Origin of the sequence: Enterococcus sp. DIV1206 (genome assembly GCF_051712485.1) — a bacterium.
GTDB lineage: Bacteria > Bacillota > Bacilli > Lactobacillales > Enterococcaceae > Enterococcus > Enterococcus faecalis.
Window position 1 is genome coordinate 961,859 of the sequence record NZ_JBIOOZ010000001.1, and the last position, 115,343, is coordinate 1,077,201.

The following is a 115,343-nucleotide window of genomic DNA, read 5'->3' on the forward strand; positions in this document are numbered from 1 at the left end:
ACGTGAATTCTACGAAAAACCAAGTGTAAAGCGTAAGAAAAAATCTGAAGCAGCTAGAAAACGTAAAAAATTCTAGTTTTGAATGAATTGGAGTTGGTGGTATGTCATTGCTAACCACATTGAATGACGACATTAAAACAGCGATGAAAGCTAAAGACAAAGAAACTTTAGCCGTACTTCGTATGTTAAAGACTGCCATTCAAAATGATCAGATTAAAGCGGGCCGTGAATTGAACGGAGAAGAAGAACTCACTGTATTGTCTCGTGAGATGAAACAGAGAAAAGATTCTTTATCAGAGTTTGAAAAGGCGGGACGCGACGATCTTGTTGAAAAAGTAAAAGTTGAAATAGCAATTGTTGAAAAATATATGCCTCAACAACTAACAGAGGAAGAAATTCGTCAACTAGTTCAAGAGGTAATGACGCAAACTGGCGCCACTTCACCAAAAGATTTTGGTAAAGTGATGGGCGCTATGATGCCGAAAGTCAAAGGCAAAGCCGATGGCAACCAAGTTAACGCAATTGTGAAAGAATTATTACAAGAAAACTAAGAGCGTTATCGAAACTAGGACAGGATACTGTCCTAGTTTTTTTATGCAAAGAGAAAACCGGTAGCTTTTTACGGTTTTCTCTTTTTTGACTTTCAAAGTCAAATCAGGTACGACTTCTTTTTAAACAGATAAGAATGTGGTATCATTGTAAAGGACTATATAATAAAGGAGATGGACGTTTTTTGACAGATAATCAGTCAAAATCTTTGGAATTAATACTTACTGATTCTGATGATGCACACATGCTTTTAGGAACACATGATAAACATATCAAATTTTTAGAAGAGAATACCCACGTAACGATTAATAGTCGTGGCGAAGTTATTCAGTTAATTGGCGAATCATCAGAGGTAGAGTTAGTCGCTTCCGTGTTAAGAGCGCTACAAACATTAATTCAACGAGGCATCAAAGTGCATACGCCAGATGTCGTTTCTGCTTTAAAAATGGCCAAAGCTGGAAATTTAGAGGCGTTTATTGCCATGTATGAAGAAGAAATTATGAAGGACCATCATGGTCGGGCCATCCGAATTAAGAATGTTGGTCAAAAAAAATATATCGATGCAGTTAAAACTCATGACGTCATTTTCGGGGTGGGACCTGCGGGGACAGGAAAAACCTTTTTAGCCGTGGTGATGGCAGTAGCAGCCTTAAAAAAAGGCGAAGTACAAAAAATTATTTTAACTCGTCCAGCGGTGGAAGCTGGCGAAAGCTTGGGCTTTTTACCAGGTGACTTAAAAGAAAAAGTCGATCCTTATTTACGTCCAGTTTACGATGCCTTGTATCAAATTTTTGGTATGGATCATACAAATCGTTTAATGGAACGCGGCGTTATTGAAATTGCCCCGCTTGCTTATATGCGTGGTCGTACATTGGATGATGCTTTTGTCATTCTAGATGAAGCACAAAATACTACGGTTGCCCAAATGAAAATGTTTTTAACTCGTTTAGGGTTTAGTTCAAAAATGATTGTTAATGGAGATACTAGTCAGATTGACTTGCCACGTGGTGTAACAAGTGGTTTAGTTAACGCCGAGCGTACGTTAAAAGACATTGAAAAAATTGCCTTTGTAAATTTTGAAGCCAGTGACGTTGTGCGTCATCCGGTTGTAGCACAAATTATTCAAGCCTATGAAAAAGAACAACAAAAGCATTCCTAAGCAGTTAGGGAAGGAGTGAAAGTACCTTTTGAAAAAAGTACTTACAAAGTTAGGGGATCGTTTAGGTAAAGCCTATTTACCTATTTTATTAGCCGTTTTTTCTCTTCTTTTATTTATGATTATGTTTGGCAGTGTCCATCAGAAAAGAGTAGAAATTAAAGAAGGTCAACTGGCCGAGAAAACCATTCGTGCAAATAAAAATATCGAGAATACCTACGAAACAGAACAAAGAAAAAAATTGGCAGCAGAAGCTGTCACACCCGAATATATTTATCAAGAAGATACGGCATCTGTCCAACATAATCGTATTGATAAATTATTTAAATTGATTGATTCTGCGAATGAAAAAGTAGACAAAGAGTACAGCAACAAGCAAGCGAAGGCCAAAAAGGAAGAAACGATTCCTGCGCCGACCGTGGAAGAACGAGTAGCTAGCTTAAAATCATTATTTGAATCTTTACCGCAAGATGAAGTTACGTTTTATCAAAGTTTTCCTAATGTTTTTTATCAAACAATCTTTACATTAACCTCTGAGCAATTAGATAAGGTTCGTTCAGAAAGTTTGATGTTGGTGGATGACGCAATGCAAAATCACGTTCGAGAATCTGATTTGGATAAAATTCGCCAAGAAGCTAACGGTAAAATTCAATACTTAGATATTACGAGTACCATGCAACAAGTTATTCGTTACATTGTTAACCAAGGGATTGTGGTAAACGATATTGCCAATGAAAAACGAACAGAAGAGCTACGCCAAAAAGCGATGAATGCTGTTCAACCCGCAATGATTTATCAAGGCGAAATTATTGTTCGTGAAGGTACTCAAATTGATGCAAAAGCGGTCGAAAAACTTGAGTTACTAGGAATGACTAGTCAAAATACCTCTATTTTTCCGATGGTGGCATTAGCATTAGCTATTTTACTTCAAGTTGAAGTGTTGATTTTCTTTACAAAACAAGTGACTGAGCCTTCGCGACAACGCTCGTTTATTATCTTTTACACGGGTGCTATGCTAATCAGTGTTATTTTAATGAAATTCTTCCAGATTTTCCAAACAGAGCAGTTGATGTATATTCCCTTGTTCTATCCAGCAGCCTTTGCGCCGCTGATTCTAAATCATTTTGTGAATCGTCGTTCAGGGATAATCGCTGCCATTTTCCAAGTCGTTTTTGCGTTATTTATCTTTTATAATTCTATTGGTACAAACTCGTTGACGGTTATTCTGATTATGTACTTATTCTCAGGATTTCTAGCAACAGTTGTTAAACGGAAACGAATGAGTGAGCAAGTTTTCCCAGCTTTAATGTGGGTAGTGGTCTTTCCTGTTTTCATGGCGGTTGTCTTAATGATTTATCAAGGAATGAGTTTAACAGATGGTAAAACGTGGACAGCTTTAATTTGTGCAGGTGCAGGAACGGTACTTTCATTTTTAGCAACAATGGGCTTGCATCCATATATCGAATTATTAGTGACTGATGATAGTATGATTGTCTTGAATGAATTAAGTAATCCGAACCATCCGTTGTTAAAACAACTGTTAGAAGAAGCGCCAGGTACCTATCATCATAGCATGATGGTGGCTAGTTTGAGCGCTAACGCTGTTGCTGAGATTGGCGGGCGGTCGCTATTAACACGAGTTGCTTGTTATTACCATGACATTGGCAAAATTAAACACGCCAATTTCTTTGTGGAAAACTTACCTGCTGGTGCAGAAAATCCACATAACTTTTTATTACCAGAAGATAGTAAACAAATTATTTTTGGCCACGTAATTGATGGCGCCAAAATTTTAGAAGAGTACAATATGCCGCAAATGGTGATTGACATTTGTCGTCAACATCATGGCACAACATTGATGAAATTTTTCTATGTGAAAGCAAAAGAACGCAATCCTGAAATTAAAGAATCCGACTTCCGTTATCCTGGGCCACGTCCACAAACACGAGAAGCAGGGATTGTGAGTATTGCTGATACTTGTGAGGCTGCTGTGCGGGCGATGGATCATCCGACCAACGAAAAAATTCAAGCCTTTGTGCATAATGTGATTCAAGATAGAATTTCAGATGGCCAATTAGATGAATGTGGGTTAACGATGAAAGAGATTCGCATCATTGAAAAATCATTAATTAATGGATTATGCAGTACCTTCCATTCACGGATTAAGTATCCAAAAATGAAAGCTGAAGCAGAAGAAATGAAAGATGAACAAGAAAAGAGAGATGACTAATGGATATTACTTTCATTGATGAAACCGAGAAAGTACCAACAGAAGAAATCAAAGAAATCGAAAACTTGCTGCAATTTGCAGCGGGTTTTCTAGAAATTGCCGAAGATACGGAGATGTCGGTGACTTTTACAGATAACGCAGGTATCCAAGTGATTAATCGTGACTATCGGGGCAAAGATATGCCTACAGATGTCATCAGTTTTGCTTTAGAGGATGAAGGGGAAGACGAATTGCCAATTATTTTTGATGATGAAGAGTTGGCAGAGCTACCACGGAATCTAGGTGATTTAATTATTTCAACAGAGCGAGCAGCAGAACAAGCAGTTGAATATGGGCACACATTGGAACGAGAAATGGGCTTTTTGGCAGTACATGGCTTTTTACATTTGAATGGGTACGATCATATGGAACCTGAAGATGAAAAAGAAATGTTTGGTTTACAGAAAGAGATTTTAGATGCGTATGGCCTTAAAAGATGAGCAAACAGGAAAAAATAAACATTTTATTAATTCATTAGAATTTGCCTGGCAAGGAATCAAAACAGTTTTTCGAGAAGAACGTAATATGCGCAAACATGTGGCGTTTGGTGTCACGGCCATTGTGTTTGGTTTCTTGTTTTCCTTAACACTTGCTGAATGGCTGTGGTTGTTATTGGCTGTTTTTCTTGTCTGGTTGGCAGAAATTATCAACACAATTTTTGAAAATGTCGTAGATATGTTTACGGATTTTCACTTTCATCCAATCGGAAAAAAAGTTAAAGACATGGCCGCAGGAGCTGTTTTATTAACAGCCGGTTTCGCAGTGCTAGTAGGACTAATTCTATTTGTACCAAAAATTTTACAAATCATTCAAATGTGGAAATAAGAGGAGAAATACAATGACAACTGAACATAAATCTGGTTTCGTAGCCATTGTCGGCAGACCAAATGTTGGAAAATCAACATTGTTAAATCGAATTGTCGGCCAAAAAATTGCAATTATGAGTGACAAAGCACAAACAACTCGTAATAAGATTCAAGGAATTTATACAATTCCTGAAGCACAAATTGTTTTTATCGATACTCCAGGGATTCACAAACCTAAACACCGCTTAGGCGATTTCATGGTGGAAAGTGCCTATAATGCGATGCGTGAAGTAGATGCTACTTTATTTATGGTAAGTGCTGATCAAAAACGCGGGAAAGGTGACGACTTTATTATTGAACGATTGAAAAATAATAATAGTCCAGTCTACTTGATTATTAATAAAATTGACAAAGTCCATCCAGATGATTTATTGAGTATCATTGAAGACTATTCGAAACAAATGGACTTTAAAGAAATTATTCCCATTTCTGCCACTGAAGGAAATAATTTTGAGCATTTGATGGATGTTCTCGTTGAGCAAATGCCAGAAGGACCACAGTATTTCCCTGATGACCAAATTACGGATCATCCAGAATATTTTATCGTTTCCGAATTAATTCGTGAAAAGGTGTTACTTTTAACAAGAGATGAGATTCCTCATTCTGTCGCTGTCGTTGTGGACTCAATGAAACGGGATGAAAACGATAAAGTCCATGTCCAAGCAACCATTATTGTAGAACGGGACAGTCAAAAAGGCATCATCATTGGCAAAGGCGGAAAAATGCTGAAACAAATTGGTACCAAGGCGCGTCAAGATATTGAATATTTATTAGATGACAAAGTGTATTTGGAGCTGTGGGTAAAAGTCCAAAAAGACTGGCGTGACAAAAAAATCTATTTACAAGATTTTGGTTATCGCAAAGAAGAATATTAAGAAAGTAGTGTTTGGGAAGTGAGTGTATAAACGAACTTTCCAAACACTACACTAATTTACATAAGAAATGGAAGTGAATTGAATGGCATTAGGGGAGACCAAAGGCATTATTTTATTTACGAAGGATTTTAAAGAGAAGGATAAACTCGTCAAAATTTTTACAGAATCATATGGAAAATTGATGTTTTTTGTGAAAGGCGCGCATCGAAAAAATAATCCTCTTTTGCCAGCGATTCTGCCATTTACAGAAGCCGTCTACATCGGAAATTTTAGAGAAGAAGGCTTATCTTTTCTCAATAGCAGCAAAGGAGTTCAACCTTTTCGAAACATTCAACAAGATATATTTATTAACGCATATGGAACATATATTTTAAACTTAGTCGATGCAGCAATTGAAGATCAGCACTATGATCCGAACTTATTTCAATTTACCCACATGGCATTATCCGCTTTAAATGAGCAAAAAGATCCGGAAATCATTACAAATATTTTTGAAATTCAATTGTTAGAACGGTTTGGTGTACGACCAGAATGGCATCATTGTGTGGCTTGTGGCGAAACACAAGGGAAATTTGATTATTCCTCAAAATATAGCGGTGTGCTTTGTGAAAAACATTGGCATTTAGATGAACAGCGCTACCATGCAGATCCTAGAGCAATTCATTTTATTCGCTTATTTTCGCAAGTCTCCTATGAAAAAGTCCAAAACATTCAAGTAAAAGAAGAAACTAAGAAGAGTATTCGAGAAACGATTGATATGTTATACGATGAATATGTCGGTTTGCATTTAAAAAGCAAAAAATTTATTGATCAAATGAAAACGTGGGAAAATACGTTGAAAATTCCACCACGAAAGAAGGAAGAAAAAGAAACATAAACAAGCAGACGTTTTTCTGAAAAAAAATTTGACAACTTCCCTCAGACACCGTATTATGATAGAGAAGTTAAATACGTACGAAGAAAAAGAGAAGTAAAAAGAACCCTCTGTTAAGCGAATCTGGGAGAGTGGGAGCCAGAAACACGGAACTTTTGAAAGGCACTTTGGAGTACGACAAACGAAGCTGCCGATGAACACATCGGAAGTAGGGTGGAACCGCGATAATTATTCGTCCCTATGTCTATTAATAGGCATGGGGACTTTTTGCATGTTCCTCACTGCGACTGACACAAAGTGTCAGAGCAGATGTGGAACAGCACAAGGTGACTGAAAGGAACGTTGTCTCCTCTATGTTAAAACAAACTGCTTAGCCAAAAACATGGAGAAGATGATGAACAGTACAAGGTGACCAAAGGGAACGTTGTAACCGAATAAAAAAAGCAAACAGTTAACACCAAAAGAAAAAATAGTAACGTTTATTCAAAAAAGCTCAATTGGCGCAAATGCGACAGAGTAGATGATGAACAGCATAAAAATTATCCCATTCTACAAAATTGTTTTTCTGTAGCCCTTTTTAAATTTACATTCCCGAAGCAAAGCCAATCCCTATGTCTATAAAAAATATTCCAAGGAGGAAAACAATGAAAAACAAGTTAACCGTACAAGAAATGATTTTAACCTTGCAAAAATTTTGGTCATCTAATGGCTGTATGTTAATGCAAGCCTATGATACAGAAAAGGGAGCCGGCACCATGAGTCCTTACACGTTTTTACGTGCCATTGGACCTGAACCATGGAATGCTGCCTACGTAGAACCTTCTCGTCGTCCAGCTGATGGACGCTATGGCGAAAATCCAAACCGTCTATACCAACATCATCAATTCCAAGTTGTAATGAAGCCTTCTCCTGAAAATATCCAAGAACTTTATCTAGAAAGTTTAAAATTATTAGGAATTGATCCATTAGAACATGACATTCGTTTTGTAGAAGATAACTGGGAAAATCCTTCAATGGGCTGTGCTGGTTTAGGTTGGGAAGTTTGGTTAGATGGCATGGAAATTACCCAATTTACGTATTTCCAACAAGTTGGCGGCTTACAATGTCATCCTGTCACTTCTGAAATTACTTACGGGTTAGAACGCTTGGCATCATATATCCAAGAAGTCGAAAGTGTCTATGATTTAGAATGGACACAAGGCGTTAAATATGGTGAAATTTTTGTGCAACCTGAATATGAACATTCAAAATATTCCTTTGAAATTAGTAACCAAGAAATGCTTTTAGAAAACTTTGACAAATTTGAAAAAGAAGCTAAACGCTGTATTGAAGAAAGCTTAGTTCATCCAGCCTATGATTATATTTTAAAATGTAGCCATACATTCAATTTATTAGATGCTCGCGGCGCTGTCTCTGTAACGGAACGTGCAGGATATTTAGCCCGCATTCGGAATATGGCTCGTTCCGTAGCGAAAATTTTTGTGGCTGAACGTGAAAAATTAGGGTTCCCATTATTAAATAAAGATCAAAGTGTATCCAAGGAGGCAGAATAACATGGCAAAAGATTTATTATTAGAAATTGGCTTAGAAGAAATGCCCGCACATGTTGTCACACCAAGCCGTATCCAACTTGAAGAAAAAGTAATCAAATTTTTAGATGAACATCATTTAGACTATGAAACAGTGCAATCCTTTGCCACACCTCGTCGCTTAGCCGTGAAAGTAACTGCGATTCCTGAAAAACAAGCAGATGTTGAAGAAGAAGTAAAAGGTCCAGCGAAAAAGATTGCTTTAGATGCTGAAGGAAATTGGTCAAAAGCTGCACAAGGTTTTGTACGCGGCCAAGGAGTTACAACTGAGGACATTGTTTTCAAAGAATTAAATGGCGTCGAATATGTCTATGTGACGAAGTTTACCAAAGGCCAAAGTGCCAAAGAGGTATTAACAAAATTAAATGACGTGATTACAAGTCTAACTTTCCCAGTAACAATGCACTGGGCAAACTATGATTTCGAATATATTCGTCCAATTCATTGGATTGTGGCACTACTTGATGATGAAGTAATTCCTTTCAAAGTGTTAGATGTGACAACGGGGCAAACTTCTCGTGGCCACCGTTTCTTGGGAGACGATGTGACGTTCCAACATGCTAATGAATATGAAGCAAAATTAAAAGAACAATTTGTAGTGGTTCAACCGAATGAACGGAAACAAATGATTGTTGATCAAGCGAACGCACTCGCTGCTGAAAAAAATTGGCAGTTAGCTTTAGATGAAGAGTTACTGGAAGAAGTTACGAATTTAGTGGAATATCCAACTGCATTTGTAGGCAGTTTTGATGAAAAATATTTATCTGTTCCAGATGAAGTATTAGTGACTTCTATGAAAGAACACCAACGTTACTTTGAAGTTCGTAACGACCAAGGCTTATTAATGCCGCATTTTATCGCTGTTCGTAATGGGGATAATGTTCACCTTGAAAACGTGATTAAAGGAAATGAAAAAGTGTTAATTGCTCGTTTAGAAGATGCAGAATTCTTTTACAATGAAGATAAAAAATTAACGATTGAAGCATGTGTTGAAAAACTAAAAAATGTGACTTTCCATGAAAAGATTGGCTCAATTTATGAAAAAATGCAACGGGTTGCTTTAATTGCACAAATCATTGGTCGAAAAGTTGGCTTATCTGAGGATGAATTGGAAGATTTAAAACGTGCCTCTGAAATTTATAAATTTGACTTAGTAACAAATATGGTTGGTGAATTCCCAGAATTACAAGGAATTATGGGAGAAAAATATGCCTTATTACAAGGCGAAAAACCAGCCGTAGCAACGGCGATTCGAGAACACTATTTACCAACTTCCAGTGAAGGTGAATTGCCAGAAACAGCAATCGGGGCTGTTTTAGCCTTAGCCGATAAGCTTGACAGCGTCTTTTCATTCTTCTCAGTTGGTATGATTCCAACAGGTTCTAACGATCCTTATGCACTTCGTCGTCAAACCTATGGCGTTATCCGAATTATTGAAGATAAAGGCTGGACCTTCCCATTAGTCCAATTACAAACAGAAGTTGATGAAGCAGTGAATCAAGATGTTGAGAAATATGGCGTTTTACTAAACGAAGGACAAGCAGAAGTCGTTGAATTTGTGAAAGCTCGCTTACGTCAATTATTAATGACGAAAAATGTTCGCCATGACATTATCGATGCAGTGGTGTCTGCTGAGCAAGCCGATTTATCGAAATTATTTGCTTCAGCAAATATTTTAAAAAGCCGTTTTGAAGATCAAGATTTTAAACCATCAATGGAAGCCTTAACGCGTGTTATTAATTTAGCGAAAAAAGGTCAAGAACTTTTAGGTGATACTGAAGAAGGGATTGATCCAAGTCTGTTTGAAAATAAGGCAGAAAAAGAACTGTATCAAGCAGTTAACGATTTATCTGAAGCATTTGCGACACGCACGATTGCAGAAAACTATGAAGCACTAGTAAATCTACGTCCGTTAATTGATGCGTACTTCAATGAAACGATGGTTATGGTTGAGGATGAAAAAGTCAAACAAAACCGATTAAAACAATTAATGCAAATTGCTAAAATGGCGTTATCAATTGCTAGCTTAGACTTATTAATTGTAAAATAAAAAGCGCTGTTTTTCGACCGCTAAGGAGGAACCGACAGCATGCTAGAAACAACATTTGAACAAATTTTAACACAATTATCAAAACCAGCTGTTCGTGCGCTAATGAAAAAATCGACAGTGTGGATGAACTCTACGCACGAGGCCGAAAAGCGTTACTTTCGTTGCATGGCTTTGGTCCAAAGTCTATTCGAACTATTGAAGAGATGACTGGGAAAGAATTGAAGTAAAAAAAGGATCGCCGTTTAGAGGCGATCCTTTTTTTATTTACGTTTTTGTTTTCCAGCATTGCGACCTTTATTGCCGTTTGCTTTTGGTTGGTTCGCTTTTTGCGTTACTTTGTTTGTTTCTTTTGGTGTCACATCCTTGATAGGAGTAACCACTTGTTTTGGTGGGTTATTTTTCAATTCTTCTTGTACTTGTTTTTTAATTCTTGGACGTAAGAGGATATTTGTGATGGCAGATTGAATACATGTGAAAATACCACCAACTACCCAGTAAAGCGCTACGCCTGCAGGTGAGCTAAAGGACATGAAAACAATCATTAATGGTGAAACAATCAGCATTGATTTCATTGTTTTCTTTTGTTCTTCAGGAATACCAATCATTGAAATATAACCTTGAGCTAAATAGGCTAAACCAGCTAATGCCACTAAAATCATATTTGGTTGCCCTAAATTCATTCCTAAGAAGCTTGCCGTGGCAATACCTTTTGTATAACGAGCAGCAAAGAACAGAGAAGAGAAAATAGGCATTTGAATTAATAAAGGCAAACAACCAATTCCGCCAACCATACTCACATTGTTTTCTTTATAAATCTTTTGTAGTTCTGCTTGTGCGGCCATTTGTTCTTCACGCGTACTTGCTTGTTTCATTTTTGCTTGTGCAACATCCACTTGGGGTTTGATTGCTTGCATTTTTTCCGTTTGGATAAAGCTTTTTTTCGATTGATGTAAGCCTAACGGTAAAATAATGATCCGTACAATAATGGTGATAAAAATAATCGCCCAACCATAGTTCCAATTAAAGTTATCGACAAGATAAGTAATTGCATTACTCATCGGTAAAACAAGGAAGTTATAGACAAAACCTTCACCAGTTGGTTGTCCATCTGCTCCTGTTTTCACACAGCCTGATAAAAACATTACTAAAAATAGTAAGCCAGAGCCGTAAAGCCATCGGTTTAATTTACGCATGTAATTCGGTCCTTTTCTAAAAAATTTTTACATGGTTAACTATACTTGAAACAGCGCTCTTTTTCAATCAAAATCGAAAAGAAGCTCTTACAAAAATCAATAAAAAGCAGGAACTACTTGCTGTTCAAGGCTTCTTCCCAAAGAAATCAATCGTTAGAAAGTAAGTTTATTGAATCACTTTAAATTGTTCCGTTTCTTCTAACAAAGGGTCTTCTTGAATATCAACATACGTTACACGTCCCGCTGGACTGGGGGAATCTTTGATTTTTTTGATAAATGTTTCCATTATGTCTTCGGGTGCAATTGCTGTAATTGAAACGGACCCGTCGTCTTCGTTCCTCACTGAACCAGTGACACCTAATTGATCTGCCACCATTTTGGTCATGTAGCGGAAGCCAACACCTTGGACACGCCCTTGTACATTCATTCTTAGTTTTTCCATGAGAGACACTTCCTTTGCTTTTTTCTTTATGATAGCGATTTTTCTTGGTTCTAGCAAGTATCCAAGCAAGCTAGAAGCATGCTATAATACAAAGGCGAGGTGACTTATGAAAGAAATTACATCAACGAAAAATAACCAATTAAAAGAATGGAAAAAATTACACAAAAAGAAGTACCGAGAAGAACTGAACCAATATATAATAGAAGGATTTCATTTAGTTGAAGAAGCTGTGAAGGCCAATGCCGATGTCCAGTGGATTTTGTTTAACCAAAGAGGTCAACAAGAATGGGGAACTTGGTTAGCTGAACAAGAAACAGAAAAATTAATTTTTGTAAGTGATGAGGTTTTAAATAGTTTGTCGGAGCTGCCAACTTCACAAGGAATTTTGGCAATTGTCACCTTGGAAACGCAACAAGAGCAGTCGCTTTCTTTTAAAGGTGGTTGGTTACTTTTAGATAATATCCAAGACCCTGGTAATGTTGGTACGATGATTCGCACAGCTGATGCAGCAGGTTTAGCAGGCGTGATTTTAGGTAAGGGCACAGCAGATATTTACAATACAAAAGTGTTGCGCTCAATGCAGGGAAGCCACTATCATTTACCAGTTCTCCAACGAGAGTTGACTGAAGTGGTTCAGGCATTCAAGAAGCAAGGTCTACCAGTTTTCGGTACAGAACTAAATGAAGCTGCGATTGCTTATTATGAACAAGAGGCAGTGGAAAATTATGCGTTGATTTTAGGCAATGAAGGTAGTGGAGTTTCGCCAGAATTGTTAGCAGAAACCACGAAAAATCTTTATATTCCAATGAAAGGTCAAGCAGAATCATTGAATGTCGCTATCGCAGCGGGCGTGTTAATGTTTTATTTTGAAAATAATCAATAACAGAAACGAGTGTCAAAAAATGCTGACTATCAAAAAGACAACCCAGTTAACAGAAAAAGAATTAGAAACCATTATGGCTATTTGGCTGCAAACGAATCTAGAAGCTCATCCATTTGTCGCACCAACTTATTGGCAAGAAAATAAGGCATTTGTCCGCGCTGCGTTGCCAAAAGCAACACTGATCTTAGCGGAAGAAGAGGGTCAGATAATTGGGTTTTTAGGCTTAATGGATAACTATATCGCAGGAATTTTTATAAAAAAAGCGTTTCAAGGGAAGGGCATCGGTCAGAAATTACTGCAAGTAGCAAAAGAAGAACAGGACATCTTATCTTTGGCTGTTTACAGGGAAAATCAAGCAGCTTACGCCTTTTATCAAAAACAAGGCTTTGTCCAACAAAAGCGAACCATCGATGAAACGGGAAACGAAGAATGTCATCTTGTTTGGCAAGCGCAGTAGGAGCGACATTTCTAGTTTTAAGGCTTGCTATTTTTCTGAAAATATCTTATACTGTTAAAGGTGTGATTTTCACACACGAAATCCACATTCTTTTCCATCTGCGAAGTGGTGCTACTACGGTAGTTCTTCAAGGAGTTGACGAAAAGAAGAGGAAAATAAAAACCAAACTGGAGGAAACACAACATGGCAGTAATTTCTATGAAACAATTACTAGAAGCCGGCGTACACTTTGGTCACCAAACTCGTCGCTGGAACCCAAAAATGAAGAAATATATCTTCACAGAAAGAAACGGTATCTACATCATTGACTTACAAAAAACAGTGAAATTAGTAGATGCAGCTTACGATTACATGAAAAACGTTGCAGAAGAAGGCGGCGTTGCTTTATTCGTAGGAACTAAAAAACAAGCACAAGAAGCAATCAAAGATGAAGCAATCCGCGCTGGTCAATACTATGTAAACCATCGTTGGTTAGGTGGTACGTTAACTAACTGGGATACAATCCAAAAACGTATTGCTCGCTTGAAAAAAATCAATGCAATGGAAGAAGACGGCACTTTCGAAGTTTTACCTAAGAAAGAAGTTGCTGGCTTAAACAAAGAACGTGAACGTTTAGAAAAATTCTTAGGTGGTATCGCTGATATGCCAAGAATTCCAGATGTAATGTACATCGTTGACCCACGTAAAGAACGCATTGCTGTTCAAGAAGCACACAAATTAAACATTCCAATCGTTGCAATGGTTGATACAAACTGTGATCCTGATGAGATCGATGTTGTAATCCCTTCAAATGATGATGCAATCCGCGCCGTGAAATTAATCACTGCTAAAATGGCTGACGCTTTCATCGAAGGTAACCAAGGGGAAGACCAAGCAACTGAAGAGTTATTCGTTGAAGAAACACCAGAAGCAACTTCAATCGAAGAAATCGTTGATGTTGTTGAAGGAAATAACGAATCAGCTGAATAATAATGATTACGGAGCTGTCTCAAAGGCTAGGCGACAAAAAGCCTGATTCTCCTTTGAGATAGCTTTTTTAAAAAGAATTGATAATATCCGAGGAGGACACAAATAATGGCAGACGTTACAGCTAAAATGGTAAAAGAATTACGCGATATGACTGGCGTTGGAATGATGGACGCTAAAAAAGCATTAGTAAAAGTAGAAGGCGACATGGAAAAAGCCGTAGACTTTTTACGTGAAAATGGTATGGCTAAAGCAGCGAAGAAAAATGACCGCATTGCGGCTGAAGGTTTAGCAAACGTAGCAACTGTAGGTAACGTTGCAGCAATCGTTGAAGTAAACTCAGAAACTGACTTCGTTTCTAAAAACGAAATGTTCCAAGATTTAGTTAAAGATATTGCGACTAAAGTTGCTGAAAACAAACCAGCTACGATGGAAGAAGCAATGGCTATTAAAACTGAAAAAGGCACAATCGAATCTGATTTAATCGAAGCAACAACTGTTATCGGTGAAAAAATCAGCTTCCGTCGTTTTGAAGTTGTCGAAAAAGCTGACAATGCTGCATTTGGCGCTTACTTACACATGGGTGGCCGTATTGCTGTATTAACAGTTATCGATGGCACAACTGACGAAGAAGTAGCGAAAGATGTTGCTATGCACATCGCGGCAATCAACCCTCGCTATGTCAACGAATCTCAAATTCCTCAAGAAGAATTAGAACACGAAAAAGCTGTGTTAACTGAACAAGCATTAAACGAAGGTAAACCAGCAAATATCGTTGAAAAAATGGTTGTTGGTCGTCTACAAAAATTCAAAGCAGAAATCGCTTTGGTTGACCAACCATTTGTTAAAGATCCAGATATGACTGTCGAAAAATTTGTTGCTTCTAAAGGCGGCGAAGTGAAATCATTCGTACGTTTTGAAGTTGGCGAAGGTATCGAAAAACGTGAAGATAACTTTGCGGATGAAGTAATGAGCCAAATGAAAAACTAAGAGCATCAAACGCTCGGTTGAAAAGCCGTGAATCATAAGTATCTAAACAGACAGCGCTCCCCAAAGGAAGCTGCATAAATTGATTACTGCTTGATTCAAGGCAGTCTTTCAGCCATTTGGGAACGCATAACTTTGATATGCGCTCCCTTTTTTTAGGCAAAACCAGTGGATCGCACTGCTTGGTCTAAAAAATCATTTTGGTGAAAAGTCATCTAAATGAGGAATTGAATGATTTTTAGAGAATCTTGGAGGGAATTATGATGGTTAAACCTAAGTATCAACGTGTCGTATTAAAGTTAAGTGGAGAAGCGCTAGCCGGAGAAGACGGTTTTGGCATTAAACCACCAGTCATTAAAGAAATCGTCCAAGAAATTAAAGAGGTCCATGAATTAGGTATCGAAATGGCCATCGTGGTTGGCGGCGGAAACATCTGGCGTGGACAAATTGGTGCTCAAATGGGCATGGAACGTGCACAAGCTGATTATATGGGCATGTTAGCTACTGTGATGAATGCCTTAGCATTGCAAGATACATTAGAAAATCTTGGTGTGCCTACACGTGTTCAAACATCAATTGAAATGCGTCAAATTGCAGAACCATACATTCGTCGTCGTGCAGAACGTCATTTAGAAAAAGGCCGCGTTGTTATTTTTGCCGGAGGAACAGGAAATCCTTACTTCTCGACAGATACAACGGCTGCGTTACGAGCTGCAGAAGTAGATGCGGACGTCATCTTAATGGCGAAGAACAATGTTGATGGTGTTTATTCTGCGGATCCACGTGTGGATGAAACAGCGACAAAATTTGAAGAACTAACACATTTAGATGTTATTTCTAAAGGGCTGCAAGTAATGGATTCAACAGCAAGCTCATTAAGTATGGATAACGATATTCCTTTAGTTGTCTTTAACCTAAATGAAGCAGGAAATATCCGTCGTGCCATCCTTGGTGAAAATATCGGAACAACTGTAAGGGGGAAATAAAGAATGTCTAAAGAAGTTTTAGCAACAGCCAAAGAAAAAATGACAAAAGCGGAAGAAAGCTTACGCCGTGAATTAGGTCAAATTCGTGCTGGTCGTGCGAACGCAAGTCTATTAGACCGTATTCAAGTAGAATATTATGGTGCACCAACACCAGTTAACCAATTAGCAAGTATCAATATCCCAGAAGCTCGTGTATTAATGATTACACCGTTTGACAAAAATTCTATCGCTGACATTGAAAAAGCTATTCAAATGAGTGATATCGGCATTAGCCCAACCAATGATGGAAATGTCATCCGTTTAGTGATTCCACAATTAACGGAAGAACGTCGGAAAGAATTAGCCAAAGACGTGAAAAAAGAAGCGGAAAACTCAAAAGTTGCTGTCCGTAACGTTCGTCGTGATGCAATGGATGAGTTGAAAAAAGCTCAAAAAAATGGCGACATCACCGAAGATGAATTACGTTCATTTGAAAAAGATGTTCAAAAATTAACAGATGATAGCATCAAAAATATCGATGCGATTACTGCTGAAAAAGAACAAGAACTTTTAGAAGTATAAAACCAATCACTAATAAAAATTATTGAATCCAGAGAAGCAAATGCTCTGGATTTTTTTGTATAGATGAGGAAGGCGTATCTCAACGCTCTCTTTGCGAAAGTCATTCTAAAGTAATTATTTAAGAAAACGCTTTCTTTAATAAATTTTTTTATTCTACCAGAATTTTTTTCTTTGTGTAGGGACGATCACTTAAAAATATAGAGAAACTTTGAAATATCAGCCTTTTAAAATTTTCCTTCACAAATTGAATCCTAAAATTTGATGATAAGAGTTGTTATTTTTAGCAATTGTAATTTGCGATTCATTCTCAATTAGGCTAAAATGAGTGAGAACGGAAAAACGATTAAAACAAGTTGGAGGGAATTGTACATGTCTGTGTTAGAAATCAAAAATTTACACGTATCAATTGAAGATAAAAAGATTCTAAAAGGGGTCGATTTAACAATTAATACTGGAGAAATCCATGCAATTATGGGACCTAATGGAACTGGTAAATCTACTTTATCAGCAGCAATTATGGGAAATCCTAACTATGAAGTCACAGAAGGAGAAATTCTATTTGACGGCGTCAACGTTTTAGATTTAGAAGTAGACGAACGCGCTCGCTTAGGTTTATTCTTAGCAATGCAATACCCAAGCGAAATTCCAGGAATTACAAATGCTGAATTCATGCGTGCAGCAATCAATGCAAAACGTGACGAAGACAACAAAATGTCAGTCATGCAGTTCTTAAAAAAATTAGATAGCAAAATGGAATTATTAAATATGCCTGAAGAAATGGCTGAGCGGTACTTAAACGAAGGTTTTTCTGGCGGCGAGAAAAAACGAAATGAAATTTTACAATTATTGATGTTAGAGCCTACGTTTGCCATTTTAGATGAAATTGATTCAGGCTTAGATATCGATGCGTTAAAAGTAGTTTCTAAAGGGGTTAATGAAATGCGCGGCGAGAACTTTGGTGCGTTAATTATTACCCATTATCAACGCTTATTGAACTATATCACGCCAGATGTTGTTCATATCATGATGGAAGGCCGCGTTGTGAAAACCGGTGGGGCTGATTTGGCAAAACGTTTAGAAACAGAAGGCTATGCTGGTATCAGCCAAGAATTAGGTATTGATTACAAAGAAGAAGCGTAAGGAGGACAAGATAAATGAAAAAAGTAAATCTAATGGATTATCTTGACGAAGTCACCGCTTTTTCACTAGAACATGAAGAACCAGCTTGGATGACTGAATTGCGAACAACGGCTTTAAGAAACGCTGACGAAAGTGAGTTACCACATATTGATCGTGTGAAATTTCATCGTTGGCCTTTATTAAATGTTCATATGGAAAGTTATGTGACTTCTGAAGGAAATGTCGCAAGTTTTGATCAAATGAAAGACAATCCTTTAATTGTTCAACAAGGATCTTTTCATGCTTTTGAGCAATTGCCAGCCTCATTAGCGGAACAAGGGGTAATTTTTACAGACATTTTTACTGCTTTACAAGAGTACCCAGAATTAGTTAAAGAATACTATATGACTAAAGCCGTATTACCAGAAGAAGATAAGCTGACAGCTGCTCATGCGGCTTTCATGAATAGTGGCGTTTTCTTATACGTTCCTAAAAACGTAGTGATTGAAGAGCCCATTGAATCTTTGTTTATTCAGGATTCAGATAGCAACCAACCTTTCTTTAAACATGTTTTAATCGTTGCAGATAATCATAGTGAATTCAGTTATTTAGAACGTTTTCAATCCACTGGTCATCATGCAGAGAAAGCTTCTGGAAATATCGTTGTGGAAGTGATTGCGAAAGATGGCGCAAAAGTTAAATACTCAGCTGTGGATCAATTAGGGCAAACTGTAACGACTTATATGAATCGTCGTGGCTATATTATGCGGGATGCTTCTGTTGATTGGGCTCTAGGCGTCATGAATGATGGCGATGTTGTGGCTGATTTTGATTCTGATTTAGTTGGCGAAGGCGCTCATTCAGAAGTTAAAGTCGTTGCAATTAGTGCAGGTAAACAAACACAAGGCATCGACACACGAGTGACAAACAAAGCGCCACATTCGATTGGTCATATTTTACAACATGGAGTCATTCGTGAACGTGGTACTTTAACGTTTAACGGAATTGGCCACATTTTAAAAGGCGCAAAAGGAGCCGACGCACAGCAAGAAAGTCGTGTTTTAATGCTGTCTGATAAAGCTCGTGGTGATGCCAATCCAATTCTTTTAATTGATGAAAATGAAGTGACTGCCGGACACGCAGCCAGCGTTGGTCGAGTAGATCCAGAAGAAATGTATTATTTAATGAGCCGCGGCTTGCGTAAAGAAGAAGCGGAACGTTTGGTGATTCGTGGCTTCCTAGGTTCTGTCATTACAGCAATTCCAGTTAAAGAAGTACAAAATGAATTTGTAGAAGTAATTGAAGGGAAGTTAAATGCATGATGGATGCAGCAACCATTCGTCAATCGTTTCCTATTTTATTTCAAGAAGTTAATGATGAACCGCTAGTTTATTTAGACAATGCTGCGACAACCCAAAAACCAACGGCAGTGTTAGATGTTTTACGACATTATTATGAAACCGATAATGCCAATGTTCATCGTGGGGTGCACACGTTAGCCGAACGAGCAACGAAGGACTATGAAGCCTCCCGCGAAAAGGTTCGCCAATTTATCCATGCCAAAGAAACAGCGGAAGTTTTATTTACACGAGGAACAACAACCAGTTTGAATTGGATTGCCAAAAGTTATGGTGACTTGGCAGTTACAGCCGGGGATGAAATCGTCATATCTTACATGGAACATCATTCAAACATTATTCCCTGGCAACAATTAGCTCAACGTACAGGGGCCATTTTGAAGTATATAGACGTCACTGAAGACGGCTTTTTAGACATGGCAAGTGCACGTCAACAAATTACAGAAAAAACGAAAATTGTTTCGATTGCTCATGTTTCAAATGTGTTAGGGGTCATTAATCCAATCGAAGAATTAACACAATTAGCTCATCAAAATGGCGCTGTGATGGTGGTAGACGGCGCGCAAGCAGTTCCTCATATGCCTGTGGACGTTCAAGCCATCGATGCTGATTTTTATGCATTTAGTGGTCACAAAATGTGTGGACCAACTGGAATTGGTGTCCTTTATGGCAAACGTCATTTATTGGAACAAATGGAACCTGTGGAATTTGGTGGCGAAATGATTGACTTTGTTCATCTTCAAGAAAGTACTTGGAAAGAGCTTCCATGGAAATTTGAAGCTGGCACACCTAATATTGCTGGGGCAATTGCCTTAGGTGCCGCCATTGATTATTTAACAGAAATTGGTTTAGAGGCCATTCATCAACATGAAGCAGCCCTTGTTCACTATGTTTTGCCGAAGTTGCAAGCTATCGAGGGCTTGACGATTTATGGTCCACAGGATCCAAAAGACCACACAGGTGTGATTGCTTTTAATATTGACGGTTTACATCCACATGATGTGGCTACGGCGTTAGATATGGAAGGGGTCGCTGTCAGAGCGGGTCACCATTGCGCACAACCGCTATTAAACTATCTGAGCGTGCCAGCAACTGCACGGGCAAGTTTTTATTTATACAATACCAAAGAAGACGCAGATCGCTTAGTTGAAGCGATTAAAGCGACAAAGGAGTTTTTCCAGCATGGCACTTTCTAAATTAGATAACTTATATCGCCAAGTCATTTTGGACCATTCTAGCCACCCACATCACCACGGAACGCTAGATGCGTCTAGCCAAACAATTGAACTGAATAATCCTACTTGTGGAGATGTGATTGAACTGGATGTGGCCATTGAAGACGGTGTGATTAAAGATATCGCCTTTCAAGGAAGTGGCTGTTCCATCAGTACCGCAAGTGCTAGTATGATGACTGATGCGGTCTTAGGAAAAACAATCGCCGAAGCAACGGCCTTAGCAGAGGATTTCTCTCAACTTGTTCAAGGAAATGAAGTGGCCGAAGATGAAAAATTAGGCGATGCAGCAATGTTAAGCGGCGTAGCTAAATTTCCAGCTCGGATTAAATGTGCAACCCTGGCTTGGAAAGCCTTAGAGCAGGCTGTTGCTAATAACGGCCAAGGCGAAGCCGGTCATTTACATTGTGAAAAATAAAGAAAGGGTGACGACGAATTGAGTACAGTACCTGAATTAGAAGAATATAAATTTGGCTTTCACGACGATGTGGAACCAGTCTTTAGTACCGGAGACGGCCTAACAGAAGACGTCGTTCGCGAAATTTCTCGCGTGAAAGGCGAACCAGAATGGATGCTTGACTTCCGTTTAAAATCGTTAGAACAATTCAATAAAATGCCCATGCAAGAATGGGGTCCAGACCTGTCAGATATTGACTTTAGTAAAATTAAATATTACCAAAAACCGAGTGATAAACCCGCGCGCGATTGGGATGATGTACCTGATAAAATCAAAGAAACCTTTGAAAAAATTGGGATTCCCGAAGCTGAGCGTGCTTATCTAGCTGGGGCTTCTGCTCAATATGAATCAGAAGTTGTTTACCACAACATGAAAGAAGAATTTGAAAAATTAGGCATCATTTTTACAGATACTGACTCTGCTTTAAAAGAATATCCTGACTTATTCAAAGAGTATTTTTCAAAACTTGTGCCGCCAACAGATAATAAACTGGCCGCTTTAAACTCAGCTGTTTGGTCAGGTGGAACCTTTATTTATGTACCAAAAGGCGTTCGAGTTGATGTACCATTACAAACATATTTCCGAATCAACGCTGAAAATACCGGCCAATTTGAACGGACCTTGATTATTGTCGATGAAGGGGCTAGCGTTCACTATGTTGAAGGTTGTACGGCCCCCACGTATTCAAGTAACAGCTTGCATGCGGCCATCGTAGAAATTTTTACAAGAAAAGATGCTTATTGTCGTTATACCACTATTCAAAACTGGTCAGATAACGTCTACAACTTAGTAACCAAACGTGCTAAAGCTTACGAAGGTGCCACTGTCGAATGGATTGATGGTAACCTAGGAGCTAAAACAACCATGAAATACCCAAGCGTTTACTTAGATGGTAAAGGCGCCCGTGGCACGATGTTATCGATTGCCTTTGCTGGTGCTAACCAAATCCAAGATACTGGGGCCAAAATGATTCACAATGCGCCGAATACCTCTAGCTCAATTGTTTCAAAATCAATTGCTAAAGACGGCGGCGAAGTTAACTACCGTGGCCAAGTGACTTTTGGCAAAGACAGCGCAGGCTCGATTTCCCACATCGAATGCGACACGATTATCATGGACGAAAAATCAAAATCAGATACGATTCCGTTTAACGAAATCCATAACAGCCAAGTGTCCTTAGAACACGAAGCCAAAGTTTCAAAAATTTCTGAAGAACAATTATATTATTTAATGAGTCGCGGCTTATCTGAAGCCGAAGCGACAGAAATGATTGTTATGGGCTTTGTTGAACCATTTACGAAAGAATTACCGATGGAATATGCGGTTGAGTTGAATCGGTTGATTAGTTATGAGATGGAAGGCAGTGTTGGATAAACCTATTATAGGAGCTAGAACCCTTGATGTATAAGGATTCTAGCTTTTTTATTTTGTCTTGATAGTAGAAATGACCAGCTTTTTACTGATGAGCCATCATATCAGCAAACTCTTGACCAGTTTTCTTAGGGGCGCTGTTCGCAATATCTGTATAGATAGATTACGTTACTTTTCTATTTATGTTGATGAGTCTATTCCAAATGATCAGCAAGCTATATCAGAAGCAATTGAACATCTGAAAGCAATTGCCTATCTGTTCAGCAGAAGGTGGAGAAGGGATTACAGTAAGCTTAAAAGAGCCGCTGGAAACGGAGTACACTCTTACTCTAATTGATGGACAACCAACCCAAGCTAATCATATCTTTGGCAGAATCATACAAGGAATTGAATAGGATAGAGAAACCCACCCCGTTGATATTTGACCGTACTAAGGGTACCCTTTAATTGAGCTACACGGCTCACTTGGGATACTCTTTTTTTGTCTTTTGCAAAAGGTTAATAAATTTTGATAGATGAAACTAAATGAAATTAGGGTTAAGAATGCTGATACAAAGGGATGTTCTGTTTCATTTATGTGGAAATAAAAAAATAGTTTTCTGCTAAAAATAGTTAAAAAGTACTACATAGTTGTGGCAGTTATTGCAGATGAAACAGACCTACAATTATTTCAGGTTGTAATACTCATATGAAATATTTGTACAATGTTTCATATCTATAAGTTTTTATTGTTAATTGATTGAGTAGATACAGAATAAGCTACTCATGAATTAGGGCTTTAGGAGATATTTTAATATAGAGATAGTCACTTCTATTTTTTTATTTAATACACTTAAATAATTAATTATATATCTTATACTTAGTATGATACAATTTATTATAGATAGGAAATTAACAATTGGAGTGAATAAAATGTCAAGTTACAGAGTCATGAATTTAATATTTAAAAATGGGGAAATATCAAATAAATTGGAAAAAATTCATGTTAATGTATTAGAGAATAATCCAGTCACCTATGTTTACTATAATCTTAAAACTAAAAAAATTTATGTTGGAGAGACTAATGGCTTCATTAGAAGACACTATGAGCATCTGATTGAAAGCAATCCGAAAGTGGATTATAGAGATTATACAAATTGCTTAGTCATATACTCCAGTCTATTTGATAAATCGTCCATTCTGGATTTGGAATCATTAATATTGAACTATATGATTGCTGAATCTGATGTGACAAAATTTGTATTAGCTAATGGAAATAATGGACAAACTAAGTTGGTATATAAAAATAAGGAAGAAATATTAACAGAAGTTTTTAATAAATTATGGAATAATGAATTGTATACACTGGGGTTAGTAGATAATCCTAATGTTGAAGAGTTAAGAGAAAGACTTCTGTTTAAGTACTCTCCTTTTAAACAGCTATCATTTAAGCAAAAAGAAATAGTTGATGAAATTGAAAAAAACATAACAAAAAAATATTTAATTGAAGCACCAGCAGGTTCTGGTAAGTCAGTTCTATTTACAAACTTAGCTTTTTCCTTAGCTGAAGTGTATCCTGATTTAAGAATAGGTTTGATAACAACAGGAAATTTAACTAAACAATTTAATTTGATATTTAAGTCGATCGGTCTGAACAATAGATTAATAGTAAAAACAGGTTCTCAACTAATAATGGATGCAAAGAAAAATGAGCAAAAATACGATATTATTATTGTAGATGAAGCTCATAAATTGAAAAAATACTATAGAAAAGGACATCCGAATGCAAGAAGACATCTTGATGAAGGTGATGATGAGATCACTCTTCTTGAAAAATTAACAGATGGATTAGTTCTGTTATATGATCCATATCAAGGTATTAAACCTCAGAATATTAGACCTGCAGAAATAAGAAGCCTTACGAGTGATTATAAAAAAGTTTGTTTAATGCAACAGTTTAGAATCGGAGGAGATAGAGATTTCTCAGGAGAAGATTTTTTAAAAGGAATATTATACGGTTTTCAATTAAGTAATGACAAAAGTTTTAATTCTAAAGTTTTTAAAGATGACTATTTTAAAATTGTAGCCACTTTTAAAGAAGTTATTGACTATGTTGATGATTATTCTCACGCTTATCCAGAAACGACCAATAGACTGATTGCTGGTTACTGCAGAGAGTGGGTATCAAATACTGGGAAAAAAGAAAATAAAGGTAAAAAATTTGAAGAATTGCCATACGATTGGAATATAGATGGTATACAAAAAAGATGGAACTCTACTTATGAAGATTGGGTAAAGAAACCAAACTCAGAAAAGGAAATAGGTTCAATACATGCAATTCAAGGATATGATCTAAACTATTCCGGAGTTATAGTAGGCAATGATATAACAGTAAAAGATGGAAAAATTGTGGCGGTGCCAGAAAACTACAAAGATATCGGCGGGACACCTCTAAAAGAGGGATTTAATTTATCTGAATTAACAGAGTATATATTAAATATTTATTATGTACTACTTTCAAGAGGTATAGATGGTTGTGCTGTTTATTTTGAAGATAAGAACGTAGAAAAACTAGTTAAAGAACGAGTGGGCTTATAGGAGGAATGCATTATGGAAGACTTAATAAAAGAAATTAACCAATTTAGAGATGACAGGGACTGGAGACAATTTCATAATGCTAAAGACCTAGCATTATCAGTTTCTCTTGAAGCTTCAGAATTACTGGAAAACTTTCAATGGAAGTCGAGTGAAGAAGCAATAGCTGATGATTTAGAAAATATTAAAGATGAGATTGCTGATGTGATGATTTATTGCTTGATGTTAGCTGATGATTTAGGTTTGAGTGTTGAAGAGATTATAAAGAATAAGATTAAGAAGAATGGAAAGAAATATACTGTAGAGAAGAGTAAGGGAAAAAGATAAAGGAAGCAATATCAATAACTTTTAATACTTTTGAAAAAAGTTCTTTTTGTAAGCGGGTAGTGTTTAAAAATGAAGAAGCTGGGTATTAAAAAGATAATTTTATATTTGTTGGAAGTATGAATATTAGTATTTTTGAGGCAATGATTTCATCAGTTATAGATAGAATAATGCATAACAAAATAATCAACGATGAGAAAATATTAATTAATTATAAAAAAGAGATGGCTAGTATAGATAAAGAAGCAAAAGAAACTGGTGTAAATCCTTTTAGTATATCAACAAGAACAACGGAATCAATTAATGCCAGATTAAGTATATTCGATAAAATTATTGGAGATAGTATTGATGATTTATGAATTTAATAGTGAGGACACTTTAATTGATATTCAAAGGAATTTTTCGAGAATTGTTGATGTATCAAACAGTCTATCAGATAATTCTTCTAGCTATAGACGATTTTATGAGGAAATTGGTCTAGATTTTAATATAGCCAAGGAATCAATAAAAAAATCAGAGTATTCTTTGTTGATTGATTGTTATACATTTTCGGAAAAATTATTAAAAAATACTATCTATCATTGTCTGGAATTTAAAAATAATAGTAACGATTATGTAAATAATTTTATGTTCAGAAAACTAAATCCAGAGAAGTTTAGTCCTAATCCTAAATTTAAATCTTTTGAAGAGGAATTAAAATCTTTAAATAGTAATTTTAAATTTGTTTTAAGTCAAAACTTTTCAAAGATTAAAAGTTACGATAGTATGATTCAATCTCGTCATCAATATGCTCATGCTAATATTTATCCTTTAGATATTAAAAATTCAGAGGAGGATTTATTAGAAGTATTGGCTTATTTAGATTGGGAATGTAATATGTTTTTGAATAATATTCAAAAACATATTACATTAGAAAATTTATTTAAATGTATCGTTAAAGACTCTGAAAAATTAAAAAAAATAAATAATTCGAAAAAAATTAAAAATCTTTCTAGTAAAGAACGATATAACATAGATATATTTGAATTTAGAAAAAAAGCAAAAATATTCAATAAAAAATATAAACAAGAAATTTCTGGGTTAAAAATATTTGATTCAATACTAATTGAATTTGAACGTATAGAACTATTAAATTTTAATATAAATACTGGTTCAGAGTTATCCGAAGTATGTAGAAAAATATTAGAATGTCTAGCATGATTGATCTTTTGGTTGATTTTATCTAGAATTTTTTTCATTTATTACTCTAAGGATTTGGTTATCAAACTTTATTCTTTTATAAGTTACAGTCAATTGACACTCTAAAGAGTTACCATAATTCATTTAAAAACTTCTTTAAAAAGAAAAAATACTATAAGGTATCTGAATTGATATGTATAAAATTAATAAAAAATGTTGGGAAATGTCCAAACATTTTTTGCTACCAATAACACATCAAAATTGACCAGATTTTGACCATCCTAATTTGATAATCATTGATAAATATTGAGTCTTTAAACTACAATAAGAACTCTTAATAACTTGGTTTGATAGTTAATGATACTGGTTGAGAAGTCGATTCCAATATGGAAGGCTCTGTCAGCTAGTTTTTCACTCTACCAACAAATAATCAACTAAAACAACAACGGAAAGCCAAACAAGAAACATACTAATCATGCTTCTTCAAAGAAAGTACAAATAAAAAAGCGATGACTCGAGAAGAAAATCTCTATGGAGTCATCGCTTTTTCTTATATTTTAGTTAAAAAATCATTTTACTAAAGGTTGAAGTAACTTGTTCCAGAAACTAATGAGTGGGCCAGCACCAAATGCACAAATAATAGTACCAATCCCAATCGGACCACCAGCAATAAAGCCAATTAATAGGACCAACAAATCTTGTGCTTTTCGAACAGAAGCGTAAGGTTTGTTGATTTGTTGACAGATGGTTGGCGCAATCGCATCATAGGGGGATTCGCCTTGATCTGTAGCCATGTATAAGGCGCAGCCAAATGTAAAAATCAGGACTCCGACGAATAAAGAAAGTAGTTTGCCAATTGTTGAGCCTCCTAAACTATCGGCGTAAGGTTGAAGCCAAGTAGAAATCTGTTGAATCAAAATCCCTACTAAAAGCATATTTAAAATAGTTCCCAGACCAATGGCTTTTTTGTTTTTTAAATAGACATAGAATAGAATAAATGCATTGACAATAATTTGAAAAATACCTAATTGCATACCAAACATTGAAGAAAGTCCGATATTCATAGCAGTGAAAGGATCAACTCCTAAACCTGCCACTCTTAAGGTGGATGCGCCAATCCCGATAATAACTAAACCAATTAAAATTAAAAGAACATTTTTGACTAGTTTCATGGTAAGCCTCCTGAATAGATTTTGTGTGTGATAGTACAAAGTCTGCAACAAAAATTCATAGAGAATTTTGTTGCAGACTACTTTTTAACCAGCTCCGTGTTGGAACGAAGGGTATAGAGACATCCCGCCATCTACAAAGAGTGTTGTTCCGGTTACGTATGAGGATTCATCAGAAGCTAACCAAGCGGCCGCAGCAGCTACTTGATTTGGTTTACCAATAATGCCCATAGGAACCATGCTCGTTGTTTGTTTTAACTGTTCGGGATCGGAAAATTTTTCAGCATTAATAGGTGTGTTAATCGCTCCAGGTGCAATACAGTTGGCACGAATACCATATTCCGCATATTCCAAAGCGATTGTTTTCGTGAACATTTCGGTGGCGCCTTTACTTGCCGCATAGTGGGCGAACGTTGGCCAAGGAATTCTTTGGTGAACGGAGGACATATTAATGATTGACCCTTTGATTTTTTGATCTCTAAATATTCGGAGTGCCTCTCTAGAACCCAAAAAGACACCGTTTAAATTGACATCAATGACACGTTGCCATTCTTTTAATGGCATATCAATTGTCGGAAAAGAAGCCTCCACACCGGCGTTATTTACCCAAATGTCAACATGACCAAACTCTTTTAAAGCGGTTTCAGCTAACGCTTTAATATCTTCTTCATTAGAGACATCAGCCTTCACGAATTTTACGCGGTCTGCGTGCTTGGCTTGGACATCTTCAAACTCTTTAGGCAGCTCACCGACATAGTCAGCAACAACATTCATGCCCTCTAAGATATAACGCAGAGTAATAAATAATCCTAAACCCGTAGCTGCACCAGTGACAACGGCCACTTTACCATGTAATTCTCCATACATTGATTCATTCCCCCTAAAATTACTATTAATACTTTCATGGTAGCACATGTCAATCAGCGTGTTGATAAAATACGACAAACTGTCGGAAAAGTTTAGGCTCTAAAGTTAGCTACTATTGTTGAAGGTCTTTAAAATAAATACTGGTCGTAGTAATCAATTCCTCTCATTTATACAGTTTTCTAAAAAAACACAAAATATCCAGACGAAGTGGTCAAGTCCAATGGTTATTTATGAGTGAATATGCTAAAATAAAACTTGTCTTACATAAGGAAAGATTTGTTCACTAACAGTGGCGACTGTTCTCAGTAAACAGTTGCGCTGGTTTATCGGGAAGGGAACAGAGCAAGTTTTACGAGACTTTCCCATGTAATAATAAAAAGCACTGAACGTCAGTGAATGAAGGAAGAAGGACATCTATGAAAACAATTATCACATTCATTATTGTCTTCGGTATTCTTGTCCTCGTACATGAATTTGGCCACTTTTATTTTGCAAAACGAGCGGGTATTTTAGTTCGTGAGTTTGCAATCGGAATGGGACCAAAGATTTTTGCGCATCGTGGAAAAGATGGCACCACTTATACGATTCGCTTATTGCCAATTGGTGGCTATGTGCGAATGGCTGGGATGGGCGAAGACATGACAGAAATCACACCAGGTATGCCTCTATCTGTTGAGTTAAATGCCGTGGGTAATGTGGTTAAAATTAATACAAGTAAAAAAGTACAATTACCTCATAGTATTCCGATGGAAGTCGTTGATTTTGATCTTGAAAAAGAATTATTCATCAAGGGCTATGTCAATGGAAACGAGGAAGAAGAAACCGTTTATAAAGTTGACCATGATGCAACGATTATTGAAAGTGATGGAACCGAGGTGCGGATTGCGCCACTTGACGTTCAATTTCAATCAGCGAAATTATCGCAACGCATTTTAACGAACTTTGCGGGACCTATGAATAACTTTATCTTAGGGTTTATTCTGTTTACGTTAGCGGTCTTTCTACAAGGAGGCGTCACTGATTTAAACACGAACCAAATTGGACAAGTGATTCCTAATGGCCCAGCCGCAGAAGCTGGGTTGAAAGAAAACGATAAAGTCTTATCGATTAATAATCAAAAAATCAAAAAATACGAAGATTTTACAACCATTGTGCAGAAGAACCCCGAAAAGCCGTTAACGTTCGTAGTTGAGCGTAACGGCAAAGAAGAGCAACTAACAGTGACACCAGAAAAACAAAAAGTGGAAAAACAAACGATTGGTAAAGTCGGCGTTTATCCTTATATGAAAACCGATTTACCGTCAAAATTGATGGGCGGTATTCAGGATACTTTGAATAGTACGACACAGATTTTTAAAGCACTCGGCTCACTATTCACAGGCTTTAGTTTAAACAAACTAGGTGGGCCAGTCATGATGTTTAAATTATCGGAAGAAGCATCCAATGCTGGAGTAAGTACAGTTGTATTCTTAATGGCCATGTTATCAATGAACTTAGGGATTATTAATTTGTTGCCGATCCCAGCTTTAGATGGCGGGAAAATTGTCTTAAACATTATTGAAGGTGTACGTGGAAAACCAATTAGTCCTGAAAAAGAAGGCATCATTACGTTAATTGGCTTTGGGTTTGTCATGGTGTTAATGGTGTTAGTTACTTGGAACGATATTCAACGCTTTTTCTTTTAAGGAGAAAGCTTAAGTAAAAAAGTGTGTAAAGAAATCAAAAATAGTTGATTTTAAAATAGAGGAGAGTTTTAATGAAACAGTCAAAAATGTTAATTCCAACGTTAAGAGAAGTACCAAATGATGCAGAAGTCTTAAGTCATCAAATTCTGTTGCGCGCAGGCTATATTCGTCAAGTCGCTGCAGGGATCTATTCTTATTTACCTTTAGCCAATCGTGTTTTAGAAAAATTAAAAACGATTATGCGAGAAGAATTTGAGAAAATTGATGCAGTTGAAATGTTAATGCCTGCGTTATTACCAGCAGAACTTTGGAAAGAATCAGGCCGTTATGAAACTTATGGACCTAACTTGTATCGCTTAAAAGATCGCAATGACCGTGACTATATCTTAGGCCCAACGCATGAAGAAACCTTCACAGAATTAATTCGTGATGAAATCAATTCTTACAAACGATTACCTTTGAATTTATACCAAATTCAAACAAAATATCGTGATGAAAAACGCCCACGTTCTGGCTTATTAAGAGGCCGTGAATTTATCATGAAAGATGGCTATTCTTTCCATGCCGATGAAGCTAGTTTAGATCAATCATACCGTGATTACGAAAAAGCTTACTCACGCATTTTTGAACGCTGTGGACTAGAATTCCGTGCCATTATTGGGGACGGTGGTGCCATGGGTGGTAAAGATTCTAAAGAATTTATGGCGATTTCTGAAATTGGGGAAGATACTATTTGTTATTCAACAGAAAGTGATTATGCTGCCAATTTAGAAATGGCAACAAGTCTTTATACGCCGAAAAAATCACATGAAACACAATTAGATTTAGAAAAAATTGCAACACCAGAAGTGGGTACAATTGCCGAAGTGGCAAACTTCTTTGAAGTTGAGTCACAACGAATTATTAAATCAGTACTATTTATTGCCGATGAAGAGCCAGTAATGGTCTTGGTTCGTGGCGATCATGATGTCAATGATGTCAAATTGAAAAACTTCTTAGGCGCTGATTTCTTAGATGAAGCAACAGAAGAAGATGCTCGCCGTGTCTTAGGAGCGGGCTTTGGTTCAATTGGTCCAGTCAATGTTTCCGAAGATGTTAAAATTTATGCAGATTTAGCTGTTCAAGATTTAGCCAACGCCATTGTTGGAGCTAACGAAGATGGCTATCATTTGACAAATGTAAATCCAGATCGTGATTTCCAACCAATTAGTTACGAAGATTTACGCTTTGTTCAAGAAGGCGATCCTTCTCCTGATGGCAATGGTGTCTTAGCCTTTACCAAAGGAATCGAAATTGGTCATATCTTCAAATTAGGAACGCGTTACAGTGATGCTATGGGCGCAACAGTTTTAGATGAAAACGGTCGTGAAAAATCAGTGATCATGGGTTGCTATGGCATCGGCGTTAGTCGTTTACTTTCAGCAATCGTTGAACAAAATGCAGACGAGCGTGGTATTAATTGGCCAACAGGGATTGCGCCATTTGATTTACACGTGGTCCAAATGAATGTGAAAGATGAGTATCAAACAAAACTATCACAAGAAGTTGAAGCAATGATGACCGAAGCGGGCTACGAAGTATTAGTTGATGACCGCAACGAGCGCGCAGGCGTAAAATTTGCTGATGCTGATTTAATTGGTTGTCCAATCCGTATCACAGTCGGGAAAAAAGCAGTCGATGGTGTGGTAGAAGTCAAAATCAAACGTACTGGTGAAATGTTGGAAGTACGCAAAGAAGAATTAGAAAGCACACTTTCTATTTTGATGAACACAACATCAGAAGTGGAATAAATAAACAAACTTAATAACAGTATAAAGCTTAAAACGAAATCAAAGTTTCTCTGATTTTGTTTTAAGCTTTTTTAATGTAATAAAAAACTTAAATGTCTCAAGCTATAAACAATATTCGATTTTAAAAATTAATCTATATAAAATTATTCCATTTATTTTTTTTAATAACAAAGGAAATAAATAAGTGATTTAAGCTGATTAAATGATATTTTTGTGTTTTTAAACAAATTTTTCATATATATATAGAATTTAAAATTATATTTACAGTAATTATATGCTAATGGTATTATAAAATGGTGGCTAATTCATTAGATTAAATAGAGGAGGTTATAACCAATAAAAAATAGGTTAGAAAATTAAAGAAAATACTCTTTCAGAATAGAAACGATTGAATGAAGTTAGGTTAGTAAAGGGAACCCAGTAGCATTGGCGCTGTACTAGTGAAAGGGATTTATGGGACGAATCCAGTAGAATGTTAAAACACGATTGTACATAAAAAGAAAGGAGGAAAGCCAGTGAAAAAAGGAAAATGGTGGTTAATTGGTTTAGCTACTATCGTGTTAATTATTTTAGGAATTGGAGGGAAACAATACATGGATAAAAAAGCAATAGAAAAAGATTACCAACAAGGGATCGATTTGATTCAAAAATATGTATCGAACTATTTAGTAGAAAACTATGAAGGCATTGAGAAGATTGAGTGGCAAGGTATTGGTGTAGAGTGGCGGAATGCAAAAGGATATGGGCCTTCGTTGTTGGGGAATTATGTGGATAGTGACGTGAAAGTGTATGTTTCGGAAGATAAATATTTTATGTCAGATTTTCGCTTAAGTGAAAAAGGAGAATACAAGGACGAATTGAAAAAGTATGTTTTATCAAAAACATTAAATCCTGAAAATACAGATGGTACTATTGAGGTAGGGCTAGAGAATGCAGTCTATGGTTTGAGTCAAGAAGAAAAAAAACTTTTTGAAAAATTTAAGAAGTCCGATAAAGGTAGTCCAAATGCAAAAGTAGTTTATAACATAGAAATTCACGAATTAATTTATTAGGAGGTAAAAGATTTTGACAAAGGAAATTACAACAGAAGAATTGGCAAAGGCAATTGATGCCATTAAAAAGACAGTTCAAAAAGAAACTGATACTGTGACTTTAGATATTCAAAGACAAAAAACAGACTATCAAATCATCCACAAAGCCGCCAGCACCCAATCCAGCCAACTAAATGCCATAGCCATCGCCCCTTTAGATGACCAAGGTAAACCTGACTATAACAACGTCGCTATCGTGTACGCTGGTACCAATTCATTTGGTGATGAAGGTAAAAAAGGCTTCGAGACAGCTGGGACGGCTTTTGTAGGTGGACTTTCTGAAGAATATCAGGAAGCAAAAATATCTTAACATAGAAGTTTTAAAAAATTAGTGTACATAAAAAGAAAGGAGGGAAGCTAGTGAAAAAAGGAAGATGGCGGCTAATTGGTTTAGCTACTGCATTACTAATCATAATAGGAATTGGAGGGAAACAATACATGGATAAAAAAGCAATAGAAAAGGATTACCAACAAGGAATCGATTTAATTCAAAAATATGTGTCAAACTATTTGGTGGAAAACTACGAAGGAATTGAGAAGATTGAGTGGCAAGGCGTTGGTGTAGAGTGGCGGAATGCAAAAGGATACGGGACTTCGTTGTTGGGGAATTATGTGAAAAGCGATGTTAAGTTATTTGTTTCTCAAAATAGTTACATTAAATTACATTTTCTCTTGACTGATGAAACAGAATACAACGAAGAATTAAAAAAATATGTTCAAAGTGATGTTCTTAATTCTGAAAACATAGATTCCATGTTAGAAATGGAAATTCGGAATGCTAATAGACGATTTAATGACAAAGAGAAAATAAGGCTTCAGCAAGTTAGGAAAAAAAAAGTAAAACTATCGATACCTGAAATTATTTATAACTTAGATATTTATGAATTAAAGTATTAGGGGGTTAGTATAATGAGTAATGAAATTACAACAGAAGTATTAGCTAAAGCAATTGATGACACCAAAGATAGAGTAAAAGAGATTAGAGTAGGAGAAGATTTCAAGTTAGAAATTAATCAACGAAAGGAAAGTTTTCAACTTATAAACAAAGCCGCCAGCACCCAATCCAGCCAACTAAATGCCATGGCCATCGCCCCTTTAGATGACCAAGGCAAACCTGACTATAACAACGTCGCTATCGTATACGCTGGTATCAATTCATTTGGCGATGAAGGTAAAAAAGGCTTTGAAACAGCTGGGACAGCTTTTGTAGGTGGACTTTCTGAAGAATATCAGGAAGTGAAGATAGCTTAACATAGAAGTTTTAAAAAATTAGTGTACATAAAAAGAAAGGAGGGGAGTCAGTGAAAAAAAGAAAGTGGTGGCTAATAAGCTTAGCTACTATCATATTAATTATTTTAGGAATTGGAGGGAAACAATACATGGATAAAAAAGCAATAGAAAAAGATTACCAACAAGGAATCGATTTGATTCAAAAATATGTATCGAACTATTTAGTAGAAAACTATGAAGGCATTGAGAAGATTGAGTGGCAAGGCGTTGGCGTGGAATGGCGGAATGCAAAAGGATATGGGCCTTCGTTGTTGGGGAATTATGTGGATAGTGACGTGAGAATTTATGTATCTGAGGATAATTATTTTACGATGTCGTTTACGTTAAATTACAATACTGAGTACGATGATAAACTTGAAAAATATATTCAATTAGATTATCTAAGACCTCAAAAAATAGATTCTATTTTAGTGTTGGAGGTAGAAAATGCAACAAAAGGCTTGAATATAGGAGACAAATTAGAGATATCAGAGTCTAAAAAAATTAAAAAATCTTCTGAAGGAAGTTCAAATGCAAAAGTAATCTCTAATTTAGAGATTCATGAATTAGTTTATTAGGAGGCATGTTTTAGTGAGTGATGAAATGACTACTGAAGTTTTAGCAAAATCAATAGATTCAGCAAAAAAAATCGTTAAAAATAGAGAAAATGGAAATAAAATATCTATTCAAGGGCTAGAGGAAGATTATTACCTTATAAACAAAGCCGCCAGCACCAAATCCAGCCAACTAAATGCCATCGCCCCTTTAGATGACCAAGGTAAACCTGACTATAACAACGTCGCTGTCGTGTACGCTGGTACCAACTCTTTTGGCGATGAAGGTAAAAAAGGCTTCGAGACAGCTGGTACGGCTTTTGCAGGTGGACTTTCTGCTGAATATCAGGAAGCCTGAATATCTTAACATAGAGTTTTAAAACATGATTGTACATAAAAAGAAAGGAGGGAAGCTAGTGAAAAAGGGAAAATGGTGGCTAATTGGTTTAGCTACTATCGTGTTAATTATTTTAGGAATCGGAGGGAAACAACACATGGATAAAAAAGCAATAGAAAAAGATTACCAACAAGGAATCGATTTAATTCAAAAATATGTATCGAACTATTTAGTAGAAAACTATGAAGGTATTGAGAAGATTGAGTGGCAAGGCGTTGGCGTGGAATGGCGGAATGCAAAGGGATATGGGACATCGTTGTTAGGGAATTATGTGGATAGTGACGTGAAAGTGTATGTTTCAGAGGATAAATATTTTATGCCAGATTTTCGTTTAAGTGAAAAGGGCGTATACAATGATGAGATGAAAAAATATGTTCTATCAGATACATTAAATCCCCAAAATACGGATGTTACTATTAGTGTTGGACTAAAAAATGCGACATATAAATTGAGCAATGATGAAAAAAAGAGTTTTGAAAAATTTAGAAAATCTACTAAAGGAAGCCCAAATGCAAAAGTAGTTTATAACTTAGAGATTCATGAATTAACATATTAGGAGGAGAGGAAATTTGACTAAAGAAATTACAACCGAAGAACTAGCGAAAGCAATTGATATGACTAAAAGGAAGGTTCAAACAGATAGTGATACTGTTGATTTTGAAAGTCAAGGAGAGTCAAAAGAATTCAAAATCATCCACAAAGCCGCCAGCACCCAATCCAGCCAACTAAACGCCATGGCCATCGCCCCTTTAGATGACCAAGGCAAACCTGACTATAACAACGTCGCTGTCGTGTACGCTGGTACCAATTCCTTTGGGGATGAAGGTAAAAAAGGCTTTGAAACAGCTGGAACAGCTTTTGTAGGTGGACTTTCTGAAGAATATCAGGAAGCTGAAAAATTTTTAAAACAAACGCAGCAAAAAATCGCCTCGCAAAACGGCACAATTACCGATGTTGCAGGCTTTAGTCAATCAGGTGGCTACATGATGAAAATGGCAGGGAAATACGGGCAAGAAATGGGCTTTCGTACCACCAGTTTTGATGATTGGGGCCGCAATCAATTTGAACGTTTAACGACGAGTGAAAAACAGTGGTTACAAGAAAATCCAGAATTTTTGATTCGCTACCAAAATGATTCATGGGCAGCACTGTCAGGACGTGATAGTAAATATGGCACGATTTCTTCGATTTCAGGGGTTGGTGAACATAATACTTTAGCCAACTATTTTGACGGGGACGACTTGGATTTGGATCGTTTAGCCAAAGATGGCATTTTCGCACCGAATATGACTTTGGAGCAAGTCAAGTTAGCAGCGAAAGTCTGGGCAAAGAAAAATGGCGACTGGGATCCCACCACAAATAATGAAGCCGAAGCGAAAAAACGAGTGCAGGAGTACTTAGAACTCTATGGCGAATTTGCGCAAACGAATGTGAATTTGGAAAAATTAAAATCTGGTACTGATAAAGCTATTCGTTCTTTACATACAAAAATTGCCAGTGCTTCTGGCGGTCAAAAAATCAAGTTACGAGCAGACTTGGCATTACAGGTAGCTAATCAGGCTAGGACAATCGGTGAAGAAGCGGAGAAATTGTTGAAACAAAGCCAGCAAGACACAGAACAAGCGTTAGCAGAAATTTCCAAGGAAATTTTAACAAGTGCCAATGAAATAAGACAATATTTGTCTTATTCTGAGGTCCAAGCAATGATTGCACCCTATGAAAAAAGTCGTTTGTGGGACGAGGCACAGGCCAGTCACAATCGGAAACAAGTGAAACAATATAATCAAAAACTGATGACATTTAGTGAAAAGTTAACAACTGCGGCTAAAAATATTCAAGAATACGATCGCCAAGCAGGGAATCAGTTATTTGCACAGAAATGAAAGGATGTCGCACATGGATGAACTGGAAAGAGAACTTCAATTGGAATTAGAACGCGTACAAAAGATACAAGAACGCCAAGCCATTCAAGCTGTGATTACAGCAAAACAAACCAGAATCACAACCATCAAACAAACCTCCACACATACAATCAAGAAACTTTCAGAATTGATGAGCAAACAATCAAAAACTACGTTGCCTACTTCCTTAAAAGGTGCGTTCCAAGGGCAAGTGGCGGACGCAGCGAGCCATTATTTGAAAACGATTCCTGACGCAAATTTAAAAACACCAGCAAAAGGAGGTTAAGAGATGACACCGGAAGAAAAACGCCGCAGTTACCAGATGATTGAAGACAACTATTATCAAGAAAAGCGCAGAATCAATCAACAACAGCAACATGTTTCCGCTGAAATCCAGCGATTTAGACAACAAACGAACCAACTAGTAGACAAGGTGGCTTATTTTACTAGAAATGATACTTGGGACAAACGAATGTTTCATCATCAAATAGCCACCAGTTTAGATGAAGTGAAACGAACAGAAAATCGGTTTGTTTCAATCCTAGAAGAAACAGAACAAACCATGCGAAAAAATTATCGAAAAGAGAGTGAGAAATTGGAAGAAATGGCAAGAATGGATTTGTAAGGGATTGGTAAATACGGAGTTAAAGGATGTTTTTTTCAATATGTTCATACAAATAATGGGATTCTTCACGAGTACATTACTCTTGTTCTCTAATTTTTAGCAAGCCAGTGACGGAACAAGATTGTTTTTTTACAAAAAACGAGTATACTTAATAGAGAAGCGAATGCAGAGAAACCGAAAAAAGGCACTTGACAGATTTGTCTGAGGGCCTTTTTTCAATGATAGAAGGAGGTTCATTTTGTGACAGAAAAAGCACGCGATTTATTTGATAAACTGATGACGCAAATTCAGTTAGATGACACAGCGAAAGAACATCCCTTAATTCAAAATGGCCGGATTGACAAGGTCATTGTTCACCAACAAAGTCGCTTATGGGAATTTCATTTAAGTTTTGATGAATTGATGCCAGTGATGCTATATCAAACATTTATGCAACAATTGGAACTAGCTTTTCAACAAATTGCGCAGGTTTCCGTTCAAATAACCACAAATCAGACAACATTTACAGAGGAACAATTAACGGATTATTGGCAGTTGGCCTTGTTAAATAGTCAATGCAATACACCGTTAGTTCAGAAAGTCTTAAAAACACAGACACCACAATTCGAAGATCGGAAAATTATCTTACCTGTTGACAATGAAGCAGTTATTCCTTATTTGAAGCAACAATATTTACCAATTATTGAGGAACTTTATTTCTCTTACGGGTTTCCTAAATTTCATATTGAACCAAAAATGGATCAACAGCAAGCTGCAGAAGTGCTGAAAAAGTTTGAAGAGCAAAAATTAGAACAAGCCGCAGCCTTTCAACAACAAGCTGCTGAATCGCTTGTTAAACATGAACAAATGAAAAAAGAAAAACAACAACAAGCGCCTGCGTTTGATGGTCCAATTCGTTTAGGGCGGAATATTCCCAATGATGAACCCATTATGCCAATGGGAAATATACTGGAAGAAGAACGTCGGATAACGATTGAAGGCTTTATTTTTGATAAAGAAGTGCGTGAATTGCGTTCTAAACGAAAAATTTTAATTTTGAAAATAACTGATTATACTTCCTCTTTCGTGGTGAAGAAATTTTCGAATGGGGAAAAAGATGAACAAGTTTTTGATGCGATTCAACCGCAAAGTTGGATTCGTGTTCGTGGTAGTGTACAAGAAGATACCTTCATGCGTGATTTAGTCATGAATGCCCAAGATTTGATGGAAGTCGCCCATGCGCCAAGAAAAGACTACGCGCCAGAAGGTGAAAAACGTGTAGAATTACACATGCATAGTAACATGAGTACAATGGATGCGACCAATAAAGTAGGTGACTTGGTGGCGCAAGCGGGGAAATGGGGGCACAAGGCCATCGCAATTACGGATCATGGCGGCGCCCAAGCGTTTCCTGATGCCCATGCTGCAGGTAAAAAAGCAGGCGTTAAAATTTTATACGGCGTGGAAGCTAATATTGTTGATGATGGTGTACCCATTGCTTACAACGAAGAACATATTGAATTAACAGATGCTACCTATGTGGTCTTTGACGTGGAAACAACGGGGCTTTCCGCTGTTTATGATACAATTATTGAATTGGCCGCAGTCAAAATGCACAAAGGAAATGTCATTGAGACTTTTGAGCAGTTTATTGATCCTGGCCATCCATTATCTCAAACGACAATCAATTTAACTGGGATTACAGATGAAATGGTGCGCGGTTCAAAATCCGAAGAAGAAGTTTTACGCATGTTTAAAGAGTTTTCAGAAGGAACTATTTTAGTGGCCCACAACGCTTCTTTTGATATGGGGTTCTTAAATACAAGTTATGGCAAACATGGAATACCTGAAGCGGCTAATCCCGTCATCGATACATTAGAATTATCCAGATTCTTGTATCCACATTTCAAAAGCCATCGTCTAAATACCTTATCGAAAAAATTTGGCGTCAACTTAGAACAACATCACCGCGCCATCTATGACTCGGAATCAACGGGTCATTTGTGCTGGATTTTCTTAAAAGAAGCGAAAGAGAATCATGATATGCATTTCCATGATGATTTGAATCGTCATATTGGCGAAGGAGACTCATACAAACGAGCTCGACCTTTCCATGCAACGATTTTAGCAACAACTCAAGCAGGATTAAAAAATCTTTTTAAATTGATTTCGATGTCCAATGTAGATTATTTTTTCCGAGTACCACGGATTCCTCGTTCGCAATTATCGAAGTTAAGAGAAGGGCTTTTAATCGGTTCCGCATGTTCAAACGGCGAAATTTTTGAAGCAATGATGCAAAAAGGTGTCGAAGAAGCAAAAAATCGTGCCAAATTCTACGATTATATTGAAGTTATGCCCAAACCAGTTTACGCGCCATTAATTGAACAAGAATTGGTGAAAAATGAAGCAGATTTGGAAGAAATTATTAGTAATCTAGTGAAAATCGGTGACGAACTTGGCAAGCTGGTTGTCGCCACTGGAAATGTTCATTATTTAAATGAAGAAGATGCCATCTATCGGAAAATTTTAGTCGGGTCTATGGGTGGCGCTAATCCGTTAAATCGCCATAGTTTACCAAAGGTTCATTTCCGAACCACCGATGAAATGTTAACGGAATTCCAATTTTTAGGACAAGACGTCGCTAAGCGAATTGTGGTAGAAAATCCCAACAAAGTCGCTGATTTATGTGAAGAAGTTATTCCAGTAAAAGACGATTTGTATACGCCAAAAATTCCTGGGTCTGAACAAGAAATCACTGATTTAAGCTACAATCGTGCGCGCGAATTGTATGGCGATCCTTTACCAGAAATTGTCGAAAAACGGTTAGAAAAGGAACTGAATTCGATTAACGGGAATGGTTTCTCGGTCATTTATTTAATTTCTCAAAAACTGGTGCATAAAAGTAATGAAGACGGCTATTTAGTTGGTTCACGGGGCTCTGTCGGTTCGAGTTTTGTTGCGACAATGACAGGGATTACTGAAGTAAATCCTTTAGCGCCACATTATTATTGTCCTGAGTGTCAATATTCTGAGTTCTATGAAGATGGTTCCTATGGTTCAGGGTTTGATATGCCTGAAAAAGCCTGTCCAAAATGTGGCGCTCGATTGTTTAAAGATGGCCACGACATTCCCTTTGAAACGTTCTTAGGGTTCCATGGCGACAAAGTTCCCGATATCGATTTGAACTTTTCTGGCGATTATCAAGCCGAAGCCCATAACTACACGAAAGTTCTTTTTGGTGAAGAATATGTCTACCGGGCAGGAACCATTGGTACAGTAGCCGACAAAACAGCGTATGGCTTTGTTAAAGGATATGAAAGAGATCATAATTTACATTTGCGTGGTGCTGAAATTGATCGCTTAGCCAAAGGTTCAACAGGGGTTAAACGGACGACTGGGCAGCATCCCGGCGGTATTATTGTAATTCCTGATTACATGGATGTTTATGACTTTACGCCAATTCAATACCCTGCTGATGATCAAGAGGCAGAATGGAAAACGACGCACTTTGATTTCCATTCCATTCACGATAATATTTTAAAACTTGATATTCTGGGACATGATGATCCAACCGTGATTCGGATGTTACAAGATTTATCTGGGATTGAGCCAAAAACCATCCCAACAGACGATCCAGAAGTGATGCGTATTTTTGAAGGACCTGATGTTCTAGGTGTGGATGCAGAGCAAATTTATTCTAAAACAGGAACTTTAGGAATTCCTGAATTTGGGACACGTTTCGTTCGAGGTATGTTAGAACAGACCCATCCATCAACTTTTGCAGAATTACTTCAAATTTCTGGACTGTCTCACGGAACCGATGTGTGGCTAGGGAATGCAGAAGAATTGATTCGCCGTGGCGAAGCCAATCTTGCTGAAGTAATTGGTTGTCGGGATGATATCATGGTATATTTAATTCATGCTGGTTTGGACAGTGGGATGGCCTTTAAGATTATGGAAACGGTACGTAAAGGACAATGGAATAAGATTCCTGATGAACTACGGGATACGTATTTAAATGCGATGAAGGAAAACAACGTCCCTGACTGGTATATTGATTCTTGTTCTAAAATTAAATATATGTTCCCGAAAGCCCATGCGGCAGCATACGTATTAATGGCGTTGCGGGTCGCTTACTTTAAAGTTTATTTCCCAATCTTATATTACTGTGCATTTTTCTCCGTTCGGGCGGATGACTTCGACTTAGTGGCAATGTCACAAGGGAAAGAAGCTGTGAAAGCACGAATGAAAGAAATTACGGACAAAGGGATGGACGCCTCCACTAAAGAGAAGAACTTATTAACGGTTTTAGAATTATGTAATGAAATGCTGGAACGGGGCTATAAATTTGGCATGATTGATTTGTACAAATCGGACGCTGAAAATTTTGTGATTGAAGGGGATACCTTGATTGCACCTTTCCGAGCAGTGCCAAGTTTAGGACTCAACGTAGCGAAAGCCATTGTCGCTGCGCGAGAAGAGCAACCGTTCTTGTCGAAAGAAGATTTGGCAACACGAGGCAAAGTTTCTAAAACGTTAATTGAATACATGAATGAAAATGGTGTCTTAAAAGACTTGCCAGATGAAAACCAATTATCATTATTTGATATGTTATAAAAGAAAAATCTCTTAGAAAAAGGCCGGTGAAGCAACTTATTCACCGGCCTTTTTTAGTCATCAAATAAATTAGAAAATCATTGCTAGAAGCGTTTTAATTACTTATTAAAAAGCCATCTTTATTTAATTATGTTGAGCTTGTGCATAAAAAGTAAAATGCTTATGATAAATGAAGAGCTTTATTTTTTTAATAAGAAAGGAATTGGTTATATGGACAAAAAGCAATTACGATGGTTCACCGTCGGGTTAATTGCCTTTAACATGGTCTGGGGTCTTGGAAATGTTGTGAATAATTATGCACAACAAGGGATTTCAGTGGTCACTTCATGGCTTTTGATTTTAGTTTTATATTTTATTCCCTATGCGTTAATCGTAGGACAGTTAGGTTCAACATTTAAAGACAGTAATGGTGGGGTTAGTTCGTGGGTGCAAAATACCAGTACTAAACGTCTAGCCTATTATGCAGCATGGACTTATTGGGTAGTGCACATTCCTTACTTGGCACAAAAACCACAAGCAATTTTAATTGCCTTAGGTTGGGCAGTTCAAGGGAATGGAAACTTAGTCAATACGATGCCAATCGTAACGGTATCATTTATTTCATTAATAATTTTCTTGGTTTTCTTGTTATTATCAACAAAAGGGTTAACCACCTTAAAAGTTATTGGTGGTTTAGCTGGAACCGCCATGTTTGTGATGTCTATTTTATTCATTTTATTAGCGGTAGGCGCACCATTTATTAATTCAACGGTTGAATTTGCGACGCCAAACATGTCACAAGTCAGCACTTACATTCCTAAATTTGACTTTAGTTATTTTACAACCGTATCAATGTTAGTTTTTGCGGTAGGTGGCGCTGAAAAAATTTCTCCTTACGTAAATGCAACTAAAAATCCAGCCAAAGAGTTCCCTAAAGGAATGATTTTCCTAGCAGCAATGGTTGGTTTATCGGCTGTTTTAGGTTCATTTGCAATGGGCATGTTATTCTCAAGTGACAATATTCCTAAAGATTTAATGGCAAATGGTGCCTACAGTGCCTTCCAAAAATTAGGCGCATATTATGGTGTCGGTAATCTCTTAATGATTGTTTATGCTTTGACGAATACAGTGGGTCAAGTGGCTGCGTTAGCCTTTTCAATTGATGCTCCACTGAAAATTCTTTTAGCTGAAGCAGATCCAGAATTTGTTCCAAGTTGGTTACGTAAACGTACGAAAAAAGGTACGTTAATTAATGGTTACTTATTAACAGGTATTTTAGTAAGTATTATTATCGCTTTACCAATGTTTGGGTTGAAGGACATGAACGAAGTGGTTAAATGGCTAACTAACTTAAATTCTGTAGTTATGCCAATGCGTTACTTGTGGGTCTTCTTTGCCTATATGCTTCTAAACAAAGCATACAAACAATTTAATTCAGAATATAAATTTGTTAAAAATCCTAAAATTGGTTTTGTGTTTGGTCTCTGGTGTTTCCTATTTACAGCCTTTGCTTGTATCCTAGGAATGGTGCCTAAATTTGAGTATGCCTCAGACCCTCAAGGCTGGTTGTTCCAATTAGCTTCTAACATTGTGACACCAATCGTCTTAATTCTATTAGGAATGATTTTACCAGCAATTGCACGTCGCGAGAAAAAAGACACGATTTTGCCAATTGATTCAGCAGAATAATTGGTTACATGTCCCAAGGATAAAATAGTCAGTTTAAGTATTTTGCGTGAGATAAATGGTCAATAGGACTGTTTGTCTCACGTTTTTTTCTGTCGATTTTTCTCTAAAATTTCTATTGTCTCTTAAAAATATGAGAAAATCAGAAGAATTTCTCCTGTATACTAAAGGTATCTATCATTAAAAATGGTTATTAACGGAGAAAAAGGAAGTGAACCTCATGACTAAAACACTTGAAACACAACCAGAAGAGAAAACGGTCTTTCTTTGTAAAGAAACGAATCCAGATTTTTTAGGACGAGAAATTTATGCGGATAATGTTGAAACACCGTATAATTTTTACTTAATTCGCAAGCTTTATTTAGCGAAAGAGTACCAAAATTTAGCAGAAGGGGAACAATTTTTTGAGGCTTTATGTGAAAGTTGGGATGAATCAGAACAGTTTGAAGAGTTAATTGTTAAAAAGATTTATGTCTATGTTGAAACGGAGTTAATGTACTACACTGTTTATTTTGGAAGCTTTGAGCCGAGCACTCGTGACTTACGATTCGCACTGAAACAATGGATGTATGAAATACCGACAACTAAAAATAAAAAAACAGTCCGTATGAATGAAACCAATGTACAAGTAGTGCCGCAAGAAAATCAATTAACGGAATTAGCTGGTGAAATTGCTGTCTTACGTGAAATGTTGACACTTTTAAAAGAAAATTTAGCCTCCTTGAATGAAGCCGTTAAGCAAACGAGAAATCCCGTCATTTCTAGACAAATAAAAACGATCCATTTGAAAAGAGCTTCTCCTGTGATAGCCGCAGAACAGGCATCGCTAAAAGTATCAGAGGATACTAATCCGGAACAACCAGACGTCAATCTCTCGCCTGATAATCTGGAAAATCAAGAAGGTGAAACAACTGTAGCAACAAGTGAAGCAGTGCTTCCCGTTAACAAACTAGTGCTTGAAGAACCAGCGAAAGAACCAGTGTTATCTGAACCAGCGCCAATTAAAGAAGCGCAGCTAGAAAAAAAACAAGAAAACCAGCAGAGCACTGCGGCAAAACCTTTATTTACTTTTCCACAAGAAACAGAAAAAAGCTCGCTAAATTCAGTGGATAAGTCTGCCGAAAAAGAAGAGGAGCAGAAGCCAGAAAAAGAAGCTGTCTCTATGGAAAGTGAGAAAGAAAATTCATCAAGTCGGACAATTCCTGCGGACTTTCAACGACAATTGGACGAATTAGAAGAGGAAATTTATCGTCGCTTTATGAGTCGCCAGTTAGAGGATACTGATGGAAATCAAGCAGTACCGAAAATAACGATTGAAAAAAGACAGTTAGAAGCACAAATGTTTGAAGCAAAAGCATTCTCACAATCATTTAAACAAGTTCAAAAGAAAAAGGCAGGAGACGTGCGAATTTGCAATCAGTTAAGTTGTATGAAATTAGAAAAAGGATTAGATAAATTTTTAGACGAAGTTACAGAATATGTTGAAAAGCGGACACTATTTAATAAAAAGGTTCGTTGTCCGCTACCAGTAATCAGAGAATTGGAAGGCTATGGGCAATTAAACCAGTATATGCAGAAAATCCTTGACTGTTATTAATCGCTTATTTAGGAGAAGGTAAGACAAAACCGTTCAGTTTATCAGCTTTTAAGCCTGAAACAAAAATCACTTTGGATTTTTGTTTCAGGCTCTTTCTTATTATCTCTGGAAAAGATTTCAAGAGAATTTTTGAAATACTAGTGAAAATCCTATAAATTGTAGTATAATTTTCAAAGATGAATGAAAGGCGTGAAGTCATTGAAAGACAAACAAGTGTATGCAGTAGTTGACCTTGAAACGACTGGAACAGATCCTACAAGTGATCGGATCATTCAGTTTGGATGCGTTCTCGTTCAAGATGGAAAGATTATTGCGAACTTTGCGACAGATGTGAATCCCAATCAAGTAGTACCAAAACAAATTCAAAGTTTAACTGGGATTAGTAATACGCAAGTTCAAAAAGCGCCTTATTTTGAAGATGTAGCACATACAATTTATCATTATCTGGAAGATACTATTTTTGTGGCGCATAACGTCCACTTTGATTATAATTTTTTAGCTCGTGAACTGGTACGGTGTGGCACGCCGCCACTTACCATTCCAGCCATTGATACAGTGGAATTGGCACAGATTTTTTTACCGACAGAAAAAAGTTTCCGTTTAAGTGATTTGTCGGAAAGCTTAGGTTTGTCTCATGAGAATCCCCATCAAGCAGATAGTGATGCGCAGGTTACAGCCGAACTTTTGTTATTAATTCAAGAAAAAATGAAATCTTTACCATTAGTCACTATGGAAAAAATTGCGGAATTAAGTCAACAGACAGCGCGGGAAACCAGTACTTTTATTCAACAAACGTATGAACAAATGAAAAAACAAGTCACACCATTAAATCCAGCTTATCAAGTGGTCAGTGGCATTGCTTTACGCAAAAAAGAAGTTCCTCTTTTTGAAGAAACGTTCTATCAGACTAGCACGTATCCCAAAACTAAAAAAGCCAAAGAAAAACTGTTTGGCGAACGTTTCGCTTATCGTGCGGAACAGAGTCGGATGATGAATTTAGTCTATGATCATTTTACAGAAGGAACGACAAAAGATTTATTTATTGAAGCAGCGACTGGAACGGGAAAAACATTAGGCTATCTGTTGCCGATGAGCTATTTAGCAACGCCAGAAAAACCAGTCATCATTTCAACAGTTTCGATTGTTTTACAAAATCAATTAGTGGAAAAAGATTTACCATTAGCCAATAAAATCTGCCAAGGAAAATTACGAGGCATTGTTATTAAAAGCCATCGACACTATCTTGATTTACAACGCTTTAAGGCAACGTTGAATCAGCCCACTCCGCAAAAACAATACGCTCTTTATCAAATGGGCGTTCTCGTCTGGTTGCTAGAAACAGAAACGGGCGATTTAGATGAACTACAATTGACGAATTTAAATCATTTATTCTGGAAAGAAGTTACACATCGCGGATTGGATTTTCTTTCAAAAAAAGATGAACTTTATGAAGTTGACTTTTTAAGACATCTGTATAAAAAAGTCGCTCAAAGTAACGTGTTGATTGTTAATCATGCATTTTTGGCGCAAGAGTCGCTAAGAAAACAACCGTTATTACCTGAAAGTCCGTGGCTAATTATTGATGAAGCACATCATTTACCAGACATCGCTAGTCGGATGGCAAGCGAACGAGTAAACAGTGTGATACTAAAAAAACAAGTCACGCATTTTATTGAAAAAGAACAACTTTTTGTTGCTTTACAGCAAATTTTTCAACAGTTTTCTGAAGAGCAGCGGTTTGTAAAAATTTATCAGCAAGGTTTACTGGATTTTGTGGATGAATGGCAAGATTTTCTTTTTGAATTGCATCGTTTATTTAGTAAAACGCAGAAGCGAATAGACCATCAGGAGTTGCTTTTAACCAAAGAACGTATTGATTATTTATCTGCTGCGGGAGAAAAACATAGTCAAACGCTCCAGCTTTTACTGCAGGAGTTGTTAACTATTCAAAGTAAGTTACAGCAAACAATTATGAGTCAGTTGGAAACCTTTAGTTTGGCTGATCGCATCGTTTTTGTTCGCTTGTTTCAATTTTTTGATGAAATTGAACGTATTCACCACTGTTTTACCATTTATCTTGATGATTGGCGTCCACGTTGGGTAAAAGAATATTTACCACAAAATGAAGACCATGGCTTGATTGAAATTCATGACTTAGAAGCTAGTTTGCTTCCCGAAACAAAGTGGTATCCGCGGTATGAACGAATTATTTATACAAGCGGCACATTGAAGTTTGGCAACAATAAAAAGTATTTACCGCAACGGTTAGGTTTAACAGAGGTGACGTTCAAAACCCTGCCAACGCCATATAACTATGCAGAAAATGCGCGAGTCTATGTACCGGAAGAAGCAGTAGCCATTCAAAATGCCTCTTCCTATGAAATGGGTCAATACATTTCAGATACCATTGAAAAATTGATGGCGCAAGAGGAACGTTCGATGTTGGTTCTTTTTACTTCGCATGAATTATTGTCCACCGTGTATCATCAAGTCCAGCCAAGGTTATTGGAAAAAGGACAAGAGGTCCTCGCCCAAGGGATTAGCGGCAGTCGTGAAAAAATTCTTAAACGGTTCTCTAATGGAAAACCAAATGTCTTGCTAGGAGCCGATAGCTTTTGGGAAGGTGTGGACTTACCAGGAACAGCTTTACAGTTATTGATAGTCACGCGTTTACCTTTTGAAAACCCGAAACGACCACTTGTGCAAGCAAAATATGCGTATTTAGAAGCAGAAGGGATACAACCATTTGCTCAAGAAGCGGTACCGAAAGCAGCCTTACGTTTGCGACAAGCACTGGGCCGTTTAATCCGTTCTGAAGAAGACAGAGGGGCATTGCTGATTCTGGATCGTCGTTTAGTCACTGCAAAATATGGCAAACGATTAATCAAAGCGTTTCCCAAGGGACTCTCAGTAAAAGAAGCGCCCATGCCTGAAATTTTAGAAGAATTAAAGGAATTTTTAAACAAATAATCGATTATTTTTAGGTCATATTTGTGAAAGGCCGCTATTTTTCTGCTATAATAAGACCCAGTAAGTTTAGAGAGGATGGAAGGCTTTTTGGAGGAATTAGAAGAAAAGAAAGAGAAGAAACGGATTACTGTCCTTTTAACCCTATTGGCAATCCTTTTAGCAATTCTTGTAACAATAATTATCTTTTTTGTACGAACCAATCAACCAATGGCTCAAGCCAAAAAAGAAGCAACCGCAATTGCCAAAACTTCTGCTAATTTAGAAACAGTTGATAAATTTTACTGGTTTACACGCAAAAATACGTATTTTACTTTAACCGGCAAAAATGATAAAGGCACAGAGATTGTCGTGATTGTCCCTAAATCGGGAGAAAAAGTCACGGTCTTAAATCAAAAAGATGGTCAAACTGAACAACAAATAACAGACATTGTTGCTAAAGCCCATCCCGATGAATCGGTGATGAAAGCTACGTTAGGGCTTTATGATAAGCGCCCTGCATGGGAAGTGGTCACCGAAAATGATCAAGGAGTACTAACATATTATCTTATGAGCTTTGATAAAGGCGAAGAGATCAACGTTGTCAAAGATATTTAATTTAGATAGGTTTTGATGAAAGTGGGAGTGAAAGGTGTATGAACGTATCAAATCGAGCACAGCAATTGACTCCTTCTGTTACATTAGCAGCTGCCGCCAAAGCGAAAGCATTAAAAGCAAAAGGTGTAGATGTTTTAAGCTTAACGGTTGGGGAACCAGATTTTGTAACCCCGAAAAATATTCAAAAAGCAGCAATTGCTTCAATTGAGGATGGAAGAGCAAGTTATTACACACCTTCTGGCGGCATTCCTGAATTAAAGCAAGCAATTGTCTCTTATGTGGAACGAGAATATCAACTTCGTTATCAACCCAAGCAAGTTATTGTGACAGATGGTGCCAAATATGCGCTGTATCTATTATTTCAAGCCATTTTGAACGTTGGGGACGAAGTGATTATCCCTGTCCCTTATTGGGTAAGTTATGGTGAACAAGTCAAGTTAGCAGAAGGCAAGCCAGTATTTGTATCAAGCACGCAAGAGCAATCATTTAAAGTGTCAGTCGCACAATTAGAAGCTGTACGAACGGACAAAACAAAAGCAATCATTTTAAATTCACCATCTAACCCAACTGGTGTTATTTATACGGAAGAAGAATTACGCCAAATTGGTGAATGGGCAGTTGCTCATAATATCCTCATTATTGCAGATGATATTTATGGTCGTTTGGTGTACAATGGACATCGGTTCACACCAATTGCAACCATCTCAGAAGCAATTCGTCAACAGACAATCATTATTAATGGTGTTTCCAAAACATATGCAATGACAGGCTGGCGCATTGGTTTTGCAATCGGTGATGAAAAAATTATTCAAGCAATGACACAACTCGCTTCACAATCCACCAGTAATCCAGTCGCGGTTAGCCAATATGCGGCAATTGAGGCTTTAACAGGTGAACAGTCGACAGTTGAAGACATGCGTCAGGCCTTTGAAAAACGCCTGAATCATATCTATCCAAAAGTAGCAGCTTTGCCAGGTGTTTCGCTAATAAAACCTGAAGGCGCATTTTATCTATTCCCGAATGTCAAAAAAACGTTAGAAATTTGTGGGTATGATAACGTGACTAATTGGGTGGAAGATTTATTACAAGAAGCGCATGTTGCTCTGGTAACAGGAGAAGGCTTTGGTGCACCAGAACATGTGCGGATGAGCTATGCGACAGATTTAATGACGTTAGAAAAAGCGATTGAGCGAATGAACGACTTTATAGAAAAGAAACGAATTCAGCACAACGCCTAAAAGAATAAACTAAGAAATGAACGGAGAGACAAACGTGGAACAAATTCAAATTATTGATTCAAACAAACATGTTGGAGAAACAGTAAAAATTGGCGCTTGGATTGCTAACAAACGCTCAAGCGGAAAAATTGCCTTTTTACAATTACGTGACGGGACAGCCTTTTTCCAAGGTGTCGTGTTCAAACCAAACTTCATTGAAGCCTTTGGTGAAGAAGCTGGTACAGAAAAATTCCAAGAAATTAAACATTTATCACAAGAAACAGCAGTCATGGTTACTGGTGTTATTAAAGAAGATAGTCGTTCTAAGTTCGGCTATGAAATGGATATCACTGATTTAGAAGTCGTTGGCGCTTCAGAAGATTACCCAATTACGCCGAAAGAACACGGCACAGATTTCTTAATGGATCATCGTCATTTATGGTTACGTTCAAGCAAACAACATGCAATCATGTTAGTTCGTAACGAAATTATTCGTGCTACTTACGAGTTCTTTAACGAACAAGGATTCATTAAAATTGATAGCCCAATTTTAACAGGCTCAGCACCAGAAGGCACAACAGAATTATTTGAAACAGATTACTTCGGACAACCAGCATTCTTATCACAAACAGGTCAATTATATGCAGAAGCTGGTGCGATGGCATTTGGAAAAGTCTTTACTTTTGGACCAACCTTCCGTGCGGAAAAATCCAAAACTCGTCGTCACTTAACGGAATTCTGGATGATTGAACCAGAAATGGCATACACAACTCATGAAGAATCACTAGATATTCAAGAAGCCTACGTAAAACATTTAATTAAATCGGTATTGAAAAATCAACAATATCCATTGGATGTTTTAGAACGTGATACAGCGTTACTGGAAAAATATGTTTCGGAACCATTCAAACGTATTACTTACGATGATGCGATTGAGTTATTACAAAAAGAAGAAGCAAACAATGATTATGATCACATTGAATGGGGCGAAGACTTTGGTAGCCCACATGAAACCTTTATTTCAAATTACTATGGCGTTCCAACATTCATTTTAAATTATCCAAAAGCAATTAAAGCCTTCTATATGAAACCACATCCAACACGTGAAGATGTTGTAATTTGTGCCGATTTAATTGCACCAGAAGGTTATGGTGAAATTATCGGTGGTTCCGAGCGTGCAACTGATTATGATTATTTGAAAGAAAAAGTAGCTGAGTTTGGCTTATCTGAAGAAGAATACAGCTGGTATTTAGATTTACGTAAATACGGTTCTGTACCACATTCTGGCTTCGGATTAGGTTTAGAACGTGCTGTTACGTTCATTACTGGTAATGAACACATTCGTGAAGCGATTCCGTTCCCACGTATGTTAAACCGTATTTATCCATAGAGAACAATAAAAAAAAGAACTTCAGCAAAAGCCGAAGTTCTTTTTTTAATTCTGCCATAATTTTTGCATCTGGTCCAAAATATCAATGACTTCTGTCGTGAAAAATAAGGAGCGGTTGGGTTGAGTACCTTTGATTGCTTCAACCATATTGTAGATTTCATAATTCATGGCTTCAGCTGAGTACCCAGAAACGATGGTCTCAACCGTACCGTCATTGTAGTGAACGATTGCTTCATCTGCACGTGGATAATCTGTAATGGTAATATAGGCATCTTCAAAAGCAACAATTCCTTGCTTTGGCATTTTTGCTTGGAATGTTAATGAAATAGTCGCCAACTCATTTTCTTTATTCCGAAGCAATGTCACCGATTGTTCATCAACACCAGTAGAGAAGGGAACCATGCTAGAAGCTAAAACGTCTGGCTGTGAGCTGAGAAACCAACGAGCAAACGAAACCGCATAAGTACCAATATCTAACAATGCGCCGCCTGCTAAGTCAGGATTAAAAAAGCGATTTTTAGGATCGGGTTCTTTGTAACTTCCAAATGGTGCTTGAATCATTTTTAACTGACCAAATTTGCCAGCATCCATCAAGCGACGTAATTCGTCGTATAGTGGCATGTTAAAAATAGTCATGGCTTCTGCTAAAATAAGGTCATTTTTTTCTGCAACTGCCAAGGCTTGTTTTAATTCTGCCGCGTTCATCGTAATAGCTTTTTCACACAACACATGTTTTCCGGCCTGGAGCGCTTTTAAAATGTGTTCAGCATGTTGTTTATTTGGCACTGCTATATAGACAACATCGATTGTTTCATCTGCTAGCAATTCTTCATAAGAACCATAGGCTTTAGGGATTGAATAATCAGCGGCAAATTGTTCTGCTTTAGCCAATGTCCGTGAAGCAACAGCTGCAAGTTGGCTAGTTTCTTGTTTAAACGTTGAAGCAAATTCGTGGGCAATTCCACCTAATCCTACGATGCCCCATTGATATAATTTTTTTGTCAAAAGAAGTCCTCCTAATCTATGCAATTTCTTCAAATCTTCTTCATTATTTATTATACTGTAAACAAGAGAAATTAGAAAACAAGGACAATTTTGTAAATATGATAAAATCCAGAGATAAAAAGATGCTTTTTTTAGAGAATTTCAGTAAAATAGAAAATGGAGGCGAATGATTATGCATCAAGTTTATGTAGATATTATTGTTGACGCAATTATTGAACAGTACCAAACAGAAGAAAATTTTTACTCCGCTTATCAAATTCAAGCAGCCGATTGGCAAGCTTGGAAAGAAGGCCAATTTGGTTTGGACAATGAAGTCATGCAAAAAATTAAGAATTTGTTTACGGATTATGAGTGGATGCTGACTCAAAAAATACTCCGCCAAACCATCTTATTTCCGGAAAAACGTAACCTAGCTGTTTCGGAATATAAACGGTTAAAAACAACAATTGCCAAAAAATGGTTACAATCTGATTTGGGCGTTGTAGAATTGATTCCTAACAATAAACAGGAACAAGAAATTGCTGCTGGTTATATCGATTTGAAAGTGACGCTGGCCTATGGTGAATGGGGTTTTGATGATATTATTACATTCCGGTTACCAGCTACGATTCAACGACAATTGGAAGGTTCAAAAGTTGAATTATTAGATTGGGTCAATGAAAATCTGATGGATACTTACGTAGGTGAATAACGAATAGGAAGGATGGTCTTTTGAAATACACAATTGCTGGGATTTTATCTGTGATTATTATGTTTGGTGCGGTAATTTTTGTCTTTTTTGGCAAAAAGCCAGTTGAAGAATCTGTTCACACATCAACTGAAACAACAGTGAAATCGTCCACTAAAATTTCTGAAAGTAGTACAGTTTCTTCAACTGCTACCACTGAATCAAGTACTGAAATCACGAGCGTAAGCAGTGATGAAAGTTGATAATTTTCTGTGAAAATGATACAATTATTCGGTTATAGTAACAAATGAAATCAATCACGAAAGTGAAAGATAGTGAAACATTTTATCGGAAAATAAAAGATGAAGTGGGGAATTAATGAAGTGAGCAACTATCAGAAAAAAAGAAAAAAGCAGCTGAATTTGCCAAAGTTATTCTTAGGCGTAGTTGTCGTCGGTTTGGCCTTTGTCTTTTCGTTATCTGTCCTTTCTGATTCAGATAAGGGACAAAGCGAGTCAGTCAATCGCCAAAATGAAAACATCTCAAAAGAAGAATTTGTTGCTGAAATCACACCGTATGCACGTGAATTACAAGAATCTTACGGGGTGTTACCAAGTATTATTATGGGGCAAGCAGTTTTAGAATCAAATTTTGGACAAAGTCAATTAGCATCGAAATATAACAATCTTTTTGGGATTAAAGCATATGGCAATCAACCAAAAGTCAATTTAGAAACAAAAGAGTATGTCAATGAGGTCTGGATTACGATTCAGGGTGATTTTCGAGTTTATGACAATTGGGAAGAATCCATGCGAGATCATACCAAGTTATTTGTTGATGGGGTCGATTGGGATCCAAATTTATATGAAAAAGTCTTGTTAGCCAAAAATTATAAAGAGGCCGCACAAGCGCTTCAAGATGCTGGATACGCAACGGATCCTACATACGCTGATAAGATCATTCATGTAATTGAAGAATACAATTTAAATAAATACGACCGTTAAGCATGGAGGAACGATGACAATGAGCGAAAAGTGGATTCCAGAAATTATGACGCCGCTGAAACAAGATATTGTAAAAATGCCAGAGATTATTCGGCAAGCCAGTGGCATTAAAATTTTTGGCCGTAAAATAAAATCAATTATTTTTACGACAGATATTGCGATTATCCGCAATACGGATGCACAGGCAGTGATTGCTGTATATCCTTTTACACCGCATCCAGCGATTACAAAAGGCATTATTGAAGCAGCGGATATTCCTGTCTTTTCAGGAGTCGGCGGCGGTTTAACGCAAGGCATGCGTTCTGCTTATATGAGTTTATTTGCAGAAGCACAAGGCTCAATGGGTGTCGTTTTGAATGGTCCTACACCAATTGAAACAATTAAAATGGTGGATGAAGCAATCGATATTCCTATTATCAGCACAGTAACTTCTATTCATACGCCAATTGATGAAAAACTTGCGGCTGGCGTGGATATGATTAATATCAGTGCAGGAAAAGACACTGCAGCCACCGTACGCTATTTCCGTGGCAAGTATCCAGAATTACCGATTATTGCAACAGGAGGACCAACTGAATCGAGTATTCATGAAACCATTATCGCCGGAGCGAATGCTATTACATATACGCCCCCTAGTAACGGTGAATTATTCAGCAAAAAAATGAAAAAATATCGTGAACAAGAAAAAGCAACCGATGAAGAATAAAAAACGCTTTGGCAGTCTATCCTGCCAAAGCGTTTTTGGCTATTTAATGTTCGCTTTTACGGAACAATGGAAGAATGAACCAATTATTTGAAAATTCTAATGAAAAAAAGTTGTTAAACCATTGAAAGTTAGAGATTTTTGTACTATCCTAGAGAAACATAGAAGCTTGTATAAGGTCAAAATACGGTTGACCGTCTCTACCCAGCACCGTAAATGCTGGTCTATAAGTGAAGAAGAGCGGATAGCCCTTTTTTGCTTTGGCAAAATGGGCTTTTTTCTTTTGTTAGAACACGAATATAAATAGCACTTTGTTTTATTTCGTTCGTTTTTAACGAACCGTCCTTTCCTCAGGATGAGAACAAAGCATCTATCGAAAAATAAGTAAAGGAGTTCATATTGTGAAGGAATTAGTCGAACGTATTAAAAATGATGGCCGTGTATTAGGTGAAGGTGTTTTAAAAGTAGATAGTTTTATTACGCACCAAGTGGATCCAGAATTGATGGAGGCTATGGGTAATCGTTTTGCTGAGGTTTTCGCAGAAGCAGGCATTACCAAAGTAATTACAATTGAAGCATCAGGAATCGCTCCTGCCTTATACGCAGCGCAAAAATTAGGTGTGCCAATGATCTTCGCTCGTAAGGCAAAAAGTTTAACCATGGATGAAGAGCTCTTAACGGCTTCAGTTTATTCATTTACAAAACAAGTGACAAGTCAAATTTCCATTTCAAGAAAATTTTTATCTGATGCTGATAAAGTGTTGATTATTGATGACTTTTTAGCTAACGGACAAGCTGCTAAAGGATTGGTAGAATTATGCCAACAGGCTGGTGCAAAGGTTGAAGGAATTGGTATCGTAATTGAAAAATCATTCCAAGATGGTCGTCAGTTATTAGAAGACATGGGCTTAAATGTAGTCTCTTTAGCACGTATCGCTTCATTAAGTGAAGGAACGGTGACGTTTTTAGAGGAGGATGCATAATCTTGGAAACAAAACAATTGAATACACCACAACAGACGGAAACACCAAATGGGAAAGCCGCCGTTTTAGGATTGCAACATTTATTAGCGATGTATGCTGGAGCAGTTGCGGTACCTTTATTAATCGGAACCGGCTTGAATTTTGATTCGCAACAAATGACGTATTTGATTTCAATCGATATTTTTATGTGCGGCGTTGCGACACTTTTACAATTAACGGTGAATAAGTTTTTTGGGATTGGCTTACCAGTCGTTTTAGGTTGTGCCATTCAAGCAGTTGCGCCTTTAATCATGATTGGTACGAACAAAGGGGTTGGTGCAATTTACGGTTCAATTATTGCTTCGGGCATTTTTGTCGTTCTTATTGCAGGATTTTTCTCAAAAATTAAACGTCTATTTCCGCCTTTAGTCACCGGCACAGTCATTACAGTTATTGGTTTGACCTTAATTCCTGTTGCTGTTGAAAAAATGGGTGGCGGCTTAGCAACGGACAAAAGTTTTGGTGATCCTAAAAACTTGCTACTCGCATTTGTAACAATTGCCTTAATCATTGTTGTGCAAGTTTGGGGACGTGGCTTTATCAAGTCAATTGCCGTGTTAATCGGCCTAGTCGGTGGCACAATTTTAGCTGCGTTTCTGGGATTAGTGGATTTATCTCCTGTTAGTCAAGCTACGTGGTTTCATTTTCCACAGCCCTTTTATTTTGGCAAACCAACGTTTGATCTTTCTTCTATTGTGTTGATGATTATTATTTCAATTGTTAGTATGGTTGAATCAACAGGTGTTTATTTTGCCTTAGGAGACATTACAGGGAAGAAAATTGGCGAAGATGATTTACGTCGTGGGTATCATGCAGAAGGTTTAGCCGTCATTTTAGGGGGGATTTTTAATACGTTTCCTTATACAGGTTTCTCTCAAAATGTCGGGTTAGTTCAATTATCTGGGATCAAAACACGTCGACCAATTTATTTTTCTGCTTTTTTCTTAATTATTTTAGGCTTATTACCAAAAATTGGTGCGATGGCTCAAATTATCCCAGAGCCGGTTTTAGGTGGCGGAATGCTGGTTATGTTTGGAATGGTGGCTGTCCAAGGAATGCGCATGTTGTCAAAAGTTGACTACTCAAATGACAAAAATTTATTAATTATTGCCATCTCGATTGGCTTTGGTTTAGGCTTTAATATTATGCCGACGCTCTTTAATAAAATACCAGAAACTGTTAGCATGTTTACTGGTAATGGAATTGTCATGAGTAGCATTACCGCGATTATTTTAAATCTTTTATTCAATGGTTTAAAAGAAACCTCAGAAAGTAACGAATAGTTTCAAAAAAGTATGATAGATAAGGTCAGGTGGCTTTTCTTTCATACTTTTTTGACCTCATCATCGTTTAGAAAAATTTAATGTTTTCATTAATCTGAAGAGAATAAGAGAAAAAAGCTTGGTTACAAAGAGACGAGTAGTAAGTTACCGCTGTTTTATCCTAAAGTATGTTAATAAATTCTGATGAGAAAACCTAAGGGAAACACTGCTGGCACTTGAAGTTGAGCCTTTTTCCTTGTATCATGTAAAAAGAGCACTCTTAAAGGCTAGACTGCGACGAGAAACCGCAGAAGGATTTTAAGGATAAAACTGTGATGGAAAGTTGTGATGAACTTGGATAAACCACTATTACCTGGTCAAGTGATTGGTATCATTGGTGGCGGACATTTAGCAAAAATGATGGCCCTTAGTGCAAGAGAAATGGGGTTTCGAGTGGGTGTGCTAGATCCACAAATTGATTGTCCTGCTGCACAAGTTGCCGATTGGCAATTATTAGGAGCATATAATGATCCTGAAGCGTTAGAGAAATTGGCAAAACGTGCCCAAGTGATTACGTATGAATTTGAACATGCAGATGTTGATGCGTTAACAGCGATTCAACATTTAGCGAATATACCACAAGGAACAGACATTTTAGCGATTACGCAAGATCGCTTAATGGAAAAAAGTTTCTTGGAAGATAATAATATTGTGATTGCACCTTATGCAACGATTGTTAGTCCGACTGATATTCAAGAAGCAATTGATGGCATTGGTTATCCGTGTATCTTGAAGAATACGCGAGGGGAAGGTCGTTATGTACTACATAGTACTTCAGACTTAGCGCCATCCATGAATCTTCTGAGAGAAGGAACCTGTGTCTTGGAAGCTTGGATTCCTTACGAAAAAGAATTATCTGTTCTGATTTCTGGTAATGGTCGTGGCGAATTTGCGACATTTCCAGTTGTGGAAACAATTAAAAAAGAGCGTAAGCTACATGAAACGATTGCGCCAGCCAGAATTGATGACGAAGTCAGTGGCGAGTTGCAACGAATTGCTAAGGTGATTGCTAAAGCAGTTGGTTTAGTCGGCACCCTTTCAATTGAAATGTTTTATACAGAAACAGGCGGGATTTATGTAAATAAAATTTTACCTCGTCCAGAAGATGCTGGGAATTTTTCAATAGATGCTTGTTCTTTTAGCCAATATGATACGCATATTCGTGGTTTATGTAATTGGCCAATGCCAACGATTCAACTGTTGTCAGAAGCGGTTACGGTCAATGTGCTTGGGAATGAAGCCTATGAAACGATGGACATTATTAATGAACATCCAGATTGGCATTTCCACTATTATGGCCATAGTGAAGCAAAAGCGCAACGAGCGATGGGGCATATTACTATATTAACCAAAGAAATCGATGAAACACTGGAAGAAATTAAAGAAACAAAGATTTGGTCGTAATTATTTTTCAAAAATTGAGGAGTAAAGAGGGGATAAGGCACAATGATTGATCGTTATACAAGACCCGAAATGGGCGCAATTTGGACAGATGAGAACCGCTACAAGGCATGGCTAGAAGTTGAAATTTTGGCGGATGAAGCTTGGGCAGAACTTGGCGAAATTCCTAAAGAAGATGTACAAAAAATCCGAGAAAATGCATCATTTGATGTTGCACGTATTTTAGAAATTGAAGCAGAAACACGTCATGATGTTGTCGCTTTTACCCGTGCCGTTTCAGAAACGCTTGGTGAAGAGCGAAAATGGGTGCACTATGGGTTAACCAGCACAGATGTTGTGGATACTGCCTATGGTTATCTATTGAAACAGGCGAATGATATTTTACGGAAAGATTTACAAACATTTACGGAGATTGTCGGAGCCAAAGCCAAAGAGTATAAACATACGGTCATGATGGGAAGAACGCATGGTGTTCATGCAGAACCGACTACATTTGGTTTGAAATTAGCGTTGTGGTATTCTGAAATGAAACGCAATATTGAACGTTTTGAACATGCAGCCAAAGGTGTCGAAGCAGGTAAAATCAGTGGAGCCGTAGGTACCTTTGCCAATATTTCACCATTTGTTGAAGAATATGTTTGCGAACATTTGGGGATCCGTGCTCAAGAGATTTCGACACAAGTTTTACCACGTGATTTACATGCAGAATATGTTTCTGCCATGGCATTAATTGCGACAAGTATTGAAAAATTTGCAACAGAAATTCGTGGTCTACAAAAATCAGAAACGCGTGAAGTAGAAGAATTTTTTGCAAAAGGACAAAAAGGATCTTCGGCAATGCCGCATAAACGGAATCCAATTGGTTCTGAAAATATGACTGGTTTGGCACGTGTGATTCGTGGTCATGTCATTACTGCCTTTGAAAATGTGAGTTTATGGCATGAACGAGATATTTCTCACTCGTCTGCTGAACGGATTATTATTCCCGATACGACGATTTTACTAAATTACATGTTGAATCGTTTTGGTAATATTGTCAAAAACTTAACGGTCTTCCCAGAAAATATGAAGCGTAACATGGATGCGACCTATGGACTAATTTATAGCCAACGTGTCTTGTTAAAATTGATTGACCATGGCATGACACGTGAAGAAGCGTATGATCTGGTCCAACCAAAAACAGCTTACGCATGGGATCATCAAACGGCGTTCCGTCCGTTGCTAGATGCGGATGAAAAAATTACTTCTGTCTTATCAAAAGAAGAGCTAGATGATGCCTTTGATTATCATTATCATTTAAAAAATGTTGACACGATTTTTGAACGTGTTGGTTTAGGATAAAAAAGAGCGTTCAGGAAAAAACAGTTTCTTCCTGAGCGCTTTTTTTGTTTTCAGAAAAAAAGTTGAAAAGTTATTTAGTAGAAATGAGAAGAAAAAGTATTAATTTTTAGCGAGCAAACGTCAAAAGGTATAATTCATTTATTTACCTTTTGACGTTTTCTCGCTATTTGTTTGGTTTTTCTTTAGATTATAAAGGAGATATTTTCAAAAAAAGATGGAATTTAGGTGTTTTCATAGGTGTAAAGCGCTATCAAACCCTTATAGGATAAGCATATATCATTTTTTAATTATGGGTTTAAAAATTCAAAATTTTTTTTTGTGTATCTTTAGCTATAATGAGTCTATTAACGATAATTATTAAAAGAATGGAGGGAAAGTTGATTGTAATGAAATTGTCACAAGTCCCAAATAAAACGACGGGGAATGGAATAAAAATATTCGGTTATCTCTGTTTTATAGTTAGCTGTTATCTAATCTTTTTACGCTTCGAAGTTGCTTTATCCCAACAACCAGAGCCACAGCCACTGGCGGGTTTCACAGTTGAAAGTGTGATACCAGATAATCAGCTAGATAAGAACCAAACTTATTTTTATTTAGGCGTTCAGCCAAGTAGTCAGCAGATTATTCAAGTGAAAATCAGAAGTTTGCAAAAAGAGCCCGTAACTGTCGCTTTAAGTATTCATGATGCAGTGAACGGAACGGAAGGACAGATTGACTATACGCAGACGAGCCCCAAACTAGATTCTAGTTTGACAAATTCCATCACACAAATTGTTCATTTGCAAAATAAGGAAGCTACGGTCACTGTAAAAAACTTTGAAGAAAAAATAGTGAATTATGAAATCAAAATACCCAAAGAGCCATTTTCTGGAGTTAAATTAGGCGCATTACGGTTTATTAAACAATTAGAGGATGAATCATTAACAAGTAATCAGTTTACATCAACCTATGCGTATACTATTTCCGTCATGTTGACAGAAGATAAACAACCATTTGATGAAGGAGCAGAATTGCAACTAAAAAAAGTTGGTACAACGATCAGTGCTGGCCAACCTGTGGTTCAAGTAACATACCAAAATCGGCAACCAAAAGTTATGAAAGAAGCAACAATTACCAATTGGTTAACCAAAAAAGGTCAGACAAAAGAGTTACTAAAAAAAGTACAAGCAGATGTGACAGTGGCACCTAATTCGCTATTAGCTATGGATCTGCCATTGAATGACGTTGTCCTGCCAGCGGGAACTTATACTGTTCACAGCCAAGTAAGCGCTGGTAATCGCGAATGGCAGTGGCGAAAAGATTTTACAATTACACAAACGCAAATAAAACAATGGTCGACGAATACACCTTCAGCAAAAAGGCAACCGTTTTTGTTAGTGGGGAGTAGTGCAATGGTCCTCGTTGTAGTTAGCATTTATTTTTACCTTAAAAAGAGTAGAACTAAATAGTAAAGAAATAAAAAGGAAAAGCAGGTGTTGGTTATGAACAAGAAAATGACTAATCTAATCTGTGTCATATTATTAGGCACGATGATTTTACCAATTAATGGCTTAGCTGAGGGGACTGAGTCAACAACAGTAACGAGTGAAATGCAACAAATTATTGAAGATTCATTACCTAAGCTATCAGAACCGTCCAAGCAAACGATAGAAACAACTGAAACAACCGATTCTTCAATTGAAAAAACTCAAGCAACTGAAGCAACGAAAGAAGTAGAAACTGTTTCCTTTACTTGGTCACAACAAGAATCAGAACGTCAAGTAACTGCCGGAGCGGATTTTTATCTAAAAATAACTAGTAATGTAACTTGGGCGGAAATCCAATTGCCTCAGGAAATTCAATATAATCCCCAAAAGAACCAACAATTGCAGGAGCATAGTTCTTATAATCAAGAACAACATAGCTTGGTTTTAAGAGACTTAGCCCAGTTGGGGGAGAGTTACTTGCTGTTAACGACAACAAAAGCAGGAACCTTTACCTTGTCAGTCAAAGATAAAAACCAAGAAACGTTGGCTAATAATTTAGACGTGACGATTGTGAAAGAGCAAGTAGTAGTGCCACAAGAGACCCAGAAGAGTAGTGAGCAGAAGCAAACAAAGGAAAATGAAAAAAGCAACCCCGTCGTTAAGTCTAAAAACATTGCCGCTAAAGCGAATGGGATTATGGTCGGTTTGACTGCACCAGCCACTTATCGTACATATACTGACCCTGCGACAGGAACAGCACCAGATTACTTAACTGTTTCTTTACCAGTTTCCATCAGCCAAGCGGGCCTCACTGGTACTTCGATTGAGCTTCCTTATGGCTTTTATCCAAGTAAAAGTGACCCGATTTTTAAAGACTTTGATAGTACAGCACCGATATTTTCGTTGGTGACACCTAGTACACCTAGTGCTAACTCCATTGTGGCTTCGTATGTAAACGATACGGCCAATAAAAAATTAATTATTCGCTTGAAAGAAACCAAGACAACTTTAGAGACGATTAATTTACGTTTTAAATTTAATAATGTCTATGATGCCAAAATCCCACCTGAACAAATTGTGTGGAATAATCTCCAAGCGAAGGTGTTTGATAATACGGGGACACAAATAGCAAGTTCAGCGGCAAATAAAGTCTTAAAAACTAATGTGGCTGGTTCTAGTGCTTCAAATGTAAGTTCTAGTTACGCAGTTCCTAGTGATGACAATTATTTTGACGGTGATATTGTTATAGGACATAGTTATTGGTTTAATTATTTAGCTAGAGCGAATTTAGACCCTAGTTATGAGCATCAAGTGTATGTTGAAATTCCCACGGGAGCTACACTAACGGGAAATTTAGCCAATAAATTATTAAAAACCGGGGTCACAAATGCACAAGATCCTAGTGTGCCAGTGGGTTTTACTCGGTACTATCAGAAGTTAGTAACTCTCTCACCAAATATTTTAGACAACCCAGCAACTCGAATTGATTTAACCTATCTCGACACAAAGGTTACTTTGAATAAAACGTATGCAGAAGGGAGTTCTTTTTCCGTTAATTTTGGAATGAAGGTAAAATACCTGAATGGGAAAATAAATACGCTCACCACTACGAAACGTTATATAAAACGTTCTCGGCCAGATTTTCAATTGTCAGGAACAGGCTATCATTCGACTGTCACAGGTTCTACCAACACAGTTAATAACTTAGACAGTATAGCAACAGCTGGAACTTTTTACACTTTTGGCTATGGTTCATTTAACCGCATAATTACTATTAAGAATACTGGCGCCAAACCAATTCAAGGAGTGACATATAAATTACAAGAATTAACTGCAGGATCAGCAAAGGGAAACTTTACTAATTTATATATTTTAGGTTTGAATGATGGAGTGAGTGCCCCCGCCTATTATCGCCCTTTGTATCATATTAAAAATGCTGTAACTGGAACGAGTCGTTCTGTTTGGAGTAGTACACCGGCTAAGACTGGTAGCTTTAGTCCAGCTTTACCGACTTTAGCAATCAATGAGTATATTTCAACCATTGATATTATTCCTATGGGAACCGATGGCACAACTGCCAATTCGTTACCTCCTGGGAATGGGATGGTCTTTCGATATCAGGTCAAAAGTTGGCCTAGTGGAAAGTGGCCAGACGGCACAGGGCTTTCTAGCAAGACTAATCCAATCACCTTTGGAGCCACAATGCAGTACCAAGATGCAACGGGGACTCCTACAGAGCTTAAATTAAACAATAATGTAGTATATTATAATAAAGGCGTAGCTTTACGTGGTGGTGCTAGCTTTACCAGTGTTAATAGTGAAAATAAACTGCCTGGGGACACGATTAACTATGAAATAGTCGGGAGAAATCATGGCTACTATACAGATACTTCTTTTGGGGATTGGGAGAATCCCATTATTACAATTAAAGTTCCCAAACAGTTACGTTTAAAAGCGACTACGAAAAAAGATTTTATTGATGAGAGTAATCAAGTGACCTATCCAGCTTCGGTGACCGCTGAAACCTTAGCTATAAATGACACAACTTATAATTATTATCGTTTTAAGACGTCCAGCACGGCTTATAAATCTAAAGTAACGGGAGCGGCTAGTATTTTTCGGATTCCTTTAGAATTTGTAGTGGATAGTTCAGCGGCTTCTGGAAGCTATCAAATTCCTTATATCGCCTATAGTAGCCCTAAGGCAACTGATTTCTTTCATGGTGTACTTACTCAATTATCTGCTGCAGAAGCAAAAAAAATTGGCTTAGACAACACGAACGAAAATAGCTACGTGATTAACTCATCTACTTCTAATATTGGCTTTTCTGTTGTGGATTCTTCTAAGTTAGACAGCGCTACTAATGCTCGTGGCTCCGCGACGCAAGCTTGGTCAAATACGAATATCTTTGCGGTAGATCGCAAAGGCACCCCGCAAATGCAAACGGTCATTAAAAATTCTGGAAATACAAACTTCAATAACGTTCGCTTGTATAATATTTTACCTTCTTCTAGTGATGGTCGTGGTTCAACAGGCAGCATCGGGTTTACAAACTTGACCAGTAATAATGGGACAGCCAAAACTTACTATACAACTAAGCCTGTCTCACAATTGCCTAGTTATGCTAACAATGATTTGCAAGCGTGGAATGCCACTAAACTAACCAGTTTAGGGTTCACTACAACTAAACCCGCTAATTCAGCTTTAATCACAGCAATCTATGTCGATTTTGGCGCAACGACAATCAAACCAAGTGAGACATTAGATGCGATTATGAGTTTTTTAGTGCCAGATGCAGAGAATCAAAAAGCAATTAACCAATTTCAATATTCTGCTAAAGAAGCTAAAGCAGGAGCCACTTTAACAGCAGTTAGTGATGAAATTACCTTTAGCACAGAGTTTGCTCAAGTAGCCTATGAACAAAATTTACCGAGTATTACAGTTCCTGGAAGTGGAGTGAAAGATTTACCTTCTCCGCAAACGATCCAGTTAGATGTGAATGATGCCGGCAAAATTGTCATTCCAACAGCCAAACCAACGCTTAGTGGTTATACTTTTGTGGAATGGCAAGATGTTGCAACACCAACCCAAAAATATCAACCGGGTGCAACGATTAGCTTTACGTCTACGTCAACTACCACAAAAATAACTCTGCAAGCTATTTGGAAACCAATCTCAGTGAATGTGACTTTTAGTGCCAATGGGGGCTCGGGTGGTACGGCTGCTAAAGCCTATACTTTTGGGACAGTAGTTAATTTAAGCACGGTTGTGAAGCCAACAAGAACAGGCTATATTTTTCAAGGTTGGGCTACAACAGCCAGTGCCACAACACCAGATATTACAACAAACCCTCTCGTTAATTATGCCTCAGCTAAGACCTATTATGCTGTTTGGAAGGGGAACGCTTATACCGTAAAGTTTGATGCAAATGGGGGAACTGGTACTATGCCTAACGCTAGTTTTATTTATGGAACAGGCAAGCCATTACCAGCCAACATCTTTACGAAAGAGAGTAATACGTTCCTTGGTTGGTCAAGGACACGGACAAGTGCAGTTGTCTATACGGATAAACAAATAATTTCGACATTAACTGCTACTAATAATGGGACTGTAACTTTATATGCGAAATGGAGTGGGCAACGACCTGTATTGATGGGGACACCAAGTACGTTTGATTTTGGCAAACAAACGATTTCGCCAACGGCAAAAAGTTATGGACTAAATTCAGCAAGCTATGTAGGAAGTCCCGAATTACAACAAGCTGGTTTTATGTTACGTCTAGAAGATAATCGACCAACTAGCACAGGTTGGAAATTAAACGTTAGTTTATCTGAATTTAAAGATAAAACTGGTAAATCTTTACCACAAGGAGAAGGAATTACCTTGAACTTTGCGGACACTCAACTTCAAAAAGTTCAATATGCTAATACAGCCGAGGAATCAGTAACGACTGGTTTTACCAATGGACCGATGTTAGGTTCTCAAGCTTTTCGATCGGGTGCAACAGCCCAATCAATAATCACAGCAACTGGAGCACAAGGAAGTGGAACTTGGCAACTATATTTTCCTTTTGAAGAGATAAAATTAACTGTGCCTGCAAATGTAGGAGAAATATCAAAAGTATATCAATCGACAGTAACTTGGTCATTGGACGATGTAGTCTAATCTTAGTATGATTTACTTAGAAGGAAAGTTAATTGTATTAAGAAAAAACGCTTCTAAGTTTTACAGGAATATTAAAAAACAAACGTATTGTTAAATACGTTTGTTTTTTTCTATACTTTTTTCGATTTATCCTTTATAATGTAACTTCGATAGTTACATTAACTATTAAATGCAAACAAAGGAGGAGAAGTATGGATAAACAACAGCGAGGCATTCAAGTGATTAGAATTTGGCTAGGGGTGACGATGCTAATTCATGGAGTGATGAAAGTAACGTCATTGGAAGATACTTTAGCGTTTTTTGCTAGTATTGGTTTGCCAAGTCTTTTTGTTTATGGTGTAGCAGCAATTGAATTAATTGGTGGATTATTTATGATTATTGGTTTTTTAATTCCATTGGTATCAGTAGGATTCATAGCAGTTTTAGTCGGAGCTATTTTTTCTTTTGGTTTGGCAAGTGGTTTTAGTGGTTATGAGTACGAATTATTTTTAGCAATAACCAGTTTGGCTATTTTGGTTAGCTATGCCGATAAAAAGTATCTTACGTTAAAACTTTATTTTTAATAAATCAATGTAATAAAGAGTTGGTCAAACTAGTTGTTATTGCGAAAAAAGCCCTAAAACAGTGATATTTAACTGTTTTAGGTTTTTTTTTATCAAAAAGGTCAAAAAAGGTCAATTTATTTATTGACCTTTACTGACCAATAGGGTATAATAAATTTATAAGGTTTACGAATACCTTAACTTTTGAAGAAATCCATCAAAAGTCGGATAATAATAATTGTAAAGAATGTTAAAATAAAAAAAGACAAAACAATAAACGGGAGGGATCGTTTATGAATATTGAAAAAATGACAACAACGCTACAAGAGGCGATTGCTGAAGCTCAAAAAGTTGCGGTGACACGGCAACATCAAGAAATTGATATTGCACATTTATGGAAAATTTTTCTTCAACCAAACCATTTTGGGCGTAATTTTTACACAGATGCTGGTTTAGATGTTGATGCATTTGAACGAGAAGTAGATAACGCGTTAGATGAATATCCGAGTGTGGCAGGCGGTAATGTGCAATATGGTCAAAATTTAAGTCAAAATTTGTTCCATTTATTGCAAGAAGCTGATTCACTTCGAGAAGAATTCCAAGATGAATTTTTATCAACCGAAATTGTACTTTTAGCTTTAATGAAATTGAAAAATTATCGTTTAACAAAATATTTAATGCAACAAGGCATTACAGAAAAAGAGTTAAGAAAAAATATTGAAGAGATGAGAGGAGGAGATCGTGTGACTTCTCAAAACCAGGAAGAACAATATAAAGCACTAGAAAAATACGGTGTTGACTTAGTACAACAAGTAAAAGCAGGAAAACAAGATCCAATCATTGGTCGTGACGAAGAAATTCGTGACGTTATTCGGATTTTATCAAGAAAAACTAAAAATAATCCAGTCTTAATTGGTGAACCAGGTGTTGGTAAAACAGCGATTGTTGAAGGATTAGCACAACGAATCGTTCGTAAAGATGTCCCCGAAAACTTAAAAGATAAAACCATTTTTTCTTTAGATATGGGTGCCTTAATTGCGGGAGCAAAATTCCGTGGCGAATTTGAAGAACGGTTAAAAGCTGTTTTAAAAGAAGTGAAAAAAAGTGATGGCAAAATCATTTTATTCATTGATGAAATTCATAATATCGTCGGAGCTGGTAAAACTGAAGGCAGTATGGACGCCGGGAATTTATTAAAACCGATGCTAGCACGTGGTGAATTGCATTTAATCGGTGCCACAACGCTTGATGAATATCGCCAATATATGGAAAAAGATAAAGCCTTAGAACGTCGTTTCCAAAAAGTATTAGTCAAAGAACCAACAGTAGAAGATACCATTTCTATTTTGCGTGGCTTAAAAGAACGATTTGAAATTCACCACGGCGTGAATATTCATGACAATGCTTTAGTTGCTGCCGCTACTTTATCCGATCGCTATATTACTGATCGTTTCTTACCAGATAAAGCGATTGACTTAGTCGATGAAGCAAGCGCAACGATTCGAGTGGAAATGAATTCGATGCCTACAGAGCTCGATCAAGTAACACGTCGGTTAATGCAACTAGAAATTGAAGAAGCGGCCTTGAAAAAAGAATCAGATGATGCAAGTAAAAAACGGTTAGCCAACTTGCAAGAAGAATTAGCAGATTTGCGTGAAGAAGCCAACTCAATGAAAATGCAATGGGAAACGGAAAAAGAAGAAGTTAATGCGGTTTCCAACAAACGTGCAGAGATTGATAAAGCAAAACACGAATTAGAAGATGCTGAAAATAATTATGATTTAGAACGAGCGGCTGTTTTGCGTCATGGAACAATTCCACAATTAGAACATGAATTGAAAGAATTGGAAGAAAAGAACGCTAAAGATAACGTCAAAATGGTACAAGAATCGGTTACTGAAAACGAAATTGCGCAAGTGGTCGGTCGTTTAACCGGCATTCCTGTGACAAAATTAGTTGAAGGCGAACGAGAAAAATTAATGAAACTGAATGAAACATTACACAAACGTGTGATTGGTCAAGATGAAGCCGTCGATGCTGTTAGTGATGCGGTGATTCGTTCAAGAGCAGGCTTACAAGATCCAAATCGCCCACTCGGTTCGTTCCTTTTCTTAGGACCAACTGGTGTTGGTAAAACAGAACTTGCTAAAGCTTTAGCTGAAGATTTGTTTGATTCTGAAGATCATATGGTACGGATTGACATGAGTGAATACATGGAAAAACATGCCGTGTCTCGTTTGGTTGGGGCCCCTCCAGGCTATATTGGTTATGAAGAAGGTGGTCAGTTAACAGAAGCTGTTCGTCGAAATCCATATACAATTGTTTTATTAGACGAAATTGAAAAAGCGCACCCAGATGTCTTTAATATCTTATTACAAGTTTTAGATGATGGTCGTTTGACAGATTCTAAAGGTCGGGTCGTTGATTTTAAAAATACGGTTTTAATTATGACAAGTAACATCGGCTCTCAGCTTTTATTGGAAGGTGTGACACCTGAAGGAACAATTCCAGAAGAAGTTGAAAATCAAGTCATGAATATTCTAAAAGGACACTTTAAACCAGAGTTCTTAAACAGAATTGATGATACTATTTTATTTACACCATTAAGCTTGGATAATGTGAAAGGAATCATTGGTAAAATGACCGCACAACTTGCTCATCGTTTAGAGCAACAAGAAATTGTGTTGGAAATCACTGATGAAGCTAAAACATGGATTGCTGAAAATGGGTATGAGCCAGCTTATGGAGCTCGTCCGTTAAAACGTTTCATTACTCGCGAAGTCGAAACACCATTAGCAAAAGAAATTGTTTCTGGCCGAGTAATGCCAAAAACAAAAGTCACGATTAGTCTATTAGACAATCAATTAGTTTTTGAAAATGAACCAATAGAAGAAGTATAAAAAAAGAACGAGCGAATTCGCTCGTTCTTTTTTTTATTATGGCAATCGTTGCTTAATTTCTTCCAACAAGTCCTCTTCTGAAGAAACAACCCGACCATTCAATTTAATCAAACCAACTGTATAAAGGTTTAAATAATGGAATTGATTTTCAGCGACTTCGTTCAAAGCATCAAGCTTTTGGTGATTATCAGCACCTTGTTGGCGGCTGTCTGTGTAAATGGCAACCACCGGGATTCCTTTGGCATAAGCAACACCAATTTCGGAAGCTACGCCCGCATCAATGGTTGGTCCGTCTAATAAAGCAACCAATAAGTCGCTAGCAAGGACGTTTTCTGTATCTGCTAAGGCAATCATTTTACTATCGGCATAAGCAGATTTGTCGTTAATCGCCGCATTTTCTTGTGGTAAATAAAGATCGATTGTTTTATCCAATTGTCGAATTTGTTCGACTAAATAGGCATTATAACGTAAGTCAGCTTGCGAAAATAAAGGTCCTGCAAAATAAATTTTTGTCATTTGTCTGTCTCCAATCCAAGGGTTTAGAAATAATCACTGAAATAAGCTTCTTGGTCAGGAAAAATCCGTTCCAAAGAATTTAAAGTTTCTTTATCTGTATCAATGCGCTCAATTCGATGTAAGTACGAAGGGCGTCGGTAATTCATGACTAAACAAGTTAGTGTTTGAATATCTAAGTGAACGGCGGTACCTAAAGGTTCATCCGTAATGGTTACTTGATCATTTTCATCCCAAATTAAGCCAAAAATACCATTATTCCACTCAGCAACAGGATCTTTAACGACAAAATGGAAGGGCTTAGCTGTACTTTCAAAAGGAAAATTTTCTAAAAAGGCTTTGACATCGACAATTCGAGCCATATAATAGGGCTCAATGCTTTCTTTAATTTGGCTGTCTTCTAAAAGAAAGGCTAATGGTTCATTTTTATAGATATCGCCCTTGACCCAATAAACCATCGAAAAATGCGCAGTAATAAAATTCCACAAGCCATTTCGGGCTTCTTGGTTCAAGTAAAACATTTCCTTAATATGAAATACCTCATCGGCCACCCAATAGAAAAGTACTCCTAAAGGTTCTTGATTGGCACCATAATAGACAGCAGCAGTCCGTTCTTCCTCGTTTTCAAAACGCCAATATTCTTCCCAGTTGAAGGCACTACGAATGAGTGCGCCGTGATTTTGACGAGCGAATCGCGCATAGACATCAAAGACATCTGGGTGATCGACAGCTAACCTTTCAATCATTCCTGGAACGGGAACGGTTTTTGGTAATTGCGTATCCCGAATTTTAAAAGATAACTTGTCGGACATGATTTCCCAACCTTTACGTCGGTAATAAGGAATGTTGTAAGGGAAAAGATAAGAAATCCACTGTTTATCTTGGCGCATTTCTTCTAATGCCGTTTGAATCAAGTCTTTCATTAAACCGTGGTTGGCATATTCAGGATAGGTACCGACACCAGTAACGCCGCCCATTTTATATAAAGCACCATGGATATTGACTTCGCATGGATAGATAGCAATTTGTGAAATTAATTGATTTTCGTGAAACCAGCCAAATACTTTTGAAAGTTCTAAAATCGGTTGTTTTGATTTGATAAATGCGCGTTTGTTTTCAAAACCACTTTCTTCAATATCCGCTTCAGTTACTTGAAAAACATAGGAAAGAAGTTCATTAAATTGATCAATGTGTTCTTCCTCAACAGGCTTTAAGGTCAGTTGCTTTCGAAATTCTTGTTCATCCATTTTTCCATCTCCAATAAATTTACTGTTTTTAGTATACCAAATTTTTCGAAACTCTGTTAGCCTTTCGAAACCAAAAGAATAAAAGGGAAGTGCTTTAAATCTTCTTCAAAAATTGGTATAATGAAAAGTGCTGATTATCCTAGACCTTTAAACATGATAATTTGATAAAAAAGGCAACTAAAATATAACAATTGATTGATGAAGCTAGCAGGGAGCTAGCTTTTCTTAAAAGAAATGAGGCAAAAAATGAACAATAAAGAAATGAAAGCAAGACAAGAGAAAATTCGTAATTTCTCGATCATTGCCCACATTGACCATGGGAAGTCAACTTTAGCCGACCGGATTTTGGAAAAAACAAATACAGTTAGCAGTCGAGAAATGCAAGATCAATTACTTGATTCAATGGATTTAGAGAGAGAACGCGGCATTACCATCAAATTAAACGCAATTGAATTAAACTATACAGCCAAAGATGGTGAAACCTATACTTTCCATTTGATTGACACACCAGGGCACGTCGATTTCACCTACGAAGTTTCTCGTAGCTTGGCAGCTTGTGAAGGGGCTGTTCTAGTTGTTGATGCGGCGCAAGGAATTGAAGCGCAAACGCTAGCAAATGTCTATTTGGCATTGGATAATGACTTAGAAATTTTACCTGTTATTAATAAAATTGATTTACCCGCCGCTGATCCAGAGCGTGTTCGGACAGAGATTGAAGACGTAATTGGAATTGATGCATCGGAAGCTGTTTTAGCAAGTGCCAAAGCAGGGATTGGGATTGAAGATATTTTAGAACAAGTGGTGGAGTATGTACCAGCTCCATCAGGCGATATTGAGGCTCCTTTAAAGGCTTTGATTTTTGACTCTATTTACGATAGTTATCGGGGGGTCGTTTTAAACATCCGTGTAATTGACGGTGTCGTTCGTCCTGGGGATAAAATCCAAATGATGAGTAACGGTAAAACGTTTGATGTAACAGAAGTCGGCGTTTTTTCACCGAAACCAATTGCTCGTGATTATTTAATGGTTGGTGATGTGGGTTATATCACTGCTAGCATTAAAACGGTTCAAGATACACGGGTCGGGGATACAGTGACTTTGGCCGACAATCCAGCAGCAGAAGCACTACCAGGCTACCGCAAAATGAATCCAATGGTTTATTGTGGCTTATATCCAATTGATACGTCGCGCTACAATGATTTACGGGAAGCATTAGAAAAATTACAATTAAATGATGCGGCGTTACAATTTGAACCGGAAACATCGCAAGCTTTAGGATTTGGTTTCCGTTGTGGTTTCTTAGGTTTGCTGCACATGGATGTTGTTCAGGAACGTTTGGAACGAGAATTTAATTTAGAGTTAATTACAACAGCACCGTCCGTAATTTATCATGTTAATAAAACAGACGGAACAACCGTTGTTGTTGACAACCCAGCTGAATTTCCAGAACCAGTAACGATTGAATCTGTGGAAGAACCTTATGTTAAAGCGCAAATCATGGTGCCAAACGATTATGTAGGAGCAGTAATGGAATTATCACAACGTAAACGTGGCGAATTCATTACAATGGATTACTTAGACGATTATCGTGTAAACGTAGTTTATGAAATTCCGTTATCTGAAATCGTGTTTGACTTTTTCGATAAATTGAAATCAAGTACAAAAGGCTATGCATCCTTAGATTACGAAATGGCTGGCTATCGTACTAGCCGCCTAGTGAAAATGGATATTCTATTAAATGCTGAAAAAGTGGATGCGTTAAGCTTTATTGTTCACCGAGATTTCGCATTTGAGCGTGGTAAAGCGATTGTTGAGAAACTGAAAAAACTAATTCCACGTCAACAGTTTGAAGTCCCAGTTCAAGCGGCAATTGGTCAAAAAATTGTGGCTCGTTCAGATATTAAAGCCTTACGCAAAAACGTACTGGCTAAATGCTATGGTGGCGATGTTTCTCGTAAACGTAAATTGTTAGAGAAACAAAAAGAAGGGAAGAAACGGATGAAACAAATTGGATCCGTGGAAGTTCCTCAAGAAGCCTTTATGGCGGTTCTGAAAATGGATGAAGATGATCAGAAAAAATAACTTATTAAAAAAGTACCTCAGTCTGAGCTGAGGTGCTTTTTTTGAAAATATAAATTAAAGTAAACTACATTTTAAAATAAAACACGCAAAATTGCGTGCTTTTTTATATTGTGATAGAATATACATACGAAAGCTTATAAATAATCAAAATAATTTTGCAAATCAAGTAAATAAGGAGAGAACAAATGGCTGGAACAATAAAAGAAATTGCTGAAAAAGCAGGAGTATCTAGGGGAACTGTGGATCGAGCATTGAATAATCGCGGCCGAATCAATCCTGAGGTTGCTGAAAAAATTAAAACAATAGCGAAAGAAATGAACTATGTTCCGAAGAAAAAAAAGATGGCCAAAGAAGAACCAATCAAATTAGGTGTTGTGACACAATTGGCAAAATCTTCTTTTATGATTCCAATTCGATCAGGTTTACAAGCAGTTATAGGTGATCTAAAAAAAAGAAATATTGATTGCTTTTTAGAGGAAATAGACGGGGTCGATGAAGCGGCGCAGTTACAGGCACTTGAACGCTTGTTAGAACTTGGTGTAAAAGGAATTGCCATCATGCCAGTTGATAGTGTGGCGATTAGGGAAAAAATCAATCAGCTTACGGAACAAGGCATTAAGGTCATCACATTCAATTCGGACATTGTTGGTAGTAAACGTCAATGCTTTGTCGGAATGGATAACTTTAAAAGCGGGAAGACAGCTGCTGGATTATTAGGAATGTTGACAAAAGGAGAGGGAGATGTCCTAGCTATTACTGGATATTTTGGAAATAGTGTGAATAGTTTACGAGTTGCTGGTTTTGTTGAAGAATTGAAACAGTCATTTCCACAATTGAAATTAACAGGTGTTCAAAGCAGTTTTGATTCGAGCGATGAAGTCGAAAAGATTTTAAGTGACACATTAGAGAACTATACTAATTTAAAAGGTGTCGTTGTGTTTTCAGGAGGTCAAGCAGGAATTGCTCGTGTGTTGAAAAAAAGGGCAGGGAAAGACAGACCGTATGTGATTATCTATGATTTAACTGAGAAAAATATCGAGATGCTGAAAAAAAATCAAGTTGATTTTCTAATTGATCAAGATGGTTTTACGCAGGGTTATCGTTCTTTACTATTATTAGCGAATCAACTACAGAATAATAAATTTATAACAGAAGAGATGTTATTTACAGATATCATTATTAAAACAAAATATAATCTTTAAAAGAAGTGTGAATCTTGCTGTAAAGCAATTCATACTTCTTTTTTTGCGTTCTTTTAAAATGCACGCAAAAATAATGTGCTAATTTAATGTTGCACGCGTTTTGAAAGCGTGCTATAATTCGTTTGTAAATAATAGAAGAACGAAGAAGAGGTGGATCTATGAGTTATATTAGCTTTGATCAATCAAAAGAATTTGATCTAGTTCTTTTAGGTAGAGTGGCTATCGATTTTAACCCTGCCTATAATGAGCAAGTTAAAGAAGAATTTAAGCCTTTAAAAAATGTTCATATGTTTGAAAAGTTTGTGGGAGGTTCTCCTGCAAATATTTCCGTGGGTATCACCAAACATGGGATGAAAGCTGGCTTCATTGGGAAAGTATCCGATGACCAGTTCGGAGAATATGTTATTGATTACTTTAATGAGCAAGGCATTGATACTTCTCAGATAAGTAAAGCACAGCATGGCGAAAAGTTGGGTCTGACTTTTACAGAAATGCTATCACCTAAAGAAAGTAGCATTTTAATGTATCGGAACCAAGCTGCGGATTTACAACTAAGTGTCGAAGATATCGATGAAGATTATTTGAAACGTTCAAAAGCCTTATTAATTTCAGGAACTGCTTTGGCGGAAAGCCCTTCAAGAGAAGCCGTGTTAAAAGCTGTGATGTTAGCGAAAAAAAACAACGTCAAAATTATTTTTGATATCGACTATCGAGAATACAATTGGAAAAATGTGGATGAAATCGCTATTTATTATTCAATAGTTGCGAAAGAATCAGATATTATTATGGGCTCGAGAGAAGAATTTGATTTAACTGAAAGATTGATTCAACTAAATATGACAGATAATGAAAGCGCTGTTTTTTGGCATAATTGTGGCGCTCAAATAGTCGTTATTAAACACGGGATGAAAGGCTCAACAGCTTATACAGCAGATCAACAACAGTTTTCAATTAAACCATTTCCAGTGGAGGCACGTAAGGGATTTGGTGGCGGTGATGGCTATGCAGCTGGATTTTTATACGGTTTATTTGAAGGTTGGGAAATTATCGATTGCTTAGAGTTTGGCTCAGCGGAAGCTTCGATGATGGTCAAAAGTAACAATTGCTCAGATTCTTTACCAACGACGCAAGAAGTAAAAGAGTTCATTAAACTGGAGAAGGAAATATACGGCGAAATGATCGCCAGGATTTAAGGTGGATAAAATGGAAAAGACGATTCGTTTAACGACAGCACAAGCATTATTAAAATTTTTGAATCAACAATATATCAGCATTGATGGAAAAGAAACACCTTATGTGGAAGGAATCTTTCATGTATATGGTCATGGGAATGTTTTAGGGATTGGTCAAGCGTTGGAACAAGCTCCGGGACATTTAAAAAGTTACAGTGGAAAAAACGAACAAGGGATGGCTCATGCTGCTATCGCTTTTGCTAGACAAAGTTTACGTAAGAAAATATTCGCAGTTTCAGCGTCTGCTGGTCCAGGTTCAGCTAATTTATTGACTGCTGCTGGAACGGCCTTCGCTAATAATATACCTGTATTGTTTCTGCCAGCAGATACGTTTGCTACTCGGCAACCAGATCCCGTATTACAGCAGTTGGAACATGAATCAAGTGTAACTTTTTCTACCAACGATGCTTTCCAAGCGGTTTCTCGCTATTGGGATCGTATTAATCGGCCAGAACAACTGATGTCAGCATTGCTACGAGCATTTGAAGTTATGACCAATCCTGCAACTACAGGACCTGCCACCATTTGTTTGCCACAAGATGTTGAGTCAGAAGCCTATGATTATCCAGTAGAGTTTTTTAGAAAAAGAGTTCATTATATCGATCGACGGATGCCGACAATTCGTGAGCTTGAAACAGCTAGTCACTTGATAAGGGATAGTAAACACCCAGTAATTATTGTGGGGGGCGGCTGCAAGTATTCAGAAGCAGGTGAGAGCCTTCAGAAAATTTCTCAAGTTCATCAGATACCTTTGGTTGAAACACATGCTGGTAAATCAACTGTTTCATGGGAATTTGAAAATAACCTTGGAGGCTTGGGAATTTTAGGTACCTCGGCTGCTAATAAAGCTGTTCAGCAAGCGGATTTGATTATTGGAATTGGCACACGTTATACGGATTTTACCACTGCATCAAAAAGTATTTTTAATTTTGAACAATCAAAAATGATAAATATTAACGTAAGTCGACCACAGACTTACAAAATGGAAGCGTTTCAAATTGTGGGAGATGCTCGAGCAACCTTAGAAGGAATTCTGCCAATGATTGAAGGATATCGAACGACTTATGGTGAAAAAATCACTGAACTGAAGAACGAATGGGTGAAAGAGCGGGAGCGATTAAAAACAACTCATTTTAAACGGAAAGATTTTGATCCGGAAATCAAAAACCACTTTACACAGGATATTTTAAATGATTATGCTGATTCTTTGAATACAACTCTGACACAAACAGAGGTTTTCGTTCATCTGAATGATTTTGTCGAAGATGATGCGATTGTGATTGGTTCGGCAGGGTCATTACCAGGAGATATGCAACGATTGTGGAATCCTGTAAAGGAAAATACTTATCATTTAGAGTATGGCTATTCTTGTATGGGCTATGAAATTGCTGGTGCAATGGGGGTACGTCTTGCTAATCCTGATCAAGAGGTTTACGCATTAGTCGGTGACGGTAGTTTTTTGATGTTGCATAGCGAACTGGTCTCTGCATTACAATATGACAAAAAAATCAATATTGTTCTGTTCAATAATTCTGGGTTCGGATGCATTAATAATCTGCAAATGGAGAATGGCGGCGTAAGTCAAGGGACGGAATTTAGAAATACAAAAGGCGAAATTATGAATATCAATTATGCTAAAATCGCTGAAGGATATGGTGCCAAAGCGTATCAAGTCCATTCGATTGAAGAACTAAAACAGGCGATTGTCGACGCGAAAAACCAAACGCAATCGACATTGATTGAAATAAATGTTCTTCCTAAAACGATGACTGCTGGTTACGATGGTAGTTGGTGGAATGTCGGTGTTGCTGAAGTATCAGAAAAACCAGCGATTCAAGAAGCATACCAAGTAAAAAAAGAAAAACTTGCAACTGCTAGAAAATATTAGGTATTCGTCATACAACCAAAAAGTTAGGAGCGAATGAATTGAAAAAAACATTGAAACATCAACCGTTGATAAAAGAACTAGCTCCCGGTGTTCGACAAGTTCAAAATATTCGAAAAAACAACACTGATTTACAGTATATTGAGTTTCAAGTTCTTGAATTAGATAATGGAGCAATGTATCAAGAAGCTGGTAATGAACTGGAAGTTTGTATCGTCGTATTAACTGGCAAAATCAATGTTAAGGTGGGCGATAAATGGTACGAGAATTTAGGTAAACGAACCTCTGTTTTTGAAAAAATTCCGACAGATAGTATCTATATTCCAGCAAAAACGTCGTTTGAACTAATAGCAACTTCTGATACTGTTCGTTTGGCCCTTTGTTATTCGCCAGCTAAAAAAACGTTACCAGTGCACGTGATTACCGCTGAGGAAAATACGGTTGAAAAACGAGGGATATATCAGAATAAACGACTAGTGCATAACATTTTACCAGACAATGTCGATACTGCCAGTAGTTTGTTGGTGGTTGAAGTCTACACTGAAGGTGGTAACTTTTCTAGCTATCCACCACACAAACATGATCAAGAAAATTTACCTGACGAATCTTATTTAGAAGAGACGTATTATCATGAGCTGAATCCAGAGCAAGGCTTTGTTTTCCAACGAGTATATACAGAGGATGGTTCTATAGATGAAACGATGACTGTAGAGCATCAAAATGTTGTGGAAGTACCTAAGGGATATCATCCTGTCGGCGTGCCAGATGGCTACACCTCTTATTATTTAAATGTGATGGCAGGACCTGAACGAATTTGGAAGTTTCATAACGAGAAAAAACACGAGTGGATTTTAAATCGGAACGAATTGACTAACAATTAGAAATAAAAAATAAGTAGACTTTTTTAGGAGGAAAATAAATGACTCGATTTTTAAAGAATTATATAGGTGGCCGCTGGGTAACAAGTGCAGCCACTGAATTTGAAGAAGTGGTTAATCCGGCAACAGAAGAAGCATTAGTAAATGTTCCATTATCTAGTGAAGCAGAAACTGCAGAAGCAATCAGAGTAGCGGATGAGGCTTTTCAAACATGGAAAAAAGTAAGTGTTCCAGTTCGTGGCCGCTATCTTTTCAAATTGCATCATTTATTGATGACGAATAAAGAAGAGCTAGCACGATTAATTACGCTTGAAAATGGAAAATCTTTGTCAGAATCATTAGGTGAGGTTCAGCGAGGGATTGAAAATGTCGAGCATGCAGCGGGCATTACGAATTTAATAATGGCTGATTCTCTATCCACAGCGGCTACAGATATTGAAATTACCAATTACCGTTATCCCATCGGTGTTGTGGGGGGAATTACTCCTTTCAATTTTCCGATGATGGTACCGTTTTGGATTTTCCCAATGGCGTTAGCAGCAGGGAATACGGTGGTGCTGAAGCCTTCCGAAAAAACGCCATTATTGATGGAAAAAATTGTTGAATTAATAGAAGAAGCAGGATTTCCAAGTGGCGTCTTTAATGTTGTCTATGGGGCACACGATGTTGTTAATACTTTATTGCGTGATCCATTAGTAAAAGGAATTAGCTTTGTAGGTTCAAAAAATGTTGGTGAATATGTCTATAAAGAAGGAACAAAAAATCTGAAACGAGTCCAGGCATTAACTGGCGCAAAAAATCATGTCATCGTTTTAAAAGATGCCAACCTTGATCGTGCAGTAAAAGACATTATCGGTGGCTCTTTTGGATCAGCCGGTGAACGCTGTATGGCTGCTTCGGTGATCGTTGTAGAAGAAACTATTGCAGATCAATTCGTTGAAAAATTTAAGGCTGCAGCACAGACGATAAAAATTGGAAATGGTCTGGAAGAAGGAGTCTTTTTAGGCCCCGTGATTCGAAAAGAGGCGCAGCAACGAACATTTGATTACATTCAAAAAGGTATTGATGAAGGAGCGGACTTATTGTTAGATGGCCGTGAAAATATTCCTGAAAAAGGCTACTTCGTGGGACCTACGATCTTTGATCGTGTCACGATGGACATGAAGATTTGGCAAGATGAAATTTTTGCACCCGTTGCCTCAATTGTTCGAGTGAAAAATCTAGAAGCAGCAGTTACACTGACCAATCAATCAGAATTTGCTAACGGTTCATGTCTCTATACGAGTAATGCTTCAGCTATCCGTTACTTTAGAGAGAATGTTGATGCAGGAATGTTAGGCATCAACTTAGGTGTACCAGCACCAATGGCTTGGTTTGCTTTTTCCGGCTGGAAACACTCTTTCTATGGTGACTTACACGCCAATGGAAAAGACAGTGTAGAATTTTATACACATCGAAAAGTTGTAACTGCTCGATACGCTCCTAGCGAAATAAACTAGTTTTACTTCGAAGCTCTGTCAAAGGAGCTTCGAGGATTCTATGATTAAAGCGGTGAAAGTATCTTTTATTAGTACAAATATAAGACATGACTTTCTGAAAATAATGATTGACTAAATAAAATTGTAAGCGTATACATAATACGCATAAAATAAAGAAATCGGAGGACAAATAATTGAAAGTAAAAGTAGGCGTAATTGGTACAGGGGCGATTGGAATCGAACATATTAACAGAATTAATCACAAGACACAAGGCGCTTTTGTAACAGCAGTATCAGATATTAATGTTGAAGCGGCAAGCAAAATTGCTGAGGAGATTGGGGCTCAATTTTTCAAAACAGGCGAAGAATTAATTGCTTCTGAAGAAGTGGAAGTTGTTGTTGTTACTTCCTGGGACCCAACACACGAAAAATATGTCTTGGAAGCAATCAAGCATGGAAAATACGTATTCTGCGAAAAACCATTAGCAATGGATGCCGCAGGATGTCGCCGAATTGTAGATGCAGAAGTCGCTTATGGTAAAAAATTGGTACAGGTGGGCTTCATGCGTCGATACGATCGTGGCTACATTGAGTTGAAAGAAGCAATTGAATCAAAACAGTATGGTGAAGCTCTGATGCTCCATTGTGCGCATAGAAATCCAAGCGCTGATGAAAATTATAAGACGCCAATGGCAATCAGTAATACTGCAATCCATGAAATTGATGTTCTTCGTTGGCTATTAGCCGAAGATTATGCCTCAGTGCAAATGATTTTACCAAAGAAAACCAGTCATACACATGCAGATTTACATGATCCTCAATTACTGATTTTCCAGACGAAATCAGGTGTAACAATTGATTTAGAAATTTTTGTTAATTGTCGTTTTGGCTACGACATTAAGTGTGACGTAGTTTTTGAAACGGCAGAAGTCGGAATGACGGATCCAGCCTATACCAAAATTAAAGCTGCGGAGAAAAATTACACACCAATTTCGCCCGACTGGCAAACGCGTTTTTTAGATGCGTATGATTACGAATTTAAGTTATGGGTTGATTCAATTAAAAACGATAAACTTGTTGGTCCAACTGCTTGGGATGGCTACGTGGCAGCAATCACAATGATGGCTTGTCATGAATCTCGTGAGTCAGGGGAAAAAGTAATGATTGAAATAGATGAACAACCAGCGTTATATACCAAATAATTCTTAAAAAAAGGAGGGGTTTTGTGGAAAATATTAGAGTAGGAATCGTAGGACTAGGTAGATTAGGCAAGGTACACGCAAAAAATTTATCTTCTGCTGTTAGTGGCTGTGAGCTTACGGCCGCCTGTAGTTTAGTTGAAACAGAATTAGCATTTGCACAGAAGGAGTTAGGTGTTAAGTATACGTTTTCTAGTTATGAAAAAATGGTTCAAAGCGCTGTAATTGATGCCGTTTTTATTGTTTCACCTTCAGGATTCCACTGTGAACAAGTCCGTTTAGCTATGGAAAATGGGAAACACGTATTTACTGAAAAACCATTGGGAATTGAAATTGAGGACATAAAAAAGACACAAGAGGTTATTGGAAAATATCCCGAGCAAGTATTTATGTTAGGTTTCATGCGCCGTTACGATGAATCTTATCAGTATGCCAAAAAAATGGTAGAAGATGGGGAAATCGGGGAAGTCACGTTAATCCGTTGTTATGGAATTGATCCGAGTGATGGGCTGGAAAGCTTCGTTAAGTTTGCAATGAACAATGATAGTGGCGGTTTATTTCTAGATATGGCGATTCACGATATTGATTTGGTTCGTTGGTTTACTGGTCAAGAGGTAGAACAAGTTTGGGCAATTGGTAAAAATGCTGCATATCCAGATTTAGATCAAGTCGGTGAATTGGAAACCGGAGCAGCTATGATGAGTCTTAAAGATAAAACAATGGCTTTACTAGTTGCTGGAAGAAATGCTACACATGGTTACCATGTCGAAACAGAAATCATGGGCACCAAAGGGATGTTACGAGTAGCGCAAGTACCTGAAAAAAATTTAGTGACTGTTATGAATAATCAAGGGATTGTGCGACCTTGCTCTCAAAACTTTCCAGAAAGATTTAGAGAAGCGTTCATTCGAGAAGCACAAGAATTTATTTCCTGTATTCAAGAAAAACGTCAACCAGCAGTTAATGCAGAAGATGGTCTACAATCAACAAAAATTGCATTAGCTTGTCAAGAATCATTTGATACGAATCGTTTGGTACAACTATAAATGAAGTAGGAGAGTGACATAATGGCGAAACAAATTCAACTAGCTATTGCGCCGATTGCATGGACAAATGATGATATGCCAGAGCTAGGAAGCGAAAATACGTTTGAACAATGCGTTAGTGAGATGGCGCTAGCTGGATTCACAGGTACGGAGATTGGCAATAAGTATCCAAAAGATCCACAGGTTTTAAAACAATATTTAGATATTCGTGGACTAAAAGTAGCGAGTGCCTGGTTTAGTACATTTTTAACAACAAAACCTTTCGAAGAAACCGCGGAAGACTTCAAAAAACATCGAGATTTCTTACATGCAATGGATGCTAAGGTTATTGTTGTGGCTGAACAAGGACACAGCATACAAGGGATTATGACGGCTCCTGTTTTTAATGAGAAACCAATTTTTTCTGATGAAGAGTGGCAAAAACTAGCTGAAGGATTAGAAAAACTAGGAGACTTGGCACATGAAAAAGGTATGGAGATTGTTTACCATCACCATATGGGGACAGGAGTCCAAACGACTGAAGAAATCGATCGATTAATGAAAATGACGGATCCGACAAAAGTTAAATTATTGTTTGACACTGGCCATCTTGTCTTCTCAGGAGAAGATCCAATCGCAATCTATCAGCGCTATCAAGACAGGATTAAACACATTCACTTCAAAGATATTCGCCAACAAATGGCAGAGGAAGTCAGAACAGAAGAAGATAGCTTCTTAAAGGCCGTGAAAAAAGGCGTCTTTACAGTCCCTGGGGATGGTATGATTGATTTCAAACCAATTTGGTCAGCAATCGAAGAGAGTGGCTATAAAGGTTGGATTGTAGTTGAAGCGGAACAAGATCCTGCCAAAGCCAATCCGTTTGAATATGCCGTCAAAGCGCGAAACTATATCCGAAAGGTCACCGATCTTTAATCTAATCGAGAAGGAGCTAGACAATGAATCTATTTTCAATAATCAGTTTCCTAGTAATTGTCATCTGCGTATGGATTTTTGCCTATTCTCGATCCAGAAGTGTAGATACTTCTGGATCAGAAGGTTTCTTCATGGGTGGCCGAAGCTTAACAGCCTTACCGATTGCTGGGACAATTATTATGACCAACCTATCCACAGAGCAAATTGTTGGACAAAACGGTCAAAGCTATCATGCAGGAATGGAAGTAATGGCTTGGGAAGTAACTGCTGCAATTGCAATTGTCGCATTGGCAGTCATTTTTTTACCAAAATATTTTAAATACGGTATTAATACGGTTTCAGATTTCATTGAAATTCGTTATGATACAGTTACAAAACGAATTATTTCAATCTTGTTTATTGTTACCTATATGATTTCTTTTTTACCAGTAGTTCTTTATTCTGGGTCACTAGTATTCAATAAGATTTTTCATATTGATGAGCTGCTGGGTGTCGAACCTATTGTCGCAATCATTCTTGTGGCGATGGTGATTGGTATTGTTGGGATTCTTTATCTGCTGATTGGCGGCCTATCTTTAAGTGCCAATAGCGATTCGATTTATGGCGTTGGTTTATTGGTTTGTGGTTTGTTGGTTCCAATACTAGGTTTAATGAAACTGGGTGATGGCAGTTTTATTGGTGGGATTGAACAGGTTGTTGAAAACACACCATGGTTACTGAACTCTGTAGGTGCAATTGATTCTGCTGTTGTACCATGGCCAACATTATTTACAGGGATGTTGTTTAATAATTTGTATTTCTGGTGTACCAATCAGATGATTGTTCAAAAAGCACTTTCAGGAAAAAATTTAGCAGAAGCACAAAAAGGAGCTTTTTTAGTGGGGATTTTCAAAGTGTTTGGTGCATTATTCTTAGTATTTCCAGGAATTGTTGCAAGAAATCTTTTTGGGGATGCGTTGATGTCCAATCCTGATAACGCATATCCATATTTAGTAACTGAAGTTTTACCAAAAATGCTTTTCGGCATTTTTGCTGCAGTTATTTTTGGGGCAATTTTATCTTCCTTTGCGGGAGCTTTAAATGCAACCTCAACTCTGTTTTCACTAGATTTTTACAAACCAATTATCAATAAGAAAGCAGATGACAAACAAATTGCTCGTGCGGGAAAAACAGTTACAGTTATTGTAGGGATTATTTCAATTATCGTTGCACCGTTTATTTCTTTTGCACCAGCTGGATTGTACCAATTTGTTCAAGAGTTTAATGGATTATACAATATGCCATTGTTAGTGATTATACTTTTTGCGTTTTATTCCAAAAAAGCAACTGCTTTTGGAGCAAAAATGACAATTGCTATCCACATTGTTTTGTATGCGCTGTCAAAAGTGTTTTTGAAAGATATCCATTTTTTATATGTCTTAAGCCTGCTCTTCTTCTTAGATATTCTTATTTTAATAGTGGTTTCTAAAATAAAACCAGATGGCGAATTTGTTTTAAATTCTTTTGATACGAAAGTAAATATTGAACCTTGGAAACATACAAAACTTGTCGCAAGTATATTAGTTGTCGTGGTTATCCTAACCTATGTAGCATTTTCACCAATCGGATTTGCTAGATAAAAATATTTCATGAATGAGGAGAAGTTTATGAGCAAAAACATATTGATTATTTGTGAGACAGGAATTAGTGCATCGCTGTTAGTTTCAAAATTACTTGAAGCAATTAGGGAAAAAGAGTTATCTTATGATTTAGATTATGCGCCTGTTTGTCGGATTGAGGAAAAACTTGGTTATAAAGAGTATGATGTGTTAATGTTGACCCCACAAGTCGCTCGTGTCAAAGAAAAAGTGGAAAAATATATAGAAGGCTGTCAGGGGCAGGTTGTTTTTATCGATCAAGAAGATTTTCGTTATATGAACACAGAGAAGATACTCGCAAGTATCGAAAAGTAAGATTTAGAGAGTGGGACATCAGTCAGCTTTGGTTGATGTCTTGCTTTTTTATTGTGTTCAAAAAGAGCAGAATCAAAATCTTACGTTTTATAGTGAGTACCAAATACTTTTATAGAAATAAAGCTAAAGTTATTATTTTAGTAAAAAATAGATTAATTTACTAAAATAATATATAATAAAGGTAAAACTAGGAGGGAAGCATATGACGTGTATTTCATTATCGATTTTAAATCAAGAACAAGAAGTTAGAAAAGCTAAGATAGATGATTCAGATTCTTTGAAAGAGTTAACTATTACAGGAAAAGATTTTGTTTGTTTAGCTGCTCGGGATTGTCAATTACAAGACGGCGATGTGATTCAAGTTTGTTTAGATACGCCCAATACTTATTTAATGGTGAAGTTAGATGCTACGCTTGATAGCAGTTTGATTTATGTTCCAGAACAAAAATGGACGTTTCCAATCACAAAAAATGAAAACGCTATCGAAGCGCGAGCAGCGTATCGTTTTGAAACCAAGAAACCTTATATAAGTGTGCGTGTTGCCACTAAAGAAGAAATTAAGAGTTATCGTAATTGGGCGTTAAATCCACATGATTTACAACATTTTACTGGTGCGTATCCTCATGCATCTGCCAACGTGGAAACGCGAAATGATGCCACTTTTTTTGCTTGCAATGCGATTGACGGTACCTTTGCTAATCTTTATCATGGGCCGTATCCTTATCAATCATGGGGGATTAATCAGCAATTAGATGCCGCATTAAAAATTGAATTTGGGCGTGAAGTCTTGTTGGATAAAGTGATCTTAACATTACGAGCGGACTTTCCCCATGATAATTATTGGCAACAAGTGACTTTAAAATTTTCCGACGGTACACATGAAGTTTTTAAAACTGTTAAGACTGAGCAACGCCAGAGCTTTACCTTTGCGAAACGGGCAGCGGAGTGGGTGATACTAACAGAGTTAATTCAAGCAGATGAACCATCACCATTTCCAGCATTAACACAAATTGAATTATTTGGTCAAAACAAATAAAAAATAAGGACGGTTCCTTTATAGGAGCGGTCCTTATTTTTTATTTCTGGCGTGGGCTAGTTGTCGATTGGCGGACAACCAATTCTGTGTTTAACAGGACTCTACGAGGAATGCTAGGCATTTGAATTCGTTTGTGCAATAAATTAATGCCTGTCTCGCCCATTTCTTCAGTAAAGGCATGGACAGAGGATAGCGGCGGTGAGACATATTGAGAAATAGAGATATCATTGATCCCCATGACACTAATTTCTTCAGGAACCTTTATACCGTGTGCGGCTAACGTATGTATCACACCGATTGCAAAGGCGTCATTATAAGCAAGAATCGCAGTAGGTAAATCATTTCCCCATTTTTCTAACGCTTCTTCTGTCAATTGTTCCCCCGTTTTGACATCCAACATGCCATTTTCTTTTAAGATAAAATAATCTTCGTTAAACAAGTGATAATGCTGCATAATGTCAAGATAAGCGTTGGTTGTCGGTGTTTTATAGCGACGGAAACCATACATATTTTCGCTTTCTTCGGCACCAATAAAGGCAATTTTTTCGTGGCCCAATTCCAAAAGATGGGTTAAGGCAATCTCGGTTGCTTGATAAAAATCAGTATTTACAGAATCAAATTCTTCCAGTGGGAAATTACTGCCAATTACACAAAGATTTGGATGTAGTTGCTGCAACTCTTGTAACGTCTTTTGAGTGAATTTGCCAATTGCCAAAATGCCATCAATCCCTTGAAGGTTATGTTGTTCCAATTGAGAAACTTTGAGAATATTGTAACCTAATTCTTCGGCCCGTTTTTCAGCGCCTAAGCGAATCGACATATAGTAAATATCCGTTAGTTCTTCGTCATCTGAACGCCACTGAACGACGGCAATCGAAGGCTCTTGCGGAGCTGTTTGTACGGAAAGGTTAGGTGTCAGTTGCTCCTGCTGTTTGTTTTTATTTTTAGTTTTATATTTCGTATAATTCAGGGTTTCTGCTGCTTCAAAAATTTTTCGCTTGGTTTCCTCTGTAACGGATAAGTTTGGATCATAGTTCAGAACTCGCGATACAGTTGAAATTGAAACATTCGCGACTTTTGCGATATCTGTGATAGTTGCCATTCTAAATGCCTCCTTCTCAAGTACTATTATAGCATATAGTATATTTCTTTTTAGTAAAAAAAAGCAAGAAAAAGCTTTTTTTACTTTTTTTTAGCAAAAACTATTGATTTTTTGACTAAAAAAATATACTATAAAGTCAAAGAAAGCGCTTTAATTCGATGGAGAAGGTGGTTTAGTGAAAAGATTTTCACTTTTTTTACTAATTTTACTTGCTTTAACAGGTTGTAAATCTGGTGAAAAAAATTTGATGAAGAATCTCTTCAAAATCTAAAGGAAACGGCACAGTCTTATTCAGAAACAGAATTACAAAATGGTGACGTTCGTTTAAATGAATATATTTCTTTGAAAGGGGAGATTGTTGAGAGCGACAGTCGTTCCAGTTTAATAAAAAAAGGTGATCGTTTTATTTTGAAAAGTGGTTCTAGTAAATATCAAGTTTTTAATGAGCAAAAGAAAAAATTGAAGATTGGTGACGAAGTGACAGTTTACGGAGAATATTACGGCTTTTTGAAAGGGTCATTAATTGAAAGTGAGGAGAATCATGATTCAGCCACGAATTAGACAGAATTCTTTTGAAACATACGAAGAAGTTGCAGAAGGATTTGAAGATTTATTAGCGCCACTGGAATTGTTTTTTGATCGAGAGTATCAAGGTCATCTGGATTTAGGGACACACGGAACGGTTTATTCTAAAGGGACACGTGATGCGGAGGCATTTTTACGACCATTATGGGGACTAGGTCCTTATGTAACGCAAAATGAAAGTGAGTATTTGAATGACTTTCTAACGGGAATTATCGAAGGAACCGATCCTGAGAGTTCATCTTATTGGGGAAAAACAAAAGATTATGATCAATTGATTGTTGAGATGGCAGCATTAAGTACATTTCTTTTGTTAAACAAAGAAAAAACGTGGGACCAATTAACAAAAGAACAGCAAAACAATTTACACAGTTGGCTGATACAAGCCAATGAAAACATTATTCCGCCAAATAATTGGCATTTCTTTAGAGTGTTGCTGAATTTAGCGATGAAACATTGTGAAATGCCGTATTCAAAAGAACAGATCGCTGTTGATTTGGCTGTAATTGATCGTTTTTATGTCGGTAATGGTTGGTATTATGACGGAGTCGAGACACAAGTTGATTATTATGTTTCTTTCGCTATTCATTATTATAGTTTATTGTATTGTCGTTTTGCCCCGGAAGATACCGCAAGAGTGGCTATTATGAAGGAACGAGCAACTTTGTTCGCGCAAGAGTTTAAATATTGGTTTACTCAGCCAGGAGAAGCGATTCCCTTTGGACGTAGCTTAACGTATCGTTTTGCTCAAGTGTCATTTTTTAGTGCCTTAGTTTTTGCAGATGTTGAAGCATTGCCGTGGGGTGAGATTAAAGGTCTAATCAGCCGACATCTTCATCAATGGATGAACAAAGATATTTTTACAACAGATGGATTATTGTCGGTAGGTTATGATTATCAAAATATGGTCTTTGCCGAAGGCTATAATGGTCCTGGTTCACCTTATTGGGCCTTTAAAATATTCATTTTGTTAGCGGTTCCAAAAGATCATCCTTATTGGCAAGCAGAAACACAGCCTATTAGTTTTCCAGAAAAACACTTACCTTCACCAGAAAGTCGGAACTACTATCAAGTAAATGATGCAGGGACACATGGTTTAATGTTTCCAGCGGGACAATTTATTAATTATCAAGCTCATGCGCATGATAAATATAGTAAATTTGTTTATTCTTCCCATTTTGGTTTCAGTACTATAAAGAGTGATTATTGGTATTACGAAGGTGCTTATGATAATTGCTTGGCTTTAGCTGAAGACGACCACTATTTCCGCACGAAAGGATTAGATGATCAGTACGAAATTCTTGATGATCGTATCATTCATCAATGGCATCCTTGGTCCGATGTAGCAATCAAAACGACAATTGTACCATTAGAAGGCCAACATTTACGGATCCACGAAATTGAGACACAACGTGCATTAGTGGCTTATGAAGGTGGCTTCTCAATCCCGCTCTTCGATGAAAAGGTCACTTGTGTTTCTGATCAAATGGCTGAGGTAAAAAATGCAAAAGGTGTGTCAAAAGTAGAAAATATCAACGGCTTTTCTGAAGCTGCGATTATTCGAACAGAACCGAATACAAATTTACTTTATCCGTTAACGGAGTTGCCATATTTGAAAGCAAACTTGTCGAAAGGGAAACATCTTTTAATTTCATTGGTGACAGGCGTACTACCGAATGAACAAATTGAGCCAGTTAAAGTTAGGTTAAAAGAAAATCAGCTTTTAGTTGAAGAAAAAGTTGTAATTTTGGGGAATTAGGGGGAGAAATACACAATGACAGAAAATGGACAGATTGAGTGGTTGCCGAAGCAAATCAGTTTTGCTTTAAACAAAGTTCGAGGAAATTTAGAGACATTTAAAGAATTAGTTCCACCCGCGGCAAGTTTAAATCAAATTTATTATCCTGAAGAAAATATTGACTGGACGGCCAGCTTTTGGCCAGGAATGTTATTTTTAGCAAAGGAATTAACAAATTCAACAGAGTTCGATGAGGTGATTGCCACACAGATGGCTTCTTTTCAACATCGCTTAGATGAACAAATTGAGCTGGAGACACATGATATAGGCTTTTTGTATATTTTAACAGCCATTGCCGATTATCAAGTCAATGGTCATGAGGCCTCAAAAGAAATGGCCTTGCAAGCTGCGGACTTATTAATGAAACGTTATTCACCAAAAGCCAAGATTATTCAAGCTTGGGGGAATTTAGACGATCCAGAGCAACGAGGTAGAATGATTATTGATTGTTTAATGAACTTACCATTATTATACTTTGCAGCAAAAATGACTGGCAAGCAAGAGTATTATGAAGCTGCCTACAATCATGCGAAACAAACACAAAAATATATTGTGCGAGAAAATCACACCACGTTCCATACGTATTATTTTGATACGGAAACAGGCGAAGCCTTGTACGGAAAGACACAGCAAGGATACTCAGATGATTCTTGTTGGGCTCGCGGCCAAGCCTGGGGAATTTACGGCTTTACGTTAAGTTATTTATATACAGGAGATAGTAGTTTTCTGGAAACAGCAAAAAATGTTGCTGATTACTTTATTCAAGAATTACCAGAGGACAAAATCTGTTACTGGGATTTAATTTTCAATGAAGGGAGTGAAGAAGAACGTGATAGCTCATCTGCTGCAATTGCTGCATGTGGCTTACTAGAATTATCTCGTCAGCTTCCATTAAATGATGAAAAACATGGCTATTATGAAAAGGTTGCGCTAGAACTATTACAAGCATTAGCGGAAAAGTATACAACGGTTTTACGACCAGAGTCGAACGGCCTATTGCTTCATGGTGTCTATGATAAAAAAACAAATACAGGAGTCGATGAATGCATGATTTGGGGCGACTACTTTTATTTGGAAGCGTTAACTCGTTTAGCGAAAAGCTGGTATTCTTTTTGGTAATTCAGGGAGGAAAACTCCTAAAAAATAATAAATAGCGGAGGTAGTACAAATGAAATTTTGGAAAAAAGGCTTAACAGCGGCAGCGTTGTTAGCGGTGGCGGCAGTAACTTTAACAGCATGTGGTGGTTCAAGTGAAAAGAAAGCAACTGAAAAGAGTGAAGATGGCAAAACAAAATTAACAGTAACTACTTGGAATTATGACACGACCCCAGAATTTGAGAAATTATTCAGAGCTTTTGAAGCGGAAAATCCTGATATCACTATTGAACCGGTGGACATTGCTTCAGATGATTATGACACAAAAGTAACAACGATGCTTTCATCAGGAGATACGACGGATATTTTAACCATGAAAAACTTACTTTCATATTCTAATTACGCGCTACGCAATCAATTGGTGGATTTAACCGATCACGTTAAAGATTTAGATATCGCACCTGCCAAAGCAAGTTACGAGATGTATGAAATCGATGGTAAAACCTATGCTCAGCCTTACCGTACAGATTTCTGGGTATTGTATTACAATAAAAAAATGTTTGATGAAGCCGGAATTGCCTATCCCGATAACTTAACTTGGGATGAATATGAAGCGTTAGCGAAAAAATTATCTAAACCAGAAGAACAAGTATATGGTGCCTATCAACATACTTGGCGCTCAACTGTTCAAGCGATTGCTGCTGCTCAAAACAATGCCAATTTGATTGAACCAAAATACAATTATATGGAAACTTACTATGATCGCGCATTGAGAATGCAAAAAGATCAATCACAAATGGATTTTGGAACAGCAAAATCAACAAAAGTAACGTATCAATCACAATTTGAAAATTCAAAAGCGGCGATGATGTACATGGGTAGCTGGTACATGGGGACTTTATTAACCAACATTGATGATGGCAAAACAAATGTCGAATGGGGGATTGCCGAAATACCACAACAAGAAAAAGGCAAAGCAACTACCTTTGGCTCACCGACAAGTTTTGCAATTAATAAAAACAGTAAAAAACAAAAAGCTGCTCAAAAATTCTTAGACTTTGCTTCAGGTAAAGAAGGTGCAAAACTTTTAGCAGAAGTAGGGGTGGTTCCTTCTTATAAAACAGATGAAATTGATAAAATCTACTTTGCAAGAAAAGGAATGCCTTCAGATGAAGTCTCACAAAAAGCCTTTAACCCAGATACAATTAATTTAGAATTCCCATCTGATAAAAACGGTGCCGCAATTGATAAAGTATTACAAGAAGAACATGATTTAATTATGGTCGGCGACGAAAAACCAAAAGATGGTATTGCTAACATGGAAAAACGTGTCAAAGCAGAGATAGACTAATTATTATTTCCAGCAAAAACACAAAAGATTGATGAAAAAAATAAGCTGAAATGAGTAACCTACAATGAATTTCAGCTTATTTTTTTAAATAAAGAATGTAGCTTGAGTTTGGAAGGAGGGCCTGTTAAGTTCACTTAACAGAATACAATTATGGAAATTACTTCAAAAACAAAAACAGCAAATAAATTGAGACGAAAAAATACGTGGACTGCGTTATCTTTTATCGCACCAAACTTTATTGGCTTTTTCCTCTTCACTTTAATCCCGGTTATCTGTTCACTGATTTTAGCTTTTATGAGTTGGGATTCTTTTTCAACTCCTGAATTTGTCGGAATGAAAAATTTCACCAAAATGATTCATGATGATACGTTTTGGATTTCGTTAAAACAAACGTTTATCTATACGATTGGTGTTGTTCCGTTAACATTGATTTGCTCATTAGGACTAGCGATTTTGTTGAATCGTAAAATTAGAGGGATGAAATTTTTTAGAACGGCTTTTTTCTTTCCTTATGTAACGTCATTAGTTGCGATTGCGGTCGTTTGGAATATGCTATTTCATCCAACAATGGGACCAATTAATCAATTTTTGAAATTATTTATTGAAAATCCTCCTGGCTGGACATCTAGTTCTACTTGGGCTTTACCAGCAATTATCATCGTTAGTGTGTGGCGCTTTATGGGGTATTATATGATTTTGTATTTAGCTGGTTTACAAAGTGTGCCAAGAGAATTATATGAAGCAGCGTCAATGGATGGGGCGGGTAAATGGAATCAATTTTTAAATGTTACCTTACCTTCACTACGACCAACGACCTTTTTCGTGACTATCATGCTTGTAATTAACTGTTTCAAAGTGTTTGACTTAGTTCAAGTTATGACTGGTGGTGGACCAGGACGTGCAACGAATGTGTTAGTTTACGAAATTTACAATGAAGCCTTTGTCAAATTTAATTTTGGTTATGCATCAGCCATTGCGATGGTCTTATTCATCATCGTTCTAGCGATTACTGTGGCTCAATTTAAATGGAATCAACATCAAGAGAAAGTTTAGGAGGAGAAAAGATGGAAGCAACTTTTTCAAAAAAAGAAAATACTCGAAAAGCAAAAACGAAAAAAGCAGAAAAAGTCACACCTGGTGGGATCCTTGTAATCATTCTCTTAACTTTACTTGCGTTAATTACTTTGGTGCCTTTCATTTGGATGGTTTCAGCATCATTTAAAACAAACAATGAAGTTTTCACCATTCCAATTCAATGGATTCCTAAAAGTTGGCATCCAGAAAACTATTCCGTTATTTGGGAACGCATTCCATTGTTAACTTTCTTTAAAAATACGTTATTTTTAAGTATTGTGATTACGATTATTCAACTATTTACTTCAAGCTTTGCAGCATATGGCTTTTCAAAAATGAATTTTAGAGGAAGAGATACACTTTTTATTACGTACATCGCAACAATTGCTATTCCTTGGCAATCGTATATGATTCCACAATTTATTATGATGCGTCAATTAGGTTTGACTGACACGTTATGGTCACTTGTTTTATTACAAGCATTTAATGCATTTGGGGTCTTTTTACTGAAACAATATTACAGCAGTATTCCAGATTCACTATGTGAAAGCGCGCGGATTGATGGGTTAAGTGAGTGGGGAATTTATTGGAAAATTATTTTACCATTAACCAAACCAGCTTTAGCCAGTCTCACGATTATTACTTTTGTGAATACATGGAATGACTATATGGGACCTTTCATTTATTTATCTTCTACTGAGAATAAAACGATTCAGTTAGGTTTGAAAATGTTCGTCGGTTTATTTGATGCTGAATATGCCTTAATCATGGCCGCATCAGTGGTTTCTATTTTACCAGTAGGGATTGTCTTTTTAGCAATGCAAAAATACTTTGTTGAAGGTATTGCTACATCTGGAATGAAGAATTAGGAGGAAGTTTGAATGTTTACTAAGCAAACCTTTGATAATAATATCTATATGAAAATTTTTCGCTGGCTTTACATTTTATTTATCGGTAATCTAGGGCTTCTCTTAGTGAACATTCCTTTTTTCATAGCGGTGATTAGCTTAGACATTGATCCACGAAACCTCCCACTTTTTGTAGTAACGTTGCTGCCGATGGGGGCAGGGATGATTGCACTTTTAGGTTTAATCGATACTTTTAAAGAAGAAAAGGAGCTGGATCCATTTAAAACTTTTTTTCAAAAGTTTCGTCAGTTTGGGTTAAGAGGCTTTCTTATCAGCTTGCTAGGCTTAGGAAGTAGCATCATCAGTGTGACAGATATATTCTTTTTTGCCAAAACAACGATTGGTAAATGGTTTATTCCATTGATGGTCCTTCTGCTAATTTTTGGGTTAGCTATTATGCTGAATGCTTGGTATTTTCAAGTACGAAACCCGCAAGCTTCTTTTAAAGATGTGTTTCGGATTTCTGTTTACTATGGGCTGCGGAAATGGTATGTCAGCTGTCTAAATGTTTTTTTACTATTCTCAATGTTTGCAATGATGTTTTTGAAGCCACAGTTTGGGTTTGTTGTAACCCCTGTCCTTTTCCTAGGGATTATTTATTTAAATACTGGGAAATTGCATGAAAAGCAAAAAAAGAATAAATAATTTTTACATAATAAGTAATCTCGATTTTCAGGAAAATGAATGAAGGTGGGGTTGCTTATTTTGTTCTTGACTTGTTTATTAAAGTGGAGGGAGCGAACGAATGAAGAAAAAAATAATTATTTTAAGTAGCTTTTTGATAGGTGCTATTTTTGTGCTTGTTATTTTTACCACCAGCCAGCAAAGTATGATTAATAACGAAGCAATCCAAGTCGAAGAATTGATTGTTTATGGCGATAAAAATATGAATCGTGTAGCGAAGCAATTCTCTGATCAGAATAATTTAACTTCGTTTGGGAAAAATTTCTGGCGCAAAACGTATAACGGAAAATCACCCACTCAGGAACTACTGAAGGTTGCAACGAAGGATTTAGTACAACATAAAATGATTAAACAACTGGCGACGGAGTTAGAAATAGCCCACTCACAAACATTTGGGCAAGAAAAAAAAGAATGGCAAGACCAAAAGAGCAGTTTAACGCTCTGGCAATTTCTAGATGCAAAAGATCAACAATTACAGGACCAAATAAAAGAGAAATTAATGGAGAAAGAAAAGCCAACGCAAAAAGAATTGCGGCAGGCCTTTGAGCAATTGGAGGATAAATATAAAAAGACCGATTACTTTGTTGAAGCAATTGAAATTCCAACTTTTTCAGGTAAGCAAGCAGAATTAGAAAAAATAGCCGAAGCAATCTCTCCGAATCTATCTTATGAGGAGACGTTATTGGAGTGGCAAAATAAATTACCTAATCTTGTTATTGAATCGTATCAATTGAAGAGTGCAGAAATCCAAAAAGAGGATATTTATTCGTTGTCTGTTGGGGAGATTCTTAGTGAAAAAGCTGTTGGTACCGTGGTGAAAGGATACCACGAAAACCAATACTTTTATATTTTTAATAAGGAAGGAGGGCAACTTTTACAGTTTGAAGAAGCACCACAATTTGGCAAAAATGCCTATATCAACACACGCTACAAAGAGAAATTAGCTACGTATCAACAAGCAACCAAAGTAGACTTGTTGGAGAAAGACAGAGAAAAGTTTTTTCAAAATTATCAAAATAAAAACAGTTAAGGAGCAGAAAATGAGAAAAAAAGCGTATTTTAAAAGTGTAACCATCTTCCTTTCTATTTTGCTTGTTTTTTCCCAGCTTCAATTATTTAGTCTTCCTGCTTATGGGGAAACAGTGAGTGATCAACCGTTACTTTTTCGTTCAGTAGGTGTCGCTCAAAGTGGGACGACCTACTATGTGGATGGGGAAGGAGGAAATAATGCCAATGATGGGCAGTCTCCAGCCAGTGCTTGGCGTGATTTTGAAAAAGTGAATCAGACGGAGTTTCAGCCAGGCGACCATCTTCTGCTGAATGCGCAAAGTACCTGGAATAACCAATTGTTGCATCCAAAAGGGAATGGGACAGCGGCACAAAAGATTGTCATTGATTTTTATGATACGAATGACAAAGGAGAAACCATTTTTGAAACAACACGGCGTCCGATTATTAACGGTGGTGGCACCTACAGCACAGGGACTTTCAAACGTGCAATCTCAGGGGCCGTGCAGTTAGTGAACCAAGAATATTGGGATATTTCTAACTTAGAAGTGACAAATACACCAGAGCTAGATAATCTCGAAGGCTATAAGAAACCAGGAGATGCTCAAAGAGCGGGGATATTAGTACTAGGATATGAACAAAATCGAACGTTCAATAGTGTCACGATAAGGAATAACTATGTTCATGATGTTCAAACAGAATATTATTTGAATCTAAGTGGGAATACTGCAACCAAACGATTAAAAGCGGTAGGTGGAATTATTGTTTTAGGAAGTTGGTTTGATGAGAATGGCAATGTAGTAACGGCAGCTAATGATCATCGAACAACGACTGGATTTAATGATATTTTGATTGAAAATAATGTGATTCAACGAGTGGGACTTGAAGGAATTCGAACAAAAGCTGATTCAGATACCTCAAGAGGCAACACTTTCTACAAAACGTTTTCTAATATTACGATTCGTAATAACTATTTAGAAGATATTGCTGGCGACGGGATTGTCTTGTCAGAAGCCAAAAGTGGCGGTGTCGTCGAAGGAAATGTTGCTGTCCGAATGTGCAATGCCGATTATGGTACACAAAATTACGCGGGCGTTTGGGCAATGTCTGTAGATGACGGACTGTTCCAATATAACGAAGTATACGGAATCAAATATGGATTTAACGATGCTGAAGCTTATGATGTGGACATGCAGTCAAACAATGTTATTTATCAATATAACTATTCACATCATAATACTGGCGGCTTTTTATTGCTTATGTCTGATCAAAAAAATTCGGTTATTCGTTACAATATCTCAGCTAATGACGGCGGTGGTAACCGAGGAACAGGTAAAGACAATCCAGGCGGAGCTGGTGGCTACAATTATAAAGAACAAAGCATTTTCCATTATTGGGTAAAAAATGATGGAGCGGCAATGCCAACTATCCACAATAATACGATTTATGTTGGCGACGGCATTTCAACATCATTATTTGGTGAAGGAAATAGTTCTGACAACAGTGGTACAGTAGCCAATTTTTACAATAATATTTTATACAAAGAAGGTACCGGACAATTAAAATTCTTATCTAATTATCCAACAAATGGGACACAACCAATTGAACGTAAAATGGTCGATAATCCAGAAAAATATTTCAAAAATAATGTTATTTGGCCAAAAGAAATTGCTACAGAAAAAAGTGGTGCAACTGTTGAAAAATTAGTATCAAGTGGAAACATTTTTGAAAAACCACAATTAGAAATCACAGATAACCCTGAAAAAGTGAAAGAGTTGGCAGAGCAAGAATTTACGACATTGAAACCAACAAAAGATAATGTGGTTGAATTTACTTCCAAAGAACGCTTACGTCAGCGAGCACAAATGTTCCAATTAAAAGAAACCTCTCCAGCGATTGGTAAAGGCTTGTCGGAAGTGAACAGTGCGGCCGAAGACTTCTTTGGAAATAGCTTGAAAAATAAAGTTTTAGATATTGGTGCACAACAAGCATCCACAATTGAAAAAAGTATTCGTTATCAAAATCAAGTGTTAGAAATTAGTTCGGCAACAGGTGTGTATCCTAATTTGCCAGAGCAAGTTGAATTAACGTACGAAGAAGTCGTTAATGAAGAAGTGGTTGCGACAGGCAAAAAAGAATTTAAGTTACAATGGGAAGCAATCCCTCAAGAAAAAATTAATACAGCAGGCACAGTTGAAGTTGCAGCAACAGTTATCGGCTTACCGATAGATGCTGTCAAAGTAACAGCCAAGGTCTCTTTTGAGGGTGAACTTGGTGAAGGAAAAGACACCGTTAAACTAAAAACAGCTCAAACTGCCTATGTTCAAAAGAGTGATGGTAACCGAGCATACTCTGCTATAGCAGGCGGTACCGCTGCCATTAGTTCAGGAGACGCCTATAAATATCCTTATGGAGTAAACTATACGGGCAATTACGCATTAAAATTAAAAAATGCTAGTTCTGCGGGGTATAATCGCCGGATTTACGTTGAAATTGATACACAAGAATTGAAGAACTATCAATCACTAAAAAGTGCCAATTTAGAATTAAATGTGATGCGTTATGATGCGTGGAATGGTGCTGGAAATACAAATGATGAACGTTTGAAAAATACGCAGTTCCAAGTAGATGTTTATGGAACAGATACTAATTGGATGAGTAACACCATTACTTGGAACAATGGTCCAAATAATTTAAATGTACCAAATGAAGAATTTATTGCTCGACAATCTTTTACAAATAGTTCAATTATGAATAATCAAAATACAATCTCTATCGATATTAGTAACTATCTACGGAAGCTAATTCAAAGTGGTGAGAAAATTCCAGCCAAGTTAAGTTTCTTATTAGCGATTACAGACAGTCGTTTGCCTGGTTATGATTCTGATAATGCTGGGTTTGATGCTTTTTCAAAAGAAGGCGCACAAAAGGCCTATCAAGACTTTTTAGCAGGCAAATTGACCTTGCCAACTGGTCAACAGCTAACAGAGGATAGTTTAGCTCCTAAAATTGTTTTATCGAATGTTTTCGAAGTCAAACATGAGTCGATTGAGGTTGCTACAGAAGCGGGTCAAGCCCCTAATCTACCAGAAAAAACAACTATTTTTTATTCGGATGGTTCACAACGAGAAGTGACTGTCAATTGGTCAGAAGTTCCAGCATCTTCTTATCAAAAAGAAGGAACATTCACTGTTGTAGGACGAGCAGCAGGTGTCTCAATGCCAATTATTGCCAATGTAAAAGTCACCGCTAAACATATTGTTGGATTCAAGGAATTGCCTACGCTGGATCGACTAACAGGCACCTCGCGAGGCGAACTGAATTTGCCAACTGAAGTAATTGCAAAATTAGATGATGGTAGCGAAACGAAATTGAAGGTTATTTCTTGGGATGACGATGTTAGTAATTATTCGCCAAGTAGCCCGCCAGGTACTTACCAGTTCCCTGCTGCAGTAGAAGAAAAAATAGGAATTGCGAATCCTGATGAACGAAAAATCTTCCAAGTCGTGCAAACTCATGCGATTCCTGAAAGAGTTCAATTTGCTACAGAAACAGCCACTATAAAATCAGGCGAAAATTATCAAATTCAATCTAAAGTGATTGGTCAAGCGCCGCACACAGAAACGGATGCTTGGAGCTCGCAAGTAACGTATGAGTTGGTTACACCAGATGCTGGCAATACAGTAAGTGTAGATGAGAACGGTCTGATTAGGACAGAAGCAACGACTGCTGCAGGAAATTATCAAATCAAAGTAACAAGCAAAGTTTTACCGGTAGTGACTGCACAATTTTCAATTAAAGTCACAAAATAAATAAACTGTTTGAAGAGACTGGAACAAGAATTGCTGTAGCTTGCAATCTTTCTAGTCTCTTCGATTATCTAGAATCAATAAATATTCTATTGCCTACTATTCATTCTTTTTAAAACAAGGTAAAATAATAAATGAAAGTAAACGATAAAGGTGTGTAGACAATGAATACTATCTTAACAGGTGATCGTCCAACTGGTAAATTGCACCTAGGACATTACGTAGGTTCCTTAAAAAAACGAGTAGAAATGCAAGCAGACCCTACAAATCAATTATTTGTCATGATTGCAGATTTACAAGCATTGACAGATAATGCAAAAAATCCCGAAAAAGTTTCAGCCAATGTTTTAGAAGTTGCTTTGGACTATTTAGCAGTTGGTTTAGACCCTACGAAAACAACAATTTTTATCCAATCGCAAATTCCACAGTTAGCTGAATTAACAATGTACTATCTAAATTTAGTGACCACGTCACGTGTACGTCGGAATCCAACGGTCAAAGCAGAAATTGAGCAAAAAAAATTTGGGGAAGGTGTTCCGACAGGATTCTTTATTTATCCCGTTTCACAAGCTGCTGATATTACTGCCTTTCAAGCGAACTTAGTCCCAGTTGGGGAAGACCAAAAACCAATGTTGGAACAAGCGCAAGAAATTGTGCATAGTTTTAATCAGACGTATGGTGAAGTTTTAGTTAGACCGGAAGCTGTGTTACCACCAAAAGGCATGGGACGCTTGCCAGGAATTGATGGAAACGGAAAAATGAGTAAGTCTTTAGGCAATGGTATTTATCTTTCAGATCCAGCTGAAGTGGTACAGAAAAAAGTAATGAGTATGTATACCGATCCAAATCATATTCGTATAGAGGACCCAGGACAAGTTGAAGGAAATATGGTCTTTACTTACTTGGATGTCTTTGGGAAAGAGAAAGAATATATTGAAGAATTAAAAGAGCACTATCGTCATGGCGGTTTAGGAGATGTGAAAATTAAACGTTACTTAATTGATGTCCTAGAAGAAGAACTCGCACCGATTCGTCGACGTCGTGAAGAGCTGGCTAAAAATCCAGAAGCGATTATGGAAATGTTGCATAAAGGAAGTCTTGCTGCTGAAAAAGTGGCAGCACAAACCTTAACAGAAGTCAAAAAAGCGATGGGAATTCAATATTTCTAAGCAATAAAAGAACTGGAACAAGTCAAAAGAAGAATGACTTGTTCCAGTTCTTTTTAAGTGGTTTGAAATTGACTATTATATAAGCTGGCGTAAAGAGTCGGAGCTTGTAATAGTTCCTGATGCGTTCCTTTTTCAATAATATCGCCATTTTTCATCACTAAAATTAAATCAGCATTTTCAATCGTAGATAATCGATGAGCGATAACGAAGCTTGTTCGATTTTCTGTGACAGTTTCCATCGCTTTTTGAATATGGGCTTCTGTTCGTGTGTCCACACTCGAAGTTGCTTCATCGAGAATAACAACGGGCGGATTTGCTAAAATGATTCGGGCGATGGTTAATAACTGTTGTTGCCCTTGTGATAATGCACCATTTTCGCTAGAAATAATTGTGTCATATCCTTGAGGAAGGGTCCGAATAAAATGATCACATTGAGCAATTTTAGCTGCTTCAATTATTTCTTCACGAGAAGCATCTTTTTTTCCATAGGCAATATTATCTGCTACGGTTCCTTCAAATAGCCAAGTGTTTTGTAAAACCATGCCAAATAAATTTCTTAGATTTTGTCGAGAAAGTTTCGTAATATCAATCCCATCAAAAGTAATGGCGCCTTGATTTATTTCATAGAAACGCATTAATAAGTTAACTAATGTTGTTTTACCAGCGCCGGTGGGTCCCACAATGGCCACTGTTTTTTTCGGTTGAACAGAAAAATCAACATTCTTCATTAAAATTTTTTCTGGTGTGTAGCCAAATTGAACATTTTTAAATTCAATGGCTCCTTTAGGAGAAGAAATAGTTTCTAAATGAGTTGCTTCTGGCTGTTCATCAGCTTCATCTAAGATAACAAAAATCCGATCAATGGAAGCCATCGCTGCTTGAATTGAGTTAATGACATAAGAAGCGGTAGAAATCGGCTCAGAAATTTGGTTGATATATTGCAAATACGCTTGCAAGAAACCAATCGTAATACCACCAGATAAAACGAGCATTGCGCCGAAGGTAGCACTGATAATAAAAGCCAACTGATTAATAAAACGAATAGCTGGATAAATCGCAAAATTTAGAAACTGTGCTTTTTTAAAGGCACGATAATGTTGTTGATTAACAGCAGCAATTGTTTTTTCAGCATTTTGCTGTTGATTAAAGGTTTTTGTGACCAAATTTCCTGCTAAATATTCTTCCATTTTATTATTTAATTGACCTAATTCAGCTTGACTTTGATCAGCAAACACCTTGTTTTTATTCGCAATTTTTGTCGTCATGAAAGTACTGCCGCCAATTAGCAGCAACACTAAAATAGTTAATTTTGCATCAATATAGAACAACATAATTCCTGCAAAAAGGATAGTCACGACGGAAGTGAAAAATTGGTTGATGCCTGTTAAAAGAACTTGTGACAATTGGTTTAAGCCAGTTGTTGAACGACTAATGATATCGCCCACTTGGTGATTGTCAAAGAAGGCCATTGGTAAAGTTTTAAACTTTTTTGTCACTTCTTTTCTAATTCTTAAAGTAACCCGTTCGCTTAAAGAAGCCATTGCTCGTTCCTGAATAAAAGAAGTGATACTACTAATGATTGAAAAGAGAATTAAAAGTAAGACGGGACCTAAGAGTGCTTCTTCAACTAAAGGAAGTGTCATGCCTTTGAGCCCGACATGCTTGATAGCTTCTAAGAGGTTATCAATCCCGATTGCCATAATATAGGTCATGGCAACAATTAATAAGTTTCCAATTAAACTGCAGATCATTAGACCATAAAAGATTGGATGCTCAGGTTTAATCATTTTCCAGAAACGTTTAAAGCTTTGAATATTCATTGTTTTTTTCATTGTATGGCTTGAAAAGAAAACTTTCTTTCAAGCAGTCACATCCTTTCTTTAATTATTTGGGTAAGATACCTTGCGATTTAGCAAAGTCTTGGTAATAGCTATTAGTGGTAAGTAAATCAGCGTGGGTGCCTTGACCAACAATCCTTCCTTCATCTAGGACGATAATATTGTCAGCGTTCATGATTGTACTTAACCGTTGAGCAACAATGAGTAAAGTTTTGTCCGACATTTGTGCATGTAAAGCGGCACGTAGAGCGGCGTCAGTTTTGTAATCTAATGCGGAAAAGCTATCATCGAAAATATAAACGTCTGCCGGTTTGATTAAGGCTCGTGCAATACACATTCTTTGTTTTTGACCACCAGAATAGTTGGACCCGCCTTGTGCTACGAAACTTTCAATCCCTTGTGGTAAGGAATCGATAAATTCAGAAGATTGTGAAATTTCTAGTGCCGTTCTTATTTCTTCTGTGGTTGCTTTGGCATTTCCCATTAATAAGTTTGATAAGATTGTCCCACTGAAAAGAAAGGCTTTTTGTGGCACATAACTGATGACTTGGCGAATCGTTTGCTGAGATAATGAGCGGATATCTGTGCCAGAATAGCTAATCGTGCCGGCTGTGACCTCATTTATTCGTAAAAGTAACTTAACTAAAGTACTTTTACCAGCGCCAGTTGCCCCAACAATCGCCGTTGTTTTTCCTTTAGGGATGACAAAACTAACATTTTCTAAAACAGGATCAGCTGTTTCTGTGTATTGAAACGTGACGTGATCGAAGCAAATCAAGGCTTTCTCAGGATGATAAGCAATGGTTGCTTCAGTGTGAGGATCGCTAATTTCAATTTCTTCTGACAAAACTTCTTGCAAGCGATTCAAGGAAGCAACGGACCGTGGAATGACAACTAATACCATAGCCGCGATCATTAAGTAGGCCAAAGTTAGAAGCGTATATTCAATCACAGCTGTAACGGTGCCAATTTGTAGGGTGCCTACCGCCACTAAATTACCGCCAAACCACAAAAGAGAGGCATACACAACGCCCATTAATAAAAAGGCAACGGGAGTAATCCAAGCAAAGATTCGATTCACTTTGCTCATGCGTTCAGCATAATTTTTAAATGTTTGATTGGTTCGCTGCTCTTCAAAATCTTGATTATTGAACGCACGAATCATATTAATTCCAGTAAAGAACTCTCGTAAAGTCGTAGTAATTCGATCCATTTTTGGTTGAATTTTTAAAGATAAAGGGGTACCTTTTTTCATTAAAAAATAAACAACGACTAAGTAAAATACGATGGAAGCCAATGTTACCCAAGCGAGTGAAACTGAATAAGAAAATGTCATCACTAAGGCAAATAAACTAATAATAGGCGCTGGAAAGATTAATTGGCAAAATAGCACAATCATTGTTTGAACATTATCTACATCGTTGGTCATTCTAGTTAGCAAAGAATTTGAACCAAATTTATCAACATTTTTCATCGAGAATTGTTGAAATTTTTTAAAGAACAATCCTCTAACTTGAAAACCAAATTTAGCAGCTACTAAAGCAGACAAATAGCTAGAAATAATTGCGGCAATTGTTCCAATGAATGCCACAAGAAACATTTGTATGCCAATCGTTTTAATTACTTGTTGGTCACCGCTAACGATGCCCACATCAATCAACTTGCCAACTAATTTAGGGACGCCAAGGGTTCCTGCGATTTGCAAACAGATGGTTAAAGTTGTCGCAAGAACAATCCATTTATTTTCTTTAATAAACTCTTTCATTAATTTCATGAAATTTCCTCCTTAAACAATACCGTTTTAGCTGTTACAAAGAGTCATTGTACACGTTCAAGTAACTTGAATGTCAACAGTAGAAATGCTAAACTTTTTGATGGAGGGAACAGTATGGAAAAAAATTACACAATAAAAGATGTTTCTGAGTTGTTAAATATCCCTAAGTCCACGATTCGTTATTGGGACGAGCAAGGGTTGATTAGTACAACACGCAATGAAGAAAACGGATATCGAACCTTTGATTTAGAAGATTTGTTCAAAATATATGATATTGATTTTTATCGAAAAATGGGGATTCCTATCAAAGATATGTTGAATTTATATAAAAAGACACCTACCGATCTCTATGCCACCATGGAAGCAACAGAAGAACAACTGGGGCAAGAAATAAAAAGGCTTCAACATAAATACAAAGAAATCAAGAAAAGAAAATTACATTTACATGCGTTAATTGATTTAGAAACATTGGTTTTTTCAGATGAACCAATTCCTTTTGATAAAATTGTTGTTGTTGATATTGAGGATCCAGAAGAGATGAAAGTTTACATGGAACACATTTCAACTTTAGGTATTTACGGGGATTTAAGTGAATCCAATGAACTGACGTATGGGATTTGTTTGGCAAATCATGTGAATAAAAAAAGTTTAGATAAAGTGATTTGGCTCAAAGAATCAAGTAGCCAATACAAAGGCTTTATTTTAAAAGTCAATACACAAGATACCCGTTTGAATAATATCGAAGAAGTAAAAAAGCGTTTAGCAAAACAAGGATTTGAAACAGGCATCGTTGTCGGAGAGCATATCTTGACACAACTAGAAGAGGAAAACCAATATATTGAATATTATTATGGTTGGATTGAAATTTTAGGGGAAAAGTAAAACAATTAAAAAAAGGAACTAGCAATAGCAAATGTAGCTAAGCTAGTTTCTTTTTTTGGTAAATGTAATGAAAATTACATGAAAAAAGTTTTAGTTTTTAAAACAATTTAGAACGAATGTTATTAAAGGGAAAACAATAAAAAAATTACTCTTAAAGCTAGAACTTACCTATGTTTGTATTTTTTTAGGGAAAGTCAATATATTTGCTTCATATAAAACGTGTTATTTAATTCACGAATTTTTGTTGAAATATCGGGTTTTTTTCTTTGTTTAGCTAATATAATGTGTTACTTTTTGATTATAAGGAGAAACGGAAAATCGTACGTTAAAAAAAGTTGTTGTAGCTAAATAAAGAAAGAATTGAAGGTTGAAAAGTATTTTATGGAGGTGGATATTGAGAAACAATGAGTAATTGTAAAAGTTGTTTGAAGATGATTTGTTTAAGTAAATGAAAAGAACGAAGGAGAATGTAAATGAATAGAGCAGTTAAAAATTTTGTGAGTTACCTTATGATTACCATGTTGTTTATTTTAAATTTGTTACCAATGATGAACGCATTTGCTCAAGAAGTAACAAGTGATGCTGAGAATACTGTTGAAAAAGACGGGCTCAAAGTAATAGGGAAAATAGAAGATACATCGTCTCAAGAAGATATTAAAACGGTCACTTACGAAATAACAAATACACGAGATGTACCAATCAAAAATCTCATTTTAAAACAAAAAAATAACAATGATAGTCCAATCAAATTTGTATTAGATACTTTAAGCGAAGAGCGAGGACCTACGTCTTTAGAAGAACAAGCAAAGGTTGAAACAAATGAGAAAGATCAAACAACCGATATTAAACTGCTTAACCTTCAACCAAATTCGACAAGAAAGATTACCATAAATGGGCAAATAACTACAAAAGCGTCGAGCAAGTTATTGGTCAGCGTACTAATAGAAGATAATGAAAAAGGAACACTAGTAATTGATTTACCTAATAAATATATGCTAGCAGATAAAGAGTCGGTTTCGAAGGAAAAACAGGAAACTTCAGAAACAAAAGTAGAAAATCAGGCAAACGAAACAGCCTCTTCTACAAATGAAATGACCGCAACTACTAGTAACGAAACAAAGCCTGAAGCAGGAAAGGCGACAGAAAGTATTCAAGAGACAGCACTAACGCAGGCTACCGAAAGTCCTGAGCAACCTCCATTAAAGGCGCAACCTACTGGTCCGTTAGTGCCACCAACACCTGGTCGGGGGTTTAATACACCGATTTATCAAAGCGTTCATAAAGGAGAACTTTTTTCAACGGGAAATACCAACTTAAAAATTGCGAATGAAAATACGGCGGCTGCACAAACATTTTTAAACACACGAGGAGCAAGTAGTGGTTATGCAATTAACAATTTTCCTTTAGAATTTGCAGATGTTGACAATGATCCAAATACGTATAACTCTAGTCGGGCTTATATTGATTTAAATGGTGCAAAAGAGATTGCTTGGGCGGGCTTATTTTGGAGTGCATCTAGATATAAAGGCCCTGCTTACGGAACAAATCTTTCTGATGAAGAAATTAGTGCACCAGTTCAATTTACTACACCAAATGGAACCGTACAGCGTGTTTCGCCCCAAAGGTACCATCGTATCGATCAAGATGCAACAAACCCAGGACAACGTTTCGGGTACAATAACACTGGATTTTCTAATTATGCAGATGTAACTTCAATTTTACAAGGGGATAAAAGTGCGACAGGGAGTTATACGTTGGCAGATATTCCTATGACAAGTAGTTTAAATGGTCAATATCAATATTATAACTTTAGTGGTTGGAGTTTGTTTGTTGTTACAAAGGATCAGGCAAGTAAGTCAAGAGCTTTTAGTATTTACTATGGAGCACGTGGTAATGCTGCTGGAACCAATAATGAATTTACTATGAGCAACTTTTTAACAGCAAAACAAGGAAATCTTGATCCAATTGTGACCTGGTTTACTGTTCAAGGAGATAAATACTGGACTGGAGACAACGCACAAATTAAAAATAGCGCAGGAATTTGGGTAAATATTTCGAACACGCTCAATCCAGTTAATAATGCTATGAACGCAACTGTGACAGATAACGATGAACATATGGTAGATAAGTATCCAGGAAAATTTGCGCCGGATCATCCTAATTTTTTAGATATTGATATCGATCGTATGGCAATTCCCGAAGGTGTTTTAAATGCTGGACAAAACCAAATTAATTTTAGAACAACAAGTAGTGGTGACGATTATTCTACGAATGCGATTGGTTTTGCTGTAAACGCAGAAACGCCTGAATTTGAAATTAAGAAAGAAATTGTGGAACCAAAAGAAACTTACAAAGTTGGTGAAACGATCACGTATCGTGTCTCACTAAAAAATACAAAAACTGATTCAGAAGCGATAAATTCAGTCTCGAAGGATGCACTAGATGGTCGCTTAAATTATTTGCCAGGCTCTTTAAAAGTTATTAGTGGACCAAATTCTGGTGAAAAAACGGATGCTTCAGGCGATGATCAAGCTGAATATGATGAAACCAATAAACAAATTATAGTCCGTGTCGGCAATGGTGCAACTGCTACACAAGGAGGTAGCTACAAAGCTGATACAGCTGAAACAATTTACGAATTTAAAGCGCAGATAAATGAACGAGCAAAAGCAAATGAATTAGTGCCTAATAGCGCAACAGTTGAGGCAGTAGATATTTTAACATCTGCAAAAGTCAACGAAACTTCTAATATAGTAGAAGCGAAAATTGCGGACGAACAAGTAACTGGCAAATTAACCGCTACAAAAACCGTTAATAACTCTAAACCAAAACTAGGGGAAGAAATCGAGTACACAATCAGTTTCCGCAACACCATCGAAAATGGTGTCCTAAACAAAGTAGTTATCACAGACCAACTACCAAAAGGGCTGACGTATGTCAAAGATAGCCTAACAAGTGTTGGAGATGAACCAAAACCAACCAGCTTGACAGAAGCCAATGGCACAATCACAGCAGAATACCCAAGTATCACCGATATGAAAGAACGGAGTATTCGTTTCAAAGTGATCGTTAACGAAGAAGCGAAAGCGGGCGAAACAATTCTCAACAAAGCCAAAGTAGATGACACAGTTAATCCGCCCGAAGAACCAGAGGTGCCGGTGGTACCAGAAGCGAAAGAAGGCAAATTAACAGCAACAAAAACCGTTAATAACGCTAAACCAAAACTAGGCGAAACTATCGAGTACACAATTAGCTTCCGCAATACCATCGAAAACGGCGTCCTAAACAAAGTAGTTATCACAGACCAACTACCAAAAGGACTGACGTATGTCAAAGATAGCCTAACAAGTGTCGGTGATGAGCCCCAGCCAATCAGTTTGAAAGAAACTAACGGCACAATCACAGCGGAATACCCAAGTCTCACTGATACAAAAGAGCGGAGTATTCGCTTCAAAGTAATCGTTAACGAAGAAGTCAAGGCAGGCGAAACAATTCTCAACAAAGCCAAAGTAGATGACACAGTTAATCCACCAGAAGAACCAGAGGTGCCTGTGGTACCAGAAACGAACGCAGGCAAACTAGCCGCAACAAAAACCGTTAATAACGCCAAACCAAAACTAGGCGAAACTATCGAGTACACAATTAGCTTCCGCAACACCATCGAAAACGGCGTCCTAAACAAAGTAGTTATCACAGACCAACTACCCAAAGGACTGACGTATGTCAAAGATAGCCTAACAAGTGTCGGTGATGAACCAAAACCAACCAGCTTGAAAGAAGCTAACGGCATAATCACAGCGGAATACCCAAGTCTCACCGATACGAAAGAGCGGAGTATTCGCTTCAAAGTAATCGTTAACGAAGAAGTCAAGGCAGGCGAAACAATTCTCAACAAAGCCAAAGTAGATGACACAGTTAATCCACCAGAAGAACCAGAGGTGCCTGTGGTACCAGAAACGAACGCAGGCAAACTAGCCGCAACAAAAACCGTTAATAACGCCAAACCAAAACTAGGGGAAGAAATCGAATACACCATCAGCTTCCGCAACACTATCGAAAACGGCATCCTAAACAAAGTAGTTATCACAGACCAACTACCCAAAGGACTAACGTATGTCAAAGATAGCCTAACAAGTGTTGGTGATGAACCAAAACCAACCAGCTTGAAAGAAACCAACGGCATAATCACGGCGGAATACCCAAGTATCACTGATACAAAAGAGCGGATTATTCGTTTCAAAGTGATCGTTAACGAAGAAGCCAAAGCGGGCGAAACAATTCTCAACAAAGCCAAAGTAGATGACACAGTTAATCCGCCAGAAGAACCAGAGGTGCCCATTACGCCCGAAGAACCAATCACGCCTCAAGTAAAAGAAGGCAAATTAACCGCAACAAAAACTGTTAATAACGCTAAACCAAAACTAGGGGAAGAAATCGAATACACCATCAGCTTCCGCAACACCATCGAAAACAGCATCCTAAACAAAGTAGTTATCACAGACCAACTGCCAAAAGGACTGACATATGTCAAAGATAGCCTAACAAGTGTCGGTGATGAACCAAAGCCAACCAGCTTGAAAGAAGCTAACGGCACAATCACAGCGGAATACCCAAGTATCACCGATACGAAAGAACGGAGTATTCGTTTCAAAGTGATCGTTAACGAAAAAGCCAAAGCAGGCGAAACAATTCTCAACAAAGCCAAAGTAGATGACACAGTCAATCCACCCGAAGAACCAGAGGTGCCCATTACACCCGAAGAACCAATCACACCTCGAGTAAAAGAAGGCAAACTAACCGCAACAAAAACCGTTAATAACGCCAAACCCAAACTAGGGGAAGCAATCGAATACACAATCAGTTTCCGCAACACCATCGAAAACAGTGTCCTAAACAAAGTAGTTATCACAGACCAACTACCAAAAGGACTGACGTATGTCAAAGATAGCCTAACAAGTGTCGGTGATGAACCAAAACCAACCAGCTTGAAAGAAATCAACGGCACAATCACAGCGGAATACCCAAGTATCACCGATACGAAAGAACGGAGTATTCGCTTCAAAGTGATCGTTAACGAAGAAGCGAAAGCGGGCGAAACAATTCTCAACAAAGCCAAAGTAGATGACACAGTTAATCCGCCCGAAGAACCAGAGGTACCCATTACACCCGAAGAACCAATCACACCTCGAATAAAAGAAGGCAAACTAACCGCAACAAAAACCGTTAATAACGCTAAACCAAAACTAGGCGAAACTATCGAGTACACCATTAGCTTCCGCAACACTGTCGAAAACGGCGTCCTAAACAAAGTAGTTATCACAGACCAACTACCCAAAGGACTAACGTATGTCAAAGATAGCCTAACAAGTGTTGGTGATGAACCAAAACCAACCAGCTTGAAAGAAGCCAACGGCACAATCACAGCGGAATACCCAAGTATCACCGATACAAAAGAGCGGAGTATTCGTTTCAAAGTGATCGTTAACGAAGAAGCCAAAGCGGGCGAAACAATTCTTAACAAAGCCAAAGTAGATGACACAGTTAATCCGCCCGAAGAACCAGAGGTACCCATTACGCCTGAAGAACCAGCGAAAAATAAAAAGGAAACAAACAAAGTTGTTACAGACCAGAACAAACCTACAAAAGATAGTAAAAATGAAATTGCCATAAACAAGAAAGAAACGTCTAAATCATCCTATTTACCAAAAACAGGAGAAAAAGTCCAAAAAATATTTGCATATCTGGGTGTAGGACTGATCTTAATTGTATTAATTCTCTATGTTATAAAGAGAAACAAAGAAAAAGAGGAGTAAACAAAATCGATTGTTTTAGAACGACTAATTAGCTGAAAATTTAAGAGTTGGCAACATAAGTCAAAATGACCTATGTCGCCAACTCTTTTTGATTTATAACAAGAAACCCAACATATTGTGTGTGCATAAAGTCAAATAGAAAAATAGTAGTGAAATAGCTAGTAATAATAAAGAACCAGCTTGCATTAAAACTGCAAAAAAATAAACTACAATTAAACGAATTGCTCTAGTGTTTTTACGGATAAAATTCAAAAATAGTCCTCCTCAAAAATAATTAGAGGATAACCTTTGTGAAACTATCAAGTTCTCAGGTTTTATAAAACAAATACACACTAGCAAAATCGCTTTATGAGTGAGGCTTATCCAATTATTTTTAAGGTTCTTAAACAGTTGTAAAAAAAATATCAGATAAACGTTTTCACAAAGAACAGTCAATTCGGCAAATTTTTACCTTAAATGACACAAAATCTATAATTTGTTTCTCAAATCCTATAATTTGTTCCTTAAAAAGATATTATGAAAACGCTATTATATTTATGAAAGGAGCGAAACGAATGAAGAAGAAAAACGGGTTTTTTCAAAATGTATGGCGTTATAAGGCCTTAATCCTTATGGCGTTACCAGGATTTATCTGGTTTATATTTTTCTTCTATATACCAGTCTTAGCCAATGTGGTCGCATTTAAAGATTTTCATATTTCACCAGATGGTTTCTTAGCTAGTCTAAGAGAAAGTCCTTGGGTTGGTTTTGAAAACTTTAAATTTTTATTTGCGTCAAAAGATGCTTGGTTAATTACTAGAAACACCATTTTGTACAATGTCGTCTTTTTAGCCTTTAACTTATTCTTTGCGATTGCTTTTGCTATTATTATGAGTGAATTAAGAAATCGTCGCTTGGTTAAAGTTTATCACACGATGTCATTGCTACCATATTTCTTATCTTGGATGGTTATTAACTATTTTGTTTATGCCTTTTTAAGTCCAGATAAAGGGATTTTGAATCAATGGATTACTGGTAATGGCGGCACAATGATTAACTGGTATGCAGATCCACGTTGGTGGCCAGTAATTTTTGTCTTCCTAAATGTTTGGAAGAGTCTAGGCTACAACAGTATTATCTACTATGCTTCTGTGATGGGGATTGATCCGACATACTATGAAGCAGCGATGGTAGATGGTGCCAACAAATGGCAACAAATAAAAAATGTTACGATTCCACAAATTTTACCAATGATGTCTGTTTTATTAATTTTAAACATCGGCGGTATCTTCAGAGCAGACTTTGGTTTGTTCTACATCGTACCAAGAAACTCAGGTGCACTTTACAACGTGACAAGTGTGTTAGATACCTATATTTACAATGGCTTAACGGCTACTGGTGATGTAGGCATGACGGCAGCTGCAGCGTTATATCAATCTGTCGTTGGGGCATGTTTGTTATTAATTGCGAATTTAGTTGTTCGTCGAATTGAACCAGATTCAGCACTATTTTAGGAGGAAGGATTATGAAAAAGAAAAAAGTCACTAGCGTTAACGTTCGATCCTTCAACCCGACAGCGAATTTGATTTTCAATATTGTCATTGCTATTTTTGCTATTTCCTGTGTGGTTCCGTTTTTCTTTGTTATTATGATTTCATTGACAAGTGAAGGATCATTAGCAGCAAACGGCTACCGGTTTTGGCCAAAAGAATTTTCATTGGAGGCCTATCGTTACATTTTCCAAGGGGCGATGAGTCAACGCATTATTCATGCCTTAGGGGTAACGGTCTTCATTACGGTGACAGGGACGATTGTCAATGCAACAATGACGTCATTATATGCCTATGTCATTTCTCGTTCCAACTTTCCATTTAAAAAATTCTTTACATTGTTTGCGTTAATTACAATGTTATTTTCACCAGGGATGGTTGCGAACTATTTAGTAATGACAAACTTATTGCAATTGAAAGATACAATTTGGGCGTTAATTTTGCCTTTAGCTTTAGGACCATTTAATATTTTAGTGATGCGAACGTTTTTCAAGAAAACCGTGCCTGACAGTATTATTGAATCGGCACGTATTGATGGCGCAAGTGAAATGCGCATTTTTGTCAGCATTGTGTTACCGCTAGCCGTTCCAGGGATTGCCACAATTAGTTTATTTGCGGCTTTAGGTTATTGGAACGATTGGTTCAATGCGTTACTTTACATTCAAAAAGATACCTTGGTACCATTACAGTATTTATTGATGAAAATTCAAAACAACTTAGAGTTCTTATCGAGAAGTACGGATATGGGTGCAGCAGCACAAGAAGGGTTAGGCGTTCTACCAAGTGAATCGGCTCGAATGGCGATTGTTGTCTTATCTACGTTACCAATTGCGTTAACTTACCCATTTTTCCAAAAATATTTCGTGGGTGGTTTAACAATCGGCGGCGTGAAAGAATAAAATTGTACAGGAGGAAATAAGGAATGAAAAAATGGCAAAAAGGATTAGCCGTAGCTGGCGCAGCAGCTTTAGCTGTAGGATTAAGCGCGTGCGGTAAATCTTCAAAAGATGCAGCGTCAAAAGGTGATGATAGTACACCAACGTTATTAATGTATCGTGTTGGGGACAAACCAGATAATTATGACCAATTAATCGATAATGCGAATAAGATTATCGAGAAAAAAATTGGGGCAAAATTAAAAATGGAATTTGTTGGTTGGGGCGATTGGGACCAAAAAATGTCAACAATCGTTGCTTCTGGTGAAAGCTATGATATTTCATTAGCACAAAATTATGCAACGAATGCACAAAAAGGCGCCTATGCTGATTTAACTGATTTAGCACCTAAATATGCCAAAGAAGCCTATGATCAATTGCCAGATAACTATATTAAAGGAAATACGATCAATGGAAAACTGTATGCGTTCCCAATTCTAGGTAACTCTTACGGTCAACAAGTTTTAACTTTTAATAAAGAATATGTCGATAAATACAATTTAGATATTAGTAAAGTCGATGGTAGTTATGAAAGTGCAACCGAAGTTCTAAAAGAATTCCATAAAAAAGAACCAAATATTGCTGCTTTTGCTATCGGCCAAACATTCTTTGCAACAGGTAATTATGACTTCCCTATTGGTAACCAATATCCATTTGCAGTGAAAACAACTGATACTGGCTCACCAAAAATTATTAACCAATATGCCGACAAAGACATGATTAATAACTTAAAAGTCTTACATCAATGGTATAAAGATGGCTTGATTCCAACAGATGCTGCTACAAGTACAACACCATATGACTTAAATACCAATACTTGGTTCATGCGTCAAGAAACACAAGGACCTATGGATTATGGTGATACAATCTTAACACAAGCTGCTGGCAAACCACTTGTTTCTCGTCCACTAACAGAACCATTAAAAACAACAGCACAAGCGCAAATGGCTAACTATGTTGTTGCAAATACGTCTAAAAACAAAGAAAAAGCTGTTGAATTGCTAGGCTTATTAAACAGCAATCCAGAATTGTTAAACGGACTTGTTTATGGTGAAGAAGGCAAACAATATGAAAAAGTTGGCGATGATCGCGTGAAATTATTGAAAGATTACACACCAACAACTCATTTGAGTGCTTGGAACACAGGAAACAACTTAATCATTTGGCCAGAAGAATCTGTCACTGAAGAAATGGTTAAAGAACGTGATAAGAGCATCGAAGAAGCAAAAGATTCACCAATTCTTGGTTTTACTTTTGTAAATGATAAAGTGAAAACTGAAATCACTAACGTTGCTACAGTTATGAATCGTTACGCAGCAAGCTTAAATACAGGAACTGTTGATCCAGAAGAAACACTTCCAAAATTAATGGATGACCTAAAAACAGCTGGCTGGGATAAAGTTCAAAAAGAAATGCAAACACAATTAGACGAATATATCCAATCTCAAAAATAATCACAGGAGGCTGAGGCATTAGCTGAGCGCTTTTGGCTCAGCCTTTTACATAATAGAAAGGAAGAGGAAGATGGAAAGTACAGGGATTCAGCGGTTGTTTTACCTTTCCTGGACAGTAATCAAACTAAATTTACTGTTTGTTTT

The 115,343-nt window shown here is 37.1% G+C and carries 93 protein-coding genes, 2 pseudogenes and 1 riboswitch (2 of these 96 running past the window's edge); of the genes and pseudogenes, 85 read left to right on the forward strand and 10 right to left on the reverse strand.

Going from position 1 to position 115,343, the window contains the following annotated elements; all coding sequences use genetic code 11:
- From rpsU to IGK86_RS04830, 11 genes and pseudogenes are all read left to right on the forward strand, one after another.
- Positions 1-76 carry the 3' portion of a 30S ribosomal protein S21 gene (gene rpsU / locus IGK86_RS04780; RefSeq protein ID WP_002356740.1) on the forward strand. It extends 101 nt beyond the left edge of the window, so the window shows 76 of its 177 coding nt (coding positions 102-177); its start codon lies off the left edge, out of view; it ends in the stop codon at positions 74-76.
- Positions 77-101: 25 nt separating this feature from the next.
- Positions 102-551, forward strand: coding sequence for a GatB/YqeY domain-containing protein (locus tag IGK86_RS04785; RefSeq protein ID WP_002356741.1), 450 nt, complete (start codon positions 102-104; stop codon positions 549-551).
- 134 nt (positions 552-685) lie between these two features.
- Positions 686-1,708, forward strand: coding sequence for a PhoH family protein (locus IGK86_RS04790; RefSeq protein WP_002356743.1), 1,023 nt, complete (start codon positions 686-688; stop codon positions 1,706-1,708).
- 28 nt (positions 1,709-1,736) lie between these two features.
- Positions 1,737-3,935, forward strand: a complete 2,199-nt coding sequence (locus tag IGK86_RS04795; RefSeq protein WP_002382763.1) for an HD family phosphohydrolase — start codon at positions 1,737-1,739, stop codon at positions 3,933-3,935.
- Entirely contained in the window at positions 3,935-4,414 is a 480-nt protein-coding gene (gene ybeY / locus IGK86_RS04800; protein ID WP_002356745.1) for an rRNA maturation RNase YbeY, read from the forward strand. The genes IGK86_RS04795 and ybeY overlap by 1 nt, the downstream gene beginning before the upstream one ends.
- Positions 4,398-4,799 carry a diacylglycerol kinase family protein gene (locus tag IGK86_RS04805; RefSeq protein WP_002382764.1) on the forward strand — a complete coding sequence of 134 codons (402 nt, stop codon included), beginning with the start codon at positions 4,398-4,400 and terminating at the stop codon, positions 4,797-4,799. Before ybeY ends, IGK86_RS04805 begins: the two co-directional genes overlap by 17 nt.
- A gap of 13 nt (positions 4,800-4,812) precedes the next feature.
- The gene (era, locus tag IGK86_RS04810) at positions 4,813-5,715 is read left to right on the forward strand and encodes a GTPase Era (RefSeq protein WP_002359745.1); all 903 of its coding nucleotides are present in this window, start codon (positions 4,813-4,815) and stop codon (positions 5,713-5,715) included.
- An 82-nt stretch (positions 5,716-5,797) separates the two neighbouring features.
- Entirely contained in the window at positions 5,798-6,592 is a 795-nt protein-coding gene (gene recO / locus IGK86_RS04815; protein ID WP_010713216.1) for a DNA repair protein RecO, read from the forward strand.
- A gap of 641 nt (positions 6,593-7,233) precedes the next feature.
- Positions 7,234-8,142, forward strand: coding sequence for a glycine--tRNA ligase subunit alpha (gene glyQ, locus IGK86_RS04820; RefSeq protein WP_002379669.1), 909 nt, complete (start codon positions 7,234-7,236; stop codon positions 8,140-8,142).
- A 1-nt stretch (position 8,143) separates the two neighbouring features.
- Positions 8,144-10,228: a glycine--tRNA ligase subunit beta gene (gene glyS / locus IGK86_RS04825; protein ID WP_016616529.1), complete on the forward strand. Its 2,085-nt coding sequence runs from the start codon at positions 8,144-8,146 to the stop codon at positions 10,226-10,228.
- Positions 10,229-10,267: 39 nt separating this feature from the next.
- A pseudogene (locus tag IGK86_RS04830) lies at positions 10,268-10,455 on the forward strand (DNA-directed RNA polymerase subunit alpha C-terminal domain-containing protein).
- A 33-nt stretch (positions 10,456-10,488) separates the two neighbouring features.
- Here IGK86_RS04830 and yidC read toward each other — a convergent pair.
- Positions 10,489-11,421: a membrane protein insertase YidC gene (gene yidC, locus IGK86_RS04835; protein ID WP_010776001.1), complete on the reverse strand. Its 933-nt coding sequence runs from the start codon at positions 11,419-11,421 to the stop codon at positions 10,489-10,491.
- A 166-nt stretch (positions 11,422-11,587) separates the two neighbouring features.
- Complete coding sequence (locus IGK86_RS04840; RefSeq protein WP_010706543.1) at positions 11,588-11,863, reverse strand: acylphosphatase; 276 nt, start codon at positions 11,861-11,863, stop codon at positions 11,588-11,590.
- A 106-nt stretch (positions 11,864-11,969) separates the two neighbouring features.
- Here IGK86_RS04840 and IGK86_RS04845 point away from each other — a divergent pair, with 106 nt between their 5' ends.
- The 15 genes from IGK86_RS04845 (at position 11,970) to IGK86_RS04915 (ending at position 26,338) form a co-directional block, all read left to right on the forward strand.
- On the forward strand, positions 11,970-12,746 hold the full coding sequence (locus tag IGK86_RS04845) for a TrmH family RNA methyltransferase (protein WP_002356757.1): 777 nt from the start codon (positions 11,970-11,972) through the stop codon (positions 12,744-12,746).
- A 19-nt stretch (positions 12,747-12,765) separates the two neighbouring features.
- On the forward strand, positions 12,766-13,203 hold the full coding sequence (locus IGK86_RS04850) for a GNAT family N-acetyltransferase (RefSeq protein WP_010712668.1): 438 nt from the start codon (positions 12,766-12,768) through the stop codon (positions 13,201-13,203).
- Between the two features lie 183 nt (positions 13,204-13,386).
- Positions 13,387-14,172, forward strand: a complete 786-nt coding sequence (gene rpsB / locus IGK86_RS04855; protein WP_002356759.1) for a 30S ribosomal protein S2 — start codon at positions 13,387-13,389, stop codon at positions 14,170-14,172.
- Positions 14,173-14,277: 105 nt separating this feature from the next.
- On the forward strand, positions 14,278-15,159 hold the full coding sequence (gene tsf, locus IGK86_RS04860) for a translation elongation factor Ts (RefSeq protein ID WP_002356760.1): 882 nt from the start codon (positions 14,278-14,280) through the stop codon (positions 15,157-15,159).
- Positions 15,160-15,419: 260 nt separating this feature from the next.
- Positions 15,420-16,142, forward strand: a complete 723-nt coding sequence (pyrH, locus tag IGK86_RS04865; protein ID WP_002356761.1) for a UMP kinase — start codon at positions 15,420-15,422, stop codon at positions 16,140-16,142.
- A 3-nt stretch (positions 16,143-16,145) separates the two neighbouring features.
- Positions 16,146-16,703 carry a ribosome recycling factor gene (frr, locus tag IGK86_RS04870; RefSeq protein WP_002356762.1) on the forward strand — a complete coding sequence of 186 codons (558 nt, stop codon included), beginning with the start codon at positions 16,146-16,148 and terminating at the stop codon, positions 16,701-16,703.
- A 369-nt stretch (positions 16,704-17,072) separates the two neighbouring features.
- On the forward strand, positions 17,073-17,843 hold the full coding sequence (gene sufC, locus IGK86_RS04875; protein ID WP_002356763.1) for a Fe-S cluster assembly ATPase SufC: 771 nt from the start codon (positions 17,073-17,075) through the stop codon (positions 17,841-17,843).
- Between the two features lie 14 nt (positions 17,844-17,857).
- Positions 17,858-19,144: a Fe-S cluster assembly protein SufD gene (sufD, locus tag IGK86_RS04880; protein ID WP_010713218.1), complete on the forward strand. Its 1,287-nt coding sequence runs from the start codon at positions 17,858-17,860 to the stop codon at positions 19,142-19,144.
- On the forward strand, positions 19,141-20,376 hold the full coding sequence (locus IGK86_RS04885) for a cysteine desulfurase (protein ID WP_010712667.1): 1,236 nt from the start codon (positions 19,141-19,143) through the stop codon (positions 20,374-20,376). Before sufD ends, IGK86_RS04885 begins: the two co-directional genes overlap by 4 nt.
- Positions 20,363-20,830, forward strand: a complete 468-nt coding sequence (gene sufU / locus IGK86_RS04890; RefSeq protein WP_002356768.1) for a Fe-S cluster assembly sulfur transfer protein SufU — start codon at positions 20,363-20,365, stop codon at positions 20,828-20,830. Before IGK86_RS04885 ends, sufU begins: the two co-directional genes overlap by 14 nt.
- An 18-nt stretch (positions 20,831-20,848) precedes the next feature.
- Positions 20,849-22,243: a Fe-S cluster assembly protein SufB gene (gene sufB / locus IGK86_RS04895; RefSeq protein WP_002356769.1), complete on the forward strand. Its 1,395-nt coding sequence runs from the start codon at positions 20,849-20,851 to the stop codon at positions 22,241-22,243.
- 909 nt (positions 22,244-23,152) lie between these two features.
- Positions 23,153-24,817 carry a DUF2075 domain-containing protein gene (locus tag IGK86_RS04900; RefSeq protein WP_010713219.1) on the forward strand — a complete coding sequence of 555 codons (1,665 nt, stop codon included), beginning with the start codon at positions 23,153-23,155 and terminating at the stop codon, positions 24,815-24,817.
- A gap of 12 nt (positions 24,818-24,829) precedes the next feature.
- Positions 24,830-25,141 carry a nucleotide pyrophosphohydrolase gene (locus tag IGK86_RS04905; RefSeq protein WP_010713220.1) on the forward strand — a complete coding sequence of 104 codons (312 nt, stop codon included), beginning with the start codon at positions 24,830-24,832 and terminating at the stop codon, positions 25,139-25,141.
- A 116-nt stretch (positions 25,142-25,257) separates the two neighbouring features.
- On the forward strand, positions 25,258-25,497 hold the full coding sequence (locus IGK86_RS04910; protein WP_010775999.1) for a hypothetical protein: 240 nt from the start codon (positions 25,258-25,260) through the stop codon (positions 25,495-25,497).
- Positions 25,487-26,338: a hypothetical protein gene (locus tag IGK86_RS04915; RefSeq protein WP_438742104.1), complete on the forward strand. Its 852-nt coding sequence runs from the start codon at positions 25,487-25,489 to the stop codon at positions 26,336-26,338. Before IGK86_RS04910 ends, IGK86_RS04915 begins: the two co-directional genes overlap by 11 nt.
- A 548-nt stretch (positions 26,339-26,886) precedes the next feature.
- Here the strand turns inward: IGK86_RS04915 and IGK86_RS04920 are convergent.
- Positions 26,887-27,489, reverse strand: a complete 603-nt coding sequence (locus IGK86_RS04920) for a YczE/YyaS/YitT family protein (protein WP_002393123.1) — start codon at positions 27,487-27,489, stop codon at positions 26,887-26,889.
- A gap of 84 nt (positions 27,490-27,573) precedes the next feature.
- The gene (locus IGK86_RS04925; protein WP_002359767.1) at positions 27,574-28,353 is read right to left on the reverse strand and encodes an SDR family oxidoreductase; all 780 of its coding nucleotides are present in this window, start codon (positions 28,351-28,353) and stop codon (positions 27,574-27,576) included.
- 416 nt (positions 28,354-28,769) lie between these two features.
- Here IGK86_RS04925 and rseP point away from each other — a divergent pair, with 416 nt between their 5' ends.
- From rseP to asnS, 19 genes are all read left to right on the forward strand, one after another.
- Positions 28,770-30,038 carry an RIP metalloprotease RseP gene (rseP, locus tag IGK86_RS04930; RefSeq protein ID WP_002362168.1) on the forward strand — a complete coding sequence of 423 codons (1,269 nt, stop codon included), beginning with the start codon at positions 28,770-28,772 and terminating at the stop codon, positions 30,036-30,038.
- Between the two features lie 71 nt (positions 30,039-30,109).
- Positions 30,110-31,828: a proline--tRNA ligase gene (locus IGK86_RS04935; RefSeq protein WP_016616533.1), complete on the forward strand. Its 1,719-nt coding sequence runs from the start codon at positions 30,110-30,112 to the stop codon at positions 31,826-31,828.
- A 515-nt stretch (positions 31,829-32,343) separates the two neighbouring features.
- Complete coding sequence (locus IGK86_RS04940; RefSeq protein WP_016626707.1) at positions 32,344-32,880, forward strand: hypothetical protein; 537 nt, start codon at positions 32,344-32,346, stop codon at positions 32,878-32,880.
- Between the two features lie 13 nt (positions 32,881-32,893).
- A complete protein-coding gene (locus tag IGK86_RS04945) occupies positions 32,894-33,229 on the forward strand; it encodes a hypothetical protein (protein WP_016617422.1) in 336 nt (111 codons plus the stop codon).
- Positions 33,230-33,279: 50 nt separating this feature from the next.
- On the forward strand, positions 33,280-33,816 hold the full coding sequence (locus tag IGK86_RS04950) for a hypothetical protein (RefSeq protein WP_016617423.1): 537 nt from the start codon (positions 33,280-33,282) through the stop codon (positions 33,814-33,816).
- A gap of 12 nt (positions 33,817-33,828) precedes the next feature.
- Positions 33,829-34,170, forward strand: coding sequence for a hypothetical protein (locus IGK86_RS04955; RefSeq protein WP_085406373.1), 342 nt, complete (start codon positions 33,829-33,831; stop codon positions 34,168-34,170).
- A 50-nt stretch (positions 34,171-34,220) separates the two neighbouring features.
- A complete protein-coding gene (locus IGK86_RS04960) occupies positions 34,221-34,766 on the forward strand; it encodes a hypothetical protein (protein ID WP_016618577.1) in 546 nt (181 codons plus the stop codon).
- Positions 34,767-34,779: 13 nt separating this feature from the next.
- Positions 34,780-35,100, forward strand: coding sequence for a hypothetical protein (locus IGK86_RS04965; protein WP_438742108.1), 321 nt, complete (start codon positions 34,780-34,782; stop codon positions 35,098-35,100).
- 58 nt (positions 35,101-35,158) lie between these two features.
- On the forward strand, positions 35,159-35,695 hold the full coding sequence (locus tag IGK86_RS04970; RefSeq protein WP_085406372.1) for a hypothetical protein: 537 nt from the start codon (positions 35,159-35,161) through the stop codon (positions 35,693-35,695).
- A gap of 13 nt (positions 35,696-35,708) precedes the next feature.
- Positions 35,709-37,022 (forward strand): hypothetical protein, encoded by a 1,314-nt coding sequence (locus IGK86_RS04975; protein ID WP_085406371.1) that lies wholly within the window; start codon positions 35,709-35,711, stop codon positions 37,020-37,022.
- 13 nt (positions 37,023-37,035) lie between these two features.
- Positions 37,036-37,326: a hypothetical protein gene (locus IGK86_RS04980; RefSeq protein WP_016617541.1), complete on the forward strand. Its 291-nt coding sequence runs from the start codon at positions 37,036-37,038 to the stop codon at positions 37,324-37,326.
- Positions 37,327-37,329: 3 nt separating this feature from the next.
- Entirely contained in the window at positions 37,330-37,665 is a 336-nt protein-coding gene (locus tag IGK86_RS04985; RefSeq protein WP_016617542.1) for a hypothetical protein, read from the forward strand.
- A 240-nt stretch (positions 37,666-37,905) separates the two neighbouring features.
- Positions 37,906-42,261, forward strand: coding sequence for a PolC-type DNA polymerase III (locus IGK86_RS04990; protein ID WP_002381593.1), 4,356 nt, complete (start codon positions 37,906-37,908; stop codon positions 42,259-42,261).
- Between the two features lie 210 nt (positions 42,262-42,471).
- The gene (locus IGK86_RS04995) at positions 42,472-43,929 is read left to right on the forward strand and encodes an amino acid permease (RefSeq protein WP_002356790.1); all 1,458 of its coding nucleotides are present in this window, start codon (positions 42,472-42,474) and stop codon (positions 43,927-43,929) included.
- Positions 43,930-44,146: 217 nt separating this feature from the next.
- A complete protein-coding gene (locus tag IGK86_RS05000; RefSeq protein WP_438742110.1) occupies positions 44,147-45,523 on the forward strand; it encodes a hypothetical protein in 1,377 nt (458 codons plus the stop codon).
- Positions 45,524-45,703: 180 nt separating this feature from the next.
- Positions 45,704-48,493, forward strand: a complete 2,790-nt coding sequence (locus IGK86_RS05005; protein ID WP_016617543.1) for an ATP-dependent DNA helicase DinG — start codon at positions 45,704-45,706, stop codon at positions 48,491-48,493.
- 75 nt (positions 48,494-48,568) lie between these two features.
- Positions 48,569-49,087: a cell wall elongation regulator TseB-like domain-containing protein gene (locus IGK86_RS05010; RefSeq protein ID WP_002382785.1), complete on the forward strand. Its 519-nt coding sequence runs from the start codon at positions 48,569-48,571 to the stop codon at positions 49,085-49,087.
- 38 nt (positions 49,088-49,125) lie between these two features.
- A complete protein-coding gene (locus tag IGK86_RS05015; RefSeq protein ID WP_016617544.1) occupies positions 49,126-50,325 on the forward strand; it encodes a pyridoxal phosphate-dependent aminotransferase in 1,200 nt (399 codons plus the stop codon).
- Between the two features lie 16 nt (positions 50,326-50,341).
- Positions 50,342-51,694 carry an asparagine--tRNA ligase gene (asnS, locus tag IGK86_RS05020; RefSeq protein WP_002376912.1) on the forward strand — a complete coding sequence of 451 codons (1,353 nt, stop codon included), beginning with the start codon at positions 50,342-50,344 and terminating at the stop codon, positions 51,692-51,694.
- A gap of 45 nt (positions 51,695-51,739) precedes the next feature.
- On the opposite strand, the gene IGK86_RS05025 is transcribed toward asnS, so the two are convergent.
- The gene (locus tag IGK86_RS05025; RefSeq protein WP_010823836.1) at positions 51,740-52,699 is read right to left on the reverse strand and encodes a Gfo/Idh/MocA family protein; all 960 of its coding nucleotides are present in this window, start codon (positions 52,697-52,699) and stop codon (positions 51,740-51,742) included.
- A gap of 166 nt (positions 52,700-52,865) precedes the next feature.
- Between IGK86_RS05025 and IGK86_RS05030 the strand changes: the two genes are divergently transcribed.
- From IGK86_RS05030 to clpB, 12 genes are all read left to right on the forward strand, one after another.
- Positions 52,866-53,390, forward strand: a complete 525-nt coding sequence (locus tag IGK86_RS05030; RefSeq protein WP_002382789.1) for a hypothetical protein — start codon at positions 52,866-52,868, stop codon at positions 53,388-53,390.
- 59 nt (positions 53,391-53,449) lie between these two features.
- Positions 53,450-53,629 carry a hypothetical protein gene (locus IGK86_RS05035; RefSeq protein ID WP_002384259.1) on the forward strand — a complete coding sequence of 60 codons (180 nt, stop codon included), beginning with the start codon at positions 53,450-53,452 and terminating at the stop codon, positions 53,627-53,629.
- Positions 53,630-53,728: 99 nt separating this feature from the next.
- Positions 53,729-54,370: a glycoside hydrolase family 73 protein gene (locus tag IGK86_RS05040; RefSeq protein WP_002366997.1), complete on the forward strand. Its 642-nt coding sequence runs from the start codon at positions 53,729-53,731 to the stop codon at positions 54,368-54,370.
- A gap of 19 nt (positions 54,371-54,389) precedes the next feature.
- A complete protein-coding gene (locus IGK86_RS05045) occupies positions 54,390-55,076 on the forward strand; it encodes a hydrolase (protein WP_002356802.1) in 687 nt (228 codons plus the stop codon).
- A 146-nt stretch (positions 55,077-55,222) separates the two neighbouring features.
- Positions 55,223-55,320: riboswitch (purine riboswitch) on the forward strand.
- 154 nt (positions 55,321-55,474) lie between these two features.
- The gene (locus tag IGK86_RS05050) at positions 55,475-56,056 is read left to right on the forward strand and encodes a xanthine phosphoribosyltransferase (protein ID WP_002356804.1); all 582 of its coding nucleotides are present in this window, start codon (positions 55,475-55,477) and stop codon (positions 56,054-56,056) included.
- Positions 56,057-56,058: 2 nt separating this feature from the next.
- Positions 56,059-57,378, forward strand: coding sequence for a nucleobase:cation symporter-2 family protein (locus IGK86_RS05055; RefSeq protein WP_016617545.1), 1,320 nt, complete (start codon positions 56,059-56,061; stop codon positions 57,376-57,378).
- Between the two features lie 327 nt (positions 57,379-57,705).
- The gene (purK, locus tag IGK86_RS05060) at positions 57,706-58,821 is read left to right on the forward strand and encodes a 5-(carboxyamino)imidazole ribonucleotide synthase (protein ID WP_002382795.1); all 1,116 of its coding nucleotides are present in this window, start codon (positions 57,706-57,708) and stop codon (positions 58,819-58,821) included.
- Positions 58,822-58,863: 42 nt separating this feature from the next.
- Positions 58,864-60,159, forward strand: coding sequence for an adenylosuccinate lyase (gene purB, locus IGK86_RS05065; RefSeq protein WP_002356808.1), 1,296 nt, complete (start codon positions 58,864-58,866; stop codon positions 60,157-60,159).
- A gap of 386 nt (positions 60,160-60,545) precedes the next feature.
- Entirely contained in the window at positions 60,546-61,607 is a 1,062-nt protein-coding gene (locus IGK86_RS05070) for a DUF916 and DUF3324 domain-containing protein (protein WP_029742333.1), read from the forward strand.
- A gap of 33 nt (positions 61,608-61,640) precedes the next feature.
- Entirely contained in the window at positions 61,641-66,290 is a 4,650-nt protein-coding gene (locus IGK86_RS05075) for a WxL domain-containing protein (RefSeq protein ID WP_438742115.1), read from the forward strand.
- Positions 66,291-66,481: 191 nt separating this feature from the next.
- Entirely contained in the window at positions 66,482-66,853 is a 372-nt protein-coding gene (locus tag IGK86_RS05080; protein ID WP_002359784.1) for a DoxX family protein, read from the forward strand.
- Between the two features lie 272 nt (positions 66,854-67,125).
- Positions 67,126-69,732: an ATP-dependent chaperone ClpB gene (gene clpB / locus IGK86_RS05085; RefSeq protein ID WP_002362158.1), complete on the forward strand. Its 2,607-nt coding sequence runs from the start codon at positions 67,126-67,128 to the stop codon at positions 69,730-69,732.
- Between the two features lie 36 nt (positions 69,733-69,768).
- Here clpB and IGK86_RS05090 read toward each other — a convergent pair whose 3' ends face one another.
- Together IGK86_RS05090 and IGK86_RS05095 are read right to left on the reverse strand one after the other, a co-directional pair.
- Entirely contained in the window at positions 69,769-70,248 is a 480-nt protein-coding gene (locus tag IGK86_RS05090) for a nucleoside 2-deoxyribosyltransferase (RefSeq protein WP_016617550.1), read from the reverse strand.
- A gap of 23 nt (positions 70,249-70,271) precedes the next feature.
- On the reverse strand, positions 70,272-71,492 hold the full coding sequence (locus IGK86_RS05095) for a GNAT family N-acetyltransferase (protein WP_002356813.1): 1,221 nt from the start codon (positions 71,490-71,492) through the stop codon (positions 70,272-70,274).
- Positions 71,493-71,738: 246 nt separating this feature from the next.
- Here IGK86_RS05095 and lepA point away from each other — a divergent pair, with 246 nt between their 5' ends.
- The 12 genes from lepA (at position 71,739) to IGK86_RS05155 (ending at position 86,394) form a co-directional block, all read left to right on the forward strand.
- Positions 71,739-73,574: a translation elongation factor 4 gene (gene lepA, locus IGK86_RS05100; protein ID WP_002362155.1), complete on the forward strand. Its 1,836-nt coding sequence runs from the start codon at positions 71,739-71,741 to the stop codon at positions 73,572-73,574.
- 185 nt (positions 73,575-73,759) lie between these two features.
- Positions 73,760-74,776 (forward strand): LacI family DNA-binding transcriptional regulator, encoded by a 1,017-nt coding sequence (locus tag IGK86_RS05105; protein ID WP_002402919.1) that lies wholly within the window; start codon positions 73,760-73,762, stop codon positions 74,774-74,776.
- Positions 74,777-74,934: 158 nt separating this feature from the next.
- Positions 74,935-75,969: a 5-dehydro-2-deoxygluconokinase gene (gene iolC, locus IGK86_RS05110; protein WP_010713230.1), complete on the forward strand. Its 1,035-nt coding sequence runs from the start codon at positions 74,935-74,937 to the stop codon at positions 75,967-75,969.
- 10 nt (positions 75,970-75,979) lie between these two features.
- Complete coding sequence (gene iolD, locus IGK86_RS05115) at positions 75,980-77,896, forward strand: 3D-(3,5/4)-trihydroxycyclohexane-1,2-dione acylhydrolase (decyclizing) (RefSeq protein ID WP_010713231.1); 1,917 nt, start codon at positions 75,980-75,982, stop codon at positions 77,894-77,896.
- A 38-nt stretch (positions 77,897-77,934) separates the two neighbouring features.
- Entirely contained in the window at positions 77,935-78,774 is an 840-nt protein-coding gene (gene iolB / locus IGK86_RS05120) for a 5-deoxy-glucuronate isomerase (protein WP_016617551.1), read from the forward strand.
- A 38-nt stretch (positions 78,775-78,812) separates the two neighbouring features.
- Positions 78,813-80,270: a CoA-acylating methylmalonate-semialdehyde dehydrogenase gene (locus IGK86_RS05125; protein WP_438742118.1), complete on the forward strand. Its 1,458-nt coding sequence runs from the start codon at positions 78,813-78,815 to the stop codon at positions 80,268-80,270.
- Between the two features lie 173 nt (positions 80,271-80,443).
- A complete protein-coding gene (locus IGK86_RS05130) occupies positions 80,444-81,451 on the forward strand; it encodes a Gfo/Idh/MocA family protein (RefSeq protein WP_002364407.1) in 1,008 nt (335 codons plus the stop codon).
- Between the two features lie 23 nt (positions 81,452-81,474).
- Complete coding sequence (iolG, locus tag IGK86_RS05135; RefSeq protein ID WP_010775987.1) at positions 81,475-82,494, forward strand: inositol 2-dehydrogenase; 1,020 nt, start codon at positions 81,475-81,477, stop codon at positions 82,492-82,494.
- A gap of 21 nt (positions 82,495-82,515) precedes the next feature.
- Positions 82,516-83,406 (forward strand): myo-inosose-2 dehydratase, encoded by an 891-nt coding sequence (gene iolE / locus IGK86_RS05140; RefSeq protein ID WP_010775986.1) that lies wholly within the window; start codon positions 82,516-82,518, stop codon positions 83,404-83,406.
- A gap of 23 nt (positions 83,407-83,429) precedes the next feature.
- On the forward strand, positions 83,430-85,025 hold the full coding sequence (locus tag IGK86_RS05145) for a solute:sodium symporter family transporter (protein ID WP_002388280.1): 1,596 nt from the start codon (positions 83,430-83,432) through the stop codon (positions 85,023-85,025).
- Between the two features lie 9 nt (positions 85,026-85,034).
- Entirely contained in the window at positions 85,035-85,358 is a 324-nt protein-coding gene (locus tag IGK86_RS05150; protein WP_016617553.1) for a PTS sugar transporter subunit IIB, read from the forward strand.
- A 202-nt stretch (positions 85,359-85,560) separates the two neighbouring features.
- Positions 85,561-86,394 (forward strand): hypothetical protein, encoded by an 834-nt coding sequence (locus IGK86_RS05155; RefSeq protein WP_002400814.1) that lies wholly within the window; start codon positions 85,561-85,563, stop codon positions 86,392-86,394.
- Between the two features lie 40 nt (positions 86,395-86,434).
- Here IGK86_RS05155 and IGK86_RS05160 read toward each other — a convergent pair whose 3' ends face one another.
- The gene (locus IGK86_RS05160) at positions 86,435-87,496 is read right to left on the reverse strand and encodes a LacI family DNA-binding transcriptional regulator (protein ID WP_002356832.1); all 1,062 of its coding nucleotides are present in this window, start codon (positions 87,494-87,496) and stop codon (positions 86,435-86,437) included.
- 175 nt (positions 87,497-87,671) lie between these two features.
- On the opposite strand from IGK86_RS05160, the pseudogene IGK86_RS05165 reads away from it, so the two are divergent.
- The 10 genes and pseudogenes from IGK86_RS05165 to trpS all read left to right on the forward strand — a co-directional run bounded on the left by IGK86_RS05165 (position 87,672) and on the right by trpS (position 100,974).
- Positions 87,672-88,057: pseudogene (locus IGK86_RS05165) on the forward strand (hypothetical protein).
- Complete coding sequence (locus IGK86_RS05170) at positions 88,038-89,837, forward strand: DUF2264 domain-containing protein (protein ID WP_016617555.1); 1,800 nt, start codon at positions 88,038-88,040, stop codon at positions 89,835-89,837. Before IGK86_RS05165 ends, IGK86_RS05170 begins: the two are co-directional and overlap by 20 nt.
- A gap of 15 nt (positions 89,838-89,852) precedes the next feature.
- Positions 89,853-90,995 carry a glycoside hydrolase family 88 protein gene (locus IGK86_RS05175; protein ID WP_002362143.1) on the forward strand — a complete coding sequence of 381 codons (1,143 nt, stop codon included), beginning with the start codon at positions 89,853-89,855 and terminating at the stop codon, positions 90,993-90,995.
- 49 nt (positions 90,996-91,044) lie between these two features.
- Positions 91,045-92,322, forward strand: a complete 1,278-nt coding sequence (locus IGK86_RS05180; RefSeq protein WP_002356838.1) for an ABC transporter substrate-binding protein — start codon at positions 91,045-91,047, stop codon at positions 92,320-92,322.
- Positions 92,323-92,472: 150 nt separating this feature from the next.
- Positions 92,473-93,375: a carbohydrate ABC transporter permease gene (locus IGK86_RS05185; RefSeq protein ID WP_002356840.1), complete on the forward strand. Its 903-nt coding sequence runs from the start codon at positions 92,473-92,475 to the stop codon at positions 93,373-93,375.
- Positions 93,348-94,265, forward strand: a complete 918-nt coding sequence (locus IGK86_RS05190) for a carbohydrate ABC transporter permease (protein ID WP_002383582.1) — start codon at positions 93,348-93,350, stop codon at positions 94,263-94,265. The genes IGK86_RS05185 and IGK86_RS05190 overlap by 28 nt, the downstream gene beginning before the upstream one ends.
- A 12-nt stretch (positions 94,266-94,277) precedes the next feature.
- Entirely contained in the window at positions 94,278-94,949 is a 672-nt protein-coding gene (locus tag IGK86_RS05195) for a hypothetical protein (RefSeq protein ID WP_002389246.1), read from the forward strand.
- A 100-nt stretch (positions 94,950-95,049) separates the two neighbouring features.
- Positions 95,050-96,018, forward strand: coding sequence for a hypothetical protein (locus IGK86_RS05200; RefSeq protein ID WP_002362140.1), 969 nt, complete (start codon positions 95,050-95,052; stop codon positions 96,016-96,018).
- A gap of 10 nt (positions 96,019-96,028) precedes the next feature.
- A complete protein-coding gene (locus IGK86_RS05205) occupies positions 96,029-99,808 on the forward strand; it encodes an Ig-like domain-containing protein (protein ID WP_016617556.1) in 3,780 nt (1,259 codons plus the stop codon).
- Positions 99,809-99,969: 161 nt separating this feature from the next.
- Complete coding sequence (gene trpS / locus IGK86_RS05210; protein ID WP_002356846.1) at positions 99,970-100,974, forward strand: tryptophan--tRNA ligase; 1,005 nt, start codon at positions 99,970-99,972, stop codon at positions 100,972-100,974.
- A 53-nt stretch (positions 100,975-101,027) separates the two neighbouring features.
- On the opposite strand, the gene IGK86_RS05215 is transcribed toward trpS, so the two are convergent.
- Complete coding sequence (locus tag IGK86_RS05215) at positions 101,028-102,806, reverse strand: ABC transporter ATP-binding protein (protein ID WP_010713242.1); 1,779 nt, start codon at positions 102,804-102,806, stop codon at positions 101,028-101,030.
- A 52-nt stretch (positions 102,807-102,858) separates the two neighbouring features.
- Positions 102,859-104,586, reverse strand: a complete 1,728-nt coding sequence (locus IGK86_RS05220; protein WP_016617557.1) for an ABC transporter ATP-binding protein — start codon at positions 104,584-104,586, stop codon at positions 102,859-102,861.
- A gap of 66 nt (positions 104,587-104,652) precedes the next feature.
- On the opposite strand from IGK86_RS05220, the gene IGK86_RS05225 reads away from it, so the two are divergent.
- The 6 genes from IGK86_RS05225 to IGK86_RS05250 form a co-directional block, all read left to right on the forward strand.
- Positions 104,653-105,468 carry a MerR family transcriptional regulator gene (locus IGK86_RS05225; RefSeq protein WP_002383586.1) on the forward strand — a complete coding sequence of 272 codons (816 nt, stop codon included), beginning with the start codon at positions 104,653-104,655 and terminating at the stop codon, positions 105,466-105,468.
- Positions 105,469-105,941: 473 nt separating this feature from the next.
- Positions 105,942-111,281 carry an isopeptide-forming domain-containing fimbrial protein gene (locus IGK86_RS05230; RefSeq protein WP_438742125.1) on the forward strand — a complete coding sequence of 1,780 codons (5,340 nt, stop codon included), beginning with the start codon at positions 105,942-105,944 and terminating at the stop codon, positions 111,279-111,281.
- Between the two features lie 536 nt (positions 111,282-111,817).
- Positions 111,818-112,774, forward strand: a complete 957-nt coding sequence (locus tag IGK86_RS05235) for an ABC transporter permease (protein WP_002356852.1) — start codon at positions 111,818-111,820, stop codon at positions 112,772-112,774.
- Between the two features lie 11 nt (positions 112,775-112,785).
- Complete coding sequence (locus IGK86_RS05240; protein ID WP_002359877.1) at positions 112,786-113,709, forward strand: carbohydrate ABC transporter permease; 924 nt, start codon at positions 112,786-112,788, stop codon at positions 113,707-113,709.
- A 23-nt stretch (positions 113,710-113,732) separates the two neighbouring features.
- Positions 113,733-115,199, forward strand: a complete 1,467-nt coding sequence (locus IGK86_RS05245) for an ABC transporter substrate-binding protein (protein WP_010775977.1) — start codon at positions 113,733-113,735, stop codon at positions 115,197-115,199.
- Between the two features lie 70 nt (positions 115,200-115,269).
- On the forward strand, positions 115,270-115,343 hold the 5' end (the start) of the coding sequence (locus tag IGK86_RS05250) for a YesL family protein (RefSeq protein ID WP_002362905.1). 562 nt of this gene lie beyond the right edge of the window; the window shows 74 of its 636 coding nt (coding positions 1-74); the start codon lies at positions 115,270-115,272; the stop codon falls past the right edge of the window.

Coding starts and splice junctions, on each gene's coding strand:
- IGK86_RS05075 (WP_438742115.1), top strand. CDS start 61,641: ATGAACAAGAAAATGACTAATCTAATCTGTGTCATATTATTAGGCACG.
- IGK86_RS05090 (WP_016617550.1), bottom strand. CDS start 70,248: ATGACAAAAATTTATTTTGCAGGACCTTTATTTTCGCAAGCTGACTTA.
- IGK86_RS04935 (WP_016616533.1), top strand. CDS start 30,110: ATGAAACAGTCAAAAATGTTAATTCCAACGTTAAGAGAAGTACCAAAT.
- sufU (WP_002356768.1), top strand. CDS start 20,363: ATGGCACTTTCTAAATTAGATAACTTATATCGCCAAGTCATTTTGGAC.
- IGK86_RS04905 (WP_010713220.1), top strand. CDS start 24,830: ATGGAAGACTTAATAAAAGAAATTAACCAATTTAGAGATGACAGGGAC.
- IGK86_RS05040 (WP_002366997.1), top strand. CDS start 53,729: ATGAAGTGGGGAATTAATGAAGTGAGCAACTATCAGAAAAAAAGAAAA.
- IGK86_RS05015 (WP_016617544.1), top strand. CDS start 49,126: ATGAACGTATCAAATCGAGCACAGCAATTGACTCCTTCTGTTACATTA.
- IGK86_RS05045 (WP_002356802.1), top strand. CDS start 54,390: ATGAGCGAAAAGTGGATTCCAGAAATTATGACGCCGCTGAAACAAGAT.
- yidC (WP_010776001.1), bottom strand. CDS start 11,421: ATGCGTAAATTAAACCGATGGCTTTACGGCTCTGGCTTACTATTTTTA.
- rseP (WP_002362168.1), top strand. CDS start 28,770: ATGAAAACAATTATCACATTCATTATTGTCTTCGGTATTCTTGTCCTC.
- IGK86_RS04790 (WP_002356743.1), top strand. CDS start 686: ATGTGGTATCATTGTAAAGGACTATATAATAAAGGAGATGGACGTTTT.
- IGK86_RS05190 (WP_002383582.1), top strand. CDS start 93,348: ATGGAATCAACATCAAGAGAAAGTTTAGGAGGAGAAAAGATGGAAGCA.
- era (WP_002359745.1), top strand. CDS start 4,813: ATGACAACTGAACATAAATCTGGTTTCGTAGCCATTGTCGGCAGACCA.
- glyS (WP_016616529.1), top strand. CDS start 8,144: ATGGCAAAAGATTTATTATTAGAAATTGGCTTAGAAGAAATGCCCGCA.
- frr (WP_002356762.1), top strand. CDS start 16,146: ATGTCTAAAGAAGTTTTAGCAACAGCCAAAGAAAAAATGACAAAAGCG.
- ybeY (WP_002356745.1), top strand. CDS start 3,935: ATGGATATTACTTTCATTGATGAAACCGAGAAAGTACCAACAGAAGAA.
- IGK86_RS05150 (WP_016617553.1), top strand. CDS start 85,035: ATGAATGAGGAGAAGTTTATGAGCAAAAACATATTGATTATTTGTGAG.
- asnS (WP_002376912.1), top strand. CDS start 50,342: ATGAACGGAGAGACAAACGTGGAACAAATTCAAATTATTGATTCAAAC.
- IGK86_RS05195 (WP_002389246.1), top strand. CDS start 94,278: ATGTTTACTAAGCAAACCTTTGATAATAATATCTATATGAAAATTTTT.
- IGK86_RS04785 (WP_002356741.1), top strand. CDS start 102: ATGTCATTGCTAACCACATTGAATGACGACATTAAAACAGCGATGAAA.
- IGK86_RS05145 (WP_002388280.1), top strand. CDS start 83,430: ATGAATCTATTTTCAATAATCAGTTTCCTAGTAATTGTCATCTGCGTA.
- IGK86_RS05220 (WP_016617557.1), bottom strand. CDS start 104,586: ATGAAATTAATGAAAGAGTTTATTAAAGAAAATAAATGGATTGTTCTT.
- IGK86_RS04805 (WP_002382764.1), top strand. CDS start 4,398: ATGGCCTTAAAAGATGAGCAAACAGGAAAAAATAAACATTTTATTAAT.
- glyQ (WP_002379669.1), top strand. CDS start 7,234: ATGAAAAACAAGTTAACCGTACAAGAAATGATTTTAACCTTGCAAAAA.
- rpsB (WP_002356759.1), top strand. CDS start 13,387: ATGGCAGTAATTTCTATGAAACAATTACTAGAAGCCGGCGTACACTTT.
- IGK86_RS05125 (WP_438742118.1), top strand. CDS start 78,813: ATGACTCGATTTTTAAAGAATTATATAGGTGGCCGCTGGGTAACAAGT.
- iolE (WP_010775986.1), top strand. CDS start 82,516: ATGGCGAAACAAATTCAACTAGCTATTGCGCCGATTGCATGGACAAAT.
- IGK86_RS05230 (WP_438742125.1), top strand. CDS start 105,942: ATGAATAGAGCAGTTAAAAATTTTGTGAGTTACCTTATGATTACCATG.
- IGK86_RS04995 (WP_002356790.1), top strand. CDS start 42,472: ATGGACAAAAAGCAATTACGATGGTTCACCGTCGGGTTAATTGCCTTT.
- IGK86_RS04850 (WP_010712668.1), top strand. CDS start 12,766: ATGCTGACTATCAAAAAGACAACCCAGTTAACAGAAAAAGAATTAGAA.
- IGK86_RS04840 (WP_010706543.1), bottom strand. CDS start 11,863: ATGGAAAAACTAAGAATGAATGTACAAGGGCGTGTCCAAGGTGTTGGC.
- IGK86_RS05245 (WP_010775977.1), top strand. CDS start 113,733: ATGAAAAAATGGCAAAAAGGATTAGCCGTAGCTGGCGCAGCAGCTTTA.
- lepA (WP_002362155.1), top strand. CDS start 71,739: ATGAACAATAAAGAAATGAAAGCAAGACAAGAGAAAATTCGTAATTTC.
- IGK86_RS04900 (WP_010713219.1), top strand. CDS start 23,153: ATGTCAAGTTACAGAGTCATGAATTTAATATTTAAAAATGGGGAAATA.
- IGK86_RS04910 (WP_010775999.1), top strand. CDS start 25,258: ATGAATATTAGTATTTTTGAGGCAATGATTTCATCAGTTATAGATAGA.
- IGK86_RS05240 (WP_002359877.1), top strand. CDS start 112,786: ATGAAAAAGAAAAAAGTCACTAGCGTTAACGTTCGATCCTTCAACCCG.
- IGK86_RS04955 (WP_085406373.1), top strand. CDS start 33,829: ATGAGTAATGAAATTACAACAGAAGTATTAGCTAAAGCAATTGATGAC.
- clpB (WP_002362158.1), top strand. CDS start 67,126: ATGAATATTGAAAAAATGACAACAACGCTACAAGAGGCGATTGCTGAA.
- IGK86_RS05235 (WP_002356852.1), top strand. CDS start 111,818: ATGAAAGGAGCGAAACGAATGAAGAAGAAAAACGGGTTTTTTCAAAAT.
- IGK86_RS05215 (WP_010713242.1), bottom strand. CDS start 102,806: ATGAAAAAAACAATGAATATTCAAAGCTTTAAACGTTTCTGGAAAATG.
- IGK86_RS05000 (WP_438742110.1), top strand. CDS start 44,147: ATGACTAAAACACTTGAAACACAACCAGAAGAGAAAACGGTCTTTCTT.
- IGK86_RS04985 (WP_016617542.1), top strand. CDS start 37,330: ATGACACCGGAAGAAAAACGCCGCAGTTACCAGATGATTGAAGACAAC.
- sufC (WP_002356763.1), top strand. CDS start 17,073: ATGTCTGTGTTAGAAATCAAAAATTTACACGTATCAATTGAAGATAAA.
- sufD (WP_010713218.1), top strand. CDS start 17,858: ATGAAAAAAGTAAATCTAATGGATTATCTTGACGAAGTCACCGCTTTT.
- IGK86_RS05080 (WP_002359784.1), top strand. CDS start 66,482: ATGGATAAACAACAGCGAGGCATTCAAGTGATTAGAATTTGGCTAGGG.
- IGK86_RS05175 (WP_002362143.1), top strand. CDS start 89,853: ATGACAGAAAATGGACAGATTGAGTGGTTGCCGAAGCAAATCAGTTTT.
- IGK86_RS05095 (WP_002356813.1), bottom strand. CDS start 71,492: ATGGATGAACAAGAATTTCGAAAGCAACTGACCTTAAAGCCTGTTGAG.
- IGK86_RS05200 (WP_002362140.1), top strand. CDS start 95,050: ATGAAGAAAAAAATAATTATTTTAAGTAGCTTTTTGATAGGTGCTATT.
- IGK86_RS05005 (WP_016617543.1), top strand. CDS start 45,704: ATGAAAGGCGTGAAGTCATTGAAAGACAAACAAGTGTATGCAGTAGTT.
- IGK86_RS05205 (WP_016617556.1), top strand. CDS start 96,029: ATGAGAAAAAAAGCGTATTTTAAAAGTGTAACCATCTTCCTTTCTATT.
- IGK86_RS05010 (WP_002382785.1), top strand. CDS start 48,569: ATGGAAGGCTTTTTGGAGGAATTAGAAGAAAAGAAAGAGAAGAAACGG.
- IGK86_RS04885 (WP_010712667.1), top strand. CDS start 19,141: ATGATGGATGCAGCAACCATTCGTCAATCGTTTCCTATTTTATTTCAA.
- IGK86_RS05185 (WP_002356840.1), top strand. CDS start 92,473: ATGGAAATTACTTCAAAAACAAAAACAGCAAATAAATTGAGACGAAAA.
- pyrH (WP_002356761.1), top strand. CDS start 15,420: ATGGTTAAACCTAAGTATCAACGTGTCGTATTAAAGTTAAGTGGAGAA.
- IGK86_RS05180 (WP_002356838.1), top strand. CDS start 91,045: ATGAAATTTTGGAAAAAAGGCTTAACAGCGGCAGCGTTGTTAGCGGTG.
- purB (WP_002356808.1), top strand. CDS start 58,864: ATGATTGATCGTTATACAAGACCCGAAATGGGCGCAATTTGGACAGAT.
- trpS (WP_002356846.1), top strand. CDS start 99,970: ATGAATACTATCTTAACAGGTGATCGTCCAACTGGTAAATTGCACCTA.
- IGK86_RS05030 (WP_002382789.1), top strand. CDS start 52,866: ATGATTATGCATCAAGTTTATGTAGATATTATTGTTGACGCAATTATT.
- IGK86_RS05170 (WP_016617555.1), top strand. CDS start 88,038: ATGATTCAGCCACGAATTAGACAGAATTCTTTTGAAACATACGAAGAA.
- purK (WP_002382795.1), top strand. CDS start 57,706: ATGAACTTGGATAAACCACTATTACCTGGTCAAGTGATTGGTATCATT.
- IGK86_RS04915 (WP_438742104.1), top strand. CDS start 25,487: ATGATTTATGAATTTAATAGTGAGGACACTTTAATTGATATTCAAAGG.
- recO (WP_010713216.1), top strand. CDS start 5,798: ATGGCATTAGGGGAGACCAAAGGCATTATTTTATTTACGAAGGATTTT.
- IGK86_RS05070 (WP_029742333.1), top strand. CDS start 60,546: ATGAAATTGTCACAAGTCCCAAATAAAACGACGGGGAATGGAATAAAA.
- IGK86_RS05035 (WP_002384259.1), top strand. CDS start 53,450: ATGTTTGGTGCGGTAATTTTTGTCTTTTTTGGCAAAAAGCCAGTTGAA.
- IGK86_RS04925 (WP_002359767.1), bottom strand. CDS start 28,353: ATGTATGGAGAATTACATGGTAAAGTGGCCGTTGTCACTGGTGCAGCT.
- IGK86_RS05105 (WP_002402919.1), top strand. CDS start 73,760: ATGGCTGGAACAATAAAAGAAATTGCTGAAAAAGCAGGAGTATCTAGG.
- IGK86_RS05160 (WP_002356832.1), bottom strand. CDS start 87,496: ATGGCAACTATCACAGATATCGCAAAAGTCGCGAATGTTTCAATTTCA.
- IGK86_RS04980 (WP_016617541.1), top strand. CDS start 37,036: ATGGATGAACTGGAAAGAGAACTTCAATTGGAATTAGAACGCGTACAA.
- iolC (WP_010713230.1), top strand. CDS start 74,935: ATGAGTTATATTAGCTTTGATCAATCAAAAGAATTTGATCTAGTTCTT.
- IGK86_RS05155 (WP_002400814.1), top strand. CDS start 85,561: ATGACGTGTATTTCATTATCGATTTTAAATCAAGAACAAGAAGTTAGA.
- tsf (WP_002356760.1), top strand. CDS start 14,278: ATGGCAGACGTTACAGCTAAAATGGTAAAAGAATTACGCGATATGACT.
- IGK86_RS04845 (WP_002356757.1), top strand. CDS start 11,970: ATGAAAGAAATTACATCAACGAAAAATAACCAATTAAAAGAATGGAAA.
- iolD (WP_010713231.1), top strand. CDS start 75,980: ATGGAAAAGACGATTCGTTTAACGACAGCACAAGCATTATTAAAATTT.
- IGK86_RS04920 (WP_002393123.1), bottom strand. CDS start 27,489: ATGAAACTAGTCAAAAATGTTCTTTTAATTTTAATTGGTTTAGTTATT.